The sequence below is a fragment of the Streptococcus sp. SN-1 genome (genome assembly GCF_041154385.1).
Taxonomy (GTDB): domain Bacteria; phylum Bacillota; class Bacilli; order Lactobacillales; family Streptococcaceae; genus Streptococcus; species Streptococcus mitis_CT.
This window is the reverse complement of sequence record NZ_AP028929.1, coordinates 980,415-1,095,757: the sequence shown is the minus strand read 5'-3', so window position 1 is coordinate 1,095,757 and position 115,343 is coordinate 980,415. Positions and strand designations below refer to the sequence as shown.

The following is a 115,343-nucleotide window of genomic DNA, read 5'->3' as shown; positions in this document are numbered from 1 at the left end:
GAAAAATTCAGACAAAGTGTTTTGTATGAGGAAAAAGAAGATGGGTATGATAGCTATCGTAAAGAATTGAATCGGATGATGAATCAAAATTTAGACAGTGGAGAAAATAACTTTTCGGCTGTGAAACTGATTAGCTTTGGTAGAAAGGATTCTAATCCCAAACAAGCCTATCGTTCCTTGTCTCAAATAGGCGAATATTTCAAGAGTGGTTTCTCAGAAATTGATGCACGATTTGAATCTTTGGCTGGAGAAGAACGGGTGAACTTGTTGGCCGATATGCTTAGAGGAGAACACCATCTTCCTTTTTCTTACCGTGATTTAACGAAATCTGGTCAGACAACTCGTCACTTCATAGCACCTAATCTCTTGGACTTTAAAAACAAGAATTACCTACAAATCAATGACCGCTTATTGCAGATTGTCTATGTGAGAGACTACGGTATGGAATTAGGGGATCAGTTTATCCGAGACCTCATGCAAGGAGATTTGGAATTGATTGTGAGCCTCCATGCCCAAAGTTCGACTAAGGCGGATGCCATGAAGAAACTACGAACAAAGAAAACCTTGATGGAATCCCAAAAGATTGGGGAACAACAAAAACTAGCTCGTACAGGTATCTATTTGGAAAAAGTAGGTCATGTATTAGAAAGTAATATCGATGAAGCTGAGGAACTCTTAAAAACCATGACAGAGACAGGAGATAAACTATTTCAAACAGTCTTCTTGATTGGTGTTTTTGGTCAGGATGAAGAAGAACTCAAACAAGCCCTAGACACTATCCAACAAGTGGCCGGCTCAAATGACCTAATGATTGATAAACTTCCATATATGCAAGAAGCAGCTTTTAATAGTTTGCTGCCATTTGGTTGTGATTTTTTAGAGGGAGTATCACGGAGTTTATTAACGTCCAATGTAGCAGTGAACTCTCCATGGACTTCAGTAGACTTACAAGACCGCAGTGGAAAATATTACGGTATCAATCAAATCTCAAGCAATATTATTACCATTGATCGCAGCCTATTAAATACACCGTCTGGTCTGATTTTAGGAACATCTGGAGCTGGGAAAGGGATGGCAACCAAGCATGAAATTATCACGACCAAAATCAAGGAATCTGGTGAAAATACCGAAATTATCATCGTGGATCCAGAAGCAGAGTACAGTGTTATTGGACGAGCTTTTGGGGGAGAAATGATTGATATTGCGCCTGATTCCCAAACCTATCTCAATGTCCTTGACCTGTCTGAGGAGAATATGGATGAAGATCCTGTAAAGGTAAAATCAGAATTTCTTTTATCCTTTATCGGCAAGTTATTGGATAGAAAAATGGATGGAAGAGAAAAATCGATTATCGACCGAGTTACCAGACTCACCTATCAGTCATTTAAAGAGCCTTCTTTGGAAGAATGGGTCTTTGTCTTGAGCCAACAACCAGAAGAAGAAGCGCAGAATTTGGCACTTGATATGGAACTGTATGTCGAAGGTTCTCTTGATATTTTTTCTCATAAGACCAATATTCAGACAGGATCTAACTTCTTAATCTATAACGTTAAAAAGTTAGGAGATGAGCTGAAACAAATCGCTCTTATGGTTGTTTTTGATCAGATATGGAATCGTGTCGTTCGGAATCAAAAATTAGGGAAGAGGACCTGGATTTATTTTGATGAAATGCAGCTTCTCTTACTAGATAAATATGCCAGTGATTTCTTCTTTAAATTGTGGAGTCGTGTCAGAAAATATGGAGCTAGTCCGACTGGGATAACCCAAAATGTCGAAACCTTATTGTTAGATCCAAACGGTAGACGGATTATTGCAAATAGTGAATTTATGATTCTCCTCAAGCAAGCAAAAAATGACAGAGAAGAACTGGTTCAACTCTTAGGCTTGTCAAAAGAACTCGAAAAATACTTAGTCAATCCAGAAAAAGGGGCAGGGCTAATAAAAGCTGGTTCCGTTGTCGTTCCCTTTAAAAATAAGATTCCTAAAGGTACACAATTGTTTGATATCATGAGTACAGATCCTGATAAAATGGCTTCTAATTAAGGGGAAGTAGAATGAAGGATAAAAGAGAAATCATACGTGCCCGAAAGGCATTTAGAAGAAGTCTAAAAGATGAGAAGAAATTCTTGAAAAAAGGAAAGAAGGAGGTAAGGAAACAGAAAAAAGATTCCTCTGTACTGGATGAAAAAGCATGGAAAAAAGAGATAAAAGAAAAGCTAGAGGAGATGAGAGAAGCTTCAAAGGCTAGGGTAAAACAAGCAAATGAAGACTACAATCATATTCTTCAAAATAGTCCTCCATCTTTTTTGAATCGGAAAGAATTAAGAGACAGACGGTTGCCTCATGCTAGGAAACGATTGAAAATAGCCAAGAAGCAATTTAAGGAAGCAAAGGCACAGTCAAAAGAAGAAAGAAAAGAGCGTCGTAAAGAAAGAAAAACCAATCAAAAATTTCTTTATGGTCAGGAATCGAAACAAAAATCTAATTTTTTCTTTCAAGGGAAGAGTTTAGAAGAATTAAAAGCTAAGAAAGAAGTCAAGGCTGCAAAAGAGAATCTAAAATCTACTAAACAAGCCTATAAGTCCAAAAAAGTCAGTAGGAAAGCCAAAACTTTTCTTTATGTCCTTGGACGTGAAGGTGGAGGTTTAGCTTCAGAAAATGAAGATTTAGAAGGTTATCGCACTTTACAAGAGACCATTAGAAAAGGGAAACGCTACAGTCGGCTTTCTTATAACCTTGGAAAAGCTAGTGTCAAAACAGGACAAGCAACAGGTCGTTTTACCAAGAAAAGACTGACCAACACAAAAGAGCGATACCATCATTTTAAAGATGGAAAAGGATGGAAACTAGCGAAAGATAACCCAAGTTCCTTTAAAAATCGGTTTCGAAAATTAAAGAAACAAGGTCTTACAAGTGTCCGAAATATCTATCAAAAACTAAAAGCAGCCTTTTCCTTCTTTACATTTACGGCTGGAAATCCTGTAACCTGGATAGTTGGAGGATTAGTCTTTCTTCTCTTATTTATGATGAGCTTCTTTTTAGGATTTTCATCTGCTAGTTTGATTCAACAAGATGAATTTGAATTAACAAAAGCTTATACCCACCTAACTTGGGAAGATGCAGAACATACTCGTACAAATGACAAAGGAATTACCTATTACACAAAAGTTGATGATGTGATGGGGTATATGAACTTTAAATTCCATGACTATGAGTTACACAAACCAGTTCACTTATTTAGTTCAGAAACTTACAAGGATTATCTGTCTACTTTGTGGCATGATTTAAACGATGGAGAAGATTTGAAATCCATGCAAGACCTCTATGAAACTCCTAAGTATAAACTATCGAAAGACGATCAAGAGGAAATGAAGGAACTAAAAGAAGAAGGTGTCTATGCTTCCATGCAAGAATTGGACAATCCATTTGAAGGGAAAAGCAACGAAGATAGTCTAACCATGACTTATCGTTATGGATACTATGATTTAGACGGGAAACCTACCCTTCAGGAGTACATTCTACTAGAAGCGAAGGCTCACCAAACGATTGTCGCACCAATGGATGGTGTTGTATCTCTAGATGGCGACAATGTTATTCTCACTAACGGAAAAGGAGAGAATGAGAGTCGATTGACCTTGTATTCTATTCATAATGGCCGTGCGATTGAGGGGACAAGAGTTCTAACGGGTGATATTATTGGTGAAACACCAGACGATACAGGTTTGAAAGTTTCCTATCAAAAGTATAAGAACAAGAAAGAAAAATTAGTGTATGTCAATCCACAATTTTATTTTCCAAAAGTCATTCAACTTCAGACCACTATCTTACCTGCCATTGGTCAGTTTGGTGGAGATGAGTTTGAACGAGCAAAACATATTTATGATTTTTTGAAATCTCAAGGGGCAAGTCCCCAAGCCATTGCGGCTATTTTAGGAAATTGGTCGGTAGAATCTTCTATTAATCCTAAACGAGCTGAAGGAGATTACTTATCTCCTCCTGTTGGAGCTACCGATTCCTCATGGGATGATGAAGCATGGTTAGCGATTGGAGGTCCAGCCATTTATAGTGGTGCTTATCCTAATATCCTTCATAGAGGTTTGGGTTTAGGGCAATGGACGGATACTGCAGATGGTTCAACACGTCATACAGCTTTATTGAATTATGCACATAGTAAAAATAAGAAGTGGTATGATTTAGACCTCCAACTTGATTTTATGCTTCATGGGGATAGTCCTTACTATCAAAGTTGGTTAAAAGATTTCTTTAAAAATACAGGCAGTGCAGCTAATCTCGCCCAACTCTTCCTCACCTATTGGGAGGGAAATTCTGGTGACAAACTACTGGAAAGACAAACCAGAGCAACGGAATGGTATTACCAAATTGAAAAAGGCTTTAGCCAAACAAATGGAGGACAGGCAAAGAGTGATCCACAATCCCTTGAAGGTGTTCGTGGGGACTTGTATGATCATTCTGTTCCTGGTGGTGGAGATGGTATGGCCTATGCCTATGGACAATGTACATGGGGTGTTGCGGCTCGTATGAACCAGTTAGGCCTAAAATTAAAAGGTAGAAATGGAGAAAAGATTTCAATCATTAATACCATGGGAAATGGTCAGGACTGGGTTGCGACAGCTTCAAGTCTTGGTGGGGAAACTGGCTCTACACCAAGAGCAGGTGCCATTGTTTCTTTTGTAGGAGGTACACATGGCACACCAGCCATCTACGGTCATGTGGCTTTTGTCGAGAAAGTATATGATGATGGTTCTTTCCTTGTGTCTGAGACAAACTATGGTGGCAATCCTAACTATACCTTTAGAAAAATCTCGCAAGCAGATAGCGCCATCAGTTTTGCCTATACTACGAAATAGAAGAGTTTAAACTTGAAATTTTAGCTATTTTCAGGTAAAATAAATAGTGTAGATGAGTGGTCGGCTCATGGTCAATCTGATAGTAATCTTGGACATAAGGGCCAAGCGGTGGCGGACACCAGAACGAAATCCGATAGCAATCTTGGACGTAAGGGCCAAGCGGTGGCAGACACCAGAATAAACCGACTGACTAGGTGGCTTACAGACTCTGTAAACCACCTTTTTTGTGAGGAAAATATGGCAAATTCTAGAGATTATCGTAATCCAAATTACACCGAAAAAATAAAACTTCAGCGTTTTTTTACTCAGTTACAAATTGCGGCTTCTTTTTTTAAAGAACACTTCGTTGGCAAAATCATGTATTATGAAACAGAAATAGAAAGTGTTGAACTTCATTTTTCACCTACTAATTTCATGCACCTATGTGGTGTTGATTACCGAAAAGGTGCAGGCAGTTTCTTTGACGATTGTTTAAATAGGCATGTCATAATTGATGAGTTGAAAATAAAAAAAGATGGAACCACGATGCAAAAGTTACAAGTTTTAGGATCCATTGAGGAGTTATTGGGAAAGCATGTTCATCTAACTGGTTCAGGACGTTATTTGTATTTGGAGTTTGATTATGCTTTACGTACAAGAAAACAGATACTAGCATTAACATTGAAAGAGACATCTAGGAAAATTGTTCCTCAATCTTTATTAGATTTGAAGAGAAAGACAGTATTTCCAAAAGGTCAAAAAGTAATTTCAATTTACTCAAAACATTTACAAACGTCGGAACTCTTTTATTATTTAAAAGATTAGTTTACATATCTTTTGTGGCATAAAATATATTTTTATCATTTTCAGGAGAACGCAGTTTTGGCTCGTTCTCTTTTTAGTTGTGATACTTCTTTCAAGGAATATTTGATAGGATTGGAGTGAAAATAGATTAACTAGGAAAGAAGGAAGTAAATGGAAGCCATTTATCAACCTGATTCGAAACTGGTTGTACTACTTGATGATAAATAATTAGCGCTAGGAACTAATAGCTGATTGGAAAATACATAGGCTAAATATTTATGTGATTTAAAATGTTATAAAAACGTAATTTTTCAGACAATAAACATCCATGTTTCATAAAATGTAATATTTATAAAGAAATAGCGAACAATATCCGTATATATATATATATATATATATACGGATATTGTTCGTTTTGTGATATGAAACTTTGCGAAAAACTCTATTGATTTATTAGATAAAAAGAGTATCATAATATATAACAAGATATTTATAACGGAGGAAATCAGATGTTTTATAAAGGTAAACATGATCGTGAAAAACAACTACGTTTTTCTATTCGCAAAGTAAGTTTTGGAGCAGCTTCAGTCGCGATTGCTGCTTTTATGATGTTTATTGGTGGAGGTACTGTTCAGGCAGATGCTATTCAAAGTAATGATAGTAGTGCTGCCTCAGTATCTTCAAATCATCAACCAAAGGAATATGATAAGAAAACAGATAATGAGGATAGAGTTAATACTTCTAATCTTAAGGTATCAGAAGCAACTTCTGAAAATACAGGATCTAAAGATGTTATTTCTTCAACTGAATCTTTTAATAATGAGAGTAGACAAGAGGAAAAACAGTTTATTAAAGCTGATACAAGTAAATTAGAATTAGCTGTTGCTCGTGTTCAAGCGTTACTTGAAAAAACTGAAGTGAATGAAAAAACAGAAGAAGTAATCAAAAGTGCGAATGAAGAATTAGCTAAAGCGCAAGACTTATTATCTAATGATAAAGTAATACAGGGAGATATCGACAAAGAATTAAGTTCTCTTAATAATATAGATTTTATTCTTAAAAGTATACCAAAAGCATCCATTGAAAAGAAATTAGAAAAAGAAAACAAAAATCAAGATCCACGAAATGGAAAAGCCATTCCAGGAAAAGGAGAGAGTGGATTTAGAGCAGAAGAAACTAGAAATGTAGAATCTAAAATACTAGAGAATGGGAATATTACTGCCAGTGGAACAATTACGACTAATGACCGAATGGGAAATTATTCTCCAACTAAGTTTTCTTATAATGTAAAATTAAAAGATGGTTCTTATCATGAAAATGATAAAATAAGTATTACTTTCGAAGAATTAGGAAGTGGTTCATCTTTGCCTGAGACATTATCAAAAGACGGAAAAGTTTTTGCCAGAAGAGAGAGTATAGAAGAATTATTTACTAATGAAGCTGCTAAAGGTAAAAAAACTTCCTTTTGGGCTCAGCGTGATGATTCAGCATCATTAGAAGAAAAAGAGCAAGCAAAATTAAAAAATAGAGGTACAAAAACTAGGTTTACTTATAAGTTTACTTCTGCAATTGAAAGTTTAAAAGATGTATCTTTCGGAGGTGCATTGAATGATTATAGTTTAAGGTATCCTGAAGTTAGTGAAGATAAATTAGTAACTGCAAAAATCTTAGTTAATAACCAAACCGTTGTTGAGAAAGAATATACTGTTAATAAAACAAATATTAAACAAGAAAAACCTAGTGAGGCACCTTCTACTATTTCAAGTTCTGGGACTTTAGAGTTTGGACAAAATGGTGAATTAATAAATCATAGTGAACAATTTAATTTTAGTACAAATAAGTATGAATATGGCGTAGGTACAACTTTTACTATTAAGTTAAACGATAAAAGTTTAAATAAATTTGTTAAAAGTGGCGATTTTAAAAAAGTTCGAGCAAATTTATCAAATAAATCAACAACTGCTAACACTAAGATAAATGAAGAGCATGTTATATTAAAATCACCAAGAACTTATGCTGAGTTTCAAGTTATTAGTCTTACTGATGATGAACTAGTTGTAAAAATTGTGGGTGGTAAGGCAACTTCAGATACAAATTATAGTTTTGATTGGGCAGCAGCCGGTGTGTCAAGAGAACCAGTTTCGAACACTGTTAATTTATATCATTCACAAACTGGTAAGTTTGGACCTGTAAATGAAACTGTCAAAATAACGAAAGAAAATAGTTCGGATGACTTGAGTGGTCAATATACAACAAATATGGAAATCTCATGGGATAATCCGAAAAAAAATTCATTTGATGCTTCTGGGAATTGGCTTAAAGAATACTTAGAACTCGGAAATGTTGCTATGCGTTATATTAATGTTGCTAATAATAATCCGATTTTAAAAGCAACTTCAATTGTTAAAGGGGGAGTAGCTGAAGTAGATAAATTTGCGACTGCAACTCCAACAAAAGATTTTACAGAAGCTAATGTTGCTACAGAAGCAAATAACACGACGAAAAAAGAAGAGACACAAAATGAGAATGTTAAAACAACCACTGCTACTGCGCCATATATTATTAAAGGAACTGATAATAAATACTATGTATTTAGAGAGTATCTAAAAAATAGTCCATATAAGCGAACATCAACTAGTGGTACAGTTTATGATGCGGTGTCAAATATTGTAGCAGCTTACGATGAAGCAAAATACGGAAAAGTTACTGTAAAATATGTAAAAGCTAATGATACTGCTACTGTTCTTAGAGAAAATGTCTTAAAAGATGCTACAGCAAAATTAGAAAATATTGTTGGTACCAATTATTCAGTTACACCAGAAGAAGAATTTAGTGAAAATGGTGTAGTTTACAAACTAGTTAAAACTGATTTACCAAATAATTCAGATGGGATATTATCAGAAAATCCTACAGAAGTTGTTTATAAATACGTAGTTAAAAATCAAAAAGCAAATGTTGTCATTAAAACAACTGATGGTAAGCACTCTACAACAGTAGAATTAACTGGTGAACCGGGAACTGCCTTACCAAATAGCGAAGACATTACTAATAAAATTAAAGAATTAAAAGGAAAAGGATACGAAGTTGAAAGTGATACATACAATGTAAATGGTGCTCATCCTGATTTTGATGACCAAGATGATGAGGAAGCAGGAGTTTCTAAACCATCTCAAACCTTTGAAATCACATTGAAACCTAGAATCATTGAAGTACCTTCATCAACGCCACATGAAAAAGATAGCCCAGTAGATCCAAATGGAAATAATCCAGAATTGAAATGGCCTAAGGGCTTGGCTGAATCTGACTTGACTAAGACCGCTAAACGTGTGATTTCTTATGTGAAGAAAGATTCTAATACAGCAGCTGAAGAAAAAGCTTTAGATGATACTGTTCAAACTGTGTCATTCACAAGAAAAGCAAAAGTAAATCTAGTTGATAAAACAGTCGAATATACAGATTGGGAATCATCAAATCAAACATGGGAAAAAGTAGAAGTTAAAACATTAGCAGGATATATTGCTGATAAAAAAGAAATTCCAGCCAAAGAAGCAGTAACCCCTGAAAAAGATACAAAAGTAATCCCTGATGAAACGGATAAGGTTACTTATACGAAGATTGGAAGTTGGACTCCAATTAATCCGACAACTGGATTAGAAGAAACTCCAATTCCATTCCCTAATGATCCAACAGACCCAACAAAAACTGGGGAAATTACAGAAATTATTCCTCATAAAGATGGCTATACTCCAAAAGATGGAAGTGGAAATTCATTAACACCAATCGATCCAGAACATTTAGATAAAGGATATCATCCGCCAAAAATCACAGATCCAAAAGCTAATATTAAGATTACTTATGAAAAAGATGATCAAAAAGCAAAAGTGAAATTCGTTTCCGTAGATCCAAAAACTCAACAAGAAACAGAATTAACGGATCATGCATTAATGTTAACTGGTAAAACAGGAGAAACGATTTCTGAAAGAGATGTTCAAACTCGTATCGATGTGTTGAAATCAATGGGTTACGATATTGTTGACAATCCATTTGATAAAAATCCAGTGTTTGATACTTTAAAAGACACAACTGATAAAGTTTCTCAAGAATTTATTATTAAAGTACAACCACGTGTGTCAACTGCTTATCCAGTTTATGTTGTAGAAGGAACTAAACCATCTTCCGAACAATTAAAAGATGCCGTGTCAACAAAAGGCAACGATAAAACAGTAGATGAAACGAAGATTCCAGAAACAACTGGAAAAGTTGGAGATGACTCATTGACAGTTCCAATAACAGTAACGTACGGTTCAGGAGATAAGAAGCGAGAAGAAACCGTCAATGTACCGGTTAAAGTTGTAAAAGGTTATCCACAAATCGTGCCTGTTGATGAAGATAAGAAACAGCCATATCCTGAAGATAGTATTGATCCAGATCAATATCCAGAAGGTTCAACATTTGAATATAAAGAAGAAGTCAATACTTCAGAGGCAGGGGACAAGAATGTTACAGTAGTTGTTAAAGACAAAGCAGGTAATAAACTTGTCGAAGTTCCAGCAACGGTACGTGTGGTAGAAAGTTATCCTCAGTATGTTCCAGTAAACAAAGAAGGTATCTCACCGAAAGATAGTATTGATCCAAGTAAATTCCCAGAAGGAACCACGTTTGAGTATAAAGAAAAACCGAATACTGGTTCCACAGGAGACAAAGATGTAACAGTTGTAGCTAAGCTAGGTACAGAAATAGTTGCAGAGATTCCTGCTAAAATTGTAGTAGTCGATAGTAAGACACAATATGTGGCAGAAAATAAAGAGAATACACAACCAGACGCCTCTAAGAGTGTTGATGAAGAAAATTATCCTGAAGGTTCTAAGTTTAAATTTAAAGAACCAGTTGAAACAAGTAAGGCAGGAGACAAGGAAACAACGGTTGTAGTAACGGATAAAGATGGAAATCCATTAGTTGAAGTTCCAGCAACTGTAGTAGTCGCAAAAGGTTATCCTCAAATTGTTCCAGTTAGTGAAGGGAATGAACAACCTAGTGTCAAAGATAGTATTGATCCAGATCAATATCCAGAAGGTTCAACATTTGAATATAAAGAAGAAGTCAATACTTCAGAGGCAGGGGACAAGAATGTTACAGTAGTTGTTAAAGACAAAGCAGGTAATAAACTTGTCGAAGTTCCAGCAACGGTACGGGTGGTAGAAAGTTATCCTCAGTATGTTCCAGTAAACAAAGAAGGTATCTCACCGAAAGATAGTATTGATCCAAGTAAATTCCCAGAAGGAACCACGTTTGAGTATAAAGAAAAACCAAATACTGGTTCCGCAGGAGACAAAGATGTAACAGTTGTAGCTAAGCTAGGTACAGAAATAGTTGCAGAGATTCCTGCTAAAATTGTAGTGGTCGATAGTAAGACACAATATGTGGCAGAAAATAAAGAGAATACACAACCAGACGCCTCTAAGAGTGTTGATGAAGAAAATTATCCTGAAGGTTCTAAGTTTAAATTTAAAGAACCAGTTGAAACAAGTAAGGCAGGAGACAAGGAAACAACGGTTGTAGTAACGGATAAAGATGGAAATCCATTAGTTGAAGTTCCAGCAACTGTAGTAGTCGCAAAAGGTTATCCTCAAATTGTTCCAGTTAGTGAAGGGAATGAACAACCTAGTGTCAAAGATAGTATTGATCCAGATCAATATCCAGAAGGTTCAACATTTGAATATAAAGAAGAAGTCAATACTTCAGAGGCAGGGGACAAGAATGTTACAGTAGTTGTTAAAGACAAAGCAGGTAATAAACTTGTCGAAGTTCCAGCAACGGTACGGGTGGTAGAAAGTTATCCTCAGTATGTTCCAGTAAACAAAGAAGGTATCTCACCGAAAGATAGTATTGATCCAAGTAAATTCCCAGAAGGAACCACGTTTGAGTATAAAGAAAAACCGAATACTGGTTCCACAGGAGACAAAGATGTAACAGTTGTAGCTAAGCTAGGTACAGAAATAGTTGCAGAGATTCCTGCTAAAATTGTAGTGGTCGATAGTAAGACACAGTATGTGCCGGTTGATAAATCTAATAAACAACCAGATGTATCTAAGAGTATTGATCCTGAACAATATCCAGATGGAGTAACATTCAAATATAAAACTCCAGTAGATACAACAACACCAGGCGAAAAAGATGTTATTGTAGAAGCAAAAGATGAGGAAGATAAACTTGTAGAAGTTCCTGCTAAGGTGAAAGTAGTGGAAGGCAAGGAACAATTAATTCCTGTAAATCCAACTGAAAAACCACAAGCAAGAGACAGTATTACTCCAAGTGATTATCCAGAAGGTTCAACATTTGAGTACAAAGTTCCAGATGGACAGACTGAACCGTTCGATGCAACAACTGTTGGTGATAAACTAGTAACAGTTGTAGTAAAAGATAAAAATGGAAATGTATTGGTAGAAGTTCCAGCAACGATTAAAGTAGTGGAAGCTAAACCAAAACCAATTGAAACACCAGTGACAAATACACCTTTAACAAAGGATGATATTGCTAAATATGTCAAAGTCCCAGAAGGTGGAAAAGTTACGAATGTAGAAAACGTTCCAGACTTAACAACCCCAGGTAAGAAAAATCCTGTTAAAGTAACTGTTACCTTACCAAATGGCAAAACAATTACCGTTGATGTTCCGGTTAATGTAACACCAGTTAAAGGTATCGAAACCCCAGTTACGAATACACCATTAACTCCAGAGGATTACACCAAAGGAATTAAAGTCCCAGAAGGTAGTAAGGTAACGAATGTTGAGAATATTCCAGACTTAACAACCCCAGGTAAGAAAGCCCCAGTTAAAGTAACGGTAGAATTACCAAATGGCAAAACAATTACCGTTGATGTTCCGGTTAATGTAACACCAGTTAAAGGTATCGAAACCCCAGTTACGAATACACCATTAACTCCAGAGGATTACACCAAAGGAATTAAAGTCCCAGAAGGCGGTAAAGTTACGAATGTTGAGAACATTCCAGACTTAACAACGCCAGGTAAGAAAGCCCCAGTTAAAGTAACGGTAGAATTACCAAATGGCAAAACAATTACCGTTGATGTTCCGGTTAATGTAACACCAGTTAAAGGTATCAAAACCCCAGTTACGAATACACCATTAACTCCAGAGGATTACACCAAAGGAATTAAAGTCCCAGAAGGTGGTAAGGTAACGAATGTTGAGAATATTCCAGACTTAACAATCCCAGGTAAGAAAGATCCGGTTAAAGTTACTGTTACCTTACCAAATGGTAAAACAACAGTAGTAGAGGTTCCAGTTAATGTAACACCAGTTAAAGGTATCGAAACCCCAGTTACGAATACACCATTAACTCCAGAGGATTACACCAAGGGAATTGCCATTCCAGAAGGCGGTAAAGTTACGAATGTTGAGAACATTCCAGACTTAACAACGCCAGGTAAGAAAGCCCCAGTTAAAGTAACGGTAGAATTACCAAATGGCAAAACAATTACCGTTGATGTTCCGGTTAATGTAACACCAGTTAAAGGTATCGAAACCCCAGTTACGAATACACCATTAACTCCAGAGGATTACACTAAGGGAATTACCATTCCAGAAGGCGGTAAAGTTACGAATGTTGAGAACATTCCAGACTTAACAACGCCAGGTAAGAAAGATCCGGTTAAAGTTACTGTTACCTTACCAAATGGTAAAACAACGGTAGTAGAGGTTCCAGTTAATGTAACACCAGTTAAAGGTATCGAAACCCCAGTTACGAATACACCATTAACTCCAGAGGATTACACCAAGGGAATTACCATTCCAGAAGGCGGTAAAGTTACGAATGTTGAGAACATTCCAGACTTAACAACGCCAGGTAAGAAAGCCCCAGTTAAAGTAACGGTAGAATTACCAAATGGCAAAACAATTACCGTTGATGTTCCGGTTAATGTAACACCAGTTAAAGGTATCGAAACCCCAGTTACGAATACACCATTAACTCCAGAGGATTACACCAAGGGAATTACCATTCCAGAAGGCGGTAAAGTTACGAATGTTGAGAACATTCCAGACTTAACAACGCCAGGTAAGAAAGCCCCAGTTAAAGTAACGGTAGAATTACCAAATGGCAAAACAATTACCGTTGATGTTCCGGTTAATGTAACACCAGTTAAAGGTATCAAAACCCCAGTTACGAATACACCATTAACTCCAGAGGATTACACCAAGGGAATTGCCATTCCAGAAGGCGGTAAAGTTACGAATGTTGAGAACATTCCAGACTTAACAACGCCAGGTAAGAAAGCCCCAGTTAAAGGTATCGAAACCCCAGTTACGAATACACCATTAACTCCAGAGGATTACACTAAGGGAATTACCATTCCAGAAGGCGGTAAAGTTACGAATGTTGAGAACATTCCAGACTTAACAACGCCAGGTAAGAAAGATCCGGTTAAAGTTACTGTTACCTTACCAAATGGTAAAACAACGGTAGTAGAGGTTCCAGTTAATGTAACACCAGTTAAAGGTATCGAAACCCCAGTTACGAATACACCATTAACTCCAGAGGATTACACCAAGGGAATTACCATTCCAGAAGGCGGTAAAGTTACGAATGTTGAGAACATTCCAGACTTAACAACGCCAGGTAAGAAAGCCCCAGTTAAAGTAACGGTAGAATTACCAAATGGCAAAACAATTACCGTTGATGTTCCGGTTAATGTAACACCAGTTAAAGGTATCGAAACCCCAGTTACGAATACACCATTAACTCCAGAGGATTACACCAAGGGAATTACCATTCCAGAAGGCGGTAAAGTTACGAATGTTGAGAACATTCCAGACTTAACAACGCCAGGTAAGAAAGCCCCAGTTAAAGTAACGGTAGAATTACCAAATGGCAAAACAATTACCGTTGATGTTCCGGTTAATGTAACACCAGTTAAAGGTATCAAAACCCCAGTTACGAATACACCATTAACTCCAGAGGATTACACCAAAGGAATTAAAGTCCCAGAAGGTGGTAAGGTAACGAATGTTGAGAATATTCCAGACTTAACAATCCCAGGTAAGAAAGATCCGGTTAAAGTTACTGTTACCTTACCAAATGGTAAAACAACGGTAGTAGAGGTTCCAGTTAATGTAACACCAGTTAAAGGTATCGAAACCCCAGTTACGAATACACCATTAACTCCAGAGGATTACACCAAGGGAATTGCCATTCCAGAAGGCGGTAAAGTTACGAATGTTGAGAACATTCCAGACTTAACAACGCCAGGTAAGAAAAATCCGGTTAAAGTAACTGTTACCTTACCAAATGGCAAAACAATTACCGTTGATGTTCCGGTTAATGTAACACCAGTTAAAGGTATCGAAACCCCAGTTACGAATACACCATTAACTCCAGAGGATTACACCAAAGGAATTAAAGTCCCAGAAGGCGGTAAAGTTACGAATGTTGAGAACATTCCAGACTTAACAACGCCAGGTAAGAAAGCCCCAGTTAAAGTAACGGTAGAATTACCAAATGGCAAAACAATTACCGTTGATGTTCCGGTTAATGTAACACCAGTTAAAGGTATCAAAACCCCAGTTACGAATACACCATTAACTCCAGAGGATATTGAAAAACATGTGAAAGTTCCTGAAGGTGGAAAAATTATTGGAGTAGGTGAAATTCCAAAAGTAAATACTCCAGGAGATAAAGGTACTGTCAAAGTTAAAATTGAACTTCCTAATGGTAAACAAATAGAAGTAGAGGTGCCTGTAAACGTAACTCCAATTAAAGATATCGTGAAAAAACTTGGGGATCCAATTACAAATGAGGATGTTGAAAAACATATTCAAATACCAGAAGGTGGAAAAATCATTAGTATCGGGGATAAACCATCTACAGATGTACCGGGAGAAAGACCAAGTGTTCCAGTAGTAATCGAATTACCTGGAGGTAAACGAGTAACCGTTAAAGTCCCTGTTATTGTTACCCCAAAAACAACTCCTGTAGTGGTTGAGGTAGGAACACCGATTACAGAAGATATGGTGAAGCAACATGTTGATTTACCAGAAGGATGGAAAATTACTAAAGTTGGAGAAATTCCAAAAACGAATACACCAGGTGATAAACCATCTGTAACGGTTGAGATTGAATTACCGGATGGACGTAAAGTGACAGTAGAAGTTCCTGTCAAAGTAACTTCTAAATCTAATCATGGTAATAGTTACGGTAATAATGGTAGTTCAACAACTCATATCGTAACACGTTACCAAGATGGTGATGGTAAAGAAATTTCTCCAAACGAAAATGGTAGCCATGGACCTAAGACTTTAGAAGGCTATGAATATATTGGCACTAAGACAGATAAAAATGGCAATGTGATTCATACCTATAAGAAAGTAACTATCCCGACTCGTTCTGAGCAACCAAGCTCTCCAGAGACTCCTACAAGTCCAGAAAAACCAGTAGCTACTCCAGTTCAGACAAGTTCTACTGATTCTAAACCAGTAGCCGTTGAAACAACCGTAGCCAATGACAAGAAGGAATTACCAAATACTGGTACAGAAGATAAGTCTGGTCTAGCTAGTCTTGGACTTCTTGGAATGTTGGGTGCATTCGGACTCGTAGCTCGTAAGAAAAAAGAAGATTAAAGATTTGTCGATTATTTATCTTGTGTAATATTAAATCCAGACCTATATAAAAACTTTACGAAATAGTATTTGGATAATAATATAAAGATTGTTGATGCTGAAAAAATATCAGGATCACAGGAACGTATAGTATCAGTAACTTAAAAAAGTCTGATACTATGCGTTTTTTTATGGAAAGATTTATTAGTACTTACTTTTTATAAAGTTTTTAACTAATATAAATGTTTTACTTATTTATTGTAGATATGTTTTGTAATGATTGTGATACTTCTTTCAAGGAATATTTGGTAGGATTGGAGTGAAAAAAGATTAACTAGGAAAGAAGGAAGTATATGGAAGCCATTTATCAACGTGATTCGGATCAAGATGGATTAACTGATGCTCAAGAATTGGCGCTAGGAACCAATCCTCTTAGCGCAGATTCTGATGGTGATGGACGTTCAGATTTAGTGGAAATAGAAGAAGGAACCAATCCCTTAGAAAAGGATTTACAAGACATAGACCAAACAAGTATAACTGAATCGTCATCAGTATTTATGGAAATGAAACAAAAGATTTCAGATATGATGGAGAGTCACTACAAGGAATTTATACAGGCTCTGATTAGTATTGAAACAGGGATTGAAAACCAACAAGACCTAGAAGACTTATATACTTACTACATGAGAACAGATGCTGTTTCTCTTTTGTCTAGTAATTTAGAAACCAGTCCTCAAGAGGTGGAAATGGAGATAGAGTTGTAGGGGAATCATGTGATTCTCCTATTTTCGTATAGATGAAAGGAGCAAGTATGGAAGTAATGCAATTATTGGCTATGTTTCGTGGAACAATTCCAAAAGATAGGGAGAAAATGACCCTATTTCTTCGTTATCAAGCGCAACATTTTGATGAGAAATGGCAAGACTTGGTAGAAAGTTTTTTGGCTGAAGAGGGCAAGATAGAAGAGATACCTCATGTGTATTCGTTTCATCAAGATATTATTTCTTTCCTAGAGGCTAGTTCTGAAAATCATGACCAAGATTTAGAAAGTTACACAAGAAATATTGGACAAGCAGGCCTAAGTAAATTATCTCAATTAAGTAATTTTGAGAAAAACTTGGTGCTAGAAGTCGCAACCTATAACCTTTCCACTCGATTTTATATCCAATCTGAAAAAGAGAAGATAACACCATTAAGTGAGCTTGTATGTCATCAGAAACAGGATGTCAATTTAGTCAATGTCTATCGGGTTGCGAATAATCTATCTGACCGCATTAGTAGAGATATAGAGGAGTTTCTTCTAATGGTTGATTCCAAAGAACTAAAAAAAGAGGTTCTTGAGATTCATTTTGAAGAAAAAGAGGAAGATGTTCTAGCCTATTTGGGTTCAGAATTGATGGCTACTTTAGATACCGTTACGGATCTTGTCCATCATGAAGAAAACTACACAAAACTCCCACTGACACAAAAGCTGAAGATTATTACTCATTTTGATGATGTAAAGGCTAGAAGTGAAAAGTCTAAGCAAGTAGAGGAAGCAGTCTTACCTTTAGAAAATATTGACCAGGTAGAAGAAAATGTGGAAGTTCATTCCCTATCTAAAGTAGATAAAATTGTAGAAGAAGCTTTGAGGGAATATCCAATCGGTTCACAAGTAAGTTATAAAGGTCAAGTATTTAAGTTGGTTTCGATTGAAAATGCACAGTTAAATGACTTAGTTCGCCTAGAGCTATTCAATGATTCCAACCAGTTACTTGAAGAGAATCCTATCTTATACTTGAACAGTTTGGAAGAGATTGAACAAGTATTGTCTCTTGTAGAACTTGAAAAAGAAGAGTCAGAGATTGAGATTGAATCACCAAGTGAAAGTCAGGAAATAGATTTGTTTTCCTATCTGGAAGAAGAAAATGAAAATGATAAGGATAAGGAAACAGAAACGCTTATTTCAGATATAGAAGAGACGGATGTCCCCGTTCAAGATTTTGTTTTTCCAGATGATTTAGAGGACTTTTATCCTAAGACAAATCGAGAAAAAATTGAAACGAATATCGCCGCAATTGAACTTGTTAAAAGATTAGAAAAAGAGGGACGACAAGCGAATCCAGAAGAACAAGAACTACTAGCCAAGTATGTCGGCTGGGGTGGTCTTGCCAATGAATTTTTCGATGAACTCAATCCAAAGTATGAAACAGAACGCTTAACTCTCAAGAGCTTAGTAAGTAAATCAGAATACTCCACTATGAAACAAAGTTTTCTCACAGCCTATTATACAGACCCAATGATTATTCGCCAGATTTGGCAAAAATTACTGGATGGTGGTTTTGAGGGAGGAAGGATATTAGATCCTTCTATGGGAACTGGGAACTTCTTTGCGGCGATGCCTAGAAGTATACGAGCTAAATCAGAACTTTATGGGGTTGAATTAGACAGTGTGACAGGCGCAATCGCAAAACAACTCCACCCCAATACCCATATTGAAGTGCGAGGATTTGAAGAAGTTCCCTATCAACATAATAGTTTTGATTTAGTCTTAACGAATGTTCCATTTGGAAATTTTCGGATTGCCGATAAAAACTATGATAAACCTTATATGATTCACGACTACTTTGTCAAACACTCACTTGATTTAGTAAGAGATAGAGGACAAGTTTCGATTATCTCATCTATTGGGACAATGGATAAGCGGACAGATAATGTCTTACAAGAGATTAAATCAAACACTCATTTTTTAGGGGGAGTCCGTTTGCCGGATACGGCTTTTAAAAAGATTGCAGGTACTCGAGTGACCACAGACCTCCTCTTCTTTCAAAAGGATCAAGCAAAGAATCTTAATGAAGAGGAACTTGTTTTTAGTGGTTCTATTCCCTTTGAGGAAGATAAGCGTGTCTGGATCAATCCTTATTTTGATGGGAAATACAACACACAAGTTTTGGGTGAATATGAGGTACGTAATTTTAATGGAGGAACCCTCAATGTTAAGGGGGTATCAGAAACATTAGCTACTGACATAATGAAAGCATTAGAGAATGTGGAAGCACCTAAACAAATTGACAATTCTTTGAAAGCACCTGTTTTTATCCAAGAAGAAGTGGATAATTCTATCCCCAGTCGTATACGTGAGGACTTAGCGCTCTATTCTTTTGGATATGAGGGAAATCAAATTTATTACCGAGATACGCATGGCATTCGGAAAAGTTCAAAAGTAGACGAAATTAGTTATTATGTAGATGAGAAGGGAGAGTTTAAAGCCTGGGACAGTTCTTTGTCTGAACATAAAATAGACCGATTCGTGCAACTTCATTTGACAGATGAGGAAGCACTAGATGTTTACAAGTCAGAAGAAGCGAGTAAAAGAGGGAAATATAAGGGACTGTTCAAAAAAACTGTCTTTTATGAAAGTCCCTTATCGGATAAGGATATTAGTCGCATTAAGGGCATGGTTGATTTGAGAGAGACCTATCAAGCCTTAATTGAAATTCAACGTCATCAAGACTATAGTCGGACAGATTTTCAGGTGTTACTTAGTAAACTCAATCATGACTATGACCGCTTTGTAAGTCAATTTGGATACTTGAATGCCTCAGTCAATCGGAACTTATTTGATAGTGACGATAAGTATTCTTTACTAGCAAGTTTAGAAGATGAATACATTGATTCTAAAGATCAGAAAGTAAAATATAAAAAATCTTTAGCCTTTGAGAAAGCATTGGTTAGGCCAGAGAGAGTGATTGCAAGAGTTTCAACAGCTCTAGATGCCTTAAACTCTAGTTTATCGGATGGTAGAGGGGTTGATTTAGACTATATGGTATCAATTTATCCTGAACACAGCCAAGCTGCTATTTTAGATGAGTTAGGTGACCATGTTTTAATGGATCCAGAAAGCTATTTAAGAGGGGAAAGAAAATACCTTTCTAAGAACCAGTTTTTATCAGGAGATATTCTCAACAAGATAGAAGTAGTTCAACTATTAGTAGAGGAAAACAACCAAGAATATGATTGGAACCATGCTTTAGATTTGTTAGAATCTGTTCGCCCTCCAAGGATTCATCTGGCAGATATTGAGTTTAAAATAGGGTCACGTTGGATTCCTCAATCCGTTTATGGTAAATTTGCCTTTGAATGTTTTACCAATCGTGAATTTGAATTGTCTTCGCCTGATGTTGAACAAGTCATTGAAGTGAATCCTGTCGATGGCCAGGTTCATTTAAGGACATCATTTGCTTATCGCTATCCAAGTGCCAAAGATAGTAGTCTTGGAGTTAGTGGGTCACGTTATGATACAGGAAGAAAGATTTTTGAGAATTTACTAAATTCAAACCAACCGACGATTACCATGACTGTTACGGAAGGAGAAAAGAAAAAGACCATCACAGATTTGGAAAAAACCTCTGTTCTAAGAGCAAAAGAGCAGCATTTACAAGAGCTCTTTCAAGAATTTGTCTCACGGTATCCAGAAGTCCAACAAGTCATTGAGGAAAGCTATAATCGTCTTTATAATCGGACGGTTAGTCGAGAGTATGACGGTAGCCATTTAGTTATTGATGGCTTGGCTCAAAACATTAGTCTTCGTCCTCACCAAGAGAATGCCATTCAAAGAATCGTAGAAGAAAAAAGAGCCTTATTAGCTCATGAGGTAGGTTCAGGAAAGACCTTGACAATGCTTGGTGCTGGGTTTAAATTAAAGGAGTTGGGGATGGTTCATAAGCCCTTGTATGTGGTGCCCTCTAGTTTGTCTGCTCAGTTTGGCCAAGAAATCATGAAATTTTTCCCGACTAAAAAAGTCTTTGTGACCACTAAGAAAGATTTTGTGAAGGCGAGAAGAAAACAGTTTGTGTCCCGTATTATTACAGGAGATTACGATGCCATTGTCATTGGGGATTCTCAATTTGAAAAAATCCCTGTCAGTAAGGAAAGACAGATGAACTATATAGAGGATAAACTCAATGAACTACGAGAGATTAAAACACATTCTGAAAATAAGTATACCGTTAAAGAAGCAGAACAATCAATAAGTGGTCTAGAGAAACAATTGGAAGAACTCCAACGTTTCAATCGTGATAGTTTTATTGATTTTGAGAACTTAGGAATTGATTTTCTCTTTGTGGATGAAGCACATCACTTTAAAAATATTCGTCCAATTACTGGACTTGGGAATGTAGCAGGTATTACCAATATAACCTCTAAGAAGAACGTGGATATGGAGATGAAGGTTCGACAGATTCAGGAAGAACATGATTTTAAAAATATTGTCTTTGCGACAGGGACACCTGTTTCCAATTCTATTAGTGAGTTGTATACTATGATGAACTATATTCAACCAGATATCTTAAAACGCTATCAAGTTGATTATTTTGACTCTTGGGTAGGTGCTTTTGGAGAAATTCAAAACTCTATGGAATTAGCTCCTACAGGGGATAAGTACCAACCTAAGAAACGATTTAAAAAGTTTGTCAATCTACCTGAGTTGATGAAAATCTATAAAGAAACAGCCGACATTCAAACACAAGATATGTTGGATTTACCTGTTCCAGAAGCCCATATTATCCCTATTGAGAGTGAGTTAACTGAAAACCAGAAACTCTATTTAGAAGAATTGGTTATGCGTTCAGATGCGGTCAAATGTGGGACAGTTGATCCGAGTCAGGATAACATGTTAAAAATTACAGGTGAGGCACGAAAACTAGCAATTGATATGCGTTTATTGGACTCTAGCTATAGTTTAGCAGACAATCATAAATTGCTTCAGGTAGTGGATAATGTTGAAAGAATTTATCGTGAAGGAATGGAAAATAAGGCTACTCAGATGATCTTTTCAGATATTGGAACACCTAAGAAAAAGGATAATGGCTTTGATGTTTATTCTGAGATTAAGGCTTTATTAGTTGATAGAGGAATCCCTAGTAAGGAGATTGCCTTTGTACATGATGCCAATAGTGATGAAAAGAAGAATAGCTTATCTCGAAAGGTCAATGCAGGAGAGGTGCGGATTCTCCTTGCCTCAACCGAAAAAGGAGGAACAGGTTTAAATGTTCAGAGCAAGATGAAAGCAGTTCATCATCTGGATGTCCCTTGGAGACCAAGTGACATCCAGCAACGCAATGGACGGATTATCCGACAGGGAAATGAAAACAAGGAAGTGGATATTTATCACTACATTACAAAAGGTTCATTTGATAATTATCTATGGGCAACTCAGGAGAACAAACTCCGTTATATTAAGCAGATTATGACTTCTAAGGAGCCAATTCGTGCTGCAGAAGACATTGATGAGCAGACCATGACAGCTTCTGATTTTAAGGCACTAGCAACAGGTAATCCTTATCTCAAATATAAGATGGAACTAGAGAATGATCTAACTCTATTAGAAAATCAAAGACGCGCCTTTCAACGCAGCAAGGATCACTATCGTCATACAATCTCTTACTGTGAAGAAAATATACCTATTATTGAGAAACGATTAAGTAAGTATGAAGGCGACATTCAACAGTCTGAAATATCGAAAGACCAGGTATTTTCTATGACGGTAGGTAAGCAAGCTTTTGATCAACGAGCTGAAGCAGGGGAATCCCTACACCGTCTTATCCGTCATAATCAATCTGACAGCAAAGAATTTCGAACCCTAGCCAGTTATAGAGGATTTGACATTAAAATGCTTAGTCTTCCAACAAATCAACCTCTTCCTGAAACCTTCTCTGTTAAAATTGTAGGAGAAAATCAGTATTCTGTCAGTTTAGATTTGTATTCTCCTTTAGGGACAATTCAAAGGCTTCAGCATACGATTGATCACATTAAAGAGGACCAAGTGAAAACTCAGAACTTATTGGATGAATTAAAGGATAAATGGACTACTGCTAGAGTAGAAATTGAGAAAAATTTTCCAAAGGAAGAAGATTATCAAACTAAAAAGGCCGAATACGATGTACTCGCACCATTGATTGAAACAGAAACGGATTTAGATATTATTGATCAGGCCTTAAGACAATTCCACGAAAAAGGAAAAGAAAAGCAAGAACAACTTTCTTTTGAATTAGATTAAAAAATAGATATAAATAGCGGACAAGAAAAGAAAAGCGCGGTAGAATAAAGATAGAAAGAAACGAGGTAACGATTATGATGGAAGATACCTATTATCAATTAGAAGAAGCCTTAGTACAGGGATTTCAAACGCCTGAAGAATACCAAGCCTACAAGGAACTAAAGGAACATTATGAGGAAGTGACAGGCGATTACAGCTTTTCCAAACGAGAACTCACTAGTCAATTGGAAATCACGCTTCAGAATCATCGAGGTGTGGACTTTGAAGATCATGAGAAAGAGGAGTATTTGGACTTAGTTCAAAAATTAGAAGAGTTTGATTCCTCTCTTGCCACCCATTATCGTCAATTGATTGACTAGAAAGGAGAAAGTCATGAATGATTTACTCCTTATCCCAGTAATTTTTTTAGCAGTAGGAGGAATTCTCATTCTTTTATGGAGGATCTTCCTTATTGCAAGTGGACTTTTCCTGATTGGTTTTGTCAGTTTTCTTATTTTCGTAGAGGGCTATGGAATTTATTTGTTCTTTACTGAATCCAACCTTTATGTAGAGGATTTAGCCCAGAATGGTCTGATAAGCTTTACAGGATTTTATGTGGTATTTAATCTAGCCGTGCTTGTATGTGGTGTTTTGAAAATCATTAGTTGGGCAAGAAGATTAAAAAGTAGCTGAACAATCTCTTGTTCAGCTACTTTTTAATTGGGAACTATAAAAATTTTTCTCGAAAATAAGAAACTTGCACGATTTACTCATTACTTAGCCAATACTAGAGTTTATACTAGTTACTGTAATGATGATCATCTAAAAGAAGGAAGGAGGCAACCTTATGTCTAAAAATACAAGTCGTCCAGAGATTGATTCTCTAAGTTTCGAGGTTGAAAACCAAGAACTTTCCGGGAAATCAGGAGCTAGTGGTGCATAGCTTTTAAAATGACACTAGCAGGTCGCTGTGGATTGTGTTTCACCTGTTCCTATGAGTATACGAGAAATAATGTTTGTTGTTAGATAAAACAAAAGGAAAATTCTTGAGTTATATTACAAAACATTGACAACACTTTGATTTGGTGTTATATTTACGAGGAGAAATACAAATGAAACAAGACCATTTTGAGATTGATTCTTTAGATTATGAAATTAATAGCCAAGAGTTAAATGGTAAATATACTGCTGGGTGACGTACGACTGTTAGATTAACAGTACAAGGTTGCTGTGGTTGGTGGTTTACATATTCTTATGAATGTACTTCGCCAAACGTGCGCTGTGGATAAAACTACCTCTATTTTTTGATAGGAGGATAAAATGGAAGGAATTATTGGAACACTAGAATTCTATGCACCTGTACTGGTCTTAGGAGTTATTGTCATAGGGATTGTTTACTTTATGAAAAAAAGAAACGATCGCAAATAATCAACATCGACCGATACCTGAAAAAGGTATCGGTTTTTTATAACTTGAATATATTGCACAAAATACTCATGGAAAACCTTGAAAGAAACCGTATAATGAGAGAGTAATAAAGAAACGGAGGAATGAAATGATGAAACAGCTTATTGTGACAGGATTAACGAAAACATTTGGTCAAGGGGATAATATCGTTCATGCTTTATTAGATGTGAACTTGTCCGTTGAAAAAGGTGAATTTCTGGCAATTATGGGTGCCAGTGGTAGTGGAAAAACAACACTCCTCAACTGTATTTCAACGATTGATAAACCAACATCAGGTGAGATTCGATTTGAAGATTTTGACATCATCCATGCCAAGGAAAATGAACTAGCTGACTATCGTGCTAAAAACATTTCCTATATTTTCCAAGCCTACAACTTGGTGGAAACCTTGACGGTCTATGAAAATATCATTCTACCTCTTCAAATTCAGGGGAAAAATATCAAAAAACATCAGGATAAGATTGAGGAAATTTTGTATAAGTTGGCCATTCAAAACTTAAAAGATAAGTTTCCTAATCAGTTATCAGGTGGCCAGAGACAACGTGTGGCAACTGCTAGAGCCTTGATTGATGATTCTAAACTGATTATCGCAGATGAGCCGACAGGAGCCTTGGACTCTGCCAATTCTGAAAAACTGATGGCACTTTTGCAGGAAATCAATAAAAGTTTTGGTATTACCATTTTACTGGTTACGCATGACCCTGCTGCAGCCAAGTACTCTTCACGGATGGTGCTACTTAGCGATGGAAAGATTATGGATGATTTGGAACGTAACAGCTTATCTAATGAACAGTATTTGCAAGAGATTTACAGCCGTACCAGATAGGAGGAAGAGAGTATGTATCCAAAATTAATTTTACGAAATGTATTTCGAAATTTACAGACTTACACCATCTACTTTTTCAGTCTAACCTTGATTTATAGCTTGCTCTATGCTTTTAATGCTTTACCAAGCCATCCAGTGATGCAAAGTTTATCAGGGGCAAAGGAAATGCTGACGAAGGTGATGAGCCAGTACATGGGCTTGCTTTCCTATCTGATTCTATCGGCGATTGCCTTTCTCATCGTTTACTCCACAAATTTTGTGCTGGGACGGCGCAAGAAAGAGCTGGGACTTTATGCAACGCTGGGAATGAAGAAGAGGCATATTATTCGTACCCTGTTCTTTGAAACCATGCTGGTCAATATCTTTTCCTTGATTCTAGGTTTCTTGCTTGGATTGATTTTACTGGTCATTCTATCTAAGGTTGCATCTGAGTTTTTTATGGCCAATTACTTTGGTAGTCTGCTTTTTTTTGATAGCAAGTCTGTCATCTTACTAGTTTATTCCTATTTGGTAACCAGTTTTATTGTTGGTGTCATGGACATTCTTACCTTTAGAAAGCAAAATATCATTGCACTCATTCAAGAAAATGGGGTCAAAAAATCTGTCTTTGCAAAAGGCAAGCCAGTTCTTCAAGCACTTCTCTTTATTCTTTCGACAGCTGTTATCGGTTTTGGTGCTCTCTATTTTTCAGACTATCATCATCTATCATTCTTGAAAAGCTGGGGTATCTTGCTGGTATCTATCTTCGTGATTTTTGTGATTTTATTTTACAATAGCTTAAGCCATTTTATCTTGGTCTCCCTTAGAAAACTGCCTCAAACCTACTATAACAAACTAAACACTTTTAAAATCCGTCAATTTTCAAAACAAGCTGATAGTAATTCGGTCACGTTGGCTGTCTTATCCTTGACCTTGACACTGGCTCTCAGCTTACTAGTTTTTAGTGGTAGTGCCTATACGACTATGAACCGAGAGCTGAACAAATACTCACCTTATGATGTAACTGTCAATCTCTATCGTGGTCAGGAGTTTCAATTTTCTCAGGAATCTGTCAAAGACAGATTGAAAGCCGATGGCTTTGACTTTAATTTCATCAAAGAAGAGTACAGCTATCCTAGCTATTCTAGTGATGTAATCTATAAAGATTTGATTGATACCAGCAATCTCTGGGAGCATGATAAGAAACTTCCTGAATCAAAAGTACCGATTTTAGGAATTTCTGCCTACAATCATCTCCGCAAACTGCAAGGGGAAAAAGCGGTTGACTTGGCAGATAACCAATTTCTGGTCAATGCCAACTATAAAGGAACTGCCAAGCAGATCCAGGACTTTCTATCAACGACCAAAACCCTCATGATTAACGGTCATTCTCTCAACCTTGCCTCTTCGAAGCCACTTGAAACAGTTTACTTTTTATCTTCAGTAGGTCTAAATGACGCAGGAACCTTGATTGTACCAGATAAGGTAGTAGTTGGATTGACGGAAGACCACACGACCTATGTTGCCAATTTCAAAGAAAACATTGACAAACGGGAAGTAGAAACATTCTTAAGTCAGTGGATTGAAAAATACTACTTCACTCGTGATGGAGCAGAGTTGAATTCGTTCACCTATCAAACGAAAGGAAGTATTTTTGAGGTTTACCTTGGATTTATGGGCGTCATTGTCTTTGTCATGATTTTTGTCAGTGTTATTTTTATCATTATTTCCCTCAGTATCTTGTCCCTTCAAACTTCTACAAGTGCTTTGGATAGTGTCAATGATTATCAAATCTTATATCTTCTTGGGAATAAGAGGAAGCAAAATCGCTTTATTCTTTTGCAACAGATTCTAAGTTATTTCTTGGTTCCGCTGGTCATCGCAGGTCCGCTAGCATTTGCCTTGAGTACCGCTCTTTTGGGCTATTTTGAGAATTTCGCTAATACCAGCATTTCTATTGATATCACCTATCTGGGAGTAGCGGTTTTACTCTTTGTCCTTTACCTGCTAGTGACTTACAGAGTAAGTTGGCAAATTATTGAAAATTAAGTCAAATACCAGAGTTGCCTATCCTGCAATTCTGGTATTGTGTTATAATGATATTAAAGTAGTTCAGGAAGTGGATATATATGAAACAATTTGTCAAATCGCTCTCGAAAAACTCACTTTTATTGTGGTGGTTGACGATTTTTAATCATCTAGCTTTAATGATTTATATTTATCATAGGATCCCTCTGGACTTTTCGACAGATTTTTCCTTGCAGATGGTTTTATTGCTGATTATTGCTTTAATTGTATTTAGCTATATTTGTAATATTGTGACCTTTCGGTATAGTGAGTTGAAACTTTGGTTGCTCCTGATGATGTTTCTCATTAGCTGGCAATCCATATTTAATCAAGGAGTTGCAAGCACCCTGTTGCACTTTTTTGATATTCTTCATCCGCTCAACTCTTTTTTATTGGTGTATAGTTCTCTGTCTATTATCTTTCTGGGAGAGAAAATAGGAGAAGAACTGTTGAGTGTGTCCTTTGTGTTGACACTAATCACCATTAGTTCATATCTGTTAAGTCCTTCAATTTTTCTATTTCTGTCCTTGTTTGCGTCTTTCTTTTTAAACCTTGTTCCCTTGATTTTACTGATTTTATATCATAAAGAGTTGAAAAGTAAACTCAAGTATCAGAGACGAAATTTGTGGATATTAGCTTTGATATTGCCTCTTTCTTATTTCTTTTTGTATATCAATACGACGGGCTCAGGAGTGATGAACCTAGTCTGGTATCTAGAAATTCTTGGTATCTTAGCTTTTTTACACTTCAAAACGATTGTCAGCTCTCTTCAAAAAAAGGTAGTAGAGTTGAAGTTGTCCTATATAAAAACTTTTTCACGCTTGTTTTTACTGGTTATGTTTTTGTTAGTAGGCATTTTCATCATCTTTCGTCTAGATTTAAACACGAGCTTTTTGGTCTTGAATATCATGTTACTATTGTTCGGGATTTGTTCGGAAGAATTGATTCGCCTTTTTCGTTCTGCTGAAATGCTAGATGCTAGGGATTATGTAAAAGTTCTCTTTTTAAAGCGTAACCGTATGGTGAAAAATCTGCTGGCAAATGAAGATACAGAACAACAGTTCTCCGAATTTCTTCACAATGAAATCCTGCAAAATGTGATGGCAATAAAAAATTTCAATAAATATAGTAGCAATCAAGCTTTTGGTGAACAGATCAATCTGGTAACAGAGGAGTTGGTTCAGCGGATTCGTGAGCGGATGGATTATTATCAGCCAATGGTAGAAACAGACGAGCAGTTAGATATCCAGTATAAAGGGTTGATTAATCGGATTGTCAAGCGCTATCACGCAGAAAATGAAGTCGTCACACAGTTTCCTGCCCACTTTAGGCTTTTATCTCCTTACGATAAAATTGCCTATCGTCTGGTTGAGGAGTTGGCGACCAATGCCGTTAAGTACGCTAGTGGTGGAAGGATTTCTTTGAAGATTGATGTGCATGATGACGCTATTTTTATCATTTCTGAAAATGACTGCCTTCAAACAGAAAAATCCTTAGGTTATGGCTTGAAAAATATGTCTAATAAAATTAGTGTTTTAGGTGGTCAAATGCAGATTTTTGAAAATAATAAGAGATTTCGTGTAGAAATTACTCTCCCGATTGATAAGGAGTTGTGTTATGAAAATTTTGTTAATTGATGATCATAAATTATTTAGCCAAAGTATTAAGATGATTTTAGAGTTATCGGAAAACATTAAAAAGGTCCAGTTAGTGGATAATTTTTCGACTATTTCGGAGATTGCTTTTAATGACTACGACATTATTTTGATTGACATCAACCTGACGAGTCTGTATCAAGATGATGGGCTGACCTTGGCACAAGAGATTATCGACAATGGTTGTTCTAGTAAGGTTGTGATTTTGACAGGTTACAGTAAAAAAATGTATGAACACCGAGCTAAAGTTATGGGGGCTTATGGCTTTCTGGACAAAAGTATGGACCCAGATGAGTTGGTGAAAAAACTGGAAAAGATTTATATAGGTGGTAAGGTTTTTTCAGATGAAGTGATGGTAGAGGTGCTAACACCACGAGAAATCGAGATACTAGAACTGGTTAGAAATGGCTTGACCATTGATGATGTCTGTGACAAGGTCTATGTGAGTAAACGTACAGTTTCCAATCACTTGGCCAATATCTTTTCAAAATTGGGAGTGACTAACAGGCAGGAGGCGATTCATATCGCTGAGCAGTTGGGTTATTTTCCACCAGATTAGAAAGCTGCAGAAGATGTAGCTTTTTTAATTTATTTACAAAAATTTCACATATTACTCATTCTAATAAACGGTATATTTGATAATCTATTAGTAATTAAGGAGAAAATCATTATGTTTATGGTATCTGAAAAATGGTTTGTATAAAAAACTTTATCAGACGGATTACTAATTTTGTAAGTTATATTGGCCACCTTCGGGTGGCATTTTTACTTCTGTGATACTTTTTTCAAGATTTATCTGCTATTCTTGACCTAGTTTTTATAGAAAGAAGGTCTAAGATGTTAAATAAAGTCAAAACTAAAGCCTTAATTAGTGTTGGAGCAGTGGCTGCAACCAGCTTTATTCTCATGATGGGATATACTGTGGGTCAACATTCTACTGCTAAACAAAGTCGCAAAGAAATCGAATTGGCTGCAGCTAAACTTGTAGAGGACAAACAAGCAGAAGATAAAGCCAGCATTTTGTCATCGGATACTGTAAAAGAATTTTTGACTCAGTACTATACGAAAGAAAAGCTCGGAGAAAATAATACACGTATTCAACCTTATATGACTGAATCGGCTTATTCTCAAGAATTGTCAAGTCAAAATGATGCCATGAACCAAGTGTATAAGGATTATATTTTAGATTATCATTTTGAAAAAGCTGATATCTTTGTCAATCAGACTACGAATCAAGCTATTGCCATGGTCTCTTATAATGTAACCTATGTATCCGATTTAAAGAATGCCAACCAATCAAAGACCAATCAGACAGAAACAAGAACTGTTAAATTGTCCTATTCTAAACTACCTGGTAAGTTATTGGTCAATCAAGTACAGGTTTGGAAATCTGGGTTAGATGATTTAGATAAGGCCACTCCTAAAACTTTAGAAGAATCATCATCAATACCATCACTGCCAAATACTACGACAAAATGATGATATTGCATGGAAATAGAAGAATGTAAGCAAATTTCAATTCTTGATGTAGCCAATCGTTTAGGTATCTCCTTCAAACAAGTTTCGAGCAGTGTCTATGAGCATCCTGAACACGATTCATTTCGGATTTTTTCAACTACTAATACTTTTAAATGGTTTTCAAGAGATATTCAAGGTGATGTCATTGATTTTGTTCGACTTGTTAAGGGAATTTCTTTTAAAGAAGCTCTAGCGTTTCTTTCTGAAGAACCTTTAAAAAAAGAAGCTGTTCAAGAAAATAGATTGAGACCATTTTATTATCCTTTAAAGAGAGTAGAAGATTCTAACTGTAGTCTAGCCAGATATTATTTAACAGAATGTAGAGGAATCGCAGAAGAAATCGTACAAAAGATGATTCAACAAGGTTTGATAGCACAAGCTAGTTGGAAAACAAATGAAACAGTTGAACCTGTTATCGTTTTTAAAAGCTTTGATCATCGTCACAAGCTGCAGGCAGCAAGCTTACAAGGGATATATAAGAATCATTCTCTTCCAAGAGAGAGGTTAAAAACGATTCTAAAAGGAAGCCATGGACATGTTGGAATATCCTTTGACATTGGTAAACCAAATAGACTGGTCTTTTGTGAATCGTTCATCGACTTGATGAGCTATTACGAACTTCATCAACAAAGTCTTTCTGATGTTCGTTTGGTATCTATGGAGGGATTAAAAAGGTCTGTTGTCGCTTATCAAACTTTACGACTAATAGCTGAAGAAAATCAGAAGTTGGAATTTTTAGATACACTAATACCTTCAAAGTTATTGCCTTTGATTAATACAATTCGTGATACCACCAGCTATTTTGATAATCATCCTGATTTATTGACACTTGCGGTAGATTGTGATGATGCTGGAAAAGATTTTTCTGATAAGTTATCTCAATCAGGATTTCCTGTTTTCCTGGATTTTCCTGATAATGAATCAGGGAAAGAAAAAGTAGACTGGAATGATGTCCTTAGAGAAAAGAAATCAGATTTACAATTGATGATCGAGACTGCAAAAGAGACATTGGGGAATCAACCAGTAAGACAAATCTCTCAATGTTTAGAATTGTGATAACAAAATCAAGATGTTTTAGCTAATATTAAAATGAAGGAGGATCGTATATGACCATTATTGAACGCTTAGAAGAAAAGGTCACTAGGCAAGAAAGTAAGGTAGCAAGAGAGACAGAAAAACTAGCTGCTTACAAAGAGCAACTAGAGACAGCGATGTTTGCGACGTTCAAAAGGCGTCAAAGCATTAGTCACATGAGTTTTGAAGAAGCTCTTGATCATGCCTTCGGTAGAGAAAGACAATTCGATGATTCTGAATTTAGAAAGGATAAAATGAGTGAATGACAAAAGATTGGAATTTTAATCAACCATTAGAGAGTAAATCAGAAAATCAAGAAGATCCAGATAAAATTGCGGCCTTATTTGGAAATCATCAAGGAGGTAATGATGTAAATTATGAAGCAGCTTTTCAAAAGCGAAAACAAGCACCTGTGACGGAATCAAATTCTAGTTCTAAACCCAAAGTTACAGAGGTTAGAACAGGAAAAGAGACAGATATCACTACAAGTTATCAGCAACATCTTAAAAGGCTGATTGCGGATAACAATAGCGATATTCAAAGTAGTCAAAAGAAAATTGAAGAGCTACATACTTTGATTGACACAAAGAATAAAGACAATAAGAAATTGCAGTCCATTTATGATGCGATTGCCGAATTACACTAAGCAGTCCTGATAAGCTGCTTTTTTTGAGAGGTTATAGATGTTTACAACACTTTTTAAGAAAAGCCAAGACAATGGTGATGTATTTAAAAAGCTAATTCATCGACTATCTGATATGTCTGCCCAAGATCTTGAAAAAATAGACCGATTGCTAGATATCATTTTCACTCCAGATCAAGAATCAGAACAACTAAAAACAGAATCAACTTACAGAGAAGAAACTTTGGACGACACATTAACGGAAGCTAAGAATCAACTTCATAAGGAACAATTGGAGAAGAATTTAGAGAGATTTAGGAAAAATAGCCAATAATGCACCAAAATTGGTGCGTTATACTTTTTTATGCTATAATTGAATTATAAAAATAAAGGAGTTTGCCATGATTGGAAAGAACATAAAATCCTTACGTAAAACACATGATTTAACACAACCCGAATTTGCACGGATTGTAGGTATTTCACGAAATAGTCTGAGTCGTTATGAAAATGGAACAAGTTCAGTCTCTACGGAATTAATTGACATCATTTGTCAGAAGTTTAATGTATCTTATGTCGATATTGTAGGAGAAGATAAAATGCTCAATCCTGTTGAAGATTATGAATTGACTTTAAAAATTGAAATTGTGAAAGAAAGAGGTGCTAATCTTTTATCTCGACTCTATCGTTATCAAGATAGTCAGGGAATTAGCATTGATAATGAATCTAATCCTTGGATTTTAATGAGTGATGATCTATCTGATTTGATTCATACGAATATCTATTTAGTAGAAACTTTTGATGAAATAGAGAGATATAGCGGCTATTTGGATGGAATTGAACGTATGTTAGAGATATCTGAAAAACGGATGGTAGCCTAATGGAAATCCAAGATTATACTGATAGGGAATTCAAACATGCTCTAGCACGGAATCTTCGTTCTCTGACAAGAGGAAAAAAGTCCAGTAAGCAACCTATAGCGATTTTGCTTGGAGGGCAAAGTGGTGCTGGTAAGACTACAATTCATCGTATTAAACAGAAAGAATTTCAAGGAAATATTGTTATCATAGATGGCGATAGTTTTCGCTCTCAACATCCACACTATTTAGAACTGCAGCAAGAATACGGCAAAGACAGTGTAGAATACACCAAAGATTTTGCAGGGAAAATGGTAGAGTCTTTAGTAACAGAATTGAGTAGTTTGGGATACAATCTTTTGATAGAGGGAACTTTACGAACAGTTGATGTTCCAAAGAAAACAGCACAACTCTTGAAAAGTAGGGGATATGAAGTACAATTAGCCTTGATTGCGACAAAGCCTAAGCTGTCCTATCTGAGCACTCTTATCCGATACGAAGAACTGTACGCTATTAATCCAAATCAAGCACGCGCAACTTCAAAAGAATATCATGATTTCATTGTAAATCATCTAGTTGATAATACACGGCAGTTGGAAGAACTAGCTATCTTTGAAAGAATTCAAATTTATCAACGAGATAGAAGTTGTGTATATGATTCAAAAGAAAATACAACTTCAGCAGCAGATGTTCTTCAAGAGTTACTATTTGGAGAATGGAATCAAGTGGAGAAAGAGATGCTTAAATCTGGAGAAGAAAGGTTAAAAGATTTAACTAATAGAAATGATTGTTAGATCACGAATTTTATAATATAGTCTATTTAGGATTGAAAAAAGTCTTTAAAATCAGAAAAACGCATAGTATCAGGTGTTGAAAAACTTGATATTATGCGTTTTCTGGTAGGAAGATTTACTCCATTTTCTTCTGAGATTAGTTTTTGCCTAGCTTTTTTATTTTCTACATTTTTTTCTTCCTAAGTATTTTTAAAATAATTATTAAATCTTCCAATTTATAAATAAATCTTCTAATGAATTACAGTATAGTTTTTCTATATTTATTTTATATATAAAACAAAGTATGAAAACGCAACGCAATTTTAAGACTTTTTGGTAAATTAAGAGTATAATCAAAGTGTAACGCCTTTTTTATAGATAATACACTAATATATAAAAGGCTTTCGCAAGATAAATATAAATTTTATTTCAAGGAGGAATAATGGAAAAGTATTTTGGTGAAAAACAGCAGCGTTTTTCATTTAGAAAATTATCAGTAGGACTTGTATCTGCAACGATTTCAAGTTTATTTTTTATGTCTGTATTAGGTAGTTCATCTGTGAATGCTCAAGAGACTAAAGGTGTTCACTATAAATATGTAACAGATTCAGAGCTATCATCAGATGAGCAGAATAAGCTTGTCTATGATATTCCGACATACGTGGATAATGATGATGAGACTTATTATCTTGTTTATAAATTAAATTCCCAAAATCAACTGGGGGAATTGCCAAATACTGGAAGCAAGAATGAGATGCAAGCCCTAGTTGCTGGTGCTAGCTTAGCAGCTCTGGGGATTTTAGTTTTTGCTGTTTCCAAGAAAAAAGTTAAGAATAAAACGGTATTACATTTAGTATTGGTTGCAGGAATAGGAAACGGTGTTCTTGTATCGGCTCATGCTTTAGAAAATAATCTTTTGCTAAATTACAATACTGACTATGAATTGACTTCTGGAGAAAAATTACCTCTTCCTAAAGACATTTCAGGTTACACATATATTGGATATATCAAAGAGGGAAACATAACTTCTGAGTCTAAAGTAAATAATCAAGATAAATCAGTAGCCACTCCTACAAAACAACAAAAGGTTGATTATAGTGTTACACCTAATTTTGTAGAGAATCCATCAACAGTACAAGCTATTCAGGAACAAACACCTGTTTCTTCAACTAAGCCGACAGAAGTTCAAGTAGTTGAAAAACCTCTTTCTACAGAATTAACGAATCCAAGAAAAGAAGAGAAACAATCTTCAGATTCTCAAGCACAATTAGCCGAACATAAGAATCTAGAAACGAAGAAAGACGAGAAGGTTTCTCAAAAAGAAAAGACTGGGGTAAATACATTAAATCCACAGGATGAAGTTCTATCAGGTCAGTTGAATAAACCTGAACTCTTATATCGTGACGAAACTATAGAGACAAAAATAGATTTTCAAGAAGAAGTTCAGGAGAATCCTGATTTAGCTGAAGGAACTATAAGAGTAAAACAAGAAGGTAAATTAGGTAAGAAAGTTGAAATCGTCAGAATATTCTCTGTAAACAAGGAAGAAGTTTCGCGAGAAATTGTTTCAACTTCAACGGCTGCGCCTGTTTCAAGAATAGTAGAAAAAGGTACTAAAAAAGCTCAAGTTATAAAGGAACAACCTGAGACTGTCACAGAACATAAGGACCTACAAGCTGGATCTATTGTTAAACCCGCAGTCCAACCTGAGTTACCAGAGGCTGTAGTAAGTGATAAAGGAGAACCTGAAGTTCATGAAAAACCAGAATATACAGGTGTACAAGCCGGAGCTATTGTTGAACCAGAAAAAGTTGAACCGGAATATGCTGGAGTACAAGCTGGAGCAATAGTTGAACCGGAACAAGTAGAACCACTGCCAGAATATACAGGCGTGCAAGCCGGAGCTGTGGTTGAACCAGAAAAAGTAGAGTCACCCAAAGAGTACACAGGTGTGCAAGCTGGGGCAGTAGTCGAACCGGAGCAAGTAGCACCACTACCTGAATACACAGGAGTACAAGCTGGAGCAATAGTTGAACCGGAACAAGTAGAACCACTGCCAGAATATACAGGCGTGCAAGCCGGAGCTGTGGTTGAACCAGAAAAAGTAGAGTCACCCAAAGAGTACACAGGTGTGCAAGCTGGGGCAGTAGTCGAACCGGAGCAAGTAGCACCACTACCTGAATACACAGGAGTACAAGCTGGAGCAATAGTTGAACCGGAACAAGTAGAACCACCCAAAGAGTACACAGGTGTGCAAACTGGAGCGATAGTCGAGCCAGAGAAAGTAGAAGCACCGAAAGAATATACAGGAGTACAAGCTGGGGCGATAGTCGAACCAGAAAAAGTAGAAGCACCAAAAGAATATACAGGCGTACAAGCCGGAGCAATAGTCGAGCCAGAAAAAGTAGAACCACCGAAAGAGTATACAGGGGTTCAAGCTGGAGCGATAGTCGAACCAGAAAAAGTGGAACCACCGAAAGAATACACAGGGAAAATTGAATCACCGAAAACAGAGAAGCCTAAACCTGCAGTAGAGTTAAACAATACAACAGAAAACAATAATGTAGAAAAAAATGCTAGTGCACTTCTTCGAATGAATTTTGTTAAAGATAACAAAGCATTATCAGGAACGGGTTCAGCTACTTTTATAGCTCCTAATGTATTGTTGACAGTAGCGCATAATTTTATTAATAATTCTTCAGATAACACTACTGGTGAGTTTAGGGGAGATAAAGCTAAAAACACATATGAATGGCAGTCACCTGATGGACAAAAAGGTTCATTCACTTCAGATGATATTCACTTCTATAATCAAAAAGATTATCCAAAAGGCTTTATCTACGATTTAGCAGTTATTAAATTACCTGAATCTACTAGAAGACAGTATGCCAACTTAGTAGAAAATTACTCGAAAGTAAATGTTAATGACAAACTAAATGTTCATGGATATCCTGCTGGGCAGTATACTCACTTAAAAGATACTACTGTAGAAATGGAACAAAAATACGCTAATAATACTTATGGTGTCCAATACCAAGGTGGAAAAGCTGGTATGAGTGGTGGAGGAATCTTTAACTCTAAAGGAGAAGTCATTGGCATACACCAAAATGGAGCTGAAAATCGTTCAGGAGGATTGATTTTATCTCCAACACAATTAGCTTGGATTAGAAGTATTATAAACGGTAAAGAAATTACACCTAAATATGATGCTCTTGAACGTCATAAAGATGAGAAAAAAGATGACACTAAAGAAGAGAAAGAAATTGTTAAAAAATTAGAACTTAGAAATATTTCTTCTGTTGAACTATATTCGAAAGAAGGAGATAAGTATCGTCATGTAACTTCACTTTCAAGTGTGCCAAACATCTCTTCAAATTACTTTATGAAAGTTAAGTCAGAGAATTTTAAGGATGTAATGCTTCCAGTTGAAAGTATTACTAATGATAATAAAGATAATAGAGAAGTCTATAAAATAGTGGCTCGCGTAAATAATCTGATACAACATGAAAATGATAGAGTATTAGATAATTATACATACTACCTACCTAAGACGGTAAGTAGTGAAAATGGTGTTTATACATCATTTAAAAATCTTGTAGATGATATGAATAGTAACCCACATGGTACATTTCGTCTAGGGGCGACTATGGATGCTCGTGAAGTAGAACTTTTGGAAGGTCAAGAAAGTTATATTAATCACGAATTTAGTGGTACATTAATAGGTTCAAACAATGATAAGAACTATGCTGTATATAACCTGAAAAAACCGTTATTTAACGTTTTAAATCATGCTAATATTCGAGATCTTTCAATAAAAGAAGCAAATGTTTCTTCTAAAGAAGATGCTGCTACAATAGCGAAAGAAGCGAAAAATGGTACTAACATTACTAATGTTCACTCATCTGGTGTAATTGCTGGTGAACGTGGCATTGGTGGTTTAGTTTCACAAGTTACAGATTCTAAAATCTTGAATAGTAGTTATACTGGTAGAATAACTAATACTTATGACACAACGGCTACTTATCAAATAGGTGGTTTAGTTGGTAAACTTTCAGGAGCTAGAGCTTCAATTGATAGATCAGTTTCGTCTATTGATATGGCGACAAATGCTAATCAAGGAGACCAAATTGTTGGTGGTATAGCGGGAGTTGTTGATGATAGAGCGACAATCAGTAATAGCTATGTTGAAGGTAATGTTAATAATGTGAAACATTTTGGTAAAGTTGGTGGAGTCGTTGGTAATCTTTGGGATAATTCAGGAGAAGTTGAAAATTCAGGTCGACTATCTGATGTGCTAAGTGATGTTAATGTTACTAATGGGAACGCTATAGTTGGTTATGATTTTAATGGTATTAAAGCATTTAAGACATATAGTAATAAAAATAATAAAGTAGTAAATGTAGTTCAAGTGGACGATGAACTTGTAACTAAAGATTCAGATGTACAAAGAGGTACGATATTAGAATCTGACAAAGTGAATGCTAAAAAAGTTGAGTTAGTTTCTAAACAAAGTACTAAAGTAGAAGACTTCAATTTCTCTTCTAGATATGTAACTGACTATAGAAATCTTGAAAATGCCGATTCATCAAAAGAACAAGTTTATAAAAATATTGAAAAATTATTACCATTCTATAATAGAGAAACAATAGTTAAGTACGGGAATTTAGTAGAGACTAGTAGTAATCTTTACAAAAAAGAATTATTATCAGTAGTTCCTATGAAAGATAAAGAAATAATTAGTGATGTTAACGGAAATAAATCAAGTATAAATAAACTATTACTATATTACACGGACAATACATCAGAAACGATAAATATACAATATCAAAGTGATTTTTCAAATGTAGCAGAGTATAGTTTGAATGGTACAAAATTAATTTACACACCAAATACATTACTTCGAAATTATAAAAATATTTTAGATGAAGTATTACCAGAATTAAATAAAGTAGAATATAAATCAGATGCAATTAGAAAAGTATTAGATATTTCTAAAGGTATTAGTTTAACAGAGTTATATCTAGATGAACAATTCGACAAAACAAAAGCAAACATTGAAGATAGTTTATCAAAACTTCTTTCTGCTGACGCGGCAATAGCTGAAAATAGTAATTCAATAATTGATAATTATGTAATAGAAAAAATTAAGAATAATAAAGAAGCGTTACTTCTAGGTTTAACTTATCTAGAACGTTGGTATAATTTTAAATATGATAATGCAAGTGCTAAAGATTTAGTTATGTATCACTTGGATTTCTTCGGTAAATCAAATAGTTCAGCCTTAGATAATGTTATTGAACTAGGTAAGTCTGGCTTTAACAATTTATTAGCGAAAAATAATGTAATTACTTATAATGTATTATTAGCGAAAAATTATGGAACTGAAAGTTTATTTAAAGCATTAGAAGGATATAGAAAAGTATTTTTACCAAAAACTTCTAACAACGAGTGGTTTAAAAAACAAACAAAAGCTTATATAGTAGAAGAAAAATCTACGATTAAAGAGGTAAGTGATAAACAATCAATAGCAGGTAGTCCATATTCTATTGGTGTATATGATAGATTAACTAGCCCATCATGGAAATATCAAAGTATGGTGTTGCCGTTATTAACACTACCTGAAAAATCTGTGTTTATGATAGCGAATATCTCTACTATTGGATTTGGTGCATATGATAGATATAGAAGTAAAGAATATCCTAAGGGAGAAAAATTAAATAAATTTGTTGAAGAGAATGCACAAGCAGCGGCTAAACGATTTAGAGACCATTATGATTATTGGTATAAAATTCTAGATAATGAAAATAAAGAAAAATTATTTAGAAGTATCCCAGTCTATGATGCATTTAGATTTGGAAATGATGAAGATAATAAGTTACAAGAAGCTAACTTTGAAACTAATCATCCAGCAATAAAACATTTCTTTGGTCCAGCAGGTAATAATGTAGTTCACAATGCTAATGGTGCATATGCAACAGGGGACGCATTCTACTATATGGCTTATCGTATGCTTGATAAATCTGGTGCGGTAACATATACGCATGAAATGACGCATAACTCAGATAGAGAAATTTATCTTGGTGGCTATGGTCGAAGAAGTGGCTTGGGACCAGAGTTCTTCGCAAAAGGCTTATTGCAAGCACCAGACCATCCAAATGACGCAACCATCACCATCAACTCGATCTTGAAACATTTAAAATCGGATAGCAAAGAAGGAGAACGATTACAAATACTCGATCCAACTACGAGATTTAATAGTGCAGATGATTTGAAGCAATATGTCCACAATATGTTTGATGTTGTCTATATGTTGGAATATCTTGAAGGACAATCAATCATTCAACATTTATCTAATGCAGAGAAAATGACTGCACTGAGAAAAATTGAGAATGTATTCGTCAAGGATCCAGATGGAAATAACGTATATGCAACAAATGTTGTCAGAGATCTAACAGTAGAAGAAGCTAAAAAACTACGTTCATTCAATGATTTGATTGATAATAATATTATTTCGTCTAGGGAATATGCGTCAAAAACATACGAAAGAAATGGCTATTTTACTATAAAACTATTTGCGCCGATTTATGCAGCATTAAGTAATGATGACGGAACGCCAGGTGATCTAATGGGACGTCGTATGGCATATGAACTATTAGCTGCTAAAGGCTTTAAAGATGGTATGGTACCATATATTTCAAATCAATTTGAACCCGATGCTAGGGAAAATAATAAAACGATTAGCTCATATGGTAAAACAAAAGGGTTAGTGACAGATAAATTGGTACTTCATAAATTATTTAATGGGCAATACCACACTTGGAGTGATTTTAAAAAGGCTATGTATACAGAGCGTAAAGACAAGTTCAACAAATTGAACAAAGTTACCTTTAAGGACACAACTAAATCGTGGACAAGCTTTGCAACAAAAACCACAAGTAGTATAGATGAGTTGCAGAAACTAATGAATGAAGCTGTCCGTCAGGATGCAGAAGGAACTCATTGGGATAACTATAATCCAGAGACTGACAGTGCGGTTCATAAGTTGAAGAGAGCGATTTTTAAAGCTTATCTTGACCAAACCGATGATTTTAGAAGTTCAATTTTTGAGAATAAAAAATAGTATTTACTATTAGGAAATAAAAAGCAAATGTAGAGGATTAGAATTGTCATTATTAAAAAAAGATAAATTTTCCATTCGGAAAATAAAAGGTATTGTTGGTTCAGTATTTCTTGGGAGTCTTTTATTTGCACCCTCAGTTGTGGGTGCAGCCACATATCACTACTTGGATTATGCTAATTTGACGCAAAATGAACGTGCTCACCTGAAATCAGGTACTCCTGATGAATCAAAAGAGTCATATGCTTTGGTTTATGAGAAAGACGCACTACCAAACACAGGAAGTTCTCAATCTATTATGACTGTATTTGGTTTATTGACCATCGCTAGTCTTGTTGTAGTTATTACAAAAGATAAGAGAAATAAAAAAATAGCTACATTTTTGATTGTAGGGGCGACAGGTTTAGTTACACTATCAACTGCTTCAGCACTTAATTTGAATGCTAACATCCATGATTCTGGTCGTGATGGTGTGTTGCAAATTTCTGGTTACAGATATGTTGGTTACCTGGAGCTTGATGATAGAACTGTTTCGTCGGTTTCTCCGGCATCAACTGTTTCGCCAGTTGAGCAACCCAAAGTTGTGACTGAGAAAGGCGAATCTAAGGTTCAACCAGCATTACCTGAAGCGGTTGTGACCGAAAAAGGAGAACCTGAAGTTCAACCAGCATTACCTGAAGCGGTTGTAACTGATAAAGGAGAACCTGAAGTTCAACCAGCATTACCTGAAGCGGTTGTAACTGATAAAGGAGAACCTGAAGTTCAACCAACATTACCAGAAGCTGTTGTGACTGATAAAGGGAAACCTGAAGTTCAGCCAGCGTTACCAGAAGCTGTTGTAACTGACAAAGGGGAACCTGAAGTTCAATCAACATTACCAGAAGCTGTTGTAACTGACAAAGGAGAACCAGAGGTTCAACCAGCATTACCAGAAGCTGTTGTGACTGATAAAGGGAAACCAGAAGTTCAGCCAGCCTTACCAGAAGCTGTGGTGACTGATAAAGGGGAACCTGAAGTTCAACCAGCATTACCAGAAGCTGTTGTGACTGATAAAGGGAAACCAGAAGTTCAGCCAGCCTTACCAGAAGCTGTGGTGACTGATAAAGGGGAACCTGAAGTTCATGAGAAACAAGAATATACAGCTCCAATTGACGGTAATCTTGTTGAACCAGAAGTTCATGAAAAACCAGCATACACGGAACCTGTAGGCACCACAGGAGTAGATGAAAAGGGAAACTTGATTGAGCCACCTGTTATCGACATTCCAGAGTATACTGAACCACTATCTACAGTTTCAGAAGTTGCACCAGAAATAGAGGAGCTACCTTCTTTACACACTGACATTCGGACAGAGACTATTCCTAAAACGACTATAGAAGAATCTGATTCTACCAAATTTATAGGCGATGATTCTGTTAAACAAGTTGGTGAAGATGGCGAACGTCAAATTGTTACTAGCTATGAAGAGTTACATGGCAAAAAAATCAGTGACCCAGTTGAAACCGTAACTGTGTTGAAAGAAATGAAGCCTGAAATTCTTGTAAAAGGTACAAAAGAAAAACCAAAAGAAAAAATGGCTCCTGTTTTGACTTTGGAACGAACAGATACAAATGTATTAGACCGCTCCGCAAATCTTTCTTATCATTTAGTTAATGCAGATGGAGTCAAGATCAATAAAATTACTGCGACAATTAAAGATGGAAATGAAATTGTCAAAACAGTAGATTTAACTTCAGAGCAATTAAATAAGCAGGTAGAAGATTTAAAATTCTACAAGGACTATAAGATAGAAACCACTATGACCTATGACCGTGGTAAGGGAGAAGAGACTGCAACATTAGAAGAGAAGCCACTTCGCTTGGATTTGAAAAAAATTGAGTTGAAAAACATTGCCTCAACAAATCTTGTAAAAGTTGAAGAAGATGGAACAGAAACATTGAACGACTTCCTGACTGAGACACCAACAGAGACTGAAAAATACTATCTCAAAGTGACTTCTCGGGATAACAAAGTGACTCGTTTAGCAGTTGATAAAATCGAAGAGATTAATCAGGCTGGCCAAGTTCTCTACAAAGTAACCGCAAGAGCTGTTGACCTTATTCAGCATACTGACCCAAGTAAGATACGAAATGAGTACGTTTATTACATGGAAAAACCACGACCAAAGGTTGGAAATGTATATTACAACTTCAAAGAACTCATTGAAGATATGCAGAAAAAACCTGATGGTGAGTTTAAACTTGGGGCTGACTTAAATGCAACTAACACCCCAACCCCGAACAAATCATATGTGACGAATGTGTTCAAAGGAAAATTATTGAGTGATGGAAGTAATCACTTCACTATCCATAATCTAGCACGGCCATTATTTGCAAGAGCTGAAAATGCTCACATCCATGACATTAATCTGGGTAATGTAAACATAAACATGCCTTGGGCTGACCGAACAGCACCACTCGGTGAAAACTTTAAGAATTCAACAATAGAAAATATCAAAGTGACTGGCCAAGTTGTTGGTAACAATGACGTGACGGGTATGGTGAACAAACTTGACGAATCCATCATGCGCAATGTTGCTTTCATTGGTAAAATCGAAAGTGTGGGTAACAAAGGTTCGTGGTCTGGTGGACTTGTCAGCGAAAGTTGGCGAAGTAATGTTGATAGCTCTTATGTAGATGCAAATATTAAGGCAAACAACGCCAAATTCGGTGGACTGATTGCGAAAATCGACCACGGTGTAAACCCTATGGATGTAAAACAAAAAGGTCACTTGACTAAATCCGTTGTTAAAGGATCCATGACTCTCAAAACAAATAACCAAAGCGGTGGACTCATTCACGATAACTACAATTGGGGATGGGTTGAAAACAACATCAGCATGATGAAAGTAAACAATGGTGAAATCATGTACGGTTCCGGTTCAGTGGATTCGGGCGACCCAGACTTTGGATTCCATTACTTCAAGAACAATGTATATGTGAAAGATGTTGCGTCAGGCAATGTTTCATATGAACGTTCAAAACAAATTCAGGGTGTAGATCAAGCTGAAGCTGATAAACGTATCGCAACCTTCAATATCACTGCTGATAAGTATGAAATCACAGATCCTCTTGTGAATAGACTTAACAACCTAACAACTCGTGATAATGAGTATAAAACAACTCAAGATTATGACGCAACGCGTGAGCAGGCATACCACAACATTGAGAAACTACAACCCTTCTACAATAAAGAATGGATTGTAAACCAAGGTAACAGATTGGCTACAAGTTCAAACCTAATGACTAAAGAGGTGTTATCTGTAACAGGTATGAAGAATGGTCAGTTTGTGACGGACTTATCAGATATTGATAAGATTATGGTTCACTATGCGGATGGCACTAAAGAAGAAATGGTAGTTACCGCTAAAGCTGATTCTAAAGTAGCTCAAGTAAAAGAGTATGATGTAGCAGGTCAAAACATTGTCTATACACCAAATATGGTTGTTAAAAATCGAGACAAACTGATTGCAGATGTGAAAGAAAGACTTTCAAGTGTTGACCTAATTTCAGCTGAAGTACGCGCGTTAATGGATATACGTAAGAAGGCAGAAGAAAATACAGATGCTCGTAAAGATGGATATATTCGTAATCTATACTTAGAAGAAAGTTTTGCCGAAGTGAAGCAAAATCTAGATAAGTTAGTCAAATCCTTGATCGAAAATGAAGACCATCAATTGAACGGTGATGATGCCGCGATGAAATCGCTACTCAAGAAAGTAGAAGATAATAAAGCTAAGATTATAATGGGACTGACTTATCTCAATCGTTACTATGATATCAAATATGGTGATTTGAGTATCAAGGATATGATGATGTTCAAACCTGATTTCTATGGTAAAACACCAAGTGTCATCGACCGTTTGATTCAAATTGGTTCAAGGGAGCATTTCTTGAAAGGTGATCGTACACAAGATGCCTACAAAGAAGTGATTGCTGGTGCAACTGGTAAAGGTGATTTACGTAGCTTCTTAGACTATAACATGCGTTTGTTTACAGAAGATAAAGATTTGAATGACTGGTTTATTCATTCTGCGAAAAACGTTTATGTAGTAGAACCTGAAACAAGCACAGAAGCCTTTAAAGATAAGCGACATCGTGTATTTGACGGTTTAAACAATGACGTTCACGGTCGTATGATTTTACCATTGCTCAACTTGAAGAAAGCCCATATCTTTATGATTTCAACCTATAACACGATGGCTTATAGCTCATTTGAGAAATATGGTAAGAACACTGAAGAAGAACGTAAGGAATTGAAGAAACGTATTGATGAAGTCGCTAAAGCGCAACAAACTTACTTAGATTTCTGGTCTCGTTTAGCTCTCCCAAGTGTTCGTAACAAACTTTTGAAGAGCGAATATATGGTGCCAACACCTGTTTGGGATAATCAATCTTATGCAGGAATTAAAGATGCAAATCGTCAAGGTTATGGAAAAGGTGGAGCCGTGGTATCTCCTATTCGTGAACTATTCGGCCCGACTGACCGTTGGCATCAAGTTAATGGAGCTATGGGAGCGATGGCAAAAATCTACGAAAAACCGTGGAAAGATGAGCAAGTATACTTCATGGTAACCAATATGCTTGACCAGTTTGGTATTTCTGCCTTCACACATGAAACCACACACATTAATGACCGTGTAGCTTACTTTGGAGGACATAACCATCGTCAAGGTACGGATTTGGAAGCCTTTGCTCAAGGTATGTTACAAACTCCTGATAAGTCAACAACAAATGGTGAGTATGGTGCATTAGGTATTAACATGGCCTACCATCGACCAAATGATGGAAACCAGTGGTATAATCCAGACCCTGACAAACTTCAAACACGCGACCAAATCGACCACTACATGAAGAACTACAATGAAGCTATGATGATGCTTGATTATGCAGAAGCTGAAGCTGTGCTTCCTAAGGTTAAAGGTGACAATAGTAAGTGGTTCAAGAAAATTGACCGCGAAACACGTCGACCTATGGATAGAAATAAACTAGGTGCTCCTCACCAATGGGACAAAGTGCGTGACTTGACAGATGCTGAGAAAGCAACCAAGCTGGAAACCATCGATGACTTGGTAAATAATAATTTCATGACCATTCACGGAAATCCAGGCAATAAAGTCTTCCACCCAGAGGACTTTGGTACAGCCTATGTCAATGTTAATATGATGGCGGGTATTTACGGTGGTAATACGAGTCCAGGTGCCCCCGGTTCTCTATCCTTCAAACATAATGCTTTCCGTATGTGGGGTTACTTTGGCTATGAAAATGGATTTATCGGATATGTATCTAGTAAATACCAAGGTGAAGCGGATAAACAAAACCAGGGTAGATTGGGTGATGATTTCATTATCAAAAAAGTTTCAAACAACCAATTCTTAAACCTTGAAGATTGGAAGAAACATTGGTATCATGATGTGAAAGCCAGAGCTGAAAAAGGATTCACAGAGATTACAATTGATGGACAAACCATTCACAATTATAACGAATTGAAAGCCTTATTCGACAAAGCTGTCACAGAAGACCTCAAGAAAGCTGGAAACTACTCAAATACTGAGAATTTGAAATCCAAAGTATTCAAAGCCCTTCTTAAAAACACAGACGGTTTCTTTAACCAACTGTTTAAGTAAAAACAAAGAGATAAGATTTGAATATAAACATATAGTTTGAACCAAAAATATTTTTTCAGACTCTATGTTTTTCGGCTCTTTGTCGACTATAGTGGGGCGAAGAATAAAATCTAGAAGAAGCTGGGAAAAAAGTCTTTGGAATCAGAAAAACGCATAGTATCAGGTATTGGAAAACTTTGATGCTATGCGTTTTATTGTGGGGATATTTACTTCATTTTCTCCTGAAATTGAATTTTTACCCAGCCGCTTTTTCATTAAACTATTGATTTTTTCTATCAGCTATGGTATTCTTTTGTTAGTTAATAAACTTACAAAAAGGAGAACAAATGTTTTCACCTACTAAATTAAAAAGAAAAAGAGAAAGTCAAGTATTATCTCAATCTCAACTTGCATCCAGTTTGGGAATTAGTAGAGCCTCATACTTTAATTGGGAATCAGGTAAAACAAAGCCTAATCAAAACAATTTAAGCAAATTGAGTGAGATTTTGAATGTAGATCTTCGATATTTTGAATCAGAGTATGAAATAGTTGAAACCTATCTCAAACTAACGGAAAGGAATCAAGAAGCAACACTTAATTATGCTACAGAACTGTTGAACAAACAGAATGCCAAGGTTGTAGACATTCCTGAGCGTTTTGCTTATAAAGTTTATGAAAAATTATCAGCTGGTACCGGAACAGCTTATTTTGATGATGGTAATTACGATACTGTTTACTTTAATCATCAATTTGATTATGATTTTGCATCGTGGGTGTTTGGGGATTCAATGGAACCGACATATGAAAATGGTTCGGTAGCTCTTATTAAGCAAACGGGCTTTGATTATGACGGGTCTATCTATGCGATAGATTGGGATGGTCAAACCTATATTAAGAAAGTGTATCGTGAAGAAAATGGGCTTCGATTAGTTTCACTCAATCGGAACTATTCAGATAATTTTGCGCCTTATGATGAGAATCCTCGTATCATAGGGAAAATCGTTGGAAACTTTATGCCTTTAGAGGATTGAGTATGACTTGGTTTGATTATAGTCTCGAACCAAAGAGTGACATTGCATTTATTGATATGAAATCTTTTTACGCAAGTGTAGAGTGTGTCGATAGAGGCTTACATCCACTTAAGACTTCGCTTTGTGTTATGAGTCGTGCAGATAATTCTGCCGGGTTAATCCTTGCTTCCTCTCCTATGTTTAAAAAGGTCTTTGGAAAATCAAACGTTGGACGTTCCTATGATTTACCATTTGATGTAAAAACTAGGAAGTTCTCTTACTATAACGCTAAGAAGCAAGGTTTACCAACAACGATAGATTATGTTCGTTATATTGAGGAATGGGCAAAATCAACCGTGATTGTTCCTCCGAGAATGGATACTTATATAGCAGTCAATATGGAAATTCAAAAAATTTTTCAAGATTTTGCGGCACCAGACGATATTTATCCCTACTCAATCGATGAAGGATTTATTGATTTAACAAGTTCATTAAATTATTTTGTGCCAGATAAAAGTATTAGTCGGAAAGATAAATTAGATATTATCTCGGCTGCTATTCAAAAAAAGATTTGGAGAAAAACAGGAATCTATTCAACGGTAGGCATGTCTAATGCCAATCCCTTATTAGCTAAGTTAGCACTAGATAATGAAGCTAAAAAGACTCCGACAATGAGAGCTAATTGGTCCTATGAGGATATAGAAAAGAAAGTATGGGCTATTCCTAAAATGACAGATTTCTGGGGAATTGGAAATAGAATGGAGAAGAAATTACATCATCTAAGTATCTTTTCGATTAAAGAATTGGCACAGGCTAATCCTGACTTGATTAAAAAAGAGCTTGGGATTATGGGACTAGAGTTGTGGTTTCACGCTAATGGTATTGATGAAAGCAATGTTCATAAACCTTATAAGCCGAAGTCAAAAGGGATAGGGAACTCTCAAGTTTTACCAAGAGATTATATTAAACAAAGAGATATTGAGATCATACTTCGTGAGATGGCAGAACAAGTTGCAGTTAGATTGAGAAGAGCTGGTAAAAAAGCGACTGTGGTTTCTATACACTTAGGATATTCTAAAGTGGAACAGAAACGATCTATTCATACTCAAATGAAGATTGAACCGACCAATCAAACAGCACTACTGACAAACTACGTTTTAAAGTTATTTCACACTAAATATACTTCAGGAGCTATTAGGAATGTTGCGGTTAACTATTCTGGTTTAGTAGATGAATCCTTTGGATTGATTTCATTATTTGATGATATTGAAAAAATAGAAAAAGAAGAAAGGCTCCAGTCCGCAATCGATGCTATTCGAACAGAATTTGGTTTTACTTCACTATTGAAAGGAAATGCCCTGGATCAGGCTTCTAGAACAATTGCAAGAAGTAAACTCATTGGTGGTCATTCAGCTGGAGGATTAGATGGGCTAAAATGATGAATCGTTCTTATTTGCCGTTTTTATTTGCAAGAGAGTATCAAGATCGTGGGATGGCTAAGTGGATGGGATTCTTTTTGTCAGAACATTCAAGTTCTCTTTGGGAAGAAAAAAATAAAGAAGATGTCTCAATTACTTTATCAATGGAAGAGAAGGTTTTACTTGTTCGTCAACTTTATACGAATACATTCCCTGCAACGTTTATTTTTAAGCACTCAAATAGAAGAAAAGTAGTATCGGGTATTGTTAAAGAAATTGGGAAAGAGTTTATATCTATAAAATCAGACATTGGATTTCTTCGATTAGAATGGTTAGATATACTTGGTATCCAGATAGAAGGTGAGGAATTACATGAATCGTAAAGAATTATATGACGATAAATTGCAGCTAGATTATTTTTCTGATTCTTATTTACGGTTTGAATCAGATTTTTACAAGTACTCTGCTCTAGACATTCCATTAACATTTATCACTGATGACATTTTACGCACAATGGCTATGTCTCAAAAACATTATTTTAAACTTAACAAAAGCAAATCTTTAGACGGTCGTGACCATTATTTTGTTTTTTCTATCAAGATGAACAAAGACAGTAGTGGCATTAGACAGTATGAATATCAGAGACATTGTTTTAGTTTGTAAGAGTCCGATAGGGCTCTTTTTTCTGTGATAATTTTATCAAAAAGTATTTGTTATACTTTTTTTAATTTAGATTTATCTTGGGGGTTTGGGGGCGTGCCACCACATTTTCATATCGTTTGTTTTTTGAACAGTGAGGTTTGAAATGGCAGGCGATATGATTTTTGGAATATTGTGGACACAATATCTGAGCTCGCAAAGCCTTACAAAAACGTTGAAGATATTTTGAAAAATGTACTGACAGTGTCTGTAAGCTTACATTGTCAGTACAGGTATCAATGAAGGAGGAAAAGTCATATGAAAAGAGATATACGTAGTATTCGGAAACAATTTCGCTTAACAGAAACGGAAGAAAAACAAATACTAGATTTAATGAGAGAGAAAGGAGAGGATAATTTTTCTGATTTTCTCCGTAAAAGCTTACTATTGTCTGATGGACAACAACAGATGGAAAAATGGTTCAACCTTTGGAAAAAACAAAAGTTGGAACAAATTAGCCGTGATGTTTATGAAATATTAATAATTGCTAAAATAAATCATCAGGTTACTCAAGAACATGTTTCTATTTTGTTAACTTGTATTCAGGAATTGATTAAAGAAGTAGAAAAAACAAGTCTTCTTAGTGAAAATTTTCGTAACAAATACATGAGGTAGTAGAGTGGAGCACCGATATAGAACAAATTTAAAAAAAGTCTTTTTATCTGACCTAGAATTAGTCAAATTGAATGAAAATATCTCAAAAAGCAACTGCTTATCATTCTCAGAATATGCTAGACGAACTCTACTAGATCCTGGTATGAATTTTATCACCATTGATACAAATAGTTATCAAGATTTGATTTTTGAATTAAAACGAATCGGAAATAATATTAATCAAATAGCCAGAAGCATAAATTATTCGAATTTAATAACGGAAGTTGAATTAAATGAGTTGAGAAAAGGTATAGAAGAGTTAATAGTAGAAGTGGAGAAAGATTTTCTTATTCAATCTGAAAAATTGAGGAAATTTTATGGTCATCACTAAACACTTTGCGATTCATGGAAAAAATTATCGTAGCAAACTAATCAAATATATTTTGAATCCAAGTAAAACAAAAAATCTAACACTAGTTTCAGATTTTGGTATGAGAAATTATTTAGATTTTCCTAGTTATAAAGAACTAGTGAGGATGTACAATGATAATTTTTTAAGTAATGATACTCTTTATGAATTTCGTCATGATAGGCAAGAAGTAAATCAACGAAAAATTCATTCTCATCACATCATTCAGTCCTTTTCTCCAGATGACCATCTTACTCCCGAACAAATCAATCGGATTGGTTATGAGACAGTTAAAGAGTTGACAGGAGGTAGATTTCGTTTCATTGTAGCAACTCATGTCGATAAAGATCATATCCACAATCACATCATTCTAAATTCAATTGATCAGAATTCTGATAAAAAGTTTCTATGGAATTATAAGTCAGAACATAATCTACGAATGGTTTCTGATCGTCTTTCAAAAATTGCAGGGGCAAAAATTATAGAAAATCGTTATTCGCATCGTCAGTATGAAGTTTATCGCAAAACAAATTACAAATATGAAATAAAACAACGAGTATATTTTCTAATCGAGAACTCGAAAAATTTTGAAGATTTCAAGAAAAAAGCAAAAGCTTTACATTTAAAAATTGATTTTAGACACAAGCATGTTACTTTTTTTATGACTGATTCAAATATGAAACAAGTCGTACGTGATAGTAAATTGAGTAGAAAACAACCTTATGATGAAACTTATTTTAAGAAAAAGTTTGTTCAAAGGGAAATCATAAACATCTTAGAATTTTTGCTTCCGAAAATGAAGAATATGAATGAATTGATTCAACGAGCAGAATTTTTTGGATTAAAAATAATTCCGAAAGAAAAACATGTTCTATTTGAATTTGATGGGATTAAGCTTTCAGAGCAGGAATTGGTAAAAACGAATCGGTATAGTGTTAGTTATTTTCAAGACTATTTTAATAACAAAAATGAAACTGTTGTCTTAGATACTAAAAATTTAGTTGAAGTTTACAATGAAGAAAAGCTAATTAAAGAAAAAGAGTTGCCGACAGAAGAGGTGGTATGGAAATCCTATCAAGATTTCAAGAGAAATAGGGATGCAGTTCATGAGTTTGAGGTAGAGTTGAATCTTAATCAAATAGAAGAAGTAGTGGACGATGGAATGTACATTAAGGTACAGTTTGGCATCCGACAAGAAGGACTTATTTTTGTACCAAATATTCAGATCAATATGGAAGAGGAAAAAGTTAAAGTATTTATCAGAGAAACTAGTTCTTACTATGTATACCATAAAGATTTAGCAGAAAAAAATCGCTTTATTAAAGGTAAAACTTTGATTAGACAATTTAATCTTCAGTATGAACCACAGTATATGTATAGAAGAATTCCTCTTAGCAAAATTAAAGAAAAAATAGAACAATTAGATTTTCTTATATCTGCGGAAAATAGTCCGAATGATTTTGAAGATATAACAAATGATTTCATTGCCCAAATATCATATCTAGAGAATATGATTGAACAAGTCCAAAATAGAATTGATGATTTAACTAGTTTAGAGGAAGTATTGTTGAATAATACGACAAATAGTTCTAACAATTTAGCAAATAGTATTCAAGGTAAAAGTTCAGTAGATACAATAGAGAAGGATTTATACAGATATAAAGGAAAGATTGAAACACTGAAGGAACAACATAGAGAAGCAATAAATTTATTTGAAATGTTTAATAAAACAATAAAGAAATATAAGAAAAAACAAAATATGAAATCTATTGAAGAAAATGAGATACATTTAGAGTAAACAGTTTCCTAATAAGTATATGGTTCCTAAAAAGTATATATAGAATAGTTTCATGTGCCAATTTGTCACATATTTAAAAATAAGAAAATAACTATATTATACTTGTTTTAGGAGACAACAAATGTTGAAAAGGATTAGAGATTTACGTGAAGATGATGATTTGACACAAGAATATATTGCGAAAATCGTTTTGAATTGTACAAGATCAGCTTATTCTAAAATGGAAGCTGGTAGCAGGTTAATCTCTATAAATGACCTTATCAAACTTGCAGATTTTTATAAGGTGAGTCTAGACTACCTTGTAGGTCGAGTTGATAATAAAGAAGACCATTACTCCAAAAAGTAGTAGGTTAAGAAAGCACATTGACAATTGAATAGTCCAAAATGGTACTTTCCTCATTTGTGGAGCAAATTTGAATGGCTCGCCATGATAAGAGCGATTTTAAAACCATCAATAAAATAGAGCGATACTTTATATGCCATGATACAAATGATATACAATGATACTTCTGACCGTTCAGGCTGCCAACGTAAAAGAGCAGCAAGTGAAATTCTTATGATGACTTCATCAGTCATACCATGGAGGAGAAAATATTTTTTAGGAAGGATGATGACATGAATATAAAATATATATCTGTCGAAAATTCCATTGCAGAATGGGCTGATAAAAAAGGAATTCTAAAAAGATGGGATGGTTTAAATCAATATACATTAAACAGATGGATTAAAGAAATGCGAGAAAACAGATCATTTTCCATGTATGTAATTAACCCAACCCATAAACTTGTTTTCATTAATCTAGAAGGATTTGAAAGTTTCTTAAGATGGAAGCAAAAGCGGACAAAATAAGGAAGTCATGGTATAATATAGGGTAGTTATTTATTCTATACAACAATGATTTATTTCTTTTTAAGAGTTAAGAGGAATTAAATTATGTATTATGTAACTAAAACAAATTCAAAAGGGCAACCCTTATATCAAGTGGTTGAAAAGTACAAAGATCCACTAACAGGAAAGTGGAAATCAGTAACTGTAAGTTATACTAAGAATACTAGTAGGGCGAGGAAACAAGCTGAAAGAGAGGTTCTTGATAAAATAGATAGACTAACTACTTCATTTGAAAGTCAATTTAGCCCTGAACTGATTACAACATTTGGAGAGTTAAAAGAAAATTGGTTTCAGACTTGGTGTGTCTCTGTTAAACCACAAACAATTCAGAGAGAACTACTGGTTATAAAGCGTCTTGGGAAAATTATAGGAGATGATTTTTTGTTAGACAGGATTACTCCACTTCTGATGAAAAATAGTCTCAATAAATATTTAGAAATGTATGATGCATCGCCTTCAACAATGACTCATATAAAAAGTACTTGTAATAAGATTTTTAATCATGGTGTGTTATATAATGTCATTAAGTTTTCTCCAATGACTGCGGTAAAACTAGATATTTCACTAGAAAAAAGACGTAAAGCAAAAGAAAGACATGATTCTAAATTTCTAGAAATCCATGAATTACATGCATTTTTTGATGTATTACGCCAATGCAGAAATGCAAACTATTATGATCTTGCTATAGTATTGTTGCTTACAGGTATTCGAATTAGTGAAGCAGCATTTTTACCATCAGATATTGATTTTGAAAAAGGAATCTTGCATATTGATAAGGCACTTCAATATCATTGTTTAAAAGTTGAGCAATTTCATTTTGATACAACTAAAACACTCAATTCAATTAGAGAAGTAGCTTTGCCTGAAGCTGCAAGCGAAGCTATTAAAAGGGCAATACAGAGAAATAAAGAGTTTGATGCTTATATGGAGAAACATCCCTGTCCTGCTTTTACACATTCTGAAAGTGTATTTAGAACAGAATACGGCTCTCCAATAACATCAAGCACTTTTCGTCAAATTTTGAAACGAATAGAAGGAAAATTATTGACAAATTGTTTAAGTGACTATGGTTTTAAGTGGGTAAAACATGTTACTCCCCATTCGTTTAGGCATATGCATATTAGTTACCTTCAAAGTAATGAGATGCACATAGCAGTGAAAGATATTATGACTAGAGTAGGACACGCTAACTTTGAGACAACAATGGGCTATACACATAATATAAATCGTTCACAAGAAAATACTGTAAAAGCCTTAAATCAATTTGTAGAAAATCACAATTTCCATTTTGAAGAATTGAAAAGTTATACCTGTAAATATTCCAGAATGATTGAAAAATTCATTGAAACTAGTGATAATAGCAATAAAGTAGAATTAAGTGTTGATGAGTTCAAAGACTTGTTACATCTTAGTCCACGTTACTCACCTAAAAATATTGTTTCAAATTTACTATTAAAAATCAAAAAAGATATTGTCAAATACCACCCACAGTTTGATATAAAGATTGTGAAATCAAGTGAGAATCAAATCAGAGGTTTTTCCATTGCATGGTAGTTTTGGTGTTCGCTTGGTGTTTAGACAATAGTAAAATAAAATAGGGGCTCTAAACCCTTGCTACGAAAGGAAAAAAACTCAATGGCTACTATTCAATGGTTTCCTGGTCACATGTCTAAAGCACGTCGACAGGTTCAGGAAAATTTAAAATTTGTTGATTTTGTGACGATTTTGGTGGATGCACGCTTACCTCTATCTAGTCAAAATCCTATGTTGGCAAAAATTGTTGGTGACAAACCAAAACTCTTGATTTTAAACAAAGCAGACTTGGCCGATCCAGCAATGACCAAAGAATGGCGTCAGTATTTTGAATCACAAGGAATCCAGACTCTGGCTATCAACTCCAAAGAGCAAGTGACTGTAAAAGTTGTAACAGATGCGGCAAAAAAACTCATGGCTGATAAGATTGCTCGCCAAAAAGAACGTGGAATTCAGATTGAAACCTTGCGTACCATGATTATTGGGATTCCAAATGCTGGTAAATCAACTCTCATGAACCGTTTAGCTGGTAAGAAAATTGCCGTTGTCGGCAATAAACCAGGGGTTACCAAGGGACAACAATGGCTCAAAACTAATAAGGACCTTGAAATCCTAGACACACCGGGGATTCTTTGGCCTAAGTTTGAGGATGAAACTGTTGCGCTTAAGTTGGCCTTGACTGGAGCTATTAAAGACCAGTTGCTTCCTATGGATGAGGTAACTATTTTTGGTCTCAATTATTTCAAAGAACATTATCCAGAAAAGCTGGCTGAACGCTTCAAACGAATGAAAATTGAGGAAGAAGCGCCTGTTATTATTATGGACATGACCCGTGCCCTCGGTTTCCGTGATGACTATGACCGCTTTTACAGTCTCTTCGTGAAGGAAGTCCGCGATGGCAAACTCGGTAACTATACCTTAGATACATTGGAAGACCTCGATGGCGACGATTAAAGAAATCAAAGAACTCCTTGCTACGGTCAAGGAGTTAGAAAACCCTATTTTTTTAGAACTCGAGCAGGATAATCGTTCTGGAGTTCAAAAGGAAATCAGCAAGCGTAAAAAAGCCATTCAAGCTGAATTAGATGAAAATTTGCGCTTGGAATCCATGCTTTCTTATGAAAAAGAACTTTATAAGCAAGGATTGACCTTAATTGCTGGTGTTGATGAGGTCGGCCGAGGTCCTCTGGCTGGGCCAGTAGTTGCTGCAGCCGTTATTTTACCTCAAAATTGTAAAATTAAAGGTCTCAACGACAGCAAGAAAATTCCTAAAAAGAAACATCTAGAAATTTATCAAGCCGTTCAAGATCAAGCCTTGTCAATCGGCATTGGTATCATGGATAATCAGGTCATTGACCAAGTCAATATCTATGAAGCAACCAAACTAGCTATGAAGGAAGCAATCTCCCAGCTCAGTCCTCAACCTGAGCACCTTTTGATAGATGCCATGAAACTGGATTTACCAATTTCACAAACATCTATCATCAAAGGAGATGCTAATTCCCTTTCAATTGCAGCAGCTTCTATAGTAGCCAAGGTGACACGTGATGAATTGATGAAGGACTACGATCAGCAGTTCCCTGGCTATGATTTCGCTACTAATGCAGGATATGGAACAGCTAAACACCTGGAAGGACTGGATAAACTAGGAGTTACCCCAATTCACCGAACCAGCTTTGAACCCATTAAATCGCTGGTTTCAGGAGAAAAAGAAAGTTAAGTTAGAAGGAATGATTATGGAGGAACAGTCAGAAACACTAAGTTCCAAGAAAGAATTTGCCTTTGCCTCAAGCACCATATTATCCCAAGTTGGACGAGGAATCATTGTCGGTCTTGTCGTTGGGATAATCGTTGGATCCTTTCGTTTCTTAATTGAAAAAGGCTTCCACCTGATACAAGGACTTTATCAAGAACAAGCGCACCTAGTGCGCAATCTTTTTATCATTGGTCTATTTTATTTAATAGTTTGTTGGCTCAGTGCGAAATTAACTCGGTCAGAAAAAGATATCAAAGGCTCAGGAATTCCTCAAGTCGAAGCCGAATTAAAGGGATTGATGACTCTCAACTGGTGGGGAGTTCTTTGGAAAAAATATATTCTAGGAATTCTTGCTATTGCTAGTGGCCTTATGCTAGGGCGTGAAGGACCAAGCATTCAACTCGGAGCGGTCGGTGGTAAAGGAATTGCCAAGTGGCTTAAATCCAGTCCAGTAGAGGAACGATCCTTGATTGCGAGTGGAGCTGCAGCAGGATTAGCCGCTGCATTTAATGCTCCCATTGCAGGACTTCTCTTTGTTGTAGAAGAAGTCTATCACCATTTTTCGCGCTTTTTCTGGGTCTCAACTCTAGCGGCTAGTCTCGTAGCAAACTTTGTTTCTCTGCTCATATTTGGCCTAACACCCGTACTGGATATGCCAGACAATATCCCACTCATGACCCTAGATCAGTATTGGATTTACCTCCTTATGGGAGTTTTTCTTGGACTTTCTGGTTTTCTCTATGAAAAAGCTGTACTCAACGTCGGCAGAGTTTATGATTGGATTGGTAAAAAAATCCGTTTGGATAGAGCTTATTATCCAATTCTAGCTTTTATTCTCATCATACCAGTCGGAATCTTCTTACCCCAAATCCTTGGTGGTGGAAATCAGCTGGTTCTTTCCTTAACTGAGCAAGATTTTAGTTTTCAAGTTCTATTAGCGTACTTTTTGATTCGCTTTGTTTGGAGCATGATTAGTTATGGAAGTGGCCTTCCAGGAGGAATTTTCCTACCAATTTTAGCGCTTGGCTCCTTACTGGGAGCTCTAGTTGGTGTTATTTGTGTCAATCTTGGACTTGTCAGTCAGGAGCAATTCCCTATATTTGTCATTCTGGGAATGAGTGGCTATTTTGGAGCGATATCCAAGGCTCCCTTAACTGCTATGATACTCGTAACTGAGATGGTAGGAGATATTCGCAACCTTATGCCACTTGGATTAGTAACCCTAGTTGCCTACATCATCATGGACTTACTTAAAGGTGCGCCAGTTTATGAGGCTATGTTGGAAAAAATGCTACCAGAAGAGGCGTCAGATGAAGGAGAAGTCACCCTCATTGAAATCCCTGTTTCAGATAAAATAGCAGGAAAACAAGTACACGAACTCAACTTGCCACATAACGTACTCATCACCACCCAAGTTCATAATGGCAAGAGCCAAACAGTTAACGGCTCAACCAGAATGTATCTCGGTGATATGATTCACCTTGTTATTCCAAAAAGTGAAATTGGGAAAGTCAAAGATTTGTTGTTGTAGTCTAAAAATTCATTACATAATTTTTATTATGTAAAACGCATATCAAGAATATTTTGTTGATTTTGATAAGGGAGGACAAACATCATAATGAAAATACTAGATGTCCTATATGAGTTTTATGGTGATTTTGAGTTCATTAAAGAAAAGTGGAATGAAAAATATGAAGGTATTCTTATCAAAATAAAGGATGAGCAAGGATATAAAAGATGCCGCTTAGCAAAAAGAACACCGAAAAAAGAAGGATATTTTACAGTTTTTTGGAAAAAAGACACAAATAACATGAACATTCCTTATACCAATGAAGATTTGGGAACTGAACTTATTATAGTTGTCATCGATAATGATAAAAAGGGGCTATTTATTATTCCAAACGAAGTTGCTATTCGTAAAAAAATTCTCTCGACAAAAAACAGCAAAGGTAAAATGTCCATGCGATTTTATCCGCCTTGGTGCGCAAATTTAAATACAACGGCTCAATCAACACAAAAATGGCAATTGAATTTTTTTAGAGAAATTGAATTACAAGAATGACTTTGAAAAATTTTTTTTGAAAAATTTTTTAATATACTATTTCCTCCAAAATCATTGAAATTATAGCTTGAATTTGATATGATGGTCTTATGGATAAAAGTAGAGCAAAGCGTGAGAATCACGATAAGATAAGAATGAGTCTAATAGCCCTAGTAGCTATCTTTTCAGTAAGTATTTGTGTCCTTGGTTCAATGATTGGATACAAAGTATATACAAAACAAAGTTTTGAACAAAGGATTGAATCTCTCAAAAAAGAGAAAGATGATCAATTGAGTGAGGGAAATCAGAAGGATCATTTTCGTAAGGGACAAGCAGAAGTAATTGCCTATTATCCTCTCCAAGGGGAGCAAGTGATTTCATCTGTAAAAGAAATCATGACACAGGATATTAAGGAAAATCTGGAAGACAAGGAAAATCTGGTTTTTTATTATACGGAGAAACAAGATTCGACTTTAAAAGGGATTGTCAACCGAAGTGTGATGAAACAAGTCTATGATTTAACTTCGCCAAAAGTTGAAGAGACTGAAAAAACTAGTCTAGCGAAAGTGCATTTGACAGAAGATGGTAAACCTTTTACCCTTGATCAACTATTTTCAGATGCTAGTAAAGCCAAAGAAAAGCTGACAAAAGAACTGACTTCTTTTTTACAGGATAAGAAATTGGAGCAAGAAAAGATTGATCAAGTTGTTAAAGCCTTCTCTGACCAAGACTTGTCTGCATGGAACTTTGATTATAAGGATAGTCAGATTATCCTTTATCCAAGTCAGACAGTTGAAAATCTAGACGAGATTGCCTTGCCAGTATCTAGTTTCTTTGAAGTTATTCAGTCCTCTTATTTATTAGATAAGGATGCAGAGCTATATAAGGCCTATTATGAAAAGAAAAATCGTAAAGTAGTGGCCCTGACTTTTGATGATGGACCAAATCCTGCAACGACAAATCAAGCATTAGATACTCTTTCTAAGTATGGTATCAAGGCAACTTTCTTTGTTTTAGGTAAGAATGTTTCTGGTAATGAAGAGATTTTGAAACGCATGAAATCGGATGGCCATGTTATTGGAAACCATAGTTGGAGTCATCCAGTGCTTTCAAAACTTTCCCTTGATGAAGCTAAAAAACAAATTACTGATACTGAGGATGCGCTAACTAAAGTGTTGGGTTCTAGCTCTAAACTTATGCGTCCGCCTTATGGAGCCATTACAGACGACATTCGCAATAGCCTCGATTTGAGTTTTATTATGTGGGATGTAGATAGTCTGGACTGGAAGAGTAAAAATGAAGCAGCTATTTTGACAGAAATTCAGCGTGAAGTCAAGAATGGTTCTATTATTCTCATGCATGATATCCATGCTGAAACAGTGAATGCTTTACCAAAGGTTATTGACTATTTGAAAGGGCAAGGTTATGACTTTGTAACAATTCCAGATTTGTTAGATACTCGTCTTAAACCTCACCAACTCTATTACGACCGCAATCAATAATACACAAAATCTAAAGAGAAAAGTCTTCCTTGAAAATTTGGCTCTTTGGATTTTCTTCTCATAGAAAGGAAAAATAATGAAATCTTACACTTTAAATAATGGCGTTACAATTCCAGTTCTAGGATTTGGAACCTGGAAAGCTGAAAATGGGGAGATTGCCTACCAAGCTGTCCTAGAGGCTTTAAAGGCAGGCTATCGCCATATTGATACGGCAGCGATTTATAAAAATGAAGAAAGCGTTGGTCGTGCTATTCAAGATAGTGGCGTTCCGCGTGAGGAAATTTTTGTAACCAGTAAATTGTGGAATACAAACCACACCTATGAGCAAGCTCGTCAGGCTTTTGAAGAGTCTTTAGAGAAGCTGGGTTTGAATTATTTGGATTTGTATTTGATTCATTGGCCAAATCCAAAACCACTCAGAGAAAATAACCACTGGAAAATCCGAAATTCAGAAGTTTGGAGAGCGATGGAGGATCTTTACCTAGAAGGTAAAATCCGTGCTATCGGTGTTAGTAATTTCCTTCCCCATCATTTGGATGCCTTGCTTGAAACAGCAAAAATTCTTCCAGCGGTCAATCAAGTTCGTTTGGCTCCAGGTGTCTATCAAGAGGAAGTCGTAGATTACTGTCGAGAAAAAGGAATTTTATTGGAAGCTTGGGGACCTTTTGGTCAGGGAGAACTATTTGATAGTAAGGAAGTCCAAGAAATCGCGGCAAATCATGGAAAATCGGTTGCTCAGATAGCCTTGGCCTGGAGCTTAGCAGAAGGATTTTTACCACTTCCGAAATCTGTCACAGCTTCTCGTATTGAAGCTAATCTTGATTGCTTTGGAATTGAACTGAGTCATGAGGAGCTAGAAACATTAAAAACGATAGCTGTTCAGTCGGGTGCTCCACGAGTTGATGATATGGATTTCTAGAAAATCATAAAAAGAATTGTACATTCTTCTGATTTTTGATATAATAGTATGCAGGAAAGAAAGTCTTATGGCGTTCTTCAAGCGAGCTTGGGATAGTGGGAGCCAAGTAGAGCAAAATAAAGTGCTGGCACTTTCTGTAGTATTTTCAAAAACAATGAAGTAATAAATTAGGGTGGAACCGCGTTTCTGACGCCCCTAGGTTAAATCAACCTAGGATTGTCGGACGCGGTTCTTTTGCTTATTCAGTCTATTGTGTGAAAGAAAGGAGAGACGTGGAAAACCTTTATCTTGTAAAAGACGATAGTCAACTAGCTGCATTTCGTGATTTTGTAGTAAGAAATACTGAAAAGTTGAAAGATTATCAATCTTTTTTAAAGAATGAACTTGCAGTCTGTGATTTACCGCAAGCCGTTATTTGGTCAAGTTTTAATGCTGCTACACAGATTATTAGGGAAAGCGCTGTTCCAGCCTATACAAATAATAGACGAATGGTTATGACGCCTGATTTAGCTGTTTGGAAAGAGTTGTATTTGTATCAGTTGATGGACTACGAGTGTTCTCAGCAAACTCAAGCAATAGAAAGTCACTATCATTCTTTATCTGAAAATTTCCTCTTACAGATTGTAGGACATGAGTTAGCTCATTGGTCGGAGCATTTTTTAGATGATTTTGATGGTTATGACTCTTATATCTGGTTCGAAGAGGGGATGGTTGAATATATTAGTCGCAAGTATTTCTTGACAGCAGAGGAATTTCAAGCGGAAAAAATTTGTAATCAATCTCTCGTAGAACTTTTTCAGAAGAAGTATGGTTGGCATTCATTGAATGATTTTGGTTCCTCTACTTATGATAAGAACTATGCAAGTATTTTTTATGAATACTGGCGCAGTTTTTTGACAGTAGATAAGTTGGTAGAAAATCTAGGTAGTGTACAAGCGGTCTTTGATTCTTATCATCTATGGGCAAATACAGATAAAACTCTTCCCTTGTTGAATTGGTTTGTTCAGCAGAAATTAATTGAAAAAGAAATATAAAAACTAAAGGAGTAAACAATGTCTAAGAAATTAACATTTCACTGCGTCAGTGGCAGAGACCTCCTTACAGTCGGGCTGCCTCACACTCAGCACTAGAGTGCCTGAGCTAGACGCAGTACTAACTCGTCTTACCTCGTATGATCGACGAGGCAGACTCGTGTCGCAAGTAATTTATATAAAAAGGAGTAAACAATGTTTAAGAAATTAACATTTCAAGAAATTATTTTGACTTTGCAACAATTTTGGAATGACCAAGGTTGTATGCTTATGCAGGCTTATGATAATGAAAAAGGTGCGGGAACCATGAGTCCTTACACTTTCCTTCGTGCTATTGGTCCTGAGCCATGGAATGCGGCTTATGTAGAGCCATCACGCCGTCCTGCTGACGGTCGCTACGGGGAAAACCCTAACCGTCTTTACCAACACCACCAATTCCAAGTAGTTATGAAACCTTCTCCATCAAATATTCAAGAGCTTTACCTTGAGTCTTTGGAAAAATTGGGTATCAATCCATTGGAACACGATATTCGTTTCGTTGAGGATAACTGGGAAAATCCATCAACTGGTTCAGCTGGTCTTGGTTGGGAAGTTTGGCTTGACGGGATGGAAATTACTCAGTTTACTTATTTCCAACAAGTCGGTGGATTGGCAACTGGCCCTGTGACTGCTGAAGTTACTTATGGTTTGGAACGCTTGGCTTCTTATATCCAAGAGGTTGATTCTGTCTATGATATCGAATGGGCTGATGGTGTAAAATACGGAGAAATCTTTATCCAGCCTGAGTACGAGCATTCAAAATACTCATTTGAAATTTCGGACCAAGAAATGTTGCTTGAAAACTTTGATAAGTTCGAAAAAGAAGCTGGTCGTGCCTTGGAAGAGGGCTTGGTTCACCCTGCCTATGACTATGTTCTCAAATGTTCACACACCTTTAACCTGCTTGACGCGCGTGGTGCCGTATCTGTAACGGAGCGCGCGGGCTATATCGCTCGTATCCGTAACCTGGCCCGTGTCGTAGCCAAAACCTTTGTCGCAGAACGCAAACGCCTAGGTTACCCACTTTTAGATGAAGAAACAAGAGCTAAACTCTTAGCAGAAGACGCAGAATAAAGAAAGTGACAAATTACGAAAATGGGCGAACAGTGTGAGCCCTGAACCAGTTGCCGCAGTGATGAAGGTATCCTTAGTGAAGCTAAGGATACTAGGCAAAATTGGAGACTTTTGGCTCCAATTTTAGCAATGAAACAACGAAGTTGGTTGCTTGCGTGCCAATCACATAAGGCAAACTGGAAAATAAAAAGATAATTTTCGGAGAAAAAACATGACAAAAAACTTATTAGTAGAACTCGGTCTTGAAGAATTACCAGCCTATGTTGTCACACCAAGTGAAAAACAACTAGGTGAAAAAATGGCAGCCTTTCTCAAGGAAAACCGCTTGTCTTTTGAAGCTATTCAGACCTTCTCAACACCACGTCGTTTGGCTATTCGTGTAACTGGTCTTGCAGACAAACAGTCTGATTTGACAGAAGATTTCAAGGGACCAGCAAAGAAAATTGCCTTGGATAGTGATGGAAACTTCACCAAAGCAGCTCAAGGATTTGTCCGTGGGAAAGGCTTGACAGTTGAAGATATTGAATTCCGTGAAATCAAGGGTGAAGAATATGTCTATGTTACCAAGGAAGAAGTGGGTCAAGCAGTTGAAGCCATTGTTCCTGGTGTTGTGGATGTCTTGAAGTCACTGACTTTCCCTGTCAGCATGCACTGGGCTGGAAATAGCTTTGAATACATTCGTCCTGTTCACACTTTAACTGTTCTTTTAGATGAAGAAGAGTTTGATTTGGATTTCCTTGATATTAAGGGAGGGCGTGTGAGCCGTGGCCATCGTTTCTTAGGACAAGAAACCAAGATTCAGTCAGCATTGAGCTATGAAGAAGATCTTCGTAAGCAGTTTGTAATCGCAGATCCACGTGAACGTGAGCAAATGATTGTTAACCAAATCAAGGAAATTGAGGCAAAACATGGTGTACGTATCGAAATTGATGCGGATTTACTGAATGAAGTCTTGAACTTGGTTGAATACCCAACTGCCTTTATGGGAAGCTTTGATGCCAAATACCTTGAAGTTCCGGAAGAAGTCTTGGTGACTTCGATGAAAGAACACCAACGTTACTTTGTTGTTCGTGATCAAGATGGAAATCTCTTGCCAAACTTCATTTCTGTCCGTAACGGAAACGCAGAGCATTTGGAAAATGTCATCAAAGGTAATGAAAAAGTCTTGGTCGCTCGCTTAGAAGACGGTGAATTCTTCTGGCGTGAAGACCAAAAATTAGTTATTTCTGACCTTGTTGAGAAATTAAACAATGTGACCTTCCATGAGAAAATCGGTTCCCTTCGTGAACACATGATTCGTACGGGTCAGATTGCTATTCTCTTGGCAGAAAAAGCAGGTTTGTCAGCTGATGAAACGATTGACCTAGCCCGTGCAGCTGCTATTTACAAGTTTGACTTGTTGACAGGTATGGTTGGTGAATTTGACGAGCTCCAAGGAATTATGGGTGAAAAATATGCCCTTCTTGCTGGTGAAACTCCAGCGGTGGCAGCTGCTATTCGTGAACACTACATGCCTACATCAGCTGAAGGAGAACTTCCAAAGAGCAAAGTCGGCGCAGTGCTTGCCATTGCAGACAAATTGGACACTATTTTGAGTTTCTTCTCAGTAGGTTTGATTCCATCAGGTTCTAATGACCCTTATGCCCTTCGTCGTGCAACTCAAGGTGTAGTTCGTATCTTGGATGCCTTTGGTTGGCACATTGCTATGGATGAGCTGATTGATAGCCTTTATGCTTTAACATTTGACAGCTTGACTTATGAAAATAAAGCAGAGGTTATGGACTTTATCAAGGCTCGTGTTGATAAGATGATGGGCTCTACTCCAAAAGATATCAAGGAAGCAGTTCTTGCAGGATCAAACTTTGTTGTAGCAGAGATGCTGGAAGCATCAAGTGCTCTCGTAGAAGCAAGCAAGGAAGAAGACTTCAAACCATCTGTCGAATCACTTTCTCGTGCCTTTAACTTGGCTGAGAAGGCAGAAGGAGTTGTTGCAGTTGATTCAGCACTTTTTGAGAATGAAGAAGAGAAAGCTTTGGCAGAAGCTGTAGAGTCGCTTGTTTTATCAGGTACTGCAAGTCAACAATTGAAACAACTCTTTGCTCTTAGCCCAGTCATTGATGCCTTCTTTGAAAATACCATGGTTATGGCTGAAGACGAGGCAGTTCGTCAAAATCGTTTGGCAATCTTGTCGCAATTAACCAAGAAAGCATCTAAGCTTGCTCGTTTTAACCAAATTAATACTAAATAAAATTTGATAAACGGACTTTATCTTATCACAAAGGAGAAGAAATGGATCCGAAAAAAATTGCTCGTATCAACGAGCTCGCTAAAAAGAAAAAAGAAGAAGGCTTGACCCCAGAAGAAAAAGTAGAACAAGCCAAACTACGTGAGGAGTACATCGAAGGTTATCGTCGCACTGTTCGTCACCACATCGAAGGAATTAAAATTGTGGACGAAGAAGGAAACGATGTTACACCAGAGAAACTACGTCAAGTCCAACGTGAAAAAGGGTTACATGGCCGTAGTCTTGATGACCCAAATTCATAATAAATATTCTTTCTTTTAATAAGGATAGATAAATAATAACCAAAAGACTATCATACATAAATGAGCTGCACCTCAAAAGTTAGAGCTAGAAAATCTAACTTTTGAGGTGTTTTATTATGGAATTGAGTTAGTGAATTGAAATAGGATACGAACAAAAAGATTAGTGAATTCAAATTAATTTCTATACAGGTTTTAGAATTAGTTGTGTACTATTCTAGATTCAATTCATTATAAATATATGCTCTAAAATGATGAACTCTAAGTCTTCTATCGTCAAGAAAAATCATCAAATCCCTCGTATTATTGTCATTTAGTTTAAAAAAAGCGCCCAAACATTCAAAAATATTTGGAACTTTCCTTAATAAATCAGTCACTTTCTTCTTCAAAATATCTCAAACTTGCTTAATAGAATTCAAATCTGGTGAATGAGGTGGTAGAGGTAAGAAAAAGTGTCTATCTTGGATGCACAGTTTATCCAAGATGTTCTTGGGATGAAAACTAGCATTGTCCATAACAATGACATGAAGTGTCTTCAAAGCAGGCAGGAGTTGCGTTTTGAACCACTCCACAAAGAAGTCGCTCATCATACTTTCCTTGTAAATCATGGGAGCTATAAACTCTCTATCTACTTGTCCTGCAACAATTGAAGTTCGCTCAAAATGCCGTCTGCTAATCTTTTCATAGACTTTCTCCCCTCTAGGAGCCCGTGCATAAGGACGATAGAAGTAGCGATCGATTCCCGTTTCGTCAATATATACGATTGATAAATCTTTTAGGTTATCCAAAATATCAAGAAATTCAGCGACTTTCTCAGAATCTTGTTCCTTAAAGCTAGTCGTCTTTTTTTTAAAGTGATATGAATTTGCTTTAAAGCTGTCCATACTGAAGGAACAGCACAATCAAAATGTACCGCAATTTCCCGTAAAAAAGCGTCTAGATGAGCCTCTACAAAGGCTTTCAATTCCTCTAAAGGAATCTTTCGCTTTTTGACGACTCGCTTTTTCCGCTCTAAGTATCCTTGTTCAAGTCTTTCTTTTCCCACGTGAAGAGAGTTCTGACGCCAACATCAAAAATTTTAGCTGCCTCGACATGGCTGTGTCCTTCTTTGATGTAATCTAATGCTCCTTGTTTAAAATCTCTACTATATGCCATAGCTTTATTATAAGATGCTTATTTTAAACTAAGCAACTATACCATCCAATCTAAGGCATTGTGAAGAGCTACAGTAGTTGTCTCAAATTTCTTCTGAATTTTCTTTGGCTTATTGCTATCTAGTGGACCATCTAGGATACAACAAACGATAGACTTTTGGTGGACATCAATTCCACAACACGTTTCAATCATAACTTCCATTATAAAAACCTCCTGTTAACTATTTGAATAATAGAACAAGAGGCTACTAGTAAGATATTTTCATGCTCAAGACATATTAGAGTTATTTCACGACTCTTGTTCATCCAGTTTTTTGTAGAGGCTAGGAAAAGCCCTATTAAACACTATGGATTGGTATTGTTCATCTTCATTATAAGATAAACTTCTTTTTCTGTCATGAGTTAGCAGGCTCTGCCTGCTTAGAGTTTTTTATGAATTTGGTTTGCTTTTTAAAACACTCGATACACATAGGGATTTTCTGGTTTATCGACTTTGGTAAAGCTGTCGATTTCCAAGGTTGGGAGATTTTGTTTGAGTTCTTTATGGTAATGATTGACTAGTTTTCCTTTGGCTGTTATCCAGGTGTTGTTCTCATACTGACGGGTATTTCCCTTGGTCAGCAATCCATAGACACCTGAATCTGCGATACAGTGAATAATGCCGAAGCGGAATAAAAATTGGCTATTAGCATGACTGGGGTCATTATAGACAAAGCCTGTGAACTGGACTGTCTTGCCCTCAAATTCATCTGGATAGTCGTAGATAGCCTCCATGACTTCCATATAGTTTTCATTAGTGATCTGAATGCTATCTTGGGACAAATATTTATCCGCTGCCGTTCGCATTTCCTTTTCATAGGCTGATTTTGAAAAATAAGAACTGGTATCTGGTTTCAAATATTGGCTTGTCGTCCCTTCACTTGTCTGAATGGCTTGATCCGTTCCTTCCGATAGGGGGAAGTGATAGCCTTTGGCAGAAACGGTCTGAGAATCCAAGCTAACAGTTGGAAAAGTTAAACCGACGACAATAGGAATGGCCAGAAGAGCAACACTAGTAACCTTCGCCAATCGGCTGTTCAGATGACTATGGGTTTTGACTTGCTTCATCCAGATATACAGTTGAACAATTGCCAAAATAAAGGAAAGTACCATGGAAATATAGGCCAGATAGGAATAGTGCATGTTGATGTACTGGTTTAACTTGCCCGACAGATGGAGATAGATGGTCAATTCAAAATAGCTAGCTAAAACTAAAAATCGAATCATAGGATAACTCCAATCAAGAGAGAATACACTAAGACGACAAGAGTCACAATCGTTATGAAGTGACTGATAAATCGTGCTTTCAAGTAATTTTTCATCATGAGAATATTTTTGATATCCAGCATTGGGCCAATGACGAGAAAGGCCAAAACTGGTGCCAAGCCGAAACTCGAGAGAAGAGAAGCCCCGATAAAAGCATCGGCCTCACTACAGAGAGAAAGAAGAAAGGCCAAAAGCATCAAGAGCAGGATGGCAAAAAGAGGGGTCGCACTGATAGAGGTTAGAATCCGTGTCGGAACATAGACCTGTATAACAGAGGCAAAGAGACAGCCGAATACCAAATAGCGTCCCGTATCAAAAAATTCATCAATGGCTTGCACAAAGACTTGAAAACCTTTTTTTGTAGGTTTCAAGTGAGAAAAATCGTGCTCATGACAGGCCAAACGATTTTCTTTTTGAATCGGTTCTTGCCAGAAAAATCCTAGAACAATCCCAAGTATCACAGCCACAACAATAGAACCCAGAGCTCGTAACAGAGCGACATGGAAGGAGTTGCCAAAGGCAGAATAGGTTGCAAAGAGAACAATGGGATTGATGACAGGTGCTGTTACAAGAAAGGGAACAGCCGTGTAACTAGGAACCTTCTTTTCCAGAAAACGGTTGATAATGGGGACAATTCCACATTCACAAGAGGGAAAAAGAATCCCGACGAAGGTGCCAAAAAAGATTCTCCCCCAACGATTTCGAGGGAGAAAATGATAAACCTTGTCAGGTGTGATATAAACCTCAATCAGCCCTGAAACAATACTTCCAATCAGAACAAAGGGTAGGGCTTCAATAATTATAGAGAGAAAAATAGCCCCAGTTTGAAGCACACTAGATGGGAGTTGTTGGAAAGCAGTCATCTAGTTTTTCTTTTCTGCTTTGACTTTTTTCTCTTTGTCATCAGGGAAAGTAACTTGCTTCAAATCAGGGAGTTTCGCAAACTCTTCAAACATCTTGTCCAAGTCGTCCGTTTTTGTAAATTTTACAGCCATATGTGTACCTCGATTCTAAATTCTACCTCTATTATACTATTATTTTGAGGAAAAGGGAAAAGTTAAAATTGAGTATCTAACGAATAATAGAGCTTGATATATCCTGATGGTAAATTCCCAAACTAAGTTCCACCGCTAATCCAAGTGGAAGTTAGTCTGATAAAAATTCTAAAAACCAGTGGAAATCCGTGTCAGGGTAAGTTCCACTGGTTTTAATCATGCTTGATTTCATCGCTTTTGTAACCAAAATGAATCGAAAAAAAGAGCGCACAAAATCCCCTCATCTGAAAGCGTTTCAGATTAAGTTCCGCTATGGTGGAAGTTAGTGTGAGACGTTTGAATGGGGTTGAAGATTAGTTTTTAGAACTTATGTTGGAGTAATGTAGACGACTGGCAGACGTCTTCTGCAGGTATTTTAGAAATGCCGAGAAGTTTAGGAATTTCTTCTCCATAGGTAAAGGCAAAGAGTTCATAGGCTGACTTTCCATTCAAAGCAGCACGTTTGACGCTGTTGACATGCGAACAAACTAGATTGATGTCTTCCTGAGTTAAGTTGTCAAAAGAAGTTCCCTTTGGTAGAATGTCGCGAATCAGCGTGTGATTTTTCTCAATTCTCCCTTTCTGGTCAGAGCGATTAGGATCACAAAAGAAGAGTTTACTCTCTCCTCGAACATCCATTTCGATGTCATCGACCCTGGCAAACTCTCCACCATTATCAGTCAGGATGACAGGAAAGAGTTGAAAGAAATCTTTATCCGCTTGGTGAAGAGTGTTCTTGATATCATAGAGATGTTTGGTAACCTCAAGGGCGGTTTTATTATCCAGTAGTCTAGCGAAGATAAAGTTACAGAAAGAGAGATTGAAGGTGAGTAGGACTTTACCTCCCATCCTGCCCATAACGGTGTCCATTTCCAGCCAAGAATTCAGTTGCTTAAGAGCCAAATAATTTAGGAAATCCTCATAGGAACGTCCTTTTTTAGATTCTTTAGGAATGGAAGGTAGCTTACTTTTCCGTCTTTCTTTGAATTTAACGGCTCTGGCTAGGTCAATAGGAGCGATAGATAGGTATCCTTTTCGGATGTGTCGATAGACAGTTGAGGAGCTGACATCAAGATTGTGAGTTTTGAGGATATGATAGATGTGTTGTCCCTTTTTAACACCATCAGAAATGATTTTGTCCATGTCCCAGAAGGTCTTGGAATTGAGGGGAGTTCCTTCACGAGCTTCGACAAGAGTTTGTTCTTATTGTTTTTGAGCTTGTTTAGCGAGGTAGAAGATCTTTTTATAGCCACAATTCTGTCTTCTTTTAGGGCATCCATTACAGACAAAGGGAGCTTTGTTGAGTAGAGGGCAAGGAAGCTTATCGCATGTAGACTCTCGGACTTGTCTGTTTCGTTTGACTTCTTTGGAAACAGTGGTCGGGTCTTTTAGAATGGATTGTCCGATAGCTTTGAAGGTTTCACCTCGCTCTAAGCCTAATTGGATATCATTACGGTCTGAAAGGGTAAGGTGTTTATGTTTTGTCATAATTAAGTCTGGTAGATTGAGAAAGCTTGACAAAAAAAGTAGATAGTGCTAGAATAAAGTTAACGGAAGACATTTGAGGGCAGAAAGGTTCCTGCCGCACCTCGAAAAAGGTATCTGAGATGCTGGGTACACCGACCAGCCAAGTGTCCGTTATTTCAAAGGAGGGAGCTTAAATGCTCCTTTTTTGTTTAAAAATTTCAAAAAAGATTATCCCCACCGCAGGCTTAGGCTTGCGATTTTTTATTTGCTCTGAAAATTGATTCGTTAACTTCAACAAATAGCTTTATAAAGCGTTTTGTAAAAAATAAAAACAGTGAAATTACTCATAGATTCTTTTGTAAACTATTAGAATTAAATTGCAACCTTCTCAATGAATAGAATATTGAAATGAAGTAAATTTATTTCCCAACTTATGTTTTAAAATTGTAAGAGATAATTTGAATAATATTAGCTTGTGGTATAATAGATTCATGGATAAAAAATATGAAAAAATCTCCCAGGATTTGGGAGTGACGTTAAAGCAAATCGATACCGTTCTAAGTTTGACTGCTGAAGGGGCGACTATTCCCTTTATCGCGCGTTATCGCAAGGACATGACTGGTAGTCTGGATGAGGTGGCGATTAAGGCCATTATCGATTTGGATAAAAGTCTGACCAATCTCAATGACCGCAAGGAAGCTGTTTTGGCGAAGATTCAAGAACAAGGTAAGTTGACCAAGGAATTGGAAGAAGCTATCTTAGCTGCCGAAAAATTAGCGGACGTAGAAGAACTCTATCTTCCATACAAGGAAAAGCGTCGGACCAAGGCAACCATTGCCCGTGAAGCCGGACTCTTCCCACTTGCTCGCTTGATTTTGCAGAATGTAGCCGACTTAGAGAAAGAGGCTGAAAAGTTTGTCTGTGAAGGATTTGCGACTGGTAAGGAAGCATTGTCTGGTGCAGTTGATATTTTGGTTGAAGCTTTATCGGAAGATGTGACCTTGCGTTCCATGACTTATCAGGAAGTGCTGAGACACTCTAAACTCACTTCTCAAGCCAAGGATGAAAGTCTTGATGAAAAGCAGGTTTTTCAGATTTATTATGATTTTTCAGAGACAGTTGGAACTATGCAAGGTTATCGTACCTTGGCCCTCAATCGTGGGGAGAAACTTGGTGTCTTGAAGGTCGGTTTTGAACATGCAACGGACCGTATTCTTGCCTTCTTTGCAGCTCGTTTCAAGGTAAAAAATGCCTACATAGATGAAGTAGTTCAGCAATCTGTTAAGAAAAAGGTCTTGCCATCTATCGAGAGACGCATTCGGACAGAATTAACTGAGAAAGCAGAAGAAGGAGCTATCCAACTCTTTTCTGACAACCTACGCAATCTCCTCTTGGTTGCTCCACTGAAAGGGCGCGTGGTTCTTGGATTTGACCCTGCCTTTCGTACAGGTGCCAAGCTAGCTGTCGTGGATGCAACAGGGAAAATGCTGACAACTCAGGTCGTTTATCCTGTCAAACCAGCATCAGCTCGTCAAATCGAAGAAGCCAGGAAAGATTTGGCAGATTTGATTGGTCAATACGGTGTAGAGATTATTGCCATCGGAAATGGAACGGCCAGTCGTGAAAGTGAAGCCTTTGTGGCGGAAGTTCTGAAAGATTTTCCTGAAGTCAGCTATGTCATTGTCAATGAAAGTGGTGCTTCGGTCTATTCTGCCAGTGAACTTGCCCGTCAGGAGTTTCCAGACTTGACCGTTGAAAAACGCTCTGCTATTTCTATCGCCCGTCGTTTGCAAGATCCTCTTGCCGAATTGGTCAAAATCGATCCTAAGTCAATCGGCGTTGGTCAATACCAGCACGATGTCAGCCAGAAGAAATTATCTGAGAGTCTGGACTTTGTTGTCGATACAGTGGTAAACCAAGTCGGTGTCAACATCAATACGGCCAGCCCAGCTCTTCTTTCACACGTAGCTGGACTCAATAAAACCATCTCTGAAAATATCGTCAAGTATCGTGAAGAAGAAGGAAAAATCACTTCACGCGCCCAAATCAAGAAAGTCCCTCGTCTGGGTACCAAGGCATTTGAACAGGCAGCTGGTTTCCTTCGAATACCAGAAAGTAGCAATATCCTTGATAATACAGGAGTTCACCCAGAAAATTACGCTGCTGTTAAAGAACTCTTTAAGCGTTTAGATATCAAGGACTTGACTGAAGAAGCTCAAACAAAATTAAAATCCGTTTCAATCACAGAGATGGCTCAAGAATTGGATCTTGGACAAGAAACCCTCAAAGATATCATTGCCGATCTTCTCAAACCAGGTCGAGATTTCCGTGATTCCTTTGATGCACCTGTGCTTCGCCAAGATGTCCTAGATATCAAAGACTTAGTGGTTGGGCAAAAGCTAGAAGGAGTAGTGCGTAATGTCGTTGACTTCGGTGCTTTTGTTGATATCGGTATTCACGAGGACGGCTTGATTCACATTTCGCATATGAGTCGCAAGTTTATCAAACACCCCAGCCAAGTGGTGTCAGTTGGAGATTTAGTGACCGTTTGGGTTAAGAAAATTGATACTGAACGTGAAAAAGTCAATCTGTCGCTTCTAGCTCCAGATGAATCTGACTGATTACATTAAGCAGGTTTCACTAGAAGACTTCGGCAGACCTTTTATCCATCAAGCCCAGTGGAATTCTCGTCTACGTTCGACAGGTGGGCGATTTTTTCCCAAAGATGGGCATTTGGATTTTAATCCTAAGGTTTATCAGGAACTTGGTTTAGACGTTTTTAGGAAAATTGTCCGACATGAACTATGTCATTATCACCTCTATTTTCAAGGGAAGGGCTATCAACATAAAGATCGGGATTTTAAGGAACTGTTGAAAGCGGTGGATGGGTTACGCTTTGTGCCAACCTTGCCCAATAGCAACTCCAAGCCAATCAAGCTCTATCGTTGCCAATCCTGCCAGCAAACTTATCAGCGCAAGCGGAGGATTGATACCAAACGCTATCGCTGTGGACTTTGTCGAGGTAAATTGCTACTGATAAATCAGCCTGAGGACTGATGAAAGCCGAGCCTACCCATGATATACTAAGTCTAACCTAGTAGAAAGAGGTAATACCATGAACAGTAAATTTTATAAAATGAGACGAAATCGCATGATTTCAGGAGTTCTGGCAGGTCTAGCAGACAAATGGAACTTTGATGTTACCCTTGTTCGTTTCTTGTTTGCCATTTTTACAGTCGCAAACTTTGGACTTGGTGTGATTATCTATATCATCCTAGCTTCTATCATGCCAACCAAGGAAGAAATTGAAGCAGAAATGTACGGAACAGGTCCACGCAAACGCAAAGAAGCCCAAGCCATTGACGATAATGAAGGCTGGTTTTGGTGAGGTTTAACAAAAGATTTGGAATAAGCAAAAAGCTTTAAATCAATAGTCTAAACTGCTTGATTTAAAGCTTTTTTACTTTTAATAAGATTTTCTCAGCCTCATATACAAATTAAAAATAATATTTTGAACTCATGTTTCTAATCTGATTTTTCATGCTGAGACAATACATTTTTTGAAAAATGATGGATGCTGATAACAACTGATAGCCAGCAAATAGCATAAGCAGTAGCTGTAAATTCTATACCGATAAAGTATGTTTTTTCAACTAAGAGCTGACCGATGAATGGAGAGAGTAGATAGAGAAGTCCGATGAGTATATGTTCTTTATGTTTCATTAAAGCGCACCTTCTTTCCTTATAGGGAGGACGGAATTGCAAGAGTTCAATTGAATGGTGTTTCATCGAAGTAGGCTTACTCAAATGTTAGTTCCGATTCCTCCTTTCCAAAGTAAGCCTTTTCACAATTATATTTTACAACTTTAAAAATAGGAAATCAAATCATTTTCTAAGTAATTTTGCTTACATTTCTCCCAATCTTACAAAAATGTAAGATTAAAGTCTTTTTTGTAAGGTTAGGTTATGGCAAGCAGTCTTTTTTTGATGTAAACTAGACTCATAAAGAACAAAGGAGTAACATCATGAAACAAATCTTACATAAGAAAACTAGAAAACCAAGTCACAAAGATATCGAGCGCGTTCAGCTGGGATGCGCTATGATGCAAGCAACATTTCATTTGATGGGATATTAAGAAAGGAGATTCTCATGACACTTTTAGATGTAAAACACGTTCAAAAAATTTATAAAACTCGTTTTCAGGGCAACCAAGTAGAAGCCCTCAAGGATATTCACTTTACCGTAGAAAAGGGTGACTACGTTGCCATCATGGGTGAGTCTGGTTCTGGTAAATCCACTCTTCTCAATATCCTAGCTATGCTGGACAAACCAACACGTGGTCAGGTTTACTTGAATGGAACTGACACCGCAACCATTAAAAATTCACAGGCTTCTAGCTTCCGTCGTGAAAAGTTGGGCTTTGTCTTTCAAGACTTTAACTTACTAGATACTCTGTCTGTTAAGGACAATATCTTGCTTCCCCTTGTCTTGTCAAGAAGACCCATTACGGAGATGATGAAGAAATTGGTGGTGACAGCTGAGAATCTAGGTATCAACCAATTGCAAGAGAAGTACCCTTACGAGATTTCTGGTGGTCAGAAACAGCGTGTAGCAGTAGCCCGCGCCATCATCACAGAACCTGAAATTCTCCTTGCGGATGAGCCAACAGGAGCCCTTGATTCCAAGTCATCTGCAGCTCTTCTTGATGTTTTTGATGAAATCAATGAGCGTGGCCAAACCATTCTCATGGTAACCCACTCAACGGCAGCAGCTAGCAGGGCTAAACGTGTACTCTTTATCAAAGACGGCATTCTTTACAATCAAATCTACCGTGGAGAGAAGACAGAACGTCAGATGTTCCAAGAAATTTCTGATACCTTGACTGTCATGGCAAGCGAGGTGAATTAGTATGTTTCGATTAACCAATAAGTTAGCGGTATCGAACTTGATTAAAAACCGCAAACTCTACTATCCTTTTGCGCTGGCTGTTCTCTTGGCAGTCACTGTCACCTATCTCTTTTACTCTCTAACTTTCAATCCAAAGATTGCGGAAATCCGTGGAGGGGAAACGATTCAAGCTACTCTAGGATTTGGTATGTTTGTCGTCACCCTTGCGTCAGCCATTATCGTCCTCTATGCCAATAGTTTTGTCATGAAAAATCGTTCCAAGGAACTAGGGATTTATGGCATGCTGGGTTTGGAGAAACGCCATCTAATTAGTATGACTTTTAAGGAGTTAGTGGTATTTGGGATTCTAACTGTTGGAGCAGGTATCGGTATTGGAGCCTTGTTTGACAAGTTGATTTTTGCTTTCTTGCTCAAACTGATGAAATTGAAGGTTGAGCTGGTTGCTACCTTCCAGATGAAAGTTGTCATTACAGTACTTGTTGTCTTTGGCTTGATTTTTCTAGGGCTCATGTTCTTGAATACCCTTCGAATCGCCCGTATGAATGCCCTCCAGCTCTCGCGTGAGAAAGCAAGCGGAGAGAAAAGAGGTCGTTTCCTACCTCTCCAAACTATTCTTGGTTCCATAAGTTTAGGGATTGGCTATTATCTTTCCCTTACCGTAAAAGATCCCCTTACAGCCCTAACAACCTTCTTCTTAGCTGTTTTGCTGGTTATCTTTGGTACCTATCTCTTGTTTAATGCAGGTATTACCGTTTTCCTTCAAATCTTAAAGAAAAACAAGAAATACTATTACCAACCCAATAACCTCATCTCTGTTTCCAACTTGATTTTCCGTATGAAGAAAAATGCGGTTGGACTAGCAACTATCGCAATTTTATCAACAATGGTTTTGGTAACCATGTCAGCCGCGACAAGCATTTTCAATGCCTCAGAATCCTTTAAGAAAGTGATGAATCCGCATGACTTTGGCATTACTGGACAAAATGTTGAAAAAGAAGATTTGGACAAACTCTTGAGCCAGTTTGCAAGTGACAAAGGTTATAGTGTCAAAGAGAAAGAAGTGCTTCGTTACAGTAACTTTGGTATTGCAAATCAAGAAGGAACCAAGTTAACCATTTTTGAAAAAGGACAAAACCGTGTCCAACCTAAAACAGTCTTCATGGTATTTGACCAAAAAGATTATGAAAATATGACTGGTCAAAAGCTTTCTCTATCAGGGAATGAGGTCGGTCTCTTTGCCAAAAATGACGGACTGAAAGGACAGAAAGCTCTAACTCTAAATAACCATCAATTTTCTGTCAAAGAAGAATTTAATACAGATTTTATTGTGAATCATGTCCCAAATCAGTTTAATATTTTTACTACTGATTACAATTACCTTGTTGTTCCTAATTTGCAAGCATTTTTAGACCAATTCCCAGATTCGGCTATCTATAATCAGCTGTACGGTGGTATGAATGTAAATGCCAGTGAAGAAGAACAACTCAAGGTTGCTGACGAGTATGATAAATACCTCGATCAATTTAATGCACAATTAAACACGGAAGGTAGCTATGTTTATGGTAGCAATCTAGCAGATGCTAGTTCTCAGATGAGTGCCCTCTTTGGTGGTGTCTTCTTTATTGGTATTTTCCTATCCATTATCTTTATGGTCGGAACCGTTCTGGTCATCTACTACAAACAAATTTCTGAAGGATATGAAGACCGTGAGCGTTTTATTATCTTGCAGAAAGTCGGTTTAGATCAAAAGCAAATCAAGCAAACCATTAACAAACAGGTTTTAACTGTTTTCTTCCTTCCTTTGCTTTTTGCCTTCATACATCTAGCCTTTGCCTACCATATGCTTAGTCTGATTTTAAAAGTGATTGGTGTAATAGATACGAATATGATGTTGATTGTGACCTTGTCTATCTGCGCTATCTTCCTCATCGCCTATGTGCTGATTTTCATGATTACCTCAAGAAGTTATCGCAAGATTGTGCAAATGTAAAAAAGATACCTCGACTTGAAAATCGAGGTATTTATTGTGTTCTAAATGCTGAAAAGTTGTCCTAGCAGGAAGGTAACTCCCATAGTTAAGAGACCAATAGCAAGGTTCCGAATCATAGCTGTTTTGGTTGGGGCTTTTCCAAGTTTGGCACTAGTGTAACCAGTCACCAATAGTGAAAGTCCCACAATGAGGACAGTAGCAGGGATGCGGTATTCACTTGGGAAAATGGTCACTGACAGCATTGGTGGCAAGCTACCAAGGAAAAAAGAAATAAAGCTAGAGATGGCAGCGTGCCAAGGATTGGTAAATTCTTCATACTCAATCCCATATTTTTCCTCTACCAAAGCCTTGAGTGGATTTTTAAGAAAGGCCTTGTTGGTCAAGAGTTGAGCAGAGGTTTCGCATTCTCCATTTTGGATATAAGCAGTATAGAGAGACTTTTTGGCTAGCTCCATATCTTGGTCTAGCAAGAGTTTCTCACGCGCAACGGCTGCTTCCTCGGTATCTTTCTGAGTTGAAACGGATACATATTCTCCACCAGCCATTGAAAAGGCACCAGCTAAGATAGCTGCAAATCCTGATAAAAAGATAATCCAGATATTGCTCGTAGCACTAGCAACCCCGATAACCACACCAGCAATGGAAATAATTCCATCATTAGCACCAAGAACACCCGCTCGTAGGATATTTAAACGACCTGCAAAATTTGAATCGATTTCGTGATTTGTTTCTGACATACTATTCTCCTTTTTATCCAGTATAAAGGAAAAATATAAGAAATACAATCTTTTAAAACAATCTGAAAAAAGTTGCACGATTTTAATGAACACGATTCTAATGAAAAATAGGAAAAAGCTTTTCTGTTTAAGCTTTATCAATAAAACATGCTATAATAGTTGCAGAAAGGTTGGTATTTATGGCTAGGATATTGGTTATTGAAGACAATAGTGACATTCAAGAGATTTTGCGAACACTTCTTACTGAGGAACATGAGGTGATTCAAGCCTTTTCTGGTACAGAAGGAATCATGCGTTTTGACCAAGGTGGGATTGAACTCGTTTTGCTAGATATCATGCTTCCTGGGAAAAATGGGGATCAGGTTTTAAAAGCTATCAGGGAACAAAGTCAAATTCCTGTCATTATGCTAACGGCTTTGAGCGATAAGAAGCTAATCAGTCAATATCTCTTAGACGGTGCCAATGATTACATAGTCAAACCTTTTGATTTGGACGAAGTCTTTGCTAGAGTTACTGTTCAATTACGCCAAAGTGTAGAAAAACAGCCTGTGGAAATAGGAAAAGCTGAAAATCTACCACAAAACTTGAAAAATATCCAGTTTGATGCAGAAAGTTTTGAAATCAAAAATAGTCAGGAAATAATTCGCCTTGCCAAGAAAGAATGCTTGATTCTCCAAACTCTCCTTAAACACCCTAAGAAAATTTTCACCAAGGAAGAACTTTATGAATTGGTCTGGGAGGAGAGCTATCTACCTGGAGATAATACCCTCAATACGCATTTGAGTAATCTTCGTAAAAAATTAAACCAGCTTGACCCAAATCAAGAATATATTGAAACCATCTGGGGAGTTGGGGTAAGATTAAAAGGAGACAAGCAATGACCTACATGATAATTTTTGTCCTACTAGTACTCCTAATTATTTTATCGATTACATTGATTCGCTACCATATAGCACTTAAAAACTTGAGTCAACAGATTGAAGACAAGATTCTCACAGGTAGTATGAAAAGAGTCGGAGTCAGCATTTTTTCCAAACATTTTTTACATCTCTACCAGCAGATTGAGAATCTATTTCAGGAAGTGGAACAATCTCGGTTAGTGATGAAAAGGGAAAAGCAGACTCTGGATATGGCCATCAGCAATATCTCCCATGATATTCGGACGCCTTTGACTATCGCGTCAGGCTACACCCAACAATTGATAAAGTCTCCTGAAAACAAAGGAGAAACCTTACAAAAAGTAGCCCAGCATCTTGATTTAGTTTCCAAACGTTTGGAGGCTCTCCTAGAATACCGTCGCTTGATGGAAGGAGCTGTCAAGCCAAAACTGGAAGAAGTAGAACTTTCAGCTTTTATCACCAAAAAGACTTTGGCTTATTATGATGTTTTTCAGGCGGCAAATATCACGCTTGATTTTAAGGTTGAAGCTGGTTTAACAACGAGGACTGATGAAGACTTGCTGGATCGTATTTTACAAAATTTACTTGGAAATGTCCTCAAGCATGGCAAGGAAGAAGCGCGGCTATCTTTGAAAAAGGAAAAGGAACAGGAACAGCTTGTCTTAGAGATTGCAAACCTTGTTAAACAGCCCATCAAAAAAATAGAAAATCTCAGCAATCGTTTTTATTCTGAAAATCTATCAGACACGGAAGAATCCTCTGGTTTAGGCCTTTATATCACTGAGGAATTATGTCATCTTCTCGGTACAGAGATGAAACTGAGCACAGATGGGCAGTGGTTATCGGTTTTCATTTATTTTTAACGAAAAGAAACCTCCTCTGTAGGCTAGAGGAGGTCATTTTTTATAGACTTTTCTTTTTGAAAACTGCCAGTCCACTTAGATTAAAGATTAGAATAACAGCTAAGGTAACTATAAGGGTATAGAAAATGGATTCACTATTAGCAGTCATGGCATAGAAAAACTGCAATGATAAATATGGCAAAATTTTGATACTTGGGAAGATGAGCATTGGCATAGAAAGTAAGATAGAGCTGACCAAGTAACCAATAAATACTGCAAGATAAGAATGGCTAACATAGAGAATGAAGGAAACAATCGAAAGCCAAGCAAGGAGGCAAAGGAATTGAAGGGAAATGGTTATCAGTAGATTGCCAATAAAGCCATCAGGCATAGTTCCAAATCCATTTAAGATAGTTGCTGGAATAAAGGCAATCACAAGGCTGATGATAAGTTGCAAAAGTGCAATACAAGCCACTACAAAGGCTTTGGCAAGGAAAAACTCTGTACGAGAAACCCCTACTGTCAAACTATTTTTATAGAGCTTTCCGATTAAATCAACACCGAGAACTAGACAAGTTAGAATAATACAGAGAAAAACGAGGTTTGAACCTTGACTAGATGCGTTAATCAGGGCTTGTACACCGTCCCAACCATGGGTTGGAATTTCTGGCTCTTCTGTCTGGATTGCCATCAGATGGCCAGTAGCTCCTACAGTTGCGCCCATTAGCATGAGAGAAAAGAGAATGAACTCTGTAATCCAGAATCCTTTGGAACGGAAAAGACGGTAAAAGTCTGCTTGAATGGTATGTATCATGATTTTCCTCCTATTCTACCAATTGAGTGAAGTATTCTTCTAGGTTTTGACGGGCGTAGTAAATCTCGTCAATAGCGACATCTGCTAAGGTTAATTTCTTAAGAATCTGTTTGACATCTTGTTCCTGACCAAAAATGTGGATTTCGTTTTCTGAATTAACAACCTTGAACTGGAGCTGGATTTGTTCTTTCAATACTTGGCAAGCTTTCTCCTTATCAGCTGTCTTAAGCACAATATAATCCTCACTTAGTGTTTCAAATTCAGCTTTGCTGATTTCACGGATTATCTTGCCTTGATCTAGAATACCAAAGCGATTTGCTACGAGATAGAGTTCTGACAAGATATGACTAGAAATGAGAATGGTGATTCCTTTTTCTTGATTGAGCCGTTGAATCATCAGACGAAATTCTTTGATACCAATTGGATCAAGTCCATTGATAGGTTCATCTAAGACTAGGAAATCTGGTTTGGAGAGAAGGGCAATGGCGATACCAAGTCTTTGTTTCATTCCTAGCGAGAAATCACGAAAGACTTTTTTACCTGTATCTGACAAGCCTACATAGTCCAGCGTTTCTCGAATGACTTGATCAGCATTTGGAATATGACGAATCATACAGTAATATTTCAGATTTTGATAGGCTGTTAAGTGATTATGGGCTACAGGTGATTCGATCACTGAACCTACTCGAGATAGAGACTTGCTCCACTCATTTTCCGTTTTGCTGGAGAAGAGGGAAACAGTTCCTTTGTCCGCAAAGAGTAGTTGCGTAATGATTTTTATCAAGGTGGTTTTCCCAGCTCCGTTCTTTCCGATAAGTCCATAAATATCTCCTTCTCTTATCGTTAGATGAAGATCCTGAAGAATAGCTTGTTTGTCAAAGTTTTTGGACAATCCATGAATGTCGAGTACTGTTTTCATGATTCTCTCCTTTTGATTTATTTTGATAACTCTAGTATAAAGCATAGAAATCAAAGAAAGCTCAAGGATTTCTAAAGAGTTTCTAAAGTTTTAGGAATTCTTAAATATCAAAACCCAGTTGATATGAACTGGGCTTCTTAATTATAAAATATATTTCTCAATGGCACGCGCAACGCCGTCTTCTTCGTTGCTGGCTGTAACGGCATCAGCTAGGGATTTGACATAATCGCTGGCATTTCCCATTGCAATACCGAGGCCTGAAAACTGGAGCATTTCGATATCGTTATTAGCATCCCCCATAGCCATAATTTCTGATGGCTCGATATTCAAAATCTCAGATAGTCGTGAAAGAGCGGTAGACTTTGTTGTACCAAGTGGCATGGCTTCATAAATGACAGGCTGCGAACGAACTCCACTAAATCGTTGACAGAGTTCTGTAGCAAAACGCTCTTCAAAATCGTCTGTTTGACTCTCTGTACCCAAAAACATCCCTTGGAACATCCGGTACTTACCACTAGTCGCTTCCTCAAGAGAAATTTCAGTCAGGTCTGAAAAGACTAGTTTAGCATCATTTTGAATGATTTCATTAGGCTTACCACCGAGGACAAAATAATGCTCCTCATCAAAAAGAGTCAACTGAACATCACTTTTTTCAGCAAGTTCGTAGAGATATTCAATGTCAGCTGGACTAAGTTCTTGCCAGTCAACTAGTCCCCAGTCACTTGTCTGGTGAGTTGAACAACCGTTGTTAACAATGACATATTCGTTCTGGAGGTCTAGCCCCAGTTTTTTGTAGTAGGGGAGGACACCGAAAAGCGGGCGACCCGTACAGAGAACCAGTTTGACACCTTTTTCAATAGCTTGGTGAATGGCTGTGATGTGAGCTTGTGGGATTTCCTTAGATTCATTAAGGAGGGTTCCGTCCATATCCAAGGCTAGTAGTTTAATCATAAGACTTCCTTCTTTTTCTTTTGGTATTATTATAGCATATTTTGGAGAAGAAATTGATAGGAAGCTTGGGACTAATTGATTTTATAGTTTAGGATGTTTGGAGAACGTTTATTAGAAAAGGTTACACGTTATTCAATTAAGTAGATAATTATATTTGGCAAGCTGGTCAAAAAAACAGAGGATTTAAGATGAATAACACATTTTTCATCTTAAATCCTCTGTTTTCCTTAATTTTTTACAAATCAACTTAGATGGGTTATTATGATTTATCTTCTAAATTTTCGTTTGATAATAGAGCGTTGGACTTTTAAAATAAGTAAGCTGGATCCGATTGCTGCGGCAAAGGCAAGAGCAGTTGATAATTTTAATGCTAAAAAGATAAAACTAAAGATAGCAATACAGATACAAAAAACAGCGATATTAACAAAAAATAGGATTTCCTTGAGATTGGCATCAGATTGCGCTTCAGGTGTATAATCTTGATAGCGAGGAACCTGATGGTTTAATTCTTCTTGATAGTCTACCTCATAGGATTGTAATTTTCTTACAGGCATTATTCTCTCCTTAACTGTACATACCTATTTTATCATTTTTTAATCGGATAATTATTACAGTAAGGTTACAAAAAGAATAAAGTCCCTTTTCATTTTCAAACTATTGTTCAGGACACTATAGTTTGAAAATAATAGTACGCATAATATTAAGATTGTTAAACACCTATTAAAAATAGATTAGTAGAAATTGAAACAGTACATTAATACTCTTCAAAACAAGTTAGCGTCATCTTGTATTAGGTATATGTTACTAATTTGGTCAATTTTATCTACAATCAAAAAGCTGTTCTTTGATTTTTATTGAGTATATAGACTGCAAATTGCGCTTAAAAATGGTATAATGGTAAAGTTATATAGTCCCGATAAGATGGTAGAAATTTCTATTTTTTCTTTCGAGTCGCAACTCGTAGATGATAGGATTTCTATCAGTACTTTGTAACTCTATAACACTATTTTTAAGGGGGGACATTTTTATGTCAGAACGTAAATTATTCACGTCTGAATCTGTATCTGAGGGGCATCCAGATAAGATTGCAGACCAAATTTCAGATGCGATTTTGGATGCTATTTTAGCTAAGGATCCAGAGGCGCACGTTGCTGCTGAGACAGCTGTATATACTGGTTCCGTCCATGTTTTTGGTGAAATATCTACAAATGCCTATGTGGATATTAACCGTGTGGTTCGTGATACCATTGCAGAGATTGGCTATACCAATACAGAGTATGGATTTTCTGCAGAGACGGTGGGAGTCCATCCGTCTCTTGTTGAGCAGTCACCGGATATCGCCCAAGGGGTTAATGAAGCCTTAGAAGTTCGTGGAAATGCAGACCAAGATCCGCTGGACTTAATTGGTGCTGGAGACCAAGGTCTCATGTTTGGATTTGCAGTGGATGAAACAGAAGAGCTCATGCCATTGCCAATTTCACTCAGCCACAAGTTAGTTCGTCGTTTAGCAGATCTTCGTAAATCTGGGGAAATCAGCTATCTTCGCCCAGATGCTAAATCACAAGTTACAGTTGAGTATGATGAAAATGACCGTCCAGTACGTGTGGACACAGTCGTTATTTCAACTCAGCACGATCCAGAAGTCAGCAACGAACAAATTCACAATGATGTCATTAATAAGGTTATCAAAGAGGTTATTCCATCCTCTTACTTAGATGAGCAAACAAAATTCTTCATCAATCCTACTGGTCGTTTTGTAATCGGTGGACCTCAAGGAGACTCAGGTTTGACTGGCCGTAAGATTATCGTAGATACTTATGGTGGCTATTCTCGTCACGGTGGCGGTGCCTTCTCTGGTAAGGATGCGACAAAGGTTGACCGTTCTGCTTCCTATGCAGCTCGTTATATTGCCAAGAATATTGTTGCTGCCGGTCTTGCTAAGAAAGCAGAAGTACAGTTGGCCTATGCTATCGGTGTTGCCCAGCCTGTTTCTGTCCGTATTGATACCTTTGGTACAGGAACAGTAGCTGAAAGCAAGCTTGAAAAAGCAACTCGTCAAATCTTTGACCTTCGCCCTGCAGGGATTATCCAAATGCTGAACCTTAAGCGTCCAATTTACCGTCAAACAGCGGCTTATGGACACATGGGACGTACAGATATTGACCTTCCATGGGAACGTTTGGACAAGGTAGATGCTTTGAAAGAAGCAGTAAAATAAAATCTTGAGAGGGGGACTCCCCCTCTTTTTTACTGATAAAACATTTCACATACAAATAATTGAACTTTGGTAAAAATAACCAGAATAAAAAAGAACTCACCCACTAAACTTCTGTTAATACTACACAATTGAAGAGCTATATAAGAAGCTATGAGATACAAAGCACTAAATAATAATTCACAATAATAACTCCAAAGATTTAGATCTGTTTTGTTTGCAGGTCTAAGTCTTTTTATCACTTTAAAAAACTCCTATAACATCTTTCAGAAAAACTATAATTTTCTTGAAAAATATATAAGTCTATGCTATACTACTAGTAGACTTATATATGGAGAAAATACATGAAGCGTGAAATTTTACTGGAACGAATCGATAAATTAAAACAAATCATGCCCTGGTATGTTCTGGAATACTACCAATCTAAGCTTGCTGTCCCCTATAGTTTCACAACCCTGTACGAATACCTCAAGGAATACGATCGATTTTTCAGCTGGGTTTTAGAGTCTGGGATTTCAAACTCTGATAAAATGTCTAATATTCCTTTATCTGTCTTGGAAAATATGTCAAAGAAAGATATGGAGGCTTTTATCCTTTATCTTCGAGAACGTCCTTTGCTGAATGCCAATACAACCAAGCAAGGTGTTTCTCAGACGACTATCAATCGGACCTTGTCAGCCCTTTCCAGTCTTTACAAGTATCTGACTGAGGAGGTTGAAAATGACCAGGGAGAACCTTATTTCTATCGAAATGTAATGAAGAAAGTTTCAACCAAGAAAAAGAAAGAGACACTTGCTGCCAGAGCTGAAAACATCAAACAAAAGCTCTTTCTAGGTGATGAAACAGAAGGGTTTCTGACTTATATAGACCAAGATTACCCACAACAGCTCTCAAATCGTGCTCTATCATCGTTTAATAAAAATAAAGAACGTGATTTGGCCATTATTGCCCTTCTCTTGGCATCGGGTGTTCGCTTATCTGAAGCTGTTAATCTGGATCTAAGAGATCTCAATCTCAAGATGATGATTATTGATGTCACCCGAAAAGGTGGCAAACGTGACTCGGTCAATGTCGCTGCCTTTGCTAAGCCTTATCTAGAGAATTATCTAGCCATTCGGAATCAACGCTATAAGACGGAAAAAACAGATACAGCCCTCTTTTTGACTCTCTACAGAGGTGTTCCTAATCGTATCGATACTTCTAGCGTTGAGAAAATGGTTGCTAAATACTCTGAAGACTTCAAAGTTCGTGTAACCCCCCACAAACTTCGCCATACCCTAGCAACTAGACTCTATGATGCTACTAAATCGCAAGTTTTGGTCAGTCACCAGCTAGGACATGCCAGCACACAAGTCACTGACCTCTATACCCATATCGTCAACGATGAACAAAAGAATGCTCTGGATAGTTTATAAATTACATAAAATAAATTATGTAATTTATAAAAAAGGGATTCAATAAACTATTAATCTTATTTGATCATATCAAATACAATTGCTAACAGAGTAAATAGCTTTAAAGAATATGAAATAAATTTTATGTGGCCACTAGCTTGCCTTTCTTTGTAATATCCTGGATATGCAAATCACTTATAATTGGTATTCATCTCAAAATAAGAGGATTCCACAAAAATAAATCAAATTAAGCACCTATAAAAGCATGCTGCCTGTGATGGCCAATATTTTATCAGAAAATAAAATTCCTTTAAAAATAATCACGGACATGGTTGATCATTCCGACTCTGAAGTCACTACTTCCATCTACACCCACGTCACAAAGAACATGAAAGATGAAGCAATCAATGTACTGGAAAAAGTTATGAAAAAGATTTTTTAAAAAGTTTTGCCCCTTTTTTGCCCCCTGAATACAAAAATAGCCCTTCGGATAAAATCCGAGGGGCTAGAAACGTTGTTAAATCAACGGCCGAACTTTTGAATTTCAAGGTTCGGGATAAAATAGTTCACTGAACTATTTTATTTTTTCAAGTTGTAGAATGATTTCAATCCACGGTATTCAGCTACTTCACCAAGTTGGTCTTCGATGCGAAGCAATTGGTTGTATTTAGCGATACGGTCTGTACGTGAAAGTGAACCAGTCTTGATTTGTCCTGCGTTAGTTGCAACTGCGATGTCAGCGATTGTTGAATCTTCAGTTTCACCTGAACGGTGTGATACAACGGCAGTGTAACCAGCTTCTTTCGCCATTTCGATAGCGTCGAATGTTTCAGTAAGAGTACCGATTTGGTTAACTTTGATAAGGATTGAGTTAGCAGCACCTTCTGCAATACCTTTTTCAAGGTAAGAAGTGTTTGTTACGAAGAAGTCGTCACCAACCAATTGAACTTTACCACCAAGACGTTCAGTAAGAGCTTTCCAACCGTCCCAGTCATTTTCATCCATACCATCTTCGATAGTGATGATTGGGTATTTGTTTACCAATTCTTCAAGATAGTCGATTTGTTCTGCAGCAGTACGTACAGCTGCTCCTTCACCTTCGAATTTAGTGTAGTCGTAAACTTTACGTTCTTTATCGTAGAATTCTGATGAAGCACAGTCAAATCCGATAAATACGTCTTTACCAGGAACATATCCAGCAGCTTCGATAGCAGCAAGGATAGTTTCAACTCCGTCTTCAGTTCCTTCAAAACGAGGAGCAAATCCACCTTCGTCACCTACGGCTGTTTCCAAACCACGAGATTTAAGGATTTTCTTAAGTGCGTGGAAGATTTCAGCACCCCAACGAAGAGCTTCTTTGAATGATGGCGCACCAGCAGGTACGATCATGAATTCTTGGAAAGCGATTGGAGCGTCAGAGTGAGAACCACCGTTGATGATATTCATCATTGGAGTTGGAAGAACTTTAGTGTTGAATCCACCAAGGTAGCTGTAAAGTGGGATTTCAAGGTAGTCAGCAGCAGCACGAGCTACAGCGATAGACACACCAAGGATTGCGTTAGCACCCAATTTACCTTTGTTAGGAGTACCGTCAAGAGCGATCATAGCACGGTCGATAGCTTGTTGATCACGTACATCGTAGCCGATGATAGCTTCAGCAATGATGTTGTTTACGTTGTCAACAGCTTTTTGTGTACCAAGACCACCGTAACGAGATTTGTCACCGTCGCGAAGTTCAACTGCTTCGTGTTCACCAGTAGAAGCTCCTGATGGAACCATACCACGTCCGAAAGCACCTGATTCAGTATAAACTTCTACTTCAAGTGTTGGGTTACCGCGTGAGTCTAGGACTTCGCGAGCGTAAACATCAGTAATAATTGACATTTTTTACTCTCCTTATGAGTTAAATTTTTTACACCTCTATAATACCTTAAAAACCCTCCTTTTTCAAGAAAAAACGTTATCTTTGTGCAAATTTTCCTTAACTTTATAAAGTAATCGCTTTCTTTTGTCTGTTTTATTCTAACTTTTATGATATACTGTTTTCATGACAGATTTATCAAAACAATTACTTGAAAAAGCTCATGGTGGAGCAAAATTAAATCCAGATGAGCAAAGACGCTATCTTGGCACTTTTGAGGAAAGAGTTCTTGGATATGCAGATATTGACACAGCAAATAGCCCTCAGTTAGAAAAAGGCTTTTTATCTATTTTAGAAAACCTTCAGGAAAAAGCAGAGCCACTATTTGTAAAGATTTCTCCAAATATCGAATTTGACAAGCAAGTTTTCTATTTAAAAGAAGCTAAAGAAACTGATAGTCAAGCTACCATTGTATCTGAAGAGCATACTTCTTCTCCTTTTGGCCTGATTATCCATAGCAATGCACCAGTTCAAGTAGAAGAAAAGGATCTTCGACTTGCTTTTGCAAAACTTTGGGAAGGTAAAAAGGAAGAACCTGCCAAAACATCCATCTGGAAGAAATGGTTTGGCTAAACATTGCGCATAGTTAATAAGTGCCCGATATTGGCTGCCGTGCGCTCCAGATAGAGGCTGGCATTTTTCAAACTATCTTCTAAAGGTTCGCTTTTCTCTAAAATAGAAAAAGCTGCTTGGATATTTTCAAATGGTGGGGAAGGTAAATCTTCAGCAAGACTACCACAAATAGCAATGACAGGAACTCCGACAGGGGTTCTTTTTGCTACGCCTATCGGCGCTTTCCCTGCTAAACTTTGACGATCTAGCCTTCCTTCTCCTACAACAACCAAGTCAGCATCTGCAACTTTCTTATCAAAATCAATCAAATCTAAACAGGTATCAATCCCAGATACGATTCTTGCCTGAGCAAAGGCACACAAACCACCAGCAAGGCCTCCACCAGCTCCTGCTCCTTTAATTTCTAATGTTACAGGTGAGACTTTTTCATAAAAATCTTGGATCGCTTGATCTACGGCCTCAAACATAGTAGGATCTAGGCCTTTTTGCTTGCCAAACGTGTAGGTCGCACCTTGATATCCACATAAGGGACTCACGACATCTGCTAAAATACGAATTTGAACATCTTCTGGAATTTCATAGCGATTTTCTATTGAAACAGAAGCTAAGTTTGATAAGGACTGACCGCAAGCGGGCAAGACATTTCCATCCCTATTATAAAATCGATAACCTAAACCAGCAGCGATCCCAATTCCTCCGTCATTACTGGCCGTACCACCAACACCGATATAGATTTCTTTAATCCCTTTAACAATGAGATGGTGAATCAACTCTCCAATACCACAAGTTTGGATTTGAAGTGGATTTCGTTTCTCTAGCGGAATTTTTCCAAGGCCAATCAAGTCGGCAACTTCAAATAGTGCCAGTTGACTTTTTTGAAAATAGCGCATGGATTCTTTTTGTCCAAAAGGTCCTGTCACTTGGATCCATTTTTCTTCAAGGTCAAGAGAATGTCGAATGGAATCTACTGTACCTTCGCCACCATCACCAACAGGGCAGAGGAGGCATTCTACATCTGCTATCGATTGTTGGAAGCCTCTTTTTATTGCTTCAGCTACCTGTTGAGCTGTCAAGCTTTCCTTAAATGAATCTGGTGCAATTACAATCTTCATATTTTCCCTCATTCTAACCAGTCAATCAAAGGAAGAACTTCTAAAAAATCCCTCTTGTCAACATGATTCGGTATTTCTTTTTTGAGCACTTCTTTGGCACAAAAGGCGATTCCTAGCTCCGCCGACTTCAACATTAATAAATCATTGGCCCCATCACCGATTGCAATCGTTCTTTCTTTAGAAAGTTTTAGTTCCTCTCTCCATTTTTCCAGAGTTGCTTTTTTGACTTCGGGATTAATAATTTGTCCAACTAACTTTCCTGTTAGAAAACCGTCTTTGACTTCAAGTTGGTTTGCAGAGAAATAGGCAATGTCGAGGGATTTTGCTAATCTCTCAACTATTGGAGTAAATCCACCTGACACCAGACCAACTAGGATTCCATTCTTTTGGAGAATGGAAATGAATTCCTGGGCATTTGACGTTAGATGAATAGTGTTGAAGACTTTATCAAAAACCGAAACAGGAAGACCTTCCAACAAGGACACTCTTTTTCGTAAACTGCTTTCAAAGTCCAACTCTCCTTGCATTGCCCGACTTGTAATCAGCGAAATTTCCTCCTCACGACCTACCTCTCTTCCCAAAAGATCAATCACTTCTTCTAGGATTAAGGTTCCATCTACATCCATAACACACAAGCCTTTTACTTGAAACATCAGTTCTCCTCTCTAAACAGCCTAAAAATCGTATGAAGTCATCATACGATTTTATCTATTAATTAACTAAACTATGGTACAAGTCAAGATATGACTTGCAAGCTGTATCCCATGAGAAATCACACTCCATAGCTTGTTTTTGTAAATTTCTCCAAACATCAGGATGGTTTCTATACAAGTCCAAAGCTGTTTGGAAAGTCCAATTTAACCAGTAAGGTGATAGATTGTTAAAACTAAAGCCAGTACCACTTCCTTCGATTGGATTGAAAGCGCGAACGGTATCTCGCAAGCCTCCAACTTCATGGACCAATGGCAAGGTTCCGTAACGCATAGCCATCATCTGAGACAAGCCACACGGTTCGAAACGACTTGGCATGAGGAAGAGGTCACAAGCAGCGTAGATTTCTTGAGCTAGTTTGACATCAAAAGTGATATTAGCTGATAGCTTGTCTGGGTAAATCTGAGCAAACCATGAGAATGCTCCCTCAAAGGCTGGATCACCAGTTCCCAAAAGAACAATCTGAATATCTTCTTGCAAGATATGGTGCAGACTTTCCACCACCACATCAAAACCTTTTTGACGTGTCAAACGAGAAACAATTCCCACCAGTGGAACATCAGCCCTAACTGGCAAGCCAACTCTTTCTTGCAATTTTGCCTTATTCTGGGCTTTTCCAGACAAATCTTCCTGATTAAAATGATAGTCTAAAAGAGCATCCGTCTGAGGATTATACAGGTCAGCATCAATCCCATTCACGATACCAGATACTTTACCTGATTCCATTCGAAGAATTTGATCCAAGTTACATCCGAACTGACTGGTCATAATTTCATGAGCATAGCTAGGTGAAACGGTTGAAACACGGTCAGCATAAAGAATACCAGCCTTCATCCAGTTCAGACAGTTGTTCCATCGAAGGGTACCATCAGCATAACGCTCAAAGCCAACTCCAAACAAATCCCATAACATTCCCTCTGAGAATTGTCCTTGGAATTCCAAATTATGAATGGTTAAAACAGTTTTTATTCCTTGATAGGCTTGAATCCAACGGTATTTTTCCTTTAACAAGAAAGGAATCATAGCTGTATGGTAGTCATGAACATGGAGAAGGTCAGGAATAAAGTCAATCCTTTCCATAGCCTCAATGGCAGCAAGTTGGAAAAAGGCAAAGCGTTCTCCGTCATCAAAATCACCGTAAACATGACCACGGAAGAAATAATATTGGTTGTCAATAAAGTAGAAGGTCACACCATTTAGTACTGTTTTCTTAATCCCACAGTACTGTCTGCGCCAACCAACACACACCTCAAAATGAAGAATATCTTCAATTTGATTTCCAAATTTAGCCTTTACCATGTCATAGTAGGGTAAAATCACTGCAACTTCATGTCCAGCTTTTACCAGTGATTTTGGAAGAGCGCCAATAACGTCTCCCAAACCACCTGTTTTTGAGAAGGGTGCACCCTCTGCTGCTACAAATAAAATTTTCATGAATGAATATCCTCTGTTACTTTGCTACCTTTCTTAACGACAACTGGATGTTCTGCAGTTCCTCGAATCACAACACCTGGCTCAACTTCCACACCCTTGTCCAAGATAGCATATTCGACCTGAGCACCTTCTCCAATAACAACGCGAGGGAAGAGTAGACTATCTTTAACCAAGCTATCCTTATGGACATGAATATTACGTGATAAAACAGAATTAGCCACTTGACCTTCAATGATACTACCAGAAGCAAACTGAGAAGTACTTACCTTAGATGTATTGGCATAGTAAGTTGGCTCTTCGTTTTTGACCTTTGTATAAATCTTTTGGTTTGGTGAGAAGAGAGAGTAGAATTTTTGTGATTCAAGCATATCTTTGTTAGCTTGGTAATAAGACTCTACAGAATGAATATTTGCAAGGTAGCCTGTATACTCGTAGGCAAAAGCCCCTTCTTTTGCAGCCAAATCCCGTAAAACATAGCGTAACTTCTCTGGATGTTCTTTTTTAGCTTCTTCTTCCAAGCGTTCTATCAACCAAGGTGTATCAACGACAAAGATATCTGTAGACATGTTATAGATTTGATCTGGTAACTTGCTATCAAAGAGTTTATGAGAACGAACATGGTCTGTTTCATCCACTTCCAAGATTGCGTTTACTTCTGAAATGTCTTTCTTAGCTAGTTTTTTATAAACTACAGTGATAGGCCCTTTTGTTGTACTATGTAGATGGAAAACTTGGTTCAAATCAATATTAATCAAAACATCACAGTTGAGGGCAACTGTTTGGTTTGAGCCAGAACGTTTCAAATAAGTAAGAAGCTGTTGGTAGTATTCTTTTCCAACTGTACTACTTTCCACACGGGTATTGTAAATACCTAGATAATAGTGGCTAAGAAGGGTTGATAAGCCCCACTCACGTCCTGAACGGATATGGTCAAAGACAGAACTGATATTATCTTGTTGGAAAATACCAAAGATACTACGGACACCTGCATTAGCAAGACTGGAAAGTGGGAAGTCAATCAAACGATATTTACCACCAAATGGCAAACTAGCTACTGGACGGTGGTCTGTCAGTGTTGACATATCATGAAAACCAACTGTATTTCCTAAAATGGCTGAATATTTATCAATCTTCATCTGTTGCTACCCCCACTACTTCATTATATCCTACAACTTGTACTTCTTCTGTTCCATCAATTTCGACACCGTCCGAAATAACTGCACCTTCACCAATAATGGCACGTTTGATTTTAGCTCCCTGACCAACAATTGCACCACTCATGATAACTGAATCTACTACTTCTGCCCCTTCGCGAACTTGCGCACCTGTTGAAAGGATAGAATGTTTAACAGTTCCATCTACAAAACAGCCATCAACAACCAAGGAATCTTCCACATGAGCATTTGCCCCAAGGAAGTTTGGTGGTGAAATTAAGTTTCTTGAGTAAATCTTCCATTGACGGTTACGGCTGTCCAAGGCATTCTCTGGAGAAATGTACTCCATATTTGCTTCCCAAAGTGACTCAATGGTACCAACATCTTTCCAGTAGCCATTAAACTCATATGCATAGACACTTTCACCTGACTCAAGGTAATTTGGAATGACATTTTTACCAAAGTCTGACATATCTACATTGCTCTTTTCAGCAGCAACGAGCATATTGCGGAGACGGTGCCAATCAAAGATATAGATTCCCATAGAAGCTTTGGTAGATTTAGGTTGAGCTGGTTTTTCTTCAAATTCAACAATGCGGTTATTGGCATCTGTGTTCATAATACCAAAACGGCTAGCTTCTTTCAGAGGAACATCCAGAACTGCTACTGTCAAACTGGCATTATTATCCTTGTGAGACTGGAGCATATCATCATAATCCATTTTGTAGATATGGTCCCCAGACAGAATCAAGACATACTCAGGATTGACACTGTCGATATAGTCGATATTTTGGTAAATAGCATGACTAGTCCCTTCGAACCAACGATTTCCTTCACTTGCAGAATACGGTTGAAGAATAGAGACACCAGAATTAATACCGTCTAATCCCCAACTTGAACCGTTTCCAATATGATTGTTAAGAGCAAGTGGTTGATACTGGGTGATGACTCCAACATTGTGAATCCCTGAGTTGGCACAGTTTGAAAGAGCGAAGTCAATGATACGGTAGCGTCCGCCAAATTGTACAGCTGGTTTCGCAAGGTTTTGAGTGAGTTTTCCGAGACGAGTTCCTTGCCCACCGGCAAGAATCAAAGCTAACATTTCATTCTTCATTTTCTACTCCTTTTTGGTTTTTACTTGTGACGGTTTTTACAGATTTCAAGCGGCGTTTGATTTTCCAAACACTTGCTCCCATAGCCGGTAGGGTAAAGGTCAAGGTCTGCTCATAATCTTTCCATAGTCCTTCTTGCGTTTGAACAGTTTGATTATGTTCTTTCCAAACGCCTCCCCATTCTTCTAACTCAGTATTCCATACTTCTTCGTAAATTCCTGCAACGGGTAGTCCGATTGTAAAATCTCTTCGTTCAACAGGTGCCATATTAAAGACGCAGACTAGCATGTCGCCCTTCTTACCCTTACGGATGAAGGAAAGAACACTCTGATCTCTATTATCCGCATCAATGATTTCAATCCCATCATAGCTGGTATCGATTTCCCACAGACAGCGATGGTCTTTGTAAAACTGGTTTAGCTGAGAAGTGAAATACTTCATCTTAGCATTCATTGGATCTTCTAGATTAGACCATTCCAACTGCTCTTCAGATTTCCATTCTAGGAATTGGCCGTATTCACTACCCATGAAGAGCAATTTCTTACCAGGGTGACAAATTTGGTAAGTGTAGAGATTGCGCAAGCCTGCGAATTGATTATAACGATCTCCCCACATCTTGTGCATCATACTCTTCTTACCGTGAACCACTTCGTCATGTGAGAATGGTAAGAGATAATTTTCCTTGAAAACATACATAAAGCTGAAAGTCACCAAATTAAAGTCATATTTACGATAAATCGGATCTTCTTCATAGAATCGGAGAATATCATTCATCCAGCCCATATTCCACTTGTAGTCAAATCCTAGACCACCAAGCTCTTTCATTCCCGTAATCTTGGTTACTGACGAACTTTCTTCTGCGATCATCATAACATCTGGATGAACTAGTTTAATCACATCATTCAAGCGTTGAAGGAAATAATAACCCTCATAGTTGAGATTGCCACCATCTTTATTAGGTGTCCATGGAGCATCATCGTAGTCAAGATAGAGCATGTTGCTAACCGCATCCACGCGAATACCGTCCAAATGATAAAAGTCAATCCAAAACTTAATGCTAGAAATCAAGAAGGACTGGACTTCATTTTTTCCAAGGTCAAAATTGAGTGCACCCCAACCGTAATTATGAGCCTTATTATGGTCTTGGTACTCAAAAGTCGGTGTCCCGTCATAATAAGCTAAGGCATCATCATTAATGGTGAAATGACCAGGTACCCAGTCTACAATAACCCCAATATTGTTTAAGTGACATTCCTCAACAAAATCTTGAAACTCTTCAGGGCGACCATAGGCATGCTCTAAAGCGAAGTAACCCATAAGCTGGTAACCCCAACTCAAACCGAGAGGGTGAGACATCAAGGGCATAAACTCAATGTGAGTATAGTTCATCTCAACCAAGTAAGGAATGAGTTCATCTTTCAATTGAGCAAAACTATAAGGTGTGCCATCAAGATTTCTCTTCCAAGATCCAGCATGGACCTCATAAATATTGACAGGACGCTCTTCAAAGCTCAAGCGTTTTCTACGAGCTAACCAAAGCCCATCCTTCCATTTCTTTTCTGGAATATCTGTTAAAATCGCTCCAGTTCCCGGACGTGCCTCATATCGTACAGCCAAAGGGTCAATCTTCATCAACTGATGACCATTTGCACGCGTGATATGATACTTATAAATTTGTCCTTCTTGAGCAAGGCTGGTAAAGACTTCCCAAACTCCAAATTCATTTCGTTCCATCGGAATTTGATTTTCTACCCAATTGGTGAAATCCCCCACCAAGTGGACAGCCTGAGCATTGGGAGCCCACACACGAAATGTATAACCGTACTCTCCATTTAGTTCTTCCCTATGTGCTCCTAGATAATGCTGAAGGTGAAAATTTTCTCCTGTCATAAAGGTGCGCAAAGCTTCTCTTTTATCCATAATACCTCCTCTTTTTCTGTAAGCGTTTTCTATAGATTTATTATACTACCTTTTTAGGGAAGATTCAAGTAAATTACGGAATTTGCAAAAAAATCTTTTGAAAGTCTTCAACAAATTCACTGATGTGTTCACTTGTAAATCAAGAAATTTTCAAACAGATTATGAAAACGAATTGTTTTTTTACAATACTATCATAAAGTTCGTCATTTTACTAATAAAATTGTTGTTTTAAAGTAAAAAATAAAACCAGGAAAACAATTTCCTGACTTTACATTTTATTTCACATCAAAAACAATGGATTTGACATTTGTCATCGCTTCAATGCTATATTTAATTCCTTGCACTCCAGCTCCAGAACCTTTGACACCAAGGAATGGGAAATTATCTGGACCACGTTGGGTTTTATTATTAATATGAACTGTACCCACTTCAAGTTTTTCAGCAATTTCAAAGGCCTTTTTGAAATCATTTGTAAAGACTGAGGATTGAAGGCCGAATTCAGATTCGTTGGCAAAGGCAATTGCTTCTTCTACATTAGCCACACGAATAATTGGTAAAACAGGGCCAAATGGCTCTTCCCATGCTACTTTCATATCTTTTGTAACTTGGTCAAAAAGCACTGGCCAGAGAAGATTGCTCTCACGTTTGATTGGTGTAAGAGCCTGAGCCCCTTTTTCTTGCGCATCCTCAATCAAGCCCCAGATGAAGTCGGCTGAAGCATTGTCAATAACAGGTGTAATATCAGCATTGTCAAATGGATCACCAACTGTTAATTTAGCAACCTCTGCTTGAAGCAAAGTAACTAATGTATCTGCTACACTTTCAAGAACAATGACCCGTTTAATGGCCGTGCAACGTTGGCCTGAGTAGCTAAAGGCACCCGCAACAATTTGCTTGGCAGCATGTTCCAAATCTGCATCTTCTAGTACAAGAGCTGCATCTTTCCCACCAAGCTCCAACATGATAGGACGCATACCAGCTAAACGACCAATACGTTCTCCAATAGGAGTTGAACCTGTAAAGTTGATGAAGTTGACTTCTTTGTGCTCAATGATATAATCTCCAATTTCTGAACCACGACCCGTAATAGTATTGAAAACACCTGCTGGAATCCCTGCTTCTTCAAAGGCTTTAGCCAACAAGAGACCAGAAATGGAACCTTGTGTTGGTGGCTTAAACATAACCACATTCCCTGCAATCAAGGCCGGAGCAATCTTAGATCCAGAAAGGTTGACTGGATAGTTAAAGGGAGCAATAGCTAGCACGACTCCAACCGGCTCACGACGGACAACAGCCAGTTTATTTTTACTTGCTGCCTCAAAACCACCACCTTCCATTGCTTGTCCAGTGATACGGAGACCTTCCTCAGCAGCATAACGAATCAAGTCTGCTGTACGCACGACTTCTCCAATTGCTGCTTTAATCCCTTTTGCTACTTCTTTGGCAAGGATAGTACCAATTTCTTCCTTATCGCGTTCTAAAATAGCTGCTGTTTTATGCAAATAAGCCGCACGTTCAACTGCTGATAAAGCTCGCCATGCTGGCAATGCTGCACGCGCAGCTTGCATAGCCTCATCTACTTCTGCTTGGCTCATAGCGGGTACTGTCCCTAATTCTTCTTGATTGATTGGTGAATAAATCGTAATTTCTTTTTCAGATGATTTCCATTCTCCATTTACTAAATTCTGATATCTTGTCAAATTCTCGTCCTCCTGAAAATGATTAAGATATATTTTACCAAATTTTCAGAAAATTACAACCCTTTTTACAATATTTTTGAGATTATTTTCACAAGCTTGACTTTTCAAACTATTTGAACTCTTTTGTTAAGCAGTCAGTACAAGAAGAAAAGGCTTAGATGAACTAAACCTTTTTCATGCTATGTTATTCTTCATTGAGTTTTATAATTTTTAGCAAGAAGATATCCTAGAAATTATACGATACAATTGAAAACTTTTGATTTTTTCTACAAGACTTTAAAGACGCTGGTGCTAACGCCACCAACCATGTCTTTATCACTTAAATGGCTATTGGTCACCAATAGTTCTAGATTTCCAGCATTTTCAAACTGGAAGTCTTGCCCTTTAGCATTAAATACAACCAGTAAATGGTCTTCCCCTTGAATCTCATAGACAATCAAACCACTATGTTCATTTGCTGAATGAACAAAAACATGATGGTAAATTTCATCATAAGTAGGGTAAGAAAAGGCACCGGTTCCTGTCTTCAATCGAATCATCTGACGGATAAACTCAATACTATCTTGACGCTCATTAATCAAGTCCCAGTTCACTTGGTTCACACTGTCTGGAGCATTATAGCTATTCATCGCACGCTCTCTATCATCATGGGTCAACTCACCATTTTCACCAGTCGCAACTAGTTTGGTACGACCAAATTCTTGACCGATTTCCATAAAGGCCATCCCTTGCATGAGTAGGTTCATAGCTGTGGCTGTCTCAACCTTGCGCATGATTTGTTCTGAACTTTGGTCTGGATGAAGAGTTGCCAATAAATCGTGAAGATTGTAATTGTCATGGGCTTCCACATAGTTAAGTACTTGATTTGGAAGTGTATAGGTTCCTAATTCACGACTGCCTAGGATTGCTTTGGCAAGAATTGGCTCTGTCGCAGCACCGCTGACAAAACCTGACTTGATAGCACCATAAACTTCTCCACCTTTGACAGCATCACGCTGATTGTCATTAAAGAAACCAATATTTGGCATTTCGTAGGCGTTGTCTTTCTTAGCCTTATCATAAGGGGCAAGACCTGTTCCCATGTCCCAACCTTCTCCATAAAGGATAATGTTAGGGTCAATTTCATCCAAACTCTGACGAATCATCTGCATGGTCTTGACATCATGAATCCCCATTAAGTCAAAACGGAAGCCGTCAATATTGTATTCCTGCACCCAGTATAGAAGAGAATCAATCATATACTTGCGGAACATTTCGTGTTCACTGGCTGTTTCATTTCCAACGCCTGTTCCATTCTGGAAGGTACCGTCTGGATTCATACGATAATAGTAATCAGGGACAGTTGTTTGGAAAGGTGCATCAACAACTGAGAAGGTATGGTTATAGACCACATCCATAATAACACCAATTCCCGCATCGTGGTAAGCTTGAACCATGGTCTTCAAATCACGAATAACCTGAGCAGGATCATCTGGGTTTGTTGAAAGGCTCGTTTCTGGCGCGTTATAGTTTTGTGGGTCATAACCCCAGTTGTAGGTTACATTTCCATCCGCATCATATTCTTTGTGACGATCTGCAATTGGTTGCAACTGAACATAATTGTAGCCGATCTTCTTGATGTAATCAAAAGCAGTTGACTGGCCATACTGGTTAACCGTTCCAGTCTGAGCAGCACCTAAGAAAGTTCCTCGAAGATGTTCATCTACACCTGAGGTCGGTGATTTGGTCAAATCACGAATGTGCATTTCACAAATAACTGCCTTACATGGATTTGCCAAGCGCCAAGTAGCCTCAGCACCGTGCTTGACCTCGAAGTTTGCAACTTGCTTTTCTTCATGGCTCAGGATAGCTGAACGTTTGCCATCAGGACTGGTCGCGATGGTGTAAGGATCGCGTGTCAGTGTTTGGTGGTGAGGGAATTGGACTTGATACTGATAAGCCTTACCAGTCAAATCTTCCTCAACATCCAAACTCCAGACACCAATAGTATTGTCCTTATGGTTATAAGAGTAGCTATTGCCTCTCTCCATCTCAAAAGTCTTCCAAACAGGAGCATCATTAGTAGCTGATTCATAAACGACAACCTGCACTTCTGTCGCTGTTGGAGCCCAGAGAGCAAAATGAGCCTGATTGTCCTCTACACAGCACCCCAATTCCCCTTGGTAGCCCCAGTGGTGGTCGAAACTAGCGCTATTGATAGCCTTGTCAAAAGCAAAAGGATTTTGATTTTTATAGAAAGGACTTGCAATTGCAGGATTTTCAGAATAATAAATTCTATCATCGCCTTCCAAAATCCAGACCTCTGTTAAGAGGGGATAGTGATTAAAACGGATAGCATATTCTTTACTAGTTTGGCCGGTATGAACCACAAAATTCAAGCTTTCTAAGGGATGAGCACTTGGGTGTTCGAAACTAAATAAAGCACCAAAATAATCTTCTTGGTAAGTCAGTAAATCAATTCGTTGATCCTTACTCTTTACAAAAGAGCAAGTGTCGTATTCACCATTCTTGCGATGGTAATGAATGCGCATAGGGTAGTTATACATTTTTATTTTTCCTTTTCCTTTTTTAATTTGTTTCTGTTTCACTAATAAATTCTTGACCGATTTTGTCCCGATTAACAAACTAGTTATACTGTCTAAACTCTGATTTTAAACAATCATTACAGACTTTCTAGCCAAGCTTCATCTCGAACCTCGATACCAAGTTCTTGTGCTTTTTGCAGTTTACTTCCAGCGTCTGCACCTGCCACGACGAGGTCGGTCTTTTTAGAAACACTGCCTGTCACTTTGGCACCCAGACTTTCGAGTTTACTTTTAGCTTCTGAGCGCTTGAGACGTTCCAATTTTCCAGTCAATACCACGGTCAAACCTGACAAGGCCGCATTCGCAACTACTGTCTGACCTTTATAGTCCAGATTGACCCCAGCTTCTCTCAATTCTCTGAGGAGAATTTCAGAGCCTTCTGTAGCAAAGTAAGTCTGAAGACTCTTGGCAATCACACCACCCAGACTTTCAATACTAGCCACTTCCTCTGGATCTGCCTGAGCCAGATTTTCAATTGAATGAAAATGTTGAAGTAACAACTGACTGGCCTTGCTTCCGACATGGCGAATCCCTAGTCCAAACAAGAGTTTTTCAGCAGAGTTTTCCTTAGATGCTTGAATGGCTTGATACAGTTTAGAAGCAGACTTTTCCTTAACCCCCTCTAAAAGAAGAAAATCTTCCTCTTTCAAACGATAAATATCTGCCACGTCCTTAACCAGATTAGCAGCAAAGAGTTTCTCAACAATAGATGGACCAAGGCCTGTAATATTCATAGCATCACGAGAAGCAAAGTGAATCAAGCCTTCCATGATTTGAGCAGGGCAACGCGGATTGATACAACGCAGGGCCACTTCATCTTCAAAGTGCAGCAAGTCAGAGTTACAACTTGGACAGTTTGTAGGGATATCCAGTTTCTCTTCAGAAACCCGTTTGGACTCTACCACTCGTAAAACAGCAGGGATGATGTCACCAGCCTTATAAACGATAACCGTGTCGTCTTTTCGGATATCTTTTTCAGCAATATAATCCACATTGTGCAGGGTCGCACGGCTAACAGTTGTTCCGGCTAGTTGTACTGGTGTTAGATTCGCAGTTGGGGTTACAACACCCGTACGGCCAACTGTCCAATCAACTGATAAGAGTTGAGCTTCTTTTTCCTCAGCAGGAAACTTGTAGGCCACTGCCCACTTTGGAGCCTTAACGGTAAAACCAAGTTCTTCTTGACCTGCTAGGTCATTGACCTTGATCACCACCCCATCGATATCATAAGGCAGATTGTCCCGTTCCTCTCCTACTTCTTGGATAAAATTCCAAATCTCATCCATGCTTTCAGCCAGAATTCGTTTAGAATTGACTACAAAACCGAGCTGTTCTAGGTGCTTCAAAACCTTTTCTTGGCTGTCACGAGTTGAAGGGCTGGCTTCTTGATAGAGGAAAGTCGCAAGATTACGCTTGGCAACTACTGCTGTATCCAACTGACGTAGTGTGCCTGCCGCCGCATTACGAGGATTGGCAAATTCAGGCTCTCCATTTTCTTGGCGAGCTTGGTTGACCTGGTCAAAAGAAGCGCGTGGCATGTAACATTCCCCACGAACTGTGATATCTAGTTCTTCTGGCAAGGTCAAAGGAATGTCCTTAACACGCTTAAGATTTTCTGTGATATTCTCCCCAACAGAACCGTCTCCACGTGTTGCACCAACAACTAAAATCCCCTTTTCATAAGTAAGCGAGATAGACAAGCCATCGATTTTCAGCTCACAAATATAGGTCGGATGAGCCACTTCCTTACGAACACGCGCGTCAAAAGCTTCAAGCTCCTCACGTGAAAAAGCATCCTGCAAACTATAAAGAGGATACTGATGACTGTATTTTTCAAAACCATCTAAGACTTTGCCACCAACACGATGGGTCGGACTATCTGCTAACACTTGATCTGGATAGGCAGTTTCTAACTCAACCAACTCTCGGTAAAGGCGATCATACTCACTATCTGAAACCGAGGGATTATCGCTGGTATAGTACTCAGTTGCATAGTGATTGAGCAAGGCGACTAACTCATTCATTCTTTTATTCATAAAACCATTTTACCATAAAGTAAGCCCTCCTCACAAACGAGAAGGGCGGAAAAAACACTTAGATTGGAATTATTTTTGAAGTCCAAACAAACTTATGTCTCTTTTTCAAAACGAGTTCGTACATAGCCTAAAGCTAAGAAGGATAAGATGACAACTCCTAGCCCAATAATCAAGAAAGAATAAAGATGAACACTTGGAAGCCAGGTCATTAAACCTGTTGCAATAGGCATAAATAGTATAGCTAAGGTATAAATCGAACTGAGAACTCTACCAAGATATTCACCTTCAACCTTGGTTTGTACCTGAGTAAAAAAGTGAACATTGAACATCGTCATAAACAATTCACAAACGAAATTTCCTGAAAAAGTCAGATAGGATGGGAGAGTGAAGCCCATTATCATCACTCCAAGTCCAGTCAGAGCCAATAAAAACAGAAGCATTTCCATACTGGCTTTAATCTTACTAGCTAGCAAAGCCCCAACAATAGATCCGATAGCCCCCATTGTCAAAATAGTGGCATAGGCTCCTTCTGACCCGTAAAGCTGATTCGAAAAGGGAAGGAGGTAATTAAAAGCTGCGAAGAAAAAATTGACACTTGAAGCCATGACTAACAAAAAGAAGATTTCCTTTTGCTTCACAATATAGTGAACTCCCTCCTTGATATCAGAAAAAATAACTTTGAATGTAAGTTTCTTCTCCCCCAAAGTCTTCTCTTCTTTCTTTGGAAGCAAGGCTACTAAGCCAAAAGCGAGAAAAAAACTAAGGGCATCTAATACCAAGGTAATGCGAAGACTTGCAAATTGTAAGACCAGAAAAGATAGTACAGGGGAACTCACACTGACAACCTGCATCACTAATTCCAAACGAGAATTGTAGAGGACCAGTTCATCCTTCTCTACCAATTCTGTGATAATGGCCTTATTTGCCGGTCTAGAAAAGGCAAAAGCAATAGCCTGCACAATGTTAGCAACAATCAAAGCCCCAATCATCCAGCTATCATTCCTTATGAAAGAAATAGCCAGACAAAGAATCCCACAAACAAGGTCTGTCTCCATTAAAATCTTACGACGAGAAAATCGGTCTGAAATGACTCCGCCAAAGGGATTTACGAGAATAGATGTGACGAGTTCAGAAATCTGATACATTCCTAAAACAGTCTGCCCGATAGTCCCCATGGAAGCCAACCAGACACTATTTCCATAATCATAGAGCATATTCCCTATCTTGTTAACAGCTCCACGACTAATCAACTGTACTGCATAGCGATTCATATAAAAACTCCTCTCAAATTTTGAAACTATTGTATCAAAACTGAAAGGAGCTTTTTATTTTTTCCCTTATTTGGGAAAATTAATCTTTGACAAATTTCTCGTAGTGTTCCTGATAGTAGGCTACTTGCTCTGGAAGACCTAGCACGTCAAAAATATGCATGGCCTCTTTCATCTGCTTACAGCCTTCTTTACACTGTCCTTTTTGGTACAAGGCAAAACCTTTTAAGTAATGTAAAATATTTCGTTCATACAGACTAATGTTTTTACCAATAATCTTCTCTGTATAAGCCTCAAAATAGCTTGCATTGTCAAAAGAAGAATGCTCTAAACAATGCTGGTAACAATTGAGGGCCAAAATCAACACTAATCTCTTATGGCGACCAATCTCTAGGTAAAATTCCTCCCTCTCCATAACTTCTCTACCAATCCGAGTGACATAATCCACATCGTAGAAACTATAGAGGTTACCAAACAGAATCAACTCATACATGGTCCATTCTTCTGTTTTAAAGAGATAATCTGCTACCTTATCCAAATCATCCTGCTTCATCTCATAACTCGAATCTCTTTGACAAATCAAACCTTGTAACAAAATCCAGTTCAGCTCAAAATAAAGGGGAGTCGTCGAACTCTTAGCCTTTTCAAGTTGTTCTATTTGAAGCTTTTGAAAACCTGCAATATCATTTGAATAGTAAAGAGGCACAATTTGTCCCATCATGGCAACATGTTCATGATTATGAAAATTCCTTGCCTTATCCATGAAATTTTCGATTGTGACATGAATGTTATCCAAAAGCTCAAAGAAACGTGAGACTGCTAGGTCAGACTCCCCAAGCTCAAAGCGAGATAACTGAGAAGTTGAACAGGACTCGCCTGCGGCCTCCTTTAAGGAATAATTACCACTTGTCCGAAATTCACGAAATACTTTTCCAAGATGTTCCATCTTTACACCTGCTCTGACAATTCTTCCCACTCAAGCATGGCTTCTTCCTGACGGTGGCTGATTTTGTCCAGTTCAGCCTGCAATTCCATCAGTTTTTCGGCATCGTTTGTCTCCAACATTTGTTCAGAAATGACTTGGCTTTGACTTTCTAACTCTTCGATTTCAGCTTCTAGACTTTCAATTTGTCGCATGAGCTTACGAACTTCTTTTTGACTTTCTTTCTGTGCCTGATAATCATTGACTGGACTTGCTTCTTTTGCTTGATTGCTGGTTGAATCTTCCTCTATCTGACTGACTTCCATTTCAGCCTTTTTATCGACATAATAGTCGTAATCTCCAAGATAGAGAATCGAACCATTTTCAGATAATTCTAAAACATGAGTTGCCACACGATTGATAAAGTAACGGTCGTGGCTGACAAAGAGCAAGGTCCCATCAAAATCAATCAAGGCATTTTCCAACACTTCCTTGCTATCAATATCCAGATGGTTGGTCGGCTCGTCCAGAATCAAGAAGTTGTTGTTTTCCATAGACAATTTAGCCAAAAGCAAACGAGCTTTCTCTCCTCCAGACAGCATACCAACTGATTTTTTAACATCATCTCCTGAAAAAAGAAAGGCACCTAGACGGTTACGGATTTCAACTTCTGGTGTCAGTTTAAAATCATTCCAGAGTTCATCCAGCACCGTATTACTTGCTGTCAACTTACTTTGGGTTTGGTCATAGTAACCAACCTCCACATTGGCGCCAAATCGCTTTTCACCCTTGATAAAAGGAATCTGGTCCACGATTGATTTAATAAAAGTTGACTTGCCGATACCATTGGGACCAACGATAGCAACAGCATTCATCTTACGAAGGTCTAGGTTGATAGGCTCTGACAGTACTTCCCCATCATAGCCAATAGCCACATTTTCAACAGTCAAAACAACATTGCCCGACGTTTTTTCAGACTGGAAGGTCATGTTGGCTGATTTCTTACCAGCTTCAGGCTTGTCCAAACGCTCCATTTTTTCCAGTTGTTTACGACGAGATTGGGCACGTTTGGTCGTCGAAGCTCGGACTAGATTGCGATTGACAAAGTCTTCCAGAGCTGCAATTTCCTTCTGTTGCTTTTCATAGTTTTTTGCCTCAGTAGCTATCTTTTGCTCCCTCAGCTCGACAAAACGAGAGTAGTTGCCAACATAGCGATCCAAAGAATGCTTGGTCAAATCCAGCGTAATCGTTGCAACCTTGTCCAAGAAATAACGGTCGTGGCTGACAATAATGAGAGCACCGCTATAATTTACCAAGTAATTCTCTAGCCAGGCGATGGTTTCGATATCCAAGTGGTTGGTTGGCTCGTCCAAGACCAAGAGATTGGGCTTTTCAAGAAGCATTTTGGCAAGTGCCAAGCGAGTATTTTGACCACCAGAAAGCTCAGCAATTTTCATCTGCCACATAGATTCATCAAACTTGAATCCATTTAAAATCGCTCGAATATCGGCTTCATAGGTAAAGCCACCTGCTTGGCGAAAATTCTCTGATAAGCGATCGTAATCTGACATCAGTTTCTCTAAATCTTCACCAGACTTTTCACCCATCTCCAGCTCCATCTGACGAAGTTGTTTCTCCATCCGACGTAAGTCATCAAATACATGAAGCATCTCATCGTAGATGGTATTTTCAGATTCAAAACGGCTATCTTGGGCTAGGTAAGACAGAGAAATATCTTTTTTCTTATTGATTTCTCCGCTAGTTGGCTCCTCTTCTCCAACCAAAATCTTCAAAAGAGTAGACTTACCTGCTCCATTTTTCCCAACAAGGGCAATCCTATCACGTTCATCAACCTGCAGGTTGATATTATCAAAAAGAACCTCTCCTGCAAATGAACGTTCAATTTTATTAGCTTGTAAAATAATCATACAAGTAGTATAGCATGTTTCCCTAAGGCATTCAAGACTTGATAAACAGGCATATGTCACTACTTTTCTGAAAATTATGCTACCGTTTTACTAAAACGCTAAAAAGTGCTATAATGTGAACGGTTAAAACAATTTACAAAAAGGAGAATTTTAATGTCTTACCAAGAAAATTACCAGAAATGGGTTGATTTTGCGGAGCTTCCTGACTACCTTCGTCAAGATTTGGAAAATATGGACGAAAAAACAAAGGAAGATGCCTTCTATACAAATCTTGAATTTGGTACTGCAGGTATGCGTGGCTTGATTGGTGCTGGTACAAACCGCATCAACATCTACGTTGTTCGCCAAGCTACTGAGGGATTGGCTCGTTTGATTGAGTCAAAAGGTGGAAACGAAAAAGAACGTGGTGTCGCAATCGCCTACGATAGCCGTCACTTCTCACCTGAGTTTGCCTTTGAATCTGCGGCAGTTCTTGCTAAACACGGCATCAAATCTTATGTATTTGAAAGCCTTCGTCCAACTCCAGAACTCTCATTTGCAGTTCGTCATCTCAACTGTTTCGCAGGTATCATGGTCACAGCCAGCCACAACCCTGCTCCATTTAACGGTTACAAGGTTTACGGTGAAGACGGTGGACAAATGCCTCCACACGACGCAGACGCTTTGACTACTTATATCCGTGCAATCGAAAACCCATTTGCGGTAGAAGTTGCTGATGTGGAAGCTGAAAAAGCTTCTGGCTTGATTGAAGTTATCGGAGAAGCTGTTGACGTAGAATACCTTAAAGAGGTTAAGGACGTAAACATCAACCCAGCCTTGATTGAAGAATTTGGTAAAGACATGAAGATTGTCTACACACCACTTCATGGTACTGGTGAAATGTTGGCTCGTCGTGCTCTTGCCCAAGCAGGATTTGACTCTGTTCAAGTCGTTGAAGCGCAAGCAACTGCTGACCCAGACTTCTCAACTGTAAAATCTCCAAACCCAGAAAGCCAAGCAGCCTTTGCACTTGCTGAAGAACTTGGTCGTCAAGTTGGTGCAGATGTTCTTGTAGCAACTGACCCAGACGCTGACCGTGTTGGTGTGGAAGTTCTTCAAAAAGATGGTAGCTACCTCAACCTTTCAGGTAACCAAATCGGTGCTATCATGGCTAAGTACATCTTGGAAGCCCACAAAAATGCTGGAACTCTTCCTGAAAATGCCGCTCTCTGCAAATCTATCGTATCAACTGACTTGGTAACTAAGATTGCTGAAAGCTACGGCGCAACTATGTTCAACGTCTTGACTGGTTTCAAATTTATCGCTGAAAAAATCCAAGAATTCGAAGAAAAACACAATCACACTTACATGATGGGATTTGAAGAAAGCTTCGGTTACTTGATTAAACCATTCGTACGTGATAAAGACGCTATCCAAGCTGTTCTAGTCGTTGCTGAACTTGCTGCCTACTACCGTTCACGCGGTTTGACACTTGCTGATGGTATCGAAGAAATCTACAAAGAGTACGGCTACTACGCAGAAAAGACAATCTCTGTTACTCTTTCAGGTGTCGATGGTGCTGAACAAATCAAAGCGATTATGGCTAAATTCCGTAACAATGCTCCAAAAGAATGGAACACAACAGCTATCACTGTCGTAGAAGACTTCAAGGCACAAACTGCTACTGCTGCTGACGGTACTGTTACAAACTTGACAACTCCTCCAAGTGATGTTTTGAAATACACACTTGCTGACGGTTCATGGATTGCTGTTCGCCCTTCAGGGACAGAACCAAAAATCAAGTTCTACATTGCAGTTGTAGGGGAAACCAACGAAAAATCACAAGCTAAGATTGCTAACATCGAAGCAGAAATCAATGCTTTTGTAAAATAAGTCCCTATAAAAGATGAGACAAACCAATCTCATCTTTTTTCGTATCAAATCTAAGCAATTTTAGAAACTTTATGGCATACTAGACTTATCAATGAAAGCGAGGTAATCTCATGGAACAATTTTTAGATAACATCAAAGACCTTGAAGTCACTACAGTTGCGCGTGCGCAAGAAGCTCTTGATAAAAAAGAAACTGCAACCTTCTTTATCGGTCGTAAAACTTGCCCTTACTGCCGTAAATTTGCAGGTACATTGTCAGGTGTCGTAGCTGAAACTAAAGCTCACATCTACTTCATCAATAGTGAAGAACCAAGCCAACTCAATGAGTTGCAAGCATTCCGCTCACGCTATGGCATCCCAACTGTACCAGGCTTCGTTCACATTGCAGATGGACAAATCAATGTTCGTTGCGACTCTTCAATGTCAGCACAAGAAATCAAAGATTTTGCAGGATTGTAAAAAATCAGCTAGCAAGTTTTAAAATCACAAAAATGCATAATGGATCCGAAGAACGCTTTGTGAAGTACATAGATTTTTAGGATACGACAAAAATGTTGTATCCTTTTTTGTATCCCTTTTTTAAAAACAGGGTCTGTTTTAGGGTCTGCCTTTTTCGCAAAAGAATACCAAGGAATACCAAAGACAAAAATAAAAAACGTTGATTTAACAACGTTTTACCAAGGAATGCAAAAGAATGCAAAGGAATAATGGAGCCGGTGGGAGTCGAACCCACGTCCAAACACCTGCCAACATATTTGTCTACAACCATAGGTTATGTATTAGTTTAACAGTCCCTCGACACATAACTCAAGCCTAGAAACTGCGAGTCTATCAATCTCTTATCAAGCCGCTAGACAAGACTTGATCGTATCTCGCTAATAATAAGACCTGTCATTGAACACGAGCAATCCAAATCGGGTCACGCCTGCTGGTTTTTAGGCAGCTAGAGCGTAAGAAGTGTTATTTTTTGCAGTTATATTTAACTGAGCGTTTACGTCGCCACACGAGTCGCAAAATATGCCTCATAATGCCTGTCGAATCCGTAACGACCCCAAAAGACAATAAAACCATTATACCTTATCTAACTAAAAAATGCAAAAGGGAAATCAACTAACTAAAAAAGATAGTCTTTCAAGGCTTTTGACAAAACCTGATAACCAGCAACACTGAGGTGCAGCCCATCAGTTGTGTAGTCTTTTTTGAGTTGGCCTGCTTGGTCTGTCAAACTATCAAAAACTGGTACAAATTCCACCTGCATATAGGCAGAAGCAAGCTCTTGATAGGCTTGATTCCATTTCTGAATTTTTTCATTTGTGCGGATATAGACTGTCTGCTTGTACTCCTCTCCCTCATTGACTGGCAAAATAGAAAGCAATTTAATCTCAGTCAATGGATAATCGTGAGTAATGGATTGTATGATAGCTTCGAGATTATTGAGAGTCTCATTCACAGGCACATCTTTTCCGATATCATTTGTCCCAATCAAAAGGACAATTTTATCTACCGCCCCACCGTATAGATGCGCATCCAGATTCTCTAATAACAGTCCTGTCTGATAACCTCGAATGCCTCGATTGACAATCGTCTTCGAAGTTCCAAATAGCTCCTGTATAGGATAATACTCGACAATGGAATCCCCAATAAAAAGAATGTCTGGCTCTACAACAGAAACTTGATTTAGGTGACGATACTTGGTTTGAATTTCACCTTGTTCCTTTAGGAGCCAATTTTCTAATAACTGTACTGCCACTTCATTCTCCTTTTTCTAACCAATTTTCCAAGACTTGATAAACTCCTCCTTGGCTGTTGGCTGGCGCTAGAGCAGTCGCCACAGCTTTGGCTTTATCATCAGCATTTTCCATCGCATAGGCAATTCCAGCCATTTCAAGCATTTCAACATCATTTTCACTATCGCCAAAAGCCATGATTTGTTGGGGGTTCAAGTCCCAACGCTTGAGTAATTCTTCCAAGCCCCATGCTTTATGAATCCCAGCTTGGAGGATATCAATGCAACCATAGCCACTGGATACAGCACGAACACGGCCATCAAAGAGGTCATTGATTTCTTCCAAGACCGAACTCAAACGTTCCTCACCAACTACCATGCTCATCTTAAGCACACCACCAAAGAGGTCAGAGGTTAATTCATCCACAAACTGCATCCGTTGGTAGAATTTTTCAATCATTTCTGGAGTCATAAAACTTTCAAGATCTGTAAAAATAGTACCTTCCTTGACGAAACCACCCTTCATCCCCGTTACAACAAACTGGTCCTGACACGCTCGACCCTTGAAATGAGCCAAAGCCTTATCGACAATGGCATCATCCCAAGTCTGAGCCTGAATCAGTTCATTATTTTCAAAAATACGAGCACCATTGGCAACAACCAGAACCACTCGATCCACCAAGTGCTCCAGTAATTGCCTCATGCGGTAAATTTCATTGCCCGTCGCGATGACAAAACGAATACCCCTTTGATCCAACTGATCTAAAATCTTTTCCAATCGTGGGAGATTAAGCTGGCCTCTAGCATCCAGCAAGGTCCCATCCATATCTGTCGCAATTACTTTAATCGTCATTTTCTTTCCTCTGGATTCAAGCTAGTCCCACTTCAATCCAACATGTTCGTTCATTTCTTTGTAGGCTGTATCAATTCGTTCCTTAGTCACTTCATCTAACTGGTCACGATGACTGCCACCCTCTATGAAATCTTCCAAGATATAGGTTTGATAATGATATAAAGGATAGCCCTCTGGTGAAAAGGTTCCCTTTGGTGTTCGATTGACCCAAGTAGGATGAGCTTTAGCTGTTCCGATAGTTGTTTTTCCATCCTTCTTCTTAATGGTCACGTCCATGAGAACACCCCGTTCAGTCCACTTAGCATTTTCTACCCCTTGCATGGTCTCAATTCGTTGATTGGAAATGAAGTTCCCCATTGAATAGATAATGAGTTTCTTGTCCCCATCTTTTTCAACAATTTCAGACGGTTCAACTACGTGTGGATGCCCTCCAAAGATAATATCTGCTCCCCAATCAATCATCTTGTGATAAAGAGCTTTTTGCTCTTCAGTCGGTTCTATGCGATACTCAACACCCATTTGTGGCATGATAATGGTGATATCTGCTTCCTTTTCCGCCCGTTCAATTTCAGACTTCATTTTATTCTCATCTAAATCTGAAAGATAGTGATTATAATCCTCTTGAGAAATATTTTGCTCAATTCCATTAAATCCATAAGAATAAGCCAAAAGTGCAACCTTGATACCATTCACTTCCTTAATGACCAGCGGAGCCTGATCACGTGGCTCGTGCGTATAAACTCCAATTGGTGTTATTCCTGCTTTTTCGATAGCATTTGCCGTTGAAATAACCCCCTCAATTTGCGAATCCAAAATGTGATTATGAGCCAAATCTAGAACATGGTAACCTGCATCCTTAATGGCATCCATAACTTCAGCAGGAGCATTAAAGAGAGGATAACCTGCTAAATAATGATCCTTATTAATGGTTCCTTCAAAGTCACCAATAGCTAAGTCTGCTTGCTTAAGCCAAGGAGTAACATACTCAAAATTCTCATGAAAATCATACGTTCCATCATCCTTTTTTGCTGAAAAGTAAAGAATATCATGATAAAGCAAATCACCATGAGCCATAATTCTAGCAGTTTTTTCCTCTTCCTGCTCCTGAGAATTTTTCTTAGTTCCTTCTTGAGAAATAGTATTTCGTTTTTGACTGGTCATAGGCATACCTTGGAAGCTTTCAAACAACAAGACCAAGCCCATTGATAAAGCAACTGCTAGCAAGAGTACCGCCACAAATCCCTTGTTGCTCCACTTACGATAACTCCTAAAAAAGTTTACCAAGCCCCTCATAAAACGAAAAGCTAAACCACCCTGATTTCTATCTTGTCTTCTTTGCATCTTCATTCTCCCTACTTTCTAATGCAAGCCTTTTCTTTTTATTATATCACAGATAAGTAATTCTTTCACAATTGAATTGAACCTAGTAGGCATTTTCTATAAAAGCTCGATGCCGTAATGCTTTCAATCCTTGTCATTTTGTGATATCATGTAGAAGTAATGAAAGGAGAGAAAATGTCTGCTATAGAACGTATTACAAAAGCTGCTCACTTAATTGATATGAAAGATATTATCCGCGAAGGGAACCCAACTCTACGCGCGGTTGCTGAGGAAGTTACTTTCCCCCTATCTGACCAGGAAATCATCCTTGGTGAAAAGATGATGCAATTCCTCAAACATTCCCAAGATCCTGTCATGGCTGAAAAGATGGGGCTACGCGGTGGGGTTGGACTTGCTGCTCCTCAATTGGATATCTCAAAACGCATTATCGCTGTTTTAGTACCAAATATTGTTGAAGAAGGAGAAACTCCAGAGGAAGCCTACGATTTGCAAGCCATTATGTACAATCCAAAAATCGTCTCTCACTCTGTTCAAGACGCTGCTCTTGGTGAAGGAGAAGGTTGTCTGTCTGTTGACCGCAACGTACCTGGCTATGTTGTTCGCCATGCCCGCGTTACTGTTGACTACTTTGACAAGGATGGAGAAAAACACCGTATCAAACTCAAAGGCTACAACTCCATCGTTGTTCAGCATGAAATTGACCACATTAACGGAATCATGTTTTACGATCGTATCAATGAAAAAGACCCATTTGCAGTTAAAGATGGTTTACTAATTCTAGAATAAAGAAAATCCCGTTGCAAGACGGGGTTTTGTGTTATAATAGAGGCATGAAAACAAATGATATTGTCTATGGCGTTCACGCCGTTACCGAAGCCCTCCTTGCAAACACAGGAAACAAACTTTACCTCCAAGAAGATCTCCGAGGTAAGAATGTTGAGAAAGTCAAAGAACTGGCTACAGAAAAGAAGGTGTCCATTTCTTGGACTTCAAAAAAATCTCTCTCTGAGATGACTGAAGGTGCTGTCCACCAAGGTTTTGTTCTACGAGTATCTGAATTTGCCTATAGCGAATTAGAACACATCCTAGCAAAAACACGCCAAGAAGAAAATCCACTTCTGTTGATTCTGGATGGCTTAACTGACCCTCACAACCTAGGCTCCATCCTGAGAACGGCCGATGCGACCAACGTTTCAGGTGTCATCATTCCCAAACACCGTGCTGTCGGAGTTACTCCTGTCGTTGCCAAAACGGCCACAGGTGCTATTGAACACGTTCCCATTGCACGAGTGACCAACCTAAGCCAAACTCTAGACAAACTCAAGGATGAAGGCTTCTGGACCTTTGGAACAGATATGAATGGGACTCCTTGCCATAAGTGGAATACAAAAGGGAAAATCGCCCTCATCATCGGAAATGAAGGCAAAGGCATCTCTAGCAACATCAAAAAACAGGTCGACGAGATGATTACCATTCCGATGAATGGACATGTTCAAAGTCTCAATGCCAGTGTTGCTGCGGCTATTCTCATGTACGAAGTTTTCCGAAATAGACTATAAAAGCGGCTGGACAAAAACTAACTTCTAACTAAAAGCACACAGTGATTTTTAAATAACTGATCTGTAGATTGAATTCTTGGACAATTTTGTAAACTCCATGCTGATTAAGATGAATCCTAGCTCTACTACGCTGGCCTACTTGTCTCTAACACACACTCTGAGCTCACCAAAAATATTCTCTAATTTTCGAAAAACGAGATCAGTTGCCCTCCTCCATTTGACATAGATGCTAGATTCTTCTTCGATATATCATGTGTTCTGAACGAAGTTTCCTAAAGAAATTCTAATACTCAATGAAAATCAAAGAGCAAACTAGGAAGCTAGCCGCAGGCTGGACTTAAGTACGGCAAGGCGAATCTGATGCGGTTTGAAGAGATTTTCGAAGAATATAAGTTGTATCATAACAAATTGATTTCTGAGTTCCTTATATAAGAAAATGAGCATCTCCAACTACGAGAATGCTCATTTTTTAGGATTGTATAGGCATATTTTACATATGTTTCAAACGTTCAATCCGTTCTGAGATAGGTGGATGGGTATAAAAGAGTTTTTGGAACCCTCCCCCTTTCTTGGGATCATTGATATAAAGTGCACTGCTGGCATCATCGACAGGACGACTCATCGGTTTACTATTATCCAACTTACGTAGAGCATTGATCATCCCTTGCGGATTGCGCGTCAACTCGACACTGGAAGCATCAGCTAGGAATTCCCTCTGGCGAGAAATAGCTAGTTGCACCAAGGTTGCAGCGAGAGGTGCCAGCACAATTGCAAGTAGGGAAACCACTAGCATAATGATTTCTAAGCCATTTCCATCCCGATCATCATCACTTCGTCTGCGACCTGCGCCACCCCAC

The 115,343-nt window shown here is 37.7% G+C and carries 83 protein-coding genes, 1 other RNA gene and 3 pseudogenes (2 of these 87 cut by a window edge); 56 read left to right on the top strand and 31 right to left on the bottom strand.

The annotated features are described in order from the left end of the window. The 10 genes from ACAM22_RS04775 to ACAM22_RS04730 form a co-directional block, all read left to right on the top strand. Nucleotides 1–2,043, top strand: the 3' portion of a protein-coding gene (locus ACAM22_RS04775; RefSeq protein ID WP_369606425.1) for a VirB4-like conjugal transfer ATPase, CD1110 family. Its footprint begins 315 nt before the window's first position; the window shows 2,043 of its 2,358 coding nt (coding positions 316–2,358); the start codon falls outside the window, past its left edge; it ends in the stop codon at nt 2,041–2,043. A gap of 11 nt (nt 2,044–2,054) precedes the next feature. Next, a complete protein-coding gene (locus ACAM22_RS04770) occupies nt 2,055–4,868 on the top strand; it encodes a phage tail tip lysozyme (RefSeq protein ID WP_369606424.1) in 2,814 nt (937 codons plus the stop codon). 237 nt (nt 4,869–5,105) lie between these two features. Then, nucleotides 5,106–5,672, top strand: a complete 567-nt coding sequence (locus ACAM22_RS04765; RefSeq protein ID WP_000013900.1) for a PBECR4 domain-containing protein — start codon at nt 5,106–5,108, stop codon at nt 5,670–5,672. Between the two features lie 488 nt (nt 5,673–6,160). Further along, the gene (locus ACAM22_RS04760) at nt 6,161–16,285 is read left to right on the top strand and encodes a Rib/alpha-like domain-containing protein (RefSeq protein ID WP_369606423.1); all 10,125 of its coding nucleotides are present in this window, start codon (nt 6,161–6,163) and stop codon (nt 16,283–16,285) included. Between the two features lie 332 nt (nt 16,286–16,617). Beyond that, nucleotides 16,618–17,028 (top strand): thrombospondin type 3 repeat-containing protein, encoded by a 411-nt coding sequence (locus ACAM22_RS04755; protein ID WP_000387509.1) that lies wholly within the window; start codon nt 16,618–16,620, stop codon nt 17,026–17,028. Nucleotides 17,029–17,075: 47 nt separating this feature from the next. Next, a complete protein-coding gene (locus ACAM22_RS04750) occupies nt 17,076–23,300 on the top strand; it encodes an SNF2-related protein (protein ID WP_369606422.1) in 6,225 nt (2,074 codons plus the stop codon). 74 nt (nt 23,301–23,374) lie between these two features. Beyond that, the gene (locus ACAM22_RS04745) at nt 23,375–23,659 is read left to right on the top strand and encodes a DUF5962 family protein (RefSeq protein WP_125450897.1); all 285 of its coding nucleotides are present in this window, start codon (nt 23,375–23,377) and stop codon (nt 23,657–23,659) included. Nucleotides 23,660–23,672: 13 nt separating this feature from the next. Beyond that, complete coding sequence (locus ACAM22_RS04740; protein WP_261076011.1) at nt 23,673–23,972, top strand: DUF5966 family protein; 300 nt, start codon at nt 23,673–23,675, stop codon at nt 23,970–23,972. Between the two features lie 865 nt (nt 23,973–24,837). Then, nucleotides 24,838–25,572, top strand: a complete 735-nt coding sequence (locus ACAM22_RS04735; RefSeq protein ID WP_125451040.1) for an ABC transporter ATP-binding protein — start codon at nt 24,838–24,840, stop codon at nt 25,570–25,572. A gap of 12 nt (nt 25,573–25,584) precedes the next feature. Further along, entirely contained in the window at nt 25,585–27,600 is a 2,016-nt protein-coding gene (locus ACAM22_RS04730; RefSeq protein ID WP_125450899.1) for an FtsX-like permease family protein, read from the top strand. Nucleotides 27,601–27,839: 239 nt separating this feature from the next. Here the strand turns inward: ACAM22_RS04730 and ACAM22_RS04725 are convergent, their stop codons facing one another. Continuing rightward, nucleotides 27,840–27,992: a hypothetical protein gene (locus ACAM22_RS04725; RefSeq protein WP_369606421.1), complete on the bottom strand. Its 153-nt coding sequence runs from the start codon at nt 27,990–27,992 to the stop codon at nt 27,840–27,842. A 534-nt stretch (nt 27,993–28,526) separates the two neighbouring features. Between ACAM22_RS04725 and ACAM22_RS04720 the strand changes: the two genes are divergently transcribed. From ACAM22_RS04720 to ACAM22_RS04570, 31 genes are all read left to right on the top strand, one after another. Further along, nucleotides 28,527–29,255 carry an ATP-binding protein gene (locus tag ACAM22_RS04720; protein ID WP_369606420.1) on the top strand — a complete coding sequence of 243 codons (729 nt, stop codon included), beginning with the start codon at nt 28,527–28,529 and terminating at the stop codon, nt 29,253–29,255. Continuing rightward, complete coding sequence (locus ACAM22_RS04715) at nt 29,236–29,832, top strand: response regulator transcription factor (RefSeq protein WP_000698197.1); 597 nt, start codon at nt 29,236–29,238, stop codon at nt 29,830–29,832. The genes ACAM22_RS04720 and ACAM22_RS04715 overlap by 20 nt, the downstream gene beginning before the upstream one ends. Before the next feature lie 278 nt (nt 29,833–30,110). Next, entirely contained in the window at nt 30,111–30,752 is a 642-nt protein-coding gene (locus ACAM22_RS04710) for a peptidylprolyl isomerase (protein WP_369606419.1), read from the top strand. A 9-nt stretch (nt 30,753–30,761) separates the two neighbouring features. Further along, complete coding sequence (locus ACAM22_RS04705) at nt 30,762–31,847, top strand: DNA primase (RefSeq protein WP_369606418.1); 1,086 nt, start codon at nt 30,762–30,764, stop codon at nt 31,845–31,847. A 50-nt stretch (nt 31,848–31,897) separates the two neighbouring features. Further along, nucleotides 31,898–32,131: a DUF5965 family protein gene (locus ACAM22_RS04700; protein WP_033585713.1), complete on the top strand. Its 234-nt coding sequence runs from the start codon at nt 31,898–31,900 to the stop codon at nt 32,129–32,131. Continuing rightward, on the top strand, nt 32,128–32,511 hold the full coding sequence (locus ACAM22_RS04695; RefSeq protein ID WP_369606417.1) for a DUF5945 family protein: 384 nt from the start codon (nt 32,128–32,130) through the stop codon (nt 32,509–32,511). Before ACAM22_RS04700 ends, ACAM22_RS04695 begins: the two co-directional genes overlap by 4 nt. Nucleotides 32,512–32,548: 37 nt before the next feature. Next, nucleotides 32,549–32,821, top strand: coding sequence for a hypothetical protein (locus ACAM22_RS04690; protein WP_261031101.1), 273 nt, complete (start codon nt 32,549–32,551; stop codon nt 32,819–32,821). 67 nt (nt 32,822–32,888) lie between these two features. Next, the gene (gene pezA / locus ACAM22_RS04685) at nt 32,889–33,365 is read left to right on the top strand and encodes a type II toxin-antitoxin system antitoxin PezA (protein ID WP_261031103.1); all 477 of its coding nucleotides are present in this window, start codon (nt 32,889–32,891) and stop codon (nt 33,363–33,365) included. Beyond that, nucleotides 33,365–34,135 carry a type II toxin-antitoxin system toxin PezT gene (gene pezT / locus ACAM22_RS04680; protein WP_153193382.1) on the top strand — a complete coding sequence of 257 codons (771 nt, stop codon included), beginning with the start codon at nt 33,365–33,367 and terminating at the stop codon, nt 34,133–34,135. The genes pezA and pezT overlap by 1 nt, the downstream gene beginning before the upstream one ends. A gap of 421 nt (nt 34,136–34,556) precedes the next feature. Continuing rightward, nucleotides 34,557–41,234 (top strand): ZmpA/ZmpB/ZmpC family metallo-endopeptidase, encoded by a 6,678-nt coding sequence (locus ACAM22_RS04675; RefSeq protein ID WP_369607010.1) that lies wholly within the window; start codon nt 34,557–34,559, stop codon nt 41,232–41,234. Between the two features lie 43 nt (nt 41,235–41,277). Further along, the gene (locus ACAM22_RS04670) at nt 41,278–46,896 is read left to right on the top strand and encodes a ZmpA/ZmpB/ZmpC family metallo-endopeptidase (protein WP_369607009.1); all 5,619 of its coding nucleotides are present in this window, start codon (nt 41,278–41,280) and stop codon (nt 46,894–46,896) included. A gap of 326 nt (nt 46,897–47,222) precedes the next feature. Continuing rightward, nucleotides 47,223–47,906 carry a helix-turn-helix transcriptional regulator gene (locus tag ACAM22_RS04665; protein ID WP_049474973.1) on the top strand — a complete coding sequence of 228 codons (684 nt, stop codon included), beginning with the start codon at nt 47,223–47,225 and terminating at the stop codon, nt 47,904–47,906. A 2-nt stretch (nt 47,907–47,908) separates the two neighbouring features. Further along, nucleotides 47,909–49,324, top strand: coding sequence for a Y-family DNA polymerase (locus ACAM22_RS04660; RefSeq protein ID WP_049474972.1), 1,416 nt, complete (start codon nt 47,909–47,911; stop codon nt 49,322–49,324). After that, nucleotides 49,321–49,686, top strand: a complete 366-nt coding sequence (locus tag ACAM22_RS04655) for a hypothetical protein (protein ID WP_049474971.1) — start codon at nt 49,321–49,323, stop codon at nt 49,684–49,686. The genes ACAM22_RS04660 and ACAM22_RS04655 overlap by 4 nt, the downstream gene beginning before the upstream one ends. Then, nucleotides 49,676–49,966 (top strand): DUF5960 family protein, encoded by a 291-nt coding sequence (locus tag ACAM22_RS04650; protein ID WP_001080186.1) that lies wholly within the window; start codon nt 49,676–49,678, stop codon nt 49,964–49,966. The genes ACAM22_RS04655 and ACAM22_RS04650 overlap by 11 nt, the downstream gene beginning before the upstream one ends. A 294-nt stretch (nt 49,967–50,260) precedes the next feature. Further along, nucleotides 50,261–50,617 (top strand): SAG1252 family conjugative relaxosome accessory protein, encoded by a 357-nt coding sequence (locus ACAM22_RS04645; protein ID WP_049474970.1) that lies wholly within the window; start codon nt 50,261–50,263, stop codon nt 50,615–50,617. A 4-nt stretch (nt 50,618–50,621) separates the two neighbouring features. Beyond that, nucleotides 50,622–50,987, top strand: coding sequence for a MobC family plasmid mobilization relaxosome protein (locus tag ACAM22_RS04640; RefSeq protein WP_000401235.1), 366 nt, complete (start codon nt 50,622–50,624; stop codon nt 50,985–50,987). Then, nucleotides 50,974–52,803: an SAG1250 family conjugative relaxase gene (locus ACAM22_RS04635; RefSeq protein WP_153193390.1), complete on the top strand. Its 1,830-nt coding sequence runs from the start codon at nt 50,974–50,976 to the stop codon at nt 52,801–52,803. The genes ACAM22_RS04640 and ACAM22_RS04635 overlap by 14 nt, the downstream gene beginning before the upstream one ends. Before the next feature lie 121 nt (nt 52,804–52,924). Beyond that, nucleotides 52,925–53,149, top strand: coding sequence for a helix-turn-helix domain-containing protein (locus ACAM22_RS04630; RefSeq protein WP_004261340.1), 225 nt, complete (start codon nt 52,925–52,927; stop codon nt 53,147–53,149). A 269-nt stretch (nt 53,150–53,418) separates the two neighbouring features. Next, entirely contained in the window at nt 53,419–53,652 is a 234-nt protein-coding gene (locus ACAM22_RS04625; RefSeq protein WP_001022844.1) for a hypothetical protein, read from the top strand. 84 nt (nt 53,653–53,736) lie between these two features. Then, nucleotides 53,737–55,245 (top strand): site-specific integrase, encoded by a 1,509-nt coding sequence (locus ACAM22_RS04620; protein WP_153193394.1) that lies wholly within the window; start codon nt 53,737–53,739, stop codon nt 55,243–55,245. Between the two features lie 81 nt (nt 55,246–55,326). Further along, nucleotides 55,327–56,178, top strand: a complete 852-nt coding sequence (gene ylqF, locus ACAM22_RS04615; protein WP_261053970.1) for a ribosome biogenesis GTPase YlqF — start codon at nt 55,327–55,329, stop codon at nt 56,176–56,178. Further along, nucleotides 56,165–56,944, top strand: coding sequence for a ribonuclease HII (locus tag ACAM22_RS04610; RefSeq protein WP_261053967.1), 780 nt, complete (start codon nt 56,165–56,167; stop codon nt 56,942–56,944). Before ylqF ends, ACAM22_RS04610 begins: the two co-directional genes overlap by 14 nt. A 16-nt stretch (nt 56,945–56,960) precedes the next feature. Then, nucleotides 56,961–58,511 carry a chloride channel protein gene (locus tag ACAM22_RS04605; protein WP_265472101.1) on the top strand — a complete coding sequence of 517 codons (1,551 nt, stop codon included), beginning with the start codon at nt 56,961–56,963 and terminating at the stop codon, nt 58,509–58,511. An 87-nt stretch (nt 58,512–58,598) separates the two neighbouring features. After that, on the top strand, nt 58,599–59,042 hold the full coding sequence (locus ACAM22_RS04600; RefSeq protein WP_261053962.1) for a MepB family protein: 444 nt from the start codon (nt 58,599–58,601) through the stop codon (nt 59,040–59,042). Nucleotides 59,043–59,131: 89 nt separating this feature from the next. Further along, nucleotides 59,132–60,523 carry a peptidoglycan-N-acetylglucosamine deacetylase PgdA gene (gene pgdA, locus ACAM22_RS04595; RefSeq protein WP_369607008.1) on the top strand — a complete coding sequence of 464 codons (1,392 nt, stop codon included), beginning with the start codon at nt 59,132–59,134 and terminating at the stop codon, nt 60,521–60,523. Nucleotides 60,524–60,599: 76 nt separating this feature from the next. Continuing rightward, nucleotides 60,600–61,442 (top strand): aldo/keto reductase, encoded by an 843-nt coding sequence (locus ACAM22_RS04590; protein WP_369607007.1) that lies wholly within the window; start codon nt 60,600–60,602, stop codon nt 61,440–61,442. A 272-nt stretch (nt 61,443–61,714) separates the two neighbouring features. Continuing rightward, a complete protein-coding gene (locus ACAM22_RS04585) occupies nt 61,715–62,476 on the top strand; it encodes an elongation factor Tu (protein ID WP_261053951.1) in 762 nt (253 codons plus the stop codon). Nucleotides 62,477–62,668: 192 nt separating this feature from the next. Then, on the top strand, nt 62,669–63,586 hold the full coding sequence (gene glyQ / locus ACAM22_RS04580; RefSeq protein WP_138030351.1) for a glycine--tRNA ligase subunit alpha: 918 nt from the start codon (nt 62,669–62,671) through the stop codon (nt 63,584–63,586). A 211-nt stretch (nt 63,587–63,797) separates the two neighbouring features. Then, entirely contained in the window at nt 63,798–65,834 is a 2,037-nt protein-coding gene (gene glyS / locus ACAM22_RS04575; protein ID WP_261053934.1) for a glycine--tRNA ligase subunit beta, read from the top strand. Nucleotides 65,835–65,875: 41 nt separating this feature from the next. Then, complete coding sequence (locus ACAM22_RS04570; RefSeq protein ID WP_261053927.1) at nt 65,876–66,133, top strand: DUF896 family protein; 258 nt, start codon at nt 65,876–65,878, stop codon at nt 66,131–66,133. Nucleotides 66,134–66,447: 314 nt separating this feature from the next. Here ACAM22_RS04570 and ACAM22_RS04565 read toward each other — a convergent pair. The 6 genes and pseudogenes from ACAM22_RS04565 to ACAM22_RS04540 form a co-directional block, all read right to left on the bottom strand. Continuing rightward, a pseudogene (locus ACAM22_RS04565) lies at nt 66,448–67,285 on the bottom strand (IS630 family transposase); the annotation flags it as partial. A gap of 36 nt (nt 67,286–67,321) precedes the next feature. Next, on the bottom strand, nt 67,322–67,486 hold the full coding sequence (locus ACAM22_RS04560; protein WP_261053925.1) for a hypothetical protein: 165 nt from the start codon (nt 67,484–67,486) through the stop codon (nt 67,322–67,324). A 248-nt stretch (nt 67,487–67,734) separates the two neighbouring features. Beyond that, on the bottom strand, nt 67,735–68,550 hold the full coding sequence (locus tag ACAM22_RS04555; protein ID WP_261053923.1) for a TIGR03943 family protein: 816 nt from the start codon (nt 68,548–68,550) through the stop codon (nt 67,735–67,737). Then, nucleotides 68,547–69,452 (bottom strand): permease, encoded by a 906-nt coding sequence (locus ACAM22_RS04550; RefSeq protein WP_261053921.1) that lies wholly within the window; start codon nt 69,450–69,452, stop codon nt 68,547–68,549. The genes ACAM22_RS04555 and ACAM22_RS04550 overlap by 4 nt, the downstream gene beginning before the upstream one ends. Beyond that, on the bottom strand, nt 69,453–69,584 hold the full coding sequence (locus ACAM22_RS04545) for an SPJ_0845 family protein (protein ID WP_120718717.1): 132 nt from the start codon (nt 69,582–69,584) through the stop codon (nt 69,453–69,455). Between the two features lie 360 nt (nt 69,585–69,944). Next, a pseudogene (locus ACAM22_RS04540) lies at nt 69,945–71,111 on the bottom strand (IS30 family transposase). Nucleotides 71,112–71,581: 470 nt separating this feature from the next. Here ACAM22_RS04540 and ACAM22_RS04535 point away from each other — a divergent pair. The 3 genes from ACAM22_RS04535 to ACAM22_RS04525 are packed head-to-tail and all read left to right on the top strand — an operon-like array spanning nt 71,582 to nt 74,478. Further along, a complete protein-coding gene (locus ACAM22_RS04535; RefSeq protein ID WP_369607016.1) occupies nt 71,582–73,711 on the top strand; it encodes a Tex family protein in 2,130 nt (709 codons plus the stop codon). Then, nucleotides 73,698–74,147 (top strand): SprT family protein, encoded by a 450-nt coding sequence (locus ACAM22_RS04530; RefSeq protein WP_369607006.1) that lies wholly within the window; start codon nt 73,698–73,700, stop codon nt 74,145–74,147. Before ACAM22_RS04535 ends, ACAM22_RS04530 begins: the two co-directional genes overlap by 14 nt. Before the next feature lie 58 nt (nt 74,148–74,205). Continuing rightward, nucleotides 74,206–74,478 carry a PspC domain-containing protein gene (locus tag ACAM22_RS04525; protein ID WP_084949699.1) on the top strand — a complete coding sequence of 91 codons (273 nt, stop codon included), beginning with the start codon at nt 74,206–74,208 and terminating at the stop codon, nt 74,476–74,478. 137 nt (nt 74,479–74,615) lie between these two features. On the opposite strand, the gene ACAM22_RS04520 is transcribed toward ACAM22_RS04525, so the two are convergent. Next, on the bottom strand, nt 74,616–74,813 hold the full coding sequence (locus ACAM22_RS04520; protein WP_265471808.1) for a hypothetical protein: 198 nt from the start codon (nt 74,811–74,813) through the stop codon (nt 74,616–74,618). Nucleotides 74,814–75,240: 427 nt separating this feature from the next. Between ACAM22_RS04520 and ACAM22_RS04515 the strand changes: the two genes are divergently transcribed. Together ACAM22_RS04515 and ACAM22_RS04510 are read left to right on the top strand one after the other, a co-directional pair. Then, nucleotides 75,241–75,999, top strand: coding sequence for an ABC transporter ATP-binding protein (locus ACAM22_RS04515; protein WP_000173372.1), 759 nt, complete (start codon nt 75,241–75,243; stop codon nt 75,997–75,999). Between the two features lies 1 nt (nt 76,000). Beyond that, complete coding sequence (locus ACAM22_RS04510) at nt 76,001–77,989, top strand: ABC transporter permease (protein WP_369607005.1); 1,989 nt, start codon at nt 76,001–76,003, stop codon at nt 77,987–77,989. A 41-nt stretch (nt 77,990–78,030) separates the two neighbouring features. On the opposite strand, the gene ACAM22_RS04505 is transcribed toward ACAM22_RS04510, so the two are convergent. After that, nucleotides 78,031–78,726 carry a VIT family protein gene (locus ACAM22_RS04505; RefSeq protein ID WP_369607004.1) on the bottom strand — a complete coding sequence of 232 codons (696 nt, stop codon included), beginning with the start codon at nt 78,724–78,726 and terminating at the stop codon, nt 78,031–78,033. Nucleotides 78,727–78,905: 179 nt separating this feature from the next. On the opposite strand from ACAM22_RS04505, the gene ACAM22_RS04500 reads away from it, so the two are divergent. Continuing rightward, nucleotides 78,906–79,607: a response regulator transcription factor gene (locus tag ACAM22_RS04500; RefSeq protein WP_369607003.1), complete on the top strand. Its 702-nt coding sequence runs from the start codon at nt 78,906–78,908 to the stop codon at nt 79,605–79,607. Beyond that, entirely contained in the window at nt 79,604–80,488 is an 885-nt protein-coding gene (locus tag ACAM22_RS04495; protein WP_369607002.1) for a sensor histidine kinase, read from the top strand. Before ACAM22_RS04500 ends, ACAM22_RS04495 begins: the two co-directional genes overlap by 4 nt. Nucleotides 80,489–80,528: 40 nt before the next feature. Here the strand turns inward: ACAM22_RS04495 and ACAM22_RS04490 are convergent, their stop codons facing one another. From ACAM22_RS04490 to ACAM22_RS04475, 4 genes are all read right to left on the bottom strand, one after another. Further along, nucleotides 80,529–81,281: an ABC transporter permease gene (locus ACAM22_RS04490; RefSeq protein WP_049539333.1), complete on the bottom strand. Its 753-nt coding sequence runs from the start codon at nt 81,279–81,281 to the stop codon at nt 80,529–80,531. A gap of 10 nt (nt 81,282–81,291) precedes the next feature. Further along, nucleotides 81,292–82,200, bottom strand: a complete 909-nt coding sequence (locus ACAM22_RS04485) for an ATP-binding cassette domain-containing protein (protein ID WP_369607001.1) — start codon at nt 82,198–82,200, stop codon at nt 81,292–81,294. A gap of 141 nt (nt 82,201–82,341) precedes the next feature. Further along, nucleotides 82,342–83,151, bottom strand: coding sequence for a Cof-type HAD-IIB family hydrolase (locus tag ACAM22_RS04480; RefSeq protein ID WP_369607000.1), 810 nt, complete (start codon nt 83,149–83,151; stop codon nt 82,342–82,344). A gap of 266 nt (nt 83,152–83,417) precedes the next feature. Beyond that, complete coding sequence (locus ACAM22_RS04475; RefSeq protein ID WP_369606999.1) at nt 83,418–83,705, bottom strand: DUF3270 domain-containing protein; 288 nt, start codon at nt 83,703–83,705, stop codon at nt 83,418–83,420. Nucleotides 83,706–84,178: 473 nt separating this feature from the next. Here ACAM22_RS04475 and metK point away from each other — a divergent pair, with 473 nt between their 5' ends. From metK to ACAM22_RS04460, 3 genes and pseudogenes are all read left to right on the top strand, one after another. After that, complete coding sequence (gene metK / locus ACAM22_RS04470; protein ID WP_101776706.1) at nt 84,179–85,369, top strand: methionine adenosyltransferase; 1,191 nt, start codon at nt 84,179–84,181, stop codon at nt 85,367–85,369. 341 nt (nt 85,370–85,710) lie between these two features. Continuing rightward, entirely contained in the window at nt 85,711–86,781 is a 1,071-nt protein-coding gene (gene xerS / locus ACAM22_RS04465; protein ID WP_153193449.1) for a tyrosine recombinase XerS, read from the top strand. Nucleotides 86,782–87,043: 262 nt separating this feature from the next. Beyond that, nucleotides 87,044–87,202: pseudogene (locus ACAM22_RS04460) on the top strand (integrase); the annotation flags it as partial. 137 nt (nt 87,203–87,339) lie between these two features. On the opposite strand, the gene eno reads toward ACAM22_RS04460, so the two are convergent. Next, complete coding sequence (gene eno / locus ACAM22_RS04455; protein WP_000022821.1) at nt 87,340–88,644, bottom strand: surface-displayed alpha-enolase; 1,305 nt, start codon at nt 88,642–88,644, stop codon at nt 87,340–87,342. 163 nt (nt 88,645–88,807) lie between these two features. On the opposite strand from eno, the gene ACAM22_RS04450 reads away from it, so the two are divergent. Further along, nucleotides 88,808–89,254, top strand: a complete 447-nt coding sequence (locus tag ACAM22_RS04450) for a DUF1694 domain-containing protein (RefSeq protein ID WP_101776709.1) — start codon at nt 88,808–88,810, stop codon at nt 89,252–89,254. On the opposite strand, the gene ACAM22_RS04445 is transcribed toward ACAM22_RS04450, so the two are convergent. The 12 genes from ACAM22_RS04445 to ACAM22_RS04390 form a co-directional block, all read right to left on the bottom strand. After that, on the bottom strand, nt 89,251–90,366 hold the full coding sequence (locus tag ACAM22_RS04445; protein ID WP_369606998.1) for a glycerate kinase: 1,116 nt from the start codon (nt 90,364–90,366) through the stop codon (nt 89,251–89,253). The two genes, ACAM22_RS04450 and ACAM22_RS04445, sit on opposite strands and share 4 nt — an antisense overlap. A gap of 8 nt (nt 90,367–90,374) precedes the next feature. Continuing rightward, entirely contained in the window at nt 90,375–91,019 is a 645-nt protein-coding gene (serB, locus tag ACAM22_RS04440) for a phosphoserine phosphatase SerB (protein WP_261053535.1), read from the bottom strand. Nucleotides 91,020–91,077: 58 nt separating this feature from the next. After that, nucleotides 91,078–92,511, bottom strand: coding sequence for a glycogen synthase GlgA (gene glgA / locus ACAM22_RS04435; protein ID WP_369606997.1), 1,434 nt, complete (start codon nt 92,509–92,511; stop codon nt 91,078–91,080). Continuing rightward, nucleotides 92,508–93,647 carry a glucose-1-phosphate adenylyltransferase subunit GlgD gene (gene glgD, locus ACAM22_RS04430; RefSeq protein ID WP_101776712.1) on the bottom strand — a complete coding sequence of 380 codons (1,140 nt, stop codon included), beginning with the start codon at nt 93,645–93,647 and terminating at the stop codon, nt 92,508–92,510. The genes glgA and glgD overlap by 4 nt, the downstream gene beginning before the upstream one ends. After that, nucleotides 93,637–94,779, bottom strand: coding sequence for a glucose-1-phosphate adenylyltransferase (locus tag ACAM22_RS04425; protein WP_060805493.1), 1,143 nt, complete (start codon nt 94,777–94,779; stop codon nt 93,637–93,639). Before ACAM22_RS04425 ends, glgD begins: the two co-directional genes overlap by 11 nt. Then, nucleotides 94,769–96,697: a 1,4-alpha-glucan branching protein GlgB gene (glgB, locus tag ACAM22_RS04420; RefSeq protein ID WP_153193453.1), complete on the bottom strand. Its 1,929-nt coding sequence runs from the start codon at nt 96,695–96,697 to the stop codon at nt 94,769–94,771. The genes ACAM22_RS04425 and glgB overlap by 11 nt, the downstream gene beginning before the upstream one ends. Nucleotides 96,698–96,972: 275 nt before the next feature. After that, nucleotides 96,973–98,397: an NADP-dependent glyceraldehyde-3-phosphate dehydrogenase gene (locus ACAM22_RS04415; protein WP_369606996.1), complete on the bottom strand. Its 1,425-nt coding sequence runs from the start codon at nt 98,395–98,397 to the stop codon at nt 96,973–96,975. A 266-nt stretch (nt 98,398–98,663) separates the two neighbouring features. Continuing rightward, nucleotides 98,664–100,943: a type I pullulanase gene (pulA, locus tag ACAM22_RS04410; protein WP_369607015.1), complete on the bottom strand. Its 2,280-nt coding sequence runs from the start codon at nt 100,941–100,943 to the stop codon at nt 98,664–98,666. A 116-nt stretch (nt 100,944–101,059) separates the two neighbouring features. Continuing rightward, nucleotides 101,060–103,018 (bottom strand): NAD-dependent DNA ligase LigA, encoded by a 1,959-nt coding sequence (ligA, locus tag ACAM22_RS04405; RefSeq protein WP_265526307.1) that lies wholly within the window; start codon nt 103,016–103,018, stop codon nt 101,060–101,062. Nucleotides 103,019–103,110: 92 nt separating this feature from the next. Then, nucleotides 103,111–104,289, bottom strand: a complete 1,179-nt coding sequence (locus ACAM22_RS04400; RefSeq protein ID WP_265526308.1) for an MFS transporter — start codon at nt 104,287–104,289, stop codon at nt 103,111–103,113. A gap of 79 nt (nt 104,290–104,368) precedes the next feature. Continuing rightward, nucleotides 104,369–105,232 carry a MutR family transcriptional regulator gene (locus ACAM22_RS04395; protein ID WP_369606995.1) on the bottom strand — a complete coding sequence of 288 codons (864 nt, stop codon included), beginning with the start codon at nt 105,230–105,232 and terminating at the stop codon, nt 104,369–104,371. Nucleotides 105,233–105,234: 2 nt separating this feature from the next. After that, nucleotides 105,235–107,136, bottom strand: a complete 1,902-nt coding sequence (locus tag ACAM22_RS04390; RefSeq protein ID WP_261028084.1) for an ABC-F family ATP-binding cassette domain-containing protein — start codon at nt 107,134–107,136, stop codon at nt 105,235–105,237. A 153-nt stretch (nt 107,137–107,289) separates the two neighbouring features. Between ACAM22_RS04390 and ACAM22_RS04385 the strand changes: the two genes are divergently transcribed. Next, complete coding sequence (locus tag ACAM22_RS04385) at nt 107,290–109,008, top strand: phospho-sugar mutase (RefSeq protein ID WP_203175383.1); 1,719 nt, start codon at nt 107,290–107,292, stop codon at nt 109,006–109,008. Between the two features lie 110 nt (nt 109,009–109,118). Beyond that, nucleotides 109,119–109,466: a thioredoxin gene (locus ACAM22_RS04380; protein ID WP_369606994.1), complete on the top strand. Its 348-nt coding sequence runs from the start codon at nt 109,119–109,121 to the stop codon at nt 109,464–109,466. 246 nt (nt 109,467–109,712) lie between these two features. Here ACAM22_RS04380 and ssrA read toward each other — a convergent pair. The 4 genes from ssrA to ACAM22_RS04360 all read right to left on the bottom strand — a co-directional run bounded on the left by ssrA (nt 109,713) and on the right by ACAM22_RS04360 (nt 112,927). Then, nucleotides 109,713–110,060: a transfer-messenger RNA gene (gene ssrA, locus ACAM22_RS04375) on the bottom strand. A 61-nt stretch (nt 110,061–110,121) separates the two neighbouring features. Then, a complete protein-coding gene (locus tag ACAM22_RS04370; protein WP_369606993.1) occupies nt 110,122–110,757 on the bottom strand; it encodes an SGNH/GDSL hydrolase family protein in 636 nt (211 codons plus the stop codon). Between the two features lies 1 nt (nt 110,758). Continuing rightward, on the bottom strand, nt 110,759–111,586 hold the full coding sequence (locus ACAM22_RS04365) for an HAD family hydrolase (protein ID WP_369606992.1): 828 nt from the start codon (nt 111,584–111,586) through the stop codon (nt 110,759–110,761). A 21-nt stretch (nt 111,587–111,607) separates the two neighbouring features. Further along, nucleotides 111,608–112,927, bottom strand: coding sequence for a CapA family protein (locus tag ACAM22_RS04360; RefSeq protein ID WP_369606991.1), 1,320 nt, complete (start codon nt 112,925–112,927; stop codon nt 111,608–111,610). A gap of 174 nt (nt 112,928–113,101) precedes the next feature. Here ACAM22_RS04360 and def point away from each other — a divergent pair, with 174 nt between their 5' ends. Further along, a complete protein-coding gene (def, locus tag ACAM22_RS04355) occupies nt 113,102–113,713 on the top strand; it encodes a peptide deformylase (protein ID WP_001272936.1) in 612 nt (203 codons plus the stop codon). A gap of 44 nt (nt 113,714–113,757) precedes the next feature. Continuing rightward, entirely contained in the window at nt 113,758–114,486 is a 729-nt protein-coding gene (rlmB, locus tag ACAM22_RS04350; protein ID WP_000855758.1) for a 23S rRNA (guanosine(2251)-2'-O)-methyltransferase RlmB, read from the top strand. 490 nt (nt 114,487–114,976) lie between these two features. Here rlmB and htpX read toward each other — a convergent pair whose 3' ends face one another. Further along, nucleotides 114,977–115,343: the 3' end of a zinc metalloprotease HtpX gene (htpX, locus tag ACAM22_RS04345; RefSeq protein ID WP_369606990.1), read on the bottom strand. The gene runs 533 nt beyond the window's last position; the window shows 367 of its 900 coding nt (coding positions 534–900); its start codon lies beyond the right edge, outside the window; it ends in the stop codon at nt 114,977–114,979.

Bases quoted from the DNA above. Each gene is read 5' to 3' on its own strand.
- ACAM22_RS04725 (WP_369606421.1), bottom strand. From the start codon at position 27,992: ATGAAGAATATCAAAAAAGTGCAACAGGGTGCTTGCAACTCCTTGATT.
- pezT (WP_153193382.1), top strand. From the start codon at position 33,365: ATGGAAATCCAAGATTATACTGATAGGGAATTCAAACATGCTCTAGCA.
- xerS (WP_153193449.1), top strand. From the start codon at position 85,711: ATGAAGCGTGAAATTTTACTGGAACGAATCGATAAATTAAAACAAATC.
- ACAM22_RS04495 (WP_369607002.1), top strand. From the start codon at position 79,604: ATGACCTACATGATAATTTTTGTCCTACTAGTACTCCTAATTATTTTA.
- ACAM22_RS04675 (WP_369607010.1), top strand. From the start codon at position 34,557: ATGGAAAAGTATTTTGGTGAAAAACAGCAGCGTTTTTCATTTAGAAAA.
- ACAM22_RS04645 (WP_049474970.1), top strand. From the start codon at position 50,261: ATGAAAAGAGATATACGTAGTATTCGGAAACAATTTCGCTTAACAGAA.
- ACAM22_RS04530 (WP_369607006.1), top strand. From the start codon at position 73,698: ATGAATCTGACTGATTACATTAAGCAGGTTTCACTAGAAGACTTCGGC.
- ACAM22_RS04655 (WP_049474971.1), top strand. From the start codon at position 49,321: ATGATGAATCGTTCTTATTTGCCGTTTTTATTTGCAAGAGAGTATCAA.
- ACAM22_RS04505 (WP_369607004.1), bottom strand. From the start codon at position 78,726: ATGTCAGAAACAAATCACGAAATCGATTCAAATTTTGCAGGTCGTTTA.
- ACAM22_RS04715 (WP_000698197.1), top strand. From the start codon at position 29,236: ATGAAAATTTTGTTAATTGATGATCATAAATTATTTAGCCAAAGTATT.
- ACAM22_RS04730 (WP_125450899.1), top strand. From the start codon at position 25,585: ATGTATCCAAAATTAATTTTACGAAATGTATTTCGAAATTTACAGACT.
- ACAM22_RS04690 (WP_261031101.1), top strand. From the start codon at position 32,549: ATGTTTACAACACTTTTTAAGAAAAGCCAAGACAATGGTGATGTATTT.
- ACAM22_RS04755 (WP_000387509.1), top strand. From the start codon at position 16,618: ATGGAAGCCATTTATCAACGTGATTCGGATCAAGATGGATTAACTGAT.
- ligA (WP_265526307.1), bottom strand. From the start codon at position 103,018: ATGAATAAAAGAATGAATGAGTTAGTCGCCTTGCTCAATCACTATGCA.
- ACAM22_RS04510 (WP_369607005.1), top strand. From the start codon at position 76,001: ATGTTTCGATTAACCAATAAGTTAGCGGTATCGAACTTGATTAAAAAC.
- ACAM22_RS04385 (WP_203175383.1), top strand. From the start codon at position 107,290: ATGTCTTACCAAGAAAATTACCAGAAATGGGTTGATTTTGCGGAGCTT.
- ACAM22_RS04480 (WP_369607000.1), bottom strand. From the start codon at position 83,151: ATGATTAAACTACTAGCCTTGGATATGGACGGAACCCTCCTTAATGAA.
- glgD (WP_101776712.1), bottom strand. From the start codon at position 93,647: ATGAAGATTGATAAATATTCAGCCATTTTAGGAAATACAGTTGGTTTT.
- glyQ (WP_138030351.1), top strand. From the start codon at position 62,669: ATGTTTAAGAAATTAACATTTCAAGAAATTATTTTGACTTTGCAACAA.
- ACAM22_RS04360 (WP_369606991.1), bottom strand. From the start codon at position 112,927: ATGCAAAGAAGACAAGATAGAAATCAGGGTGGTTTAGCTTTTCGTTTT.
- ylqF (WP_261053970.1), top strand. From the start codon at position 55,327: ATGGCTACTATTCAATGGTTTCCTGGTCACATGTCTAAAGCACGTCGA.
- pezA (WP_261031103.1), top strand. From the start codon at position 32,889: ATGATTGGAAAGAACATAAAATCCTTACGTAAAACACATGATTTAACA.
- ACAM22_RS04570 (WP_261053927.1), top strand. From the start codon at position 65,876: ATGGATCCGAAAAAAATTGCTCGTATCAACGAGCTCGCTAAAAAGAAA.
- ACAM22_RS04735 (WP_125451040.1), top strand. From the start codon at position 24,838: ATGAAACAGCTTATTGTGACAGGATTAACGAAAACATTTGGTCAAGGG.
- ACAM22_RS04745 (WP_125450897.1), top strand. From the start codon at position 23,375: ATGATGGAAGATACCTATTATCAATTAGAAGAAGCCTTAGTACAGGGA.
- ACAM22_RS04485 (WP_369607001.1), bottom strand. From the start codon at position 82,200: ATGAAAACAGTACTCGACATTCATGGATTGTCCAAAAACTTTGACAAA.
- ACAM22_RS04765 (WP_000013900.1), top strand. From the start codon at position 5,106: ATGGCAAATTCTAGAGATTATCGTAATCCAAATTACACCGAAAAAATA.
- ACAM22_RS04720 (WP_369606420.1), top strand. From the start codon at position 28,527: ATGTTACTATTGTTCGGGATTTGTTCGGAAGAATTGATTCGCCTTTTT.
- ACAM22_RS04500 (WP_369607003.1), top strand. From the start codon at position 78,906: ATGGCTAGGATATTGGTTATTGAAGACAATAGTGACATTCAAGAGATT.
- ACAM22_RS04660 (WP_049474972.1), top strand. From the start codon at position 47,909: ATGACTTGGTTTGATTATAGTCTCGAACCAAAGAGTGACATTGCATTT.
- ACAM22_RS04550 (WP_261053921.1), bottom strand. From the start codon at position 69,452: ATGACTGCTTTCCAACAACTCCCATCTAGTGTGCTTCAAACTGGGGCT.
- ACAM22_RS04760 (WP_369606423.1), top strand. From the start codon at position 6,161: ATGTTTTATAAAGGTAAACATGATCGTGAAAAACAACTACGTTTTTCT.
- ACAM22_RS04750 (WP_369606422.1), top strand. From the start codon at position 17,076: ATGGAAGTAATGCAATTATTGGCTATGTTTCGTGGAACAATTCCAAAA.
- ACAM22_RS04695 (WP_369606417.1), top strand. From the start codon at position 32,128: ATGACAAAAGATTGGAATTTTAATCAACCATTAGAGAGTAAATCAGAA.
- metK (WP_101776706.1), top strand. From the start codon at position 84,179: ATGTCAGAACGTAAATTATTCACGTCTGAATCTGTATCTGAGGGGCAT.
- ACAM22_RS04710 (WP_369606419.1), top strand. From the start codon at position 30,111: ATGTTAAATAAAGTCAAAACTAAAGCCTTAATTAGTGTTGGAGCAGTG.
- ACAM22_RS04515 (WP_000173372.1), top strand. From the start codon at position 75,241: ATGACACTTTTAGATGTAAAACACGTTCAAAAAATTTATAAAACTCGT.
- ACAM22_RS04770 (WP_369606424.1), top strand. From the start codon at position 2,055: ATGAAGGATAAAAGAGAAATCATACGTGCCCGAAAGGCATTTAGAAGA.
- ACAM22_RS04650 (WP_001080186.1), top strand. From the start codon at position 49,676: ATGAATCGTAAAGAATTATATGACGATAAATTGCAGCTAGATTATTTT.
- ACAM22_RS04560 (WP_261053925.1), bottom strand. From the start codon at position 67,486: ATGGAAGTTATGATTGAAACGTGTTGTGGAATTGATGTCCACCAAAAG.
- ACAM22_RS04445 (WP_369606998.1), bottom strand. From the start codon at position 90,366: ATGAAGATTGTAATTGCACCAGATTCATTTAAGGAAAGCTTGACAGCT.
- ACAM22_RS04450 (WP_101776709.1), top strand. From the start codon at position 88,808: ATGACAGATTTATCAAAACAATTACTTGAAAAAGCTCATGGTGGAGCA.
- pulA (WP_369607015.1), bottom strand. From the start codon at position 100,943: ATGTATAACTACCCTATGCGCATTCATTACCATCGCAAGAATGGTGAA.
- ACAM22_RS04525 (WP_084949699.1), top strand. From the start codon at position 74,206: ATGAACAGTAAATTTTATAAAATGAGACGAAATCGCATGATTTCAGGA.
- pgdA (WP_369607008.1), top strand. From the start codon at position 59,132: ATGGATAAAAGTAGAGCAAAGCGTGAGAATCACGATAAGATAAGAATG.
- eno (WP_000022821.1), bottom strand. From the start codon at position 88,644: ATGTCAATTATTACTGATGTTTACGCTCGCGAAGTCCTAGACTCACGC.
- ACAM22_RS04520 (WP_265471808.1), bottom strand. From the start codon at position 74,813: ATGAAACATAAAGAACATATACTCATCGGACTTCTCTATCTACTCTCT.
- rlmB (WP_000855758.1), top strand. From the start codon at position 113,758: ATGAAAACAAATGATATTGTCTATGGCGTTCACGCCGTTACCGAAGCC.
- ACAM22_RS04475 (WP_369606999.1), bottom strand. From the start codon at position 83,705: ATGCCTGTAAGAAAATTACAATCCTATGAGGTAGACTATCAAGAAGAA.
- ACAM22_RS04390 (WP_261028084.1), bottom strand. From the start codon at position 107,136: ATGATTATTTTACAAGCTAATAAAATTGAACGTTCATTTGCAGGAGAG.
- serB (WP_261053535.1), bottom strand. From the start codon at position 91,019: ATGTTTCAAGTAAAAGGCTTGTGTGTTATGGATGTAGATGGAACCTTA.
- ACAM22_RS04600 (WP_261053962.1), top strand. From the start codon at position 58,599: ATGAAAATACTAGATGTCCTATATGAGTTTTATGGTGATTTTGAGTTC.
- ACAM22_RS04630 (WP_004261340.1), top strand. From the start codon at position 52,925: ATGTTGAAAAGGATTAGAGATTTACGTGAAGATGATGATTTGACACAA.
- ACAM22_RS04590 (WP_369607007.1), top strand. From the start codon at position 60,600: ATGAAATCTTACACTTTAAATAATGGCGTTACAATTCCAGTTCTAGGA.
- ACAM22_RS04620 (WP_153193394.1), top strand. From the start codon at position 53,737: ATGTATTATGTAACTAAAACAAATTCAAAAGGGCAACCCTTATATCAA.
- ACAM22_RS04605 (WP_265472101.1), top strand. From the start codon at position 56,961: ATGGAGGAACAGTCAGAAACACTAAGTTCCAAGAAAGAATTTGCCTTT.
- ACAM22_RS04555 (WP_261053923.1), bottom strand. From the start codon at position 68,550: ATGATTCGATTTTTAGTTTTAGCTAGCTATTTTGAATTGACCATCTAT.
- ACAM22_RS04395 (WP_369606995.1), bottom strand. From the start codon at position 105,232: ATGGAACATCTTGGAAAAGTATTTCGTGAATTTCGGACAAGTGGTAAT.
- glgA (WP_369606997.1), bottom strand. From the start codon at position 92,511: ATGAAAATTTTATTTGTAGCAGCAGAGGGTGCACCCTTCTCAAAAACA.
- ACAM22_RS04700 (WP_033585713.1), top strand. From the start codon at position 31,898: ATGACCATTATTGAACGCTTAGAAGAAAAGGTCACTAGGCAAGAAAGT.
- ACAM22_RS04665 (WP_049474973.1), top strand. From the start codon at position 47,223: ATGTTTTCACCTACTAAATTAAAAAGAAAAAGAGAAAGTCAAGTATTA.
- ACAM22_RS04365 (WP_369606992.1), bottom strand. From the start codon at position 111,586: ATGACGATTAAAGTAATTGCGACAGATATGGATGGGACCTTGCTGGAT.
- def (WP_001272936.1), top strand. From the start codon at position 113,102: ATGTCTGCTATAGAACGTATTACAAAAGCTGCTCACTTAATTGATATG.
- ACAM22_RS04610 (WP_261053967.1), top strand. From the start codon at position 56,165: ATGGCGACGATTAAAGAAATCAAAGAACTCCTTGCTACGGTCAAGGAG.
- ACAM22_RS04705 (WP_369606418.1), top strand. From the start codon at position 30,762: ATGGAAATAGAAGAATGTAAGCAAATTTCAATTCTTGATGTAGCCAAT.
- ACAM22_RS04400 (WP_265526308.1), bottom strand. From the start codon at position 104,289: ATGAATCGCTATGCAGTACAGTTGATTAGTCGTGGAGCTGTTAACAAG.
- ACAM22_RS04545 (WP_120718717.1), bottom strand. From the start codon at position 69,584: ATGGCTGTAAAATTTACAAAAACGGACGACTTGGACAAGATGTTTGAA.
- ACAM22_RS04535 (WP_369607016.1), top strand. From the start codon at position 71,582: ATGGATAAAAAATATGAAAAAATCTCCCAGGATTTGGGAGTGACGTTA.
- ACAM22_RS04490 (WP_049539333.1), bottom strand. From the start codon at position 81,281: ATGATACATACCATTCAAGCAGACTTTTACCGTCTTTTCCGTTCCAAA.
- glgB (WP_153193453.1), bottom strand. From the start codon at position 96,697: ATGGATAAAAGAGAAGCTTTGCGCACCTTTATGACAGGAGAAAATTTT.
- glyS (WP_261053934.1), top strand. From the start codon at position 63,798: ATGACAAAAAACTTATTAGTAGAACTCGGTCTTGAAGAATTACCAGCC.
- ACAM22_RS04625 (WP_001022844.1), top strand. From the start codon at position 53,419: ATGAATATAAAATATATATCTGTCGAAAATTCCATTGCAGAATGGGCT.
- ACAM22_RS04425 (WP_060805493.1), bottom strand. From the start codon at position 94,779: ATGAAGAATGAAATGTTAGCTTTGATTCTTGCCGGTGGGCAAGGAACT.
- ACAM22_RS04635 (WP_153193390.1), top strand. From the start codon at position 50,974: ATGGTCATCACTAAACACTTTGCGATTCATGGAAAAAATTATCGTAGC.
- ACAM22_RS04740 (WP_261076011.1), top strand. From the start codon at position 23,673: ATGAATGATTTACTCCTTATCCCAGTAATTTTTTTAGCAGTAGGAGGA.
- ACAM22_RS04380 (WP_369606994.1), top strand. From the start codon at position 109,119: ATGGAACAATTTTTAGATAACATCAAAGACCTTGAAGTCACTACAGTT.